The 113,901-nt window shown below is 48.3% G+C and carries 113 protein-coding genes, 12 pseudogenes and 1 riboswitch (1 of these 126 cut by a window edge); of the genes and pseudogenes, 58 read left to right on the top strand and 67 right to left on the bottom strand.

All coding sequences use genetic code 11. The annotated features are described in order from the left end of the window. Window positions 1-1,053: the 5' portion of a glycosyltransferase family 4 protein gene (locus JVX88_RS11410; protein WP_211627420.1), read on the bottom strand. The gene continues 177 nt to the left of window position 1, outside the view; 1,053 of the gene's 1,230 nt are visible here — the first part of the coding sequence; the start codon lies at window positions 1,051-1,053; its stop codon lies off the left edge, out of view. 106 nt (window positions 1,054-1,159) lie between these two features. Between JVX88_RS11410 and JVX88_RS11415 the strand changes: the two genes are divergently transcribed. From JVX88_RS11415 to carB, 3 genes are all read left to right on the top strand, one after another. Continuing rightward, window positions 1,160-1,525 (top strand): hypothetical protein, encoded by a 366-nt coding sequence (locus tag JVX88_RS11415; RefSeq protein WP_211627421.1) that lies wholly within the window; start codon window positions 1,160-1,162, stop codon window positions 1,523-1,525. A 1-nt stretch (window position 1,526) separates the two neighbouring features. Further along, entirely contained in the window at window positions 1,527-2,396 is an 870-nt protein-coding gene (locus tag JVX88_RS11420) for a tetratricopeptide repeat protein (protein WP_225931541.1), read from the top strand. A gap of 104 nt (window positions 2,397-2,500) precedes the next feature. Continuing rightward, window positions 2,501-5,731, top strand: a complete 3,231-nt coding sequence (carB, locus tag JVX88_RS11425; protein WP_211627423.1) for a carbamoyl-phosphate synthase large subunit — start codon at window positions 2,501-2,503, stop codon at window positions 5,729-5,731. A 72-nt stretch (window positions 5,732-5,803) separates the two neighbouring features. Here the strand turns inward: carB and JVX88_RS11430 are convergent, their stop codons facing one another. The 3 genes from JVX88_RS11430 to JVX88_RS43000 are packed head-to-tail and all read right to left on the bottom strand — an operon-like array spanning window position 5,804 to window position 7,803. Beyond that, the gene (locus JVX88_RS11430; protein ID WP_211627424.1) at window positions 5,804-7,138 is read right to left on the bottom strand and encodes an ABC transporter transmembrane domain-containing protein; all 1,335 of its coding nucleotides are present in this window, start codon (window positions 7,136-7,138) and stop codon (window positions 5,804-5,806) included. Between the two features lie 2 nt (window positions 7,139-7,140). Then, the gene (locus JVX88_RS11435) at window positions 7,141-7,482 is read right to left on the bottom strand and encodes a hypothetical protein (protein WP_211627425.1); all 342 of its coding nucleotides are present in this window, start codon (window positions 7,480-7,482) and stop codon (window positions 7,141-7,143) included. Window positions 7,483-7,530: 48 nt separating this feature from the next. Then, complete coding sequence (locus JVX88_RS43000; RefSeq protein ID WP_263975496.1) at window positions 7,531-7,803, bottom strand: hypothetical protein; 273 nt, start codon at window positions 7,801-7,803, stop codon at window positions 7,531-7,533. A gap of 89 nt (window positions 7,804-7,892) precedes the next feature. Between JVX88_RS43000 and JVX88_RS43005 the strand changes: the two genes are divergently transcribed. Then, window positions 7,893-8,030, top strand: coding sequence for a hypothetical protein (locus JVX88_RS43005; RefSeq protein WP_263975497.1), 138 nt, complete (start codon window positions 7,893-7,895; stop codon window positions 8,028-8,030). 15 nt (window positions 8,031-8,045) lie between these two features. On the opposite strand, the gene JVX88_RS43010 is transcribed toward JVX88_RS43005, so the two are convergent. Beyond that, a complete protein-coding gene (locus tag JVX88_RS43010) occupies window positions 8,046-8,804 on the bottom strand; it encodes an ABC transporter transmembrane domain-containing protein (RefSeq protein ID WP_263975498.1) in 759 nt (252 codons plus the stop codon). A gap of 39 nt (window positions 8,805-8,843) precedes the next feature. Here JVX88_RS43010 and JVX88_RS11445 point away from each other — a divergent pair, with 39 nt between their 5' ends. Together JVX88_RS11445 and JVX88_RS11450 are read left to right on the top strand one after the other, a co-directional pair. Continuing rightward, window positions 8,844-9,521, top strand: a complete 678-nt coding sequence (locus JVX88_RS11445) for a Uma2 family endonuclease (RefSeq protein WP_263975499.1) — start codon at window positions 8,844-8,846, stop codon at window positions 9,519-9,521. A gap of 146 nt (window positions 9,522-9,667) precedes the next feature. Next, window positions 9,668-10,306: a hypothetical protein gene (locus tag JVX88_RS11450; RefSeq protein ID WP_211627426.1), complete on the top strand. Its 639-nt coding sequence runs from the start codon at window positions 9,668-9,670 to the stop codon at window positions 10,304-10,306. On the opposite strand, the gene JVX88_RS11455 is transcribed toward JVX88_RS11450, so the two are convergent. The 4 genes from JVX88_RS11455 to JVX88_RS11470 all read right to left on the bottom strand — a co-directional run bounded on the left by JVX88_RS11455 (window position 10,256) and on the right by JVX88_RS11470 (window position 14,561). Beyond that, on the bottom strand, window positions 10,256-11,470 hold the full coding sequence (locus JVX88_RS11455; RefSeq protein WP_211627427.1) for a DUF3419 family protein: 1,215 nt from the start codon (window positions 11,468-11,470) through the stop codon (window positions 10,256-10,258). The two genes, JVX88_RS11450 and JVX88_RS11455, sit on opposite strands and share 51 nt — an antisense overlap. A gap of 71 nt (window positions 11,471-11,541) precedes the next feature. After that, entirely contained in the window at window positions 11,542-12,642 is a 1,101-nt protein-coding gene (locus tag JVX88_RS11460) for an ABC transporter permease (RefSeq protein WP_211627428.1), read from the bottom strand. Beyond that, window positions 12,635-13,990: a glycosyltransferase gene (locus tag JVX88_RS11465; protein ID WP_211627429.1), complete on the bottom strand. Its 1,356-nt coding sequence runs from the start codon at window positions 13,988-13,990 to the stop codon at window positions 12,635-12,637. The genes JVX88_RS11460 and JVX88_RS11465 overlap by 8 nt, the downstream gene beginning before the upstream one ends. 7 nt (window positions 13,991-13,997) lie before the next feature. Then, window positions 13,998-14,561, bottom strand: coding sequence for a hypothetical protein (locus tag JVX88_RS11470; RefSeq protein ID WP_211627430.1), 564 nt, complete (start codon window positions 14,559-14,561; stop codon window positions 13,998-14,000). A gap of 115 nt (window positions 14,562-14,676) precedes the next feature. On the opposite strand from JVX88_RS11470, the gene JVX88_RS11475 reads away from it, so the two are divergent. Both JVX88_RS11475 and JVX88_RS11480 read left to right on the top strand, forming a co-directional pair. Beyond that, a complete protein-coding gene (locus JVX88_RS11475) occupies window positions 14,677-16,518 on the top strand; it encodes a hypothetical protein (RefSeq protein WP_211627431.1) in 1,842 nt (613 codons plus the stop codon). A gap of 400 nt (window positions 16,519-16,918) precedes the next feature. Continuing rightward, entirely contained in the window at window positions 16,919-17,602 is a 684-nt protein-coding gene (locus tag JVX88_RS11480) for a Uma2 family endonuclease (protein WP_211627432.1), read from the top strand. A gap of 158 nt (window positions 17,603-17,760) precedes the next feature. On the opposite strand, the gene JVX88_RS11485 is transcribed toward JVX88_RS11480, so the two are convergent. Beyond that, window positions 17,761-18,486 (bottom strand): metallophosphoesterase family protein, encoded by a 726-nt coding sequence (locus JVX88_RS11485; protein WP_211627433.1) that lies wholly within the window; start codon window positions 18,484-18,486, stop codon window positions 17,761-17,763. Window positions 18,487-18,621: 135 nt separating this feature from the next. Continuing rightward, on the bottom strand, window positions 18,622-19,005 hold the full coding sequence (locus JVX88_RS11490) for a class I SAM-dependent methyltransferase (RefSeq protein ID WP_211627434.1): 384 nt from the start codon (window positions 19,003-19,005) through the stop codon (window positions 18,622-18,624). A 35-nt stretch (window positions 19,006-19,040) separates the two neighbouring features. On the opposite strand from JVX88_RS11490, the gene JVX88_RS11495 reads away from it, so the two are divergent. From JVX88_RS11495 to JVX88_RS11510, 4 genes are all read left to right on the top strand, one after another. Then, window positions 19,041-19,814 carry a hypothetical protein gene (locus tag JVX88_RS11495; RefSeq protein WP_211627435.1) on the top strand — a complete coding sequence of 258 codons (774 nt, stop codon included), beginning with the start codon at window positions 19,041-19,043 and terminating at the stop codon, window positions 19,812-19,814. Between the two features lie 132 nt (window positions 19,815-19,946). Next, window positions 19,947-20,738 carry a class I SAM-dependent methyltransferase gene (locus JVX88_RS11500; RefSeq protein ID WP_211627436.1) on the top strand — a complete coding sequence of 264 codons (792 nt, stop codon included), beginning with the start codon at window positions 19,947-19,949 and terminating at the stop codon, window positions 20,736-20,738. 297 nt (window positions 20,739-21,035) lie between these two features. After that, window positions 21,036-21,821: a TylF/MycF/NovP-related O-methyltransferase gene (locus JVX88_RS11505; protein ID WP_211627437.1), complete on the top strand. Its 786-nt coding sequence runs from the start codon at window positions 21,036-21,038 to the stop codon at window positions 21,819-21,821. 85 nt (window positions 21,822-21,906) lie between these two features. Next, window positions 21,907-22,911, top strand: coding sequence for an NAD-dependent epimerase/dehydratase family protein (locus JVX88_RS11510; protein ID WP_211627438.1), 1,005 nt, complete (start codon window positions 21,907-21,909; stop codon window positions 22,909-22,911). A 269-nt stretch (window positions 22,912-23,180) separates the two neighbouring features. Here JVX88_RS11510 and JVX88_RS43015 read toward each other — a convergent pair whose 3' ends face one another. Further along, the gene (locus tag JVX88_RS43015; RefSeq protein ID WP_317134624.1) at window positions 23,181-23,627 is read right to left on the bottom strand and encodes a hypothetical protein; all 447 of its coding nucleotides are present in this window, start codon (window positions 23,625-23,627) and stop codon (window positions 23,181-23,183) included. Window positions 23,628-23,817: 190 nt separating this feature from the next. Here JVX88_RS43015 and JVX88_RS11520 point away from each other — a divergent pair, with 190 nt between their 5' ends. The 3 genes from JVX88_RS11520 (at window position 23,818) to JVX88_RS11530 (ending at window position 27,240) form a co-directional block, all read left to right on the top strand. Then, window positions 23,818-25,062: an ABC transporter permease gene (locus JVX88_RS11520; protein ID WP_211627439.1), complete on the top strand. Its 1,245-nt coding sequence runs from the start codon at window positions 23,818-23,820 to the stop codon at window positions 25,060-25,062. 100 nt (window positions 25,063-25,162) lie between these two features. Further along, window positions 25,163-26,428 (top strand): ABC transporter permease, encoded by a 1,266-nt coding sequence (locus JVX88_RS11525; RefSeq protein WP_211627440.1) that lies wholly within the window; start codon window positions 25,163-25,165, stop codon window positions 26,426-26,428. Window positions 26,429-26,643: 215 nt separating this feature from the next. Then, window positions 26,644-27,240, top strand: a complete 597-nt coding sequence (locus JVX88_RS11530; RefSeq protein WP_211627441.1) for a hypothetical protein — start codon at window positions 26,644-26,646, stop codon at window positions 27,238-27,240. A 123-nt stretch (window positions 27,241-27,363) separates the two neighbouring features. On the opposite strand, the gene JVX88_RS11535 is transcribed toward JVX88_RS11530, so the two are convergent. From JVX88_RS11535 to JVX88_RS11565, 7 genes and pseudogenes are all read right to left on the bottom strand, one after another. Continuing rightward, window positions 27,364-27,597 (bottom strand): MBL fold metallo-hydrolase RNA specificity domain-containing protein, encoded by a 234-nt coding sequence (locus JVX88_RS11535; protein ID WP_211629134.1) that lies wholly within the window; start codon window positions 27,595-27,597, stop codon window positions 27,364-27,366. Window positions 27,598-27,687: 90 nt separating this feature from the next. Next, window positions 27,688-27,735: pseudogene (locus JVX88_RS44010) on the bottom strand (hypothetical protein); the annotation flags it as partial. Between the two features lie 34 nt (window positions 27,736-27,769). Then, window positions 27,770-28,240, bottom strand: a pseudogene (locus tag JVX88_RS11545) (HEAT repeat domain-containing protein); the annotation flags it as partial. Between the two features lie 131 nt (window positions 28,241-28,371). Next, window positions 28,372-29,217 (bottom strand): HEAT repeat domain-containing protein, encoded by an 846-nt coding sequence (locus JVX88_RS11550; RefSeq protein ID WP_211627442.1) that lies wholly within the window; start codon window positions 29,215-29,217, stop codon window positions 28,372-28,374. Window positions 29,218-29,325: 108 nt separating this feature from the next. Further along, window positions 29,326-29,628 carry a VapC toxin family PIN domain ribonuclease gene (locus JVX88_RS11555; RefSeq protein ID WP_263975501.1) on the bottom strand — a complete coding sequence of 101 codons (303 nt, stop codon included), beginning with the start codon at window positions 29,626-29,628 and terminating at the stop codon, window positions 29,326-29,328. Between the two features lie 26 nt (window positions 29,629-29,654). After that, on the bottom strand, window positions 29,655-29,870 hold the full coding sequence (locus JVX88_RS11560) for a hypothetical protein (protein WP_263975502.1): 216 nt from the start codon (window positions 29,868-29,870) through the stop codon (window positions 29,655-29,657). Window positions 29,871-29,910: 40 nt separating this feature from the next. Beyond that, window positions 29,911-30,153 (bottom strand): hypothetical protein, encoded by a 243-nt coding sequence (locus JVX88_RS11565; protein ID WP_211627444.1) that lies wholly within the window; start codon window positions 30,151-30,153, stop codon window positions 29,911-29,913. 561 nt (window positions 30,154-30,714) lie between these two features. On the opposite strand from JVX88_RS11565, the pseudogene JVX88_RS43020 reads away from it, so the two are divergent. Then, window positions 30,715-30,912: pseudogene (locus JVX88_RS43020) on the top strand (DUF29 domain-containing protein); the annotation flags it as partial. A gap of 120 nt (window positions 30,913-31,032) precedes the next feature. After that, on the top strand, window positions 31,033-31,155 hold the full coding sequence (locus tag JVX88_RS44015) for a hypothetical protein (protein ID WP_410503782.1): 123 nt from the start codon (window positions 31,033-31,035) through the stop codon (window positions 31,153-31,155). Between the two features lie 214 nt (window positions 31,156-31,369). On the opposite strand, the gene cpcA is transcribed toward JVX88_RS44015, so the two are convergent. From cpcA to JVX88_RS38265, 3 genes and pseudogenes are all read right to left on the bottom strand, one after another. Continuing rightward, a complete protein-coding gene (gene cpcA, locus JVX88_RS11575) occupies window positions 31,370-31,858 on the bottom strand; it encodes a phycocyanin subunit alpha (protein WP_036009782.1) in 489 nt (162 codons plus the stop codon). A gap of 71 nt (window positions 31,859-31,929) precedes the next feature. After that, window positions 31,930-32,130, bottom strand: a pseudogene (locus JVX88_RS11580) (phycocyanin subunit beta); the annotation flags it as partial. 199 nt (window positions 32,131-32,329) lie between these two features. Beyond that, a pseudogene (locus JVX88_RS38265) lies at window positions 32,330-32,500 on the bottom strand (Clp protease N-terminal domain-containing protein); the annotation flags it as partial. Window positions 32,501-32,672: 172 nt separating this feature from the next. Here JVX88_RS38265 and JVX88_RS11585 point away from each other — a divergent pair. The 5 genes from JVX88_RS11585 (at window position 32,673) to JVX88_RS11605 (ending at window position 37,591) form a co-directional block, all read left to right on the top strand. Then, window positions 32,673-33,884, top strand: coding sequence for a serine hydrolase domain-containing protein (locus JVX88_RS11585; protein ID WP_211627445.1), 1,212 nt, complete (start codon window positions 32,673-32,675; stop codon window positions 33,882-33,884). Between the two features lie 97 nt (window positions 33,885-33,981). Continuing rightward, entirely contained in the window at window positions 33,982-34,935 is a 954-nt protein-coding gene (locus tag JVX88_RS11590) for an RNA polymerase sigma factor (protein WP_211627446.1), read from the top strand. A 155-nt stretch (window positions 34,936-35,090) separates the two neighbouring features. Beyond that, a complete protein-coding gene (locus JVX88_RS11595; protein ID WP_211627447.1) occupies window positions 35,091-36,227 on the top strand; it encodes a hypothetical protein in 1,137 nt (378 codons plus the stop codon). A gap of 66 nt (window positions 36,228-36,293) precedes the next feature. Then, on the top strand, window positions 36,294-36,542 hold the full coding sequence (locus tag JVX88_RS11600; RefSeq protein ID WP_211627448.1) for a hypothetical protein: 249 nt from the start codon (window positions 36,294-36,296) through the stop codon (window positions 36,540-36,542). Between the two features lie 647 nt (window positions 36,543-37,189). Next, a complete protein-coding gene (locus JVX88_RS11605) occupies window positions 37,190-37,591 on the top strand; it encodes a hypothetical protein (protein WP_211627449.1) in 402 nt (133 codons plus the stop codon). A gap of 178 nt (window positions 37,592-37,769) precedes the next feature. Here JVX88_RS11605 and JVX88_RS11610 read toward each other — a convergent pair whose 3' ends face one another. Further along, window positions 37,770-39,896, bottom strand: a complete 2,127-nt coding sequence (locus JVX88_RS11610) for a S9 family peptidase (RefSeq protein WP_211627450.1) — start codon at window positions 39,894-39,896, stop codon at window positions 37,770-37,772. A gap of 185 nt (window positions 39,897-40,081) precedes the next feature. Between JVX88_RS11610 and JVX88_RS11615 the strand changes: the two genes are divergently transcribed. The 3 genes from JVX88_RS11615 to JVX88_RS11625 all read left to right on the top strand — a co-directional run bounded on the left by JVX88_RS11615 (window position 40,082) and on the right by JVX88_RS11625 (window position 44,610). Beyond that, the gene (locus JVX88_RS11615) at window positions 40,082-42,832 is read left to right on the top strand and encodes a TonB-dependent siderophore receptor (protein WP_211627451.1); all 2,751 of its coding nucleotides are present in this window, start codon (window positions 40,082-40,084) and stop codon (window positions 42,830-42,832) included. 49 nt (window positions 42,833-42,881) lie between these two features. Next, a complete protein-coding gene (locus JVX88_RS11620) occupies window positions 42,882-43,850 on the top strand; it encodes an iron-siderophore ABC transporter substrate-binding protein (RefSeq protein ID WP_211627452.1) in 969 nt (322 codons plus the stop codon). A gap of 175 nt (window positions 43,851-44,025) precedes the next feature. Beyond that, a complete protein-coding gene (locus JVX88_RS11625) occupies window positions 44,026-44,610 on the top strand; it encodes a Uma2 family endonuclease (protein WP_211627453.1) in 585 nt (194 codons plus the stop codon). Between the two features lie 33 nt (window positions 44,611-44,643). On the opposite strand, the gene JVX88_RS11630 is transcribed toward JVX88_RS11625, so the two are convergent. The 10 genes and pseudogenes from JVX88_RS11630 to metG all read right to left on the bottom strand — a co-directional run bounded on the left by JVX88_RS11630 (window position 44,644) and on the right by metG (window position 50,919). Continuing rightward, window positions 44,644-45,159, bottom strand: coding sequence for a hypothetical protein (locus JVX88_RS11630; RefSeq protein ID WP_211627454.1), 516 nt, complete (start codon window positions 45,157-45,159; stop codon window positions 44,644-44,646). Further along, a complete protein-coding gene (locus tag JVX88_RS11635) occupies window positions 45,156-45,284 on the bottom strand; it encodes a ribosomal protein L16 (RefSeq protein ID WP_211627455.1) in 129 nt (42 codons plus the stop codon). The genes JVX88_RS11630 and JVX88_RS11635 overlap by 4 nt, the downstream gene beginning before the upstream one ends. 31 nt (window positions 45,285-45,315) lie before the next feature. Continuing rightward, window positions 45,316-46,059: a 30S ribosomal protein S3 gene (gene rpsC / locus JVX88_RS11640; RefSeq protein WP_211627456.1), complete on the bottom strand. Its 744-nt coding sequence runs from the start codon at window positions 46,057-46,059 to the stop codon at window positions 45,316-45,318. Window positions 46,060-46,106: 47 nt separating this feature from the next. Further along, on the bottom strand, window positions 46,107-46,784 hold the full coding sequence (rplV, locus tag JVX88_RS44020) for a 50S ribosomal protein L22 (protein ID WP_211627457.1): 678 nt from the start codon (window positions 46,782-46,784) through the stop codon (window positions 46,107-46,109). Between the two features lie 3 nt (window positions 46,785-46,787). Further along, on the bottom strand, window positions 46,788-47,078 hold the full coding sequence (gene rpsS, locus JVX88_RS11650; protein WP_211627458.1) for a 30S ribosomal protein S19: 291 nt from the start codon (window positions 47,076-47,078) through the stop codon (window positions 46,788-46,790). Window positions 47,079-47,137: 59 nt separating this feature from the next. Next, window positions 47,138-47,968, bottom strand: a complete 831-nt coding sequence (gene rplB, locus JVX88_RS11655; RefSeq protein ID WP_211627459.1) for a 50S ribosomal protein L2 — start codon at window positions 47,966-47,968, stop codon at window positions 47,138-47,140. A gap of 62 nt (window positions 47,969-48,030) precedes the next feature. Beyond that, window positions 48,031-48,360: a 50S ribosomal protein L23 gene (gene rplW / locus JVX88_RS11660; RefSeq protein ID WP_211627460.1), complete on the bottom strand. Its 330-nt coding sequence runs from the start codon at window positions 48,358-48,360 to the stop codon at window positions 48,031-48,033. Beyond that, window positions 48,353-49,207: a 50S ribosomal protein L4 gene (rplD, locus tag JVX88_RS11665; protein ID WP_211627461.1), complete on the bottom strand. Its 855-nt coding sequence runs from the start codon at window positions 49,205-49,207 to the stop codon at window positions 48,353-48,355. Before rplD ends, rplW begins: the two co-directional genes overlap by 8 nt. Window positions 49,208-49,273: 66 nt before the next feature. Continuing rightward, window positions 49,274-49,474 (bottom strand): annotated as a pseudogene (rplC, locus tag JVX88_RS11670) (50S ribosomal protein L3); the annotation flags it as partial. Between the two features lie 5 nt (window positions 49,475-49,479). Further along, the gene (metG, locus tag JVX88_RS11675) at window positions 49,480-50,919 is read right to left on the bottom strand and encodes a methionine--tRNA ligase (protein WP_211627463.1); all 1,440 of its coding nucleotides are present in this window, start codon (window positions 50,917-50,919) and stop codon (window positions 49,480-49,482) included. A gap of 959 nt (window positions 50,920-51,878) precedes the next feature. On the opposite strand from metG, the gene JVX88_RS11680 reads away from it, so the two are divergent. Together JVX88_RS11680 and JVX88_RS11685 are read left to right on the top strand one after the other, a co-directional pair. Beyond that, window positions 51,879-52,598: a lysophospholipid acyltransferase family protein gene (locus JVX88_RS11680; RefSeq protein ID WP_211627464.1), complete on the top strand. Its 720-nt coding sequence runs from the start codon at window positions 51,879-51,881 to the stop codon at window positions 52,596-52,598. A 2-nt stretch (window positions 52,599-52,600) separates the two neighbouring features. Further along, window positions 52,601-53,407, top strand: a complete 807-nt coding sequence (locus JVX88_RS11685) for an alpha/beta fold hydrolase (RefSeq protein ID WP_211627465.1) — start codon at window positions 52,601-52,603, stop codon at window positions 53,405-53,407. 87 nt (window positions 53,408-53,494) lie between these two features. On the opposite strand, the gene JVX88_RS11690 is transcribed toward JVX88_RS11685, so the two are convergent. From JVX88_RS11690 to JVX88_RS11700, 3 genes are all read right to left on the bottom strand, one after another. Continuing rightward, window positions 53,495-54,358 carry a GAF domain-containing protein gene (locus tag JVX88_RS11690; RefSeq protein WP_211627466.1) on the bottom strand — a complete coding sequence of 288 codons (864 nt, stop codon included), beginning with the start codon at window positions 54,356-54,358 and terminating at the stop codon, window positions 53,495-53,497. Window positions 54,359-55,085: 727 nt separating this feature from the next. Next, window positions 55,086-55,565, bottom strand: coding sequence for a response regulator (locus JVX88_RS11695; protein WP_225931386.1), 480 nt, complete (start codon window positions 55,563-55,565; stop codon window positions 55,086-55,088). Between the two features lie 19 nt (window positions 55,566-55,584). Further along, window positions 55,585-55,899 (bottom strand): sensor histidine kinase, encoded by a 315-nt coding sequence (locus JVX88_RS11700; protein WP_211628663.1) that lies wholly within the window; start codon window positions 55,897-55,899, stop codon window positions 55,585-55,587. 391 nt (window positions 55,900-56,290) lie between these two features. Here JVX88_RS11700 and rsmH point away from each other — a divergent pair, with 391 nt between their 5' ends. The 5 genes from rsmH to JVX88_RS11725 all read left to right on the top strand — a co-directional run bounded on the left by rsmH (window position 56,291) and on the right by JVX88_RS11725 (window position 60,329). Then, the gene (gene rsmH, locus JVX88_RS11705) at window positions 56,291-57,298 is read left to right on the top strand and encodes a 16S rRNA (cytosine(1402)-N(4))-methyltransferase RsmH (RefSeq protein ID WP_263975503.1); all 1,008 of its coding nucleotides are present in this window, start codon (window positions 56,291-56,293) and stop codon (window positions 57,296-57,298) included. A gap of 246 nt (window positions 57,299-57,544) precedes the next feature. After that, window positions 57,545-58,177 (top strand): family 10 glycosylhydrolase, encoded by a 633-nt coding sequence (locus JVX88_RS11710; RefSeq protein ID WP_263975504.1) that lies wholly within the window; start codon window positions 57,545-57,547, stop codon window positions 58,175-58,177. Next, the gene (locus tag JVX88_RS11715; protein WP_211627467.1) at window positions 58,174-58,386 is read left to right on the top strand and encodes a 3-oxoacyl-[acyl-carrier-protein] synthase III C-terminal domain-containing protein; all 213 of its coding nucleotides are present in this window, start codon (window positions 58,174-58,176) and stop codon (window positions 58,384-58,386) included. The genes JVX88_RS11710 and JVX88_RS11715 overlap by 4 nt, the downstream gene beginning before the upstream one ends. A gap of 59 nt (window positions 58,387-58,445) precedes the next feature. Continuing rightward, entirely contained in the window at window positions 58,446-59,045 is a 600-nt protein-coding gene (locus JVX88_RS11720; RefSeq protein ID WP_211627468.1) for an isoprenylcysteine carboxyl methyltransferase family protein, read from the top strand. A gap of 405 nt (window positions 59,046-59,450) precedes the next feature. Then, window positions 59,451-60,329 (top strand): class I SAM-dependent methyltransferase, encoded by an 879-nt coding sequence (locus JVX88_RS11725; protein WP_211627469.1) that lies wholly within the window; start codon window positions 59,451-59,453, stop codon window positions 60,327-60,329. A gap of 62 nt (window positions 60,330-60,391) precedes the next feature. Here the strand turns inward: JVX88_RS11725 and JVX88_RS11730 are convergent, their stop codons facing one another. The 3 genes from JVX88_RS11730 to JVX88_RS11740 all read right to left on the bottom strand — a co-directional run bounded on the left by JVX88_RS11730 (window position 60,392) and on the right by JVX88_RS11740 (window position 65,556). After that, window positions 60,392-61,798 carry a hypothetical protein gene (locus tag JVX88_RS11730; RefSeq protein WP_211627470.1) on the bottom strand — a complete coding sequence of 469 codons (1,407 nt, stop codon included), beginning with the start codon at window positions 61,796-61,798 and terminating at the stop codon, window positions 60,392-60,394. 768 nt (window positions 61,799-62,566) lie between these two features. Then, window positions 62,567-64,144 (bottom strand): B12-binding domain-containing radical SAM protein, encoded by a 1,578-nt coding sequence (locus JVX88_RS11735; RefSeq protein ID WP_211627471.1) that lies wholly within the window; start codon window positions 64,142-64,144, stop codon window positions 62,567-62,569. 122 nt (window positions 64,145-64,266) lie between these two features. Continuing rightward, a complete protein-coding gene (locus JVX88_RS11740; RefSeq protein ID WP_211627472.1) occupies window positions 64,267-65,556 on the bottom strand; it encodes an IS5 family transposase in 1,290 nt (429 codons plus the stop codon). 136 nt (window positions 65,557-65,692) lie between these two features. Between JVX88_RS11740 and JVX88_RS38270 the strand changes: the two are divergent. Next, a pseudogene (locus JVX88_RS38270) lies at window positions 65,693-65,873 on the top strand (IS701 family transposase); the annotation flags it as partial. Between the two features lie 299 nt (window positions 65,874-66,172). On the opposite strand, the gene JVX88_RS11745 reads toward JVX88_RS38270, so the two are convergent. Next, window positions 66,173-66,808: an ISAzo13-like element transposase-related protein gene (locus JVX88_RS11745; RefSeq protein WP_211627473.1), complete on the bottom strand. Its 636-nt coding sequence runs from the start codon at window positions 66,806-66,808 to the stop codon at window positions 66,173-66,175. Here JVX88_RS11745 and JVX88_RS11750 point away from each other — a divergent pair. The 6 genes and pseudogenes from JVX88_RS11750 to JVX88_RS11770 all read left to right on the top strand — a co-directional run bounded on the left by JVX88_RS11750 (window position 66,791) and on the right by JVX88_RS11770 (window position 70,991). Next, the gene (locus tag JVX88_RS11750) at window positions 66,791-67,297 is read left to right on the top strand and encodes a PstC family ABC transporter permease (protein ID WP_263975505.1); all 507 of its coding nucleotides are present in this window, start codon (window positions 66,791-66,793) and stop codon (window positions 67,295-67,297) included. The genes JVX88_RS11745 and JVX88_RS11750 overlap by 18 nt on opposite strands. A 71-nt stretch (window positions 67,298-67,368) precedes the next feature. Continuing rightward, on the top strand, window positions 67,369-68,289 hold the full coding sequence (pstA, locus tag JVX88_RS11755; RefSeq protein ID WP_211627474.1) for a phosphate ABC transporter permease PstA: 921 nt from the start codon (window positions 67,369-67,371) through the stop codon (window positions 68,287-68,289). Window positions 68,290-68,485: 196 nt separating this feature from the next. Further along, the gene (gene pstB / locus JVX88_RS11760; protein ID WP_035996902.1) at window positions 68,486-69,310 is read left to right on the top strand and encodes a phosphate ABC transporter ATP-binding protein PstB; all 825 of its coding nucleotides are present in this window, start codon (window positions 68,486-68,488) and stop codon (window positions 69,308-69,310) included. A gap of 326 nt (window positions 69,311-69,636) precedes the next feature. Continuing rightward, a complete protein-coding gene (locus tag JVX88_RS38275) occupies window positions 69,637-69,819 on the top strand; it encodes a transposase (RefSeq protein ID WP_225931387.1) in 183 nt (60 codons plus the stop codon). Between the two features lie 12 nt (window positions 69,820-69,831). Next, a pseudogene (locus tag JVX88_RS11765) lies at window positions 69,832-70,770 on the top strand (IS5 family transposase); the annotation flags it as partial. A 65-nt stretch (window positions 70,771-70,835) separates the two neighbouring features. Continuing rightward, window positions 70,836-70,991, top strand: coding sequence for a hypothetical protein (locus JVX88_RS11770; protein ID WP_211627475.1), 156 nt, complete (start codon window positions 70,836-70,838; stop codon window positions 70,989-70,991). A 226-nt stretch (window positions 70,992-71,217) separates the two neighbouring features. Here JVX88_RS11770 and fumC read toward each other — a convergent pair whose 3' ends face one another. The 3 genes from fumC to JVX88_RS11785 all read right to left on the bottom strand — a co-directional run bounded on the left by fumC (window position 71,218) and on the right by JVX88_RS11785 (window position 73,733). Next, the gene (gene fumC / locus JVX88_RS11775) at window positions 71,218-72,600 is read right to left on the bottom strand and encodes a class II fumarate hydratase (protein ID WP_225931389.1); all 1,383 of its coding nucleotides are present in this window, start codon (window positions 72,598-72,600) and stop codon (window positions 71,218-71,220) included. A gap of 120 nt (window positions 72,601-72,720) precedes the next feature. Beyond that, window positions 72,721-73,227, bottom strand: coding sequence for a hypothetical protein (locus tag JVX88_RS11780; RefSeq protein WP_211627477.1), 507 nt, complete (start codon window positions 73,225-73,227; stop codon window positions 72,721-72,723). Between the two features lie 41 nt (window positions 73,228-73,268). Continuing rightward, complete coding sequence (locus JVX88_RS11785; RefSeq protein WP_263975506.1) at window positions 73,269-73,733, bottom strand: rhodanese-like domain-containing protein; 465 nt, start codon at window positions 73,731-73,733, stop codon at window positions 73,269-73,271. On the opposite strand from JVX88_RS11785, the gene JVX88_RS11790 reads away from it, so the two are divergent. After that, on the top strand, window positions 73,733-74,152 hold the full coding sequence (locus tag JVX88_RS11790) for a hypothetical protein (RefSeq protein WP_211627478.1): 420 nt from the start codon (window positions 73,733-73,735) through the stop codon (window positions 74,150-74,152). The two genes, JVX88_RS11785 and JVX88_RS11790, sit on opposite strands and share 1 nt — an antisense overlap. 65 nt (window positions 74,153-74,217) lie before the next feature. Here the strand turns inward: JVX88_RS11790 and JVX88_RS11795 are convergent, their stop codons facing one another. Both JVX88_RS11795 and JVX88_RS11800 read right to left on the bottom strand, forming a co-directional pair. Then, window positions 74,218-74,589, bottom strand: coding sequence for a helix-turn-helix domain-containing protein (locus JVX88_RS11795; protein ID WP_211627479.1), 372 nt, complete (start codon window positions 74,587-74,589; stop codon window positions 74,218-74,220). A 239-nt stretch (window positions 74,590-74,828) separates the two neighbouring features. Further along, complete coding sequence (locus JVX88_RS11800; protein ID WP_211627480.1) at window positions 74,829-75,881, bottom strand: restriction endonuclease subunit S; 1,053 nt, start codon at window positions 75,879-75,881, stop codon at window positions 74,829-74,831. Between the two features lie 341 nt (window positions 75,882-76,222). Between JVX88_RS11800 and JVX88_RS11805 the strand changes: the two genes are divergently transcribed. Then, window positions 76,223-76,942 (top strand): DUF2459 domain-containing protein, encoded by a 720-nt coding sequence (locus JVX88_RS11805; RefSeq protein WP_211627481.1) that lies wholly within the window; start codon window positions 76,223-76,225, stop codon window positions 76,940-76,942. A gap of 161 nt (window positions 76,943-77,103) precedes the next feature. Next, window positions 77,104-77,361, top strand: a complete 258-nt coding sequence (locus JVX88_RS11810) for a hypothetical protein (protein WP_211627482.1) — start codon at window positions 77,104-77,106, stop codon at window positions 77,359-77,361. A gap of 61 nt (window positions 77,362-77,422) precedes the next feature. Here JVX88_RS11810 and JVX88_RS11815 read toward each other — a convergent pair whose 3' ends face one another. Together JVX88_RS11815 and lpxD are read right to left on the bottom strand one after the other, a co-directional pair. Then, complete coding sequence (locus JVX88_RS11815; protein WP_211627483.1) at window positions 77,423-79,645, bottom strand: hypothetical protein; 2,223 nt, start codon at window positions 79,643-79,645, stop codon at window positions 77,423-77,425. Window positions 79,646-79,725: 80 nt separating this feature from the next. Beyond that, complete coding sequence (lpxD, locus tag JVX88_RS11820; RefSeq protein ID WP_211627484.1) at window positions 79,726-80,553, bottom strand: UDP-3-O-(3-hydroxymyristoyl)glucosamine N-acyltransferase; 828 nt, start codon at window positions 80,551-80,553, stop codon at window positions 79,726-79,728. Window positions 80,554-80,739: 186 nt separating this feature from the next. Here lpxD and JVX88_RS11825 point away from each other — a divergent pair, with 186 nt between their 5' ends. Both JVX88_RS11825 and JVX88_RS11830 read left to right on the top strand, forming a co-directional pair. Continuing rightward, entirely contained in the window at window positions 80,740-81,294 is a 555-nt protein-coding gene (locus JVX88_RS11825; protein WP_211627485.1) for a Uma2 family endonuclease, read from the top strand. Between the two features lie 124 nt (window positions 81,295-81,418). Beyond that, window positions 81,419-83,158 (top strand): electron transfer flavoprotein-ubiquinone oxidoreductase, encoded by a 1,740-nt coding sequence (locus JVX88_RS11830; RefSeq protein ID WP_211627486.1) that lies wholly within the window; start codon window positions 81,419-81,421, stop codon window positions 83,156-83,158. A gap of 65 nt (window positions 83,159-83,223) precedes the next feature. Here JVX88_RS11830 and rpoZ read toward each other — a convergent pair whose 3' ends face one another. Further along, the gene (gene rpoZ / locus JVX88_RS11835; protein ID WP_211627487.1) at window positions 83,224-83,505 is read right to left on the bottom strand and encodes a DNA-directed RNA polymerase subunit omega; all 282 of its coding nucleotides are present in this window, start codon (window positions 83,503-83,505) and stop codon (window positions 83,224-83,226) included. A 6-nt stretch (window positions 83,506-83,511) separates the two neighbouring features. Beyond that, window positions 83,512-83,997 (bottom strand): annotated as a pseudogene (locus tag JVX88_RS11840) (guanylate kinase); the annotation flags it as partial. A gap of 42 nt (window positions 83,998-84,039) precedes the next feature. Here JVX88_RS11840 and JVX88_RS11845 point away from each other — a divergent pair. From JVX88_RS11845 to JVX88_RS11855, 3 genes are all read left to right on the top strand, one after another. Next, window positions 84,040-85,017, top strand: a complete 978-nt coding sequence (locus tag JVX88_RS11845) for a hypothetical protein (RefSeq protein ID WP_211627488.1) — start codon at window positions 84,040-84,042, stop codon at window positions 85,015-85,017. Window positions 85,018-85,154: 137 nt separating this feature from the next. After that, complete coding sequence (locus JVX88_RS11850; RefSeq protein WP_211627489.1) at window positions 85,155-86,171, top strand: zinc-dependent alcohol dehydrogenase family protein; 1,017 nt, start codon at window positions 85,155-85,157, stop codon at window positions 86,169-86,171. Between the two features lie 236 nt (window positions 86,172-86,407). Next, on the top strand, window positions 86,408-87,832 hold the full coding sequence (locus JVX88_RS11855; protein ID WP_211627490.1) for a PLP-dependent aminotransferase family protein: 1,425 nt from the start codon (window positions 86,408-86,410) through the stop codon (window positions 87,830-87,832). Window positions 87,833-87,977: 145 nt separating this feature from the next. Here JVX88_RS11855 and JVX88_RS44025 read toward each other — a convergent pair whose 3' ends face one another. Next, window positions 87,978-88,277 (bottom strand): EamA family transporter, encoded by a 300-nt coding sequence (locus JVX88_RS44025; RefSeq protein ID WP_211628669.1) that lies wholly within the window; start codon window positions 88,275-88,277, stop codon window positions 87,978-87,980. 71 nt (window positions 88,278-88,348) lie between these two features. On the opposite strand from JVX88_RS44025, the gene JVX88_RS11865 reads away from it, so the two are divergent. Further along, a complete protein-coding gene (locus tag JVX88_RS11865; RefSeq protein ID WP_211627491.1) occupies window positions 88,349-90,247 on the top strand; it encodes an ABC transporter ATP-binding protein/permease in 1,899 nt (632 codons plus the stop codon). A 26-nt stretch (window positions 90,248-90,273) separates the two neighbouring features. Here the strand turns inward: JVX88_RS11865 and JVX88_RS11870 are convergent, their stop codons facing one another. The 3 genes from JVX88_RS11870 to JVX88_RS11880 form a co-directional block, all read right to left on the bottom strand. Further along, a complete protein-coding gene (locus JVX88_RS11870; RefSeq protein WP_211627492.1) occupies window positions 90,274-90,567 on the bottom strand; it encodes a TMEM165/GDT1 family protein in 294 nt (97 codons plus the stop codon). Window positions 90,568-90,604: 37 nt separating this feature from the next. Next, window positions 90,605-91,075: a TMEM165/GDT1 family protein gene (locus tag JVX88_RS11875; protein ID WP_225931390.1), complete on the bottom strand. Its 471-nt coding sequence runs from the start codon at window positions 91,073-91,075 to the stop codon at window positions 90,605-90,607. Window positions 91,076-91,224: 149 nt separating this feature from the next. Then, complete coding sequence (locus JVX88_RS11880) at window positions 91,225-91,575, bottom strand: YkgJ family cysteine cluster protein (protein ID WP_035996726.1); 351 nt, start codon at window positions 91,573-91,575, stop codon at window positions 91,225-91,227. A 251-nt stretch (window positions 91,576-91,826) separates the two neighbouring features. On the opposite strand from JVX88_RS11880, the gene psb30 reads away from it, so the two are divergent. Then, entirely contained in the window at window positions 91,827-91,958 is a 132-nt protein-coding gene (gene psb30 / locus JVX88_RS11885; RefSeq protein WP_035996723.1) for a photosystem II reaction center protein Ycf12/Psb30, read from the top strand. Window positions 91,959-92,423: 465 nt separating this feature from the next. Beyond that, the gene (locus JVX88_RS43030; RefSeq protein ID WP_410503783.1) at window positions 92,424-92,582 is read left to right on the top strand and encodes a ribose-phosphate pyrophosphokinase-like domain-containing protein; all 159 of its coding nucleotides are present in this window, start codon (window positions 92,424-92,426) and stop codon (window positions 92,580-92,582) included. On the opposite strand, the gene JVX88_RS11895 is transcribed toward JVX88_RS43030, so the two are convergent. The 9 genes and pseudogenes from JVX88_RS11895 to JVX88_RS11935 form a co-directional block, all read right to left on the bottom strand. Further along, window positions 92,510-93,784 (bottom strand): glycosyltransferase family 39 protein, encoded by a 1,275-nt coding sequence (locus JVX88_RS11895; protein ID WP_211627494.1) that lies wholly within the window; start codon window positions 93,782-93,784, stop codon window positions 92,510-92,512. The two genes, JVX88_RS43030 and JVX88_RS11895, sit on opposite strands and share 73 nt — an antisense overlap. A gap of 282 nt (window positions 93,785-94,066) precedes the next feature. Next, complete coding sequence (locus tag JVX88_RS11900; RefSeq protein ID WP_211627495.1) at window positions 94,067-95,374, bottom strand: glycosyltransferase; 1,308 nt, start codon at window positions 95,372-95,374, stop codon at window positions 94,067-94,069. Window positions 95,375-96,001: 627 nt separating this feature from the next. Beyond that, window positions 96,002-96,649 carry a class I SAM-dependent methyltransferase gene (locus tag JVX88_RS11905; RefSeq protein WP_211627496.1) on the bottom strand — a complete coding sequence of 216 codons (648 nt, stop codon included), beginning with the start codon at window positions 96,647-96,649 and terminating at the stop codon, window positions 96,002-96,004. A gap of 136 nt (window positions 96,650-96,785) precedes the next feature. Continuing rightward, a complete protein-coding gene (locus JVX88_RS11910; protein WP_211627497.1) occupies window positions 96,786-97,505 on the bottom strand; it encodes a CRISPR-associated endonuclease Cas3'' in 720 nt (239 codons plus the stop codon). 5 nt (window positions 97,506-97,510) lie between these two features. Further along, on the bottom strand, window positions 97,511-98,284 hold the full coding sequence (locus tag JVX88_RS11915) for a helix-turn-helix transcriptional regulator (protein WP_211627498.1): 774 nt from the start codon (window positions 98,282-98,284) through the stop codon (window positions 97,511-97,513). Window positions 98,285-98,921: 637 nt separating this feature from the next. Continuing rightward, entirely contained in the window at window positions 98,922-100,154 is a 1,233-nt protein-coding gene (locus JVX88_RS11920) for a type II secretion system F family protein (protein ID WP_211627499.1), read from the bottom strand. A 59-nt stretch (window positions 100,155-100,213) separates the two neighbouring features. Further along, window positions 100,214-101,041 carry a PilT/PilU family type 4a pilus ATPase gene (locus JVX88_RS11925; RefSeq protein WP_317134626.1) on the bottom strand — a complete coding sequence of 276 codons (828 nt, stop codon included), beginning with the start codon at window positions 101,039-101,041 and terminating at the stop codon, window positions 100,214-100,216. Window positions 101,042-101,054: 13 nt separating this feature from the next. Then, window positions 101,055-101,363 (bottom strand): annotated as a pseudogene (locus JVX88_RS41855) (Fe-S cluster assembly protein SufB); the annotation flags it as partial. Between the two features lie 82 nt (window positions 101,364-101,445). Then, window positions 101,446-101,925: an RrF2 family transcriptional regulator gene (locus tag JVX88_RS11935; RefSeq protein WP_211627500.1), complete on the bottom strand. Its 480-nt coding sequence runs from the start codon at window positions 101,923-101,925 to the stop codon at window positions 101,446-101,448. Between the two features lie 151 nt (window positions 101,926-102,076). Here JVX88_RS11935 and pepP point away from each other — a divergent pair, with 151 nt between their 5' ends. Both pepP and JVX88_RS11945 read left to right on the top strand, forming a co-directional pair. Continuing rightward, a complete protein-coding gene (pepP, locus tag JVX88_RS11940) occupies window positions 102,077-103,390 on the top strand; it encodes a Xaa-Pro aminopeptidase (protein ID WP_211627501.1) in 1,314 nt (437 codons plus the stop codon). Between the two features lie 22 nt (window positions 103,391-103,412). Beyond that, window positions 103,413-103,826: a hypothetical protein gene (locus JVX88_RS11945; protein WP_211627502.1), complete on the top strand. Its 414-nt coding sequence runs from the start codon at window positions 103,413-103,415 to the stop codon at window positions 103,824-103,826. A 19-nt stretch (window positions 103,827-103,845) separates the two neighbouring features. Here the strand turns inward: JVX88_RS11945 and JVX88_RS11950 are convergent, their stop codons facing one another. Then, entirely contained in the window at window positions 103,846-104,247 is a 402-nt protein-coding gene (locus JVX88_RS11950) for a hypothetical protein (protein ID WP_211627503.1), read from the bottom strand. Window positions 104,248-104,310: 63 nt separating this feature from the next. Further along, entirely contained in the window at window positions 104,311-105,297 is a 987-nt protein-coding gene (locus JVX88_RS11955; protein WP_211628672.1) for an isocitrate/isopropylmalate dehydrogenase family protein, read from the bottom strand. Between JVX88_RS11955 and JVX88_RS11960 the strand changes: the two genes are divergently transcribed. Continuing rightward, window positions 105,279-105,845, top strand: coding sequence for a carboxypeptidase-like regulatory domain-containing protein (locus JVX88_RS11960; RefSeq protein WP_211627504.1), 567 nt, complete (start codon window positions 105,279-105,281; stop codon window positions 105,843-105,845). The genes JVX88_RS11955 and JVX88_RS11960 overlap by 19 nt on opposite strands. Window positions 105,846-105,954: 109 nt before the next feature. Next, a riboswitch (cyclic di-AMP (ydaO/yuaA leader) is annotated at window positions 105,955-106,103 on the top strand. Window positions 106,104-106,204: 101 nt separating this feature from the next. Beyond that, window positions 106,205-107,563 carry an FAD/NAD(P)-binding protein gene (locus JVX88_RS11965; RefSeq protein ID WP_211627505.1) on the top strand — a complete coding sequence of 453 codons (1,359 nt, stop codon included), beginning with the start codon at window positions 106,205-106,207 and terminating at the stop codon, window positions 107,561-107,563. Here JVX88_RS11965 and JVX88_RS11970 read toward each other — a convergent pair. Continuing rightward, window positions 107,560-107,994 carry a DUF6941 family protein gene (locus tag JVX88_RS11970; RefSeq protein ID WP_211627506.1) on the bottom strand — a complete coding sequence of 145 codons (435 nt, stop codon included), beginning with the start codon at window positions 107,992-107,994 and terminating at the stop codon, window positions 107,560-107,562. The two genes, JVX88_RS11965 and JVX88_RS11970, sit on opposite strands and share 4 nt — an antisense overlap. A 163-nt stretch (window positions 107,995-108,157) precedes the next feature. On the opposite strand from JVX88_RS11970, the gene JVX88_RS11975 reads away from it, so the two are divergent. Further along, window positions 108,158-108,418, top strand: a complete 261-nt coding sequence (locus JVX88_RS11975; RefSeq protein WP_211627507.1) for a hypothetical protein — start codon at window positions 108,158-108,160, stop codon at window positions 108,416-108,418. Here the strand turns inward: JVX88_RS11975 and JVX88_RS11980 are convergent. Together JVX88_RS11980 and JVX88_RS11985 are read right to left on the bottom strand one after the other, a co-directional pair. Next, a complete protein-coding gene (locus JVX88_RS11980; protein ID WP_211627508.1) occupies window positions 108,415-108,717 on the bottom strand; it encodes a Smr/MutS family protein in 303 nt (100 codons plus the stop codon). The two genes, JVX88_RS11975 and JVX88_RS11980, sit on opposite strands and share 4 nt — an antisense overlap. A gap of 8 nt (window positions 108,718-108,725) precedes the next feature. Continuing rightward, the gene (locus JVX88_RS11985; protein WP_211627509.1) at window positions 108,726-109,586 is read right to left on the bottom strand and encodes a hypothetical protein; all 861 of its coding nucleotides are present in this window, start codon (window positions 109,584-109,586) and stop codon (window positions 108,726-108,728) included. Between JVX88_RS11985 and dnaE the strand changes: the two genes are divergently transcribed. The 3 genes and pseudogenes from dnaE to JVX88_RS12005 form a co-directional block, all read left to right on the top strand. Further along, window positions 109,558-111,819 (top strand): DNA polymerase III subunit alpha, encoded by a 2,262-nt coding sequence (dnaE, locus tag JVX88_RS11990; RefSeq protein WP_211627510.1) that lies wholly within the window; start codon window positions 109,558-109,560, stop codon window positions 111,817-111,819. The two genes, JVX88_RS11985 and dnaE, sit on opposite strands and share 29 nt — an antisense overlap. A 5-nt stretch (window positions 111,820-111,824) precedes the next feature. After that, window positions 111,825-112,676 (top strand): annotated as a pseudogene (locus JVX88_RS12000) (acetyl-CoA carboxylase carboxyltransferase subunit alpha). Between the two features lie 231 nt (window positions 112,677-112,907). Further along, window positions 112,908-113,801 (top strand): annotated as a pseudogene (locus JVX88_RS12005) (sodium:solute symporter family transporter); the annotation flags it as partial. Window positions 113,802-113,901 lie beyond the last annotated feature (100 nt).

The raw sequence follows: 113,901 nt of genomic DNA on the forward strand, positions 1-113,901 counted from the left end.
TTTGACCACAAGGTCAATCTCCGATCCGGGCTCGGTTATCGCCAGTATAGGCTTTCCGGCCGCAAGGATGTTATAGGTCCGGCTTGGCATAGAAACCCCTTTCATATTGCTGACCAGCGAAACGATCGCTATATCACAGGCATTCAAAAACTCCTGCTGCTCGCTTCTGGGACGCGGGTCCAAAATCGTAACATTCTCCAAACCATTCGCCGCCACTTCCCTTTCCAGCCATTTTCGCTTCACACCGCTTCCCAGGAAAACAAAATGCGGTTTCTGTTGGCCTTCGTCCTGGAGTCTTTTCGCACATTCAATGAGGCTCTCCATATCGTTCGGATATCCCATATTCCCCGCATAAAGAAAGATCACTTTTTCTTGGATACCGAGTTCTTTGATCAGCGTGTTTTCCTCCCTTGGAGCCGGCGAGACTGTCTCCAGCTCCGCCCAGTTCGGGATGTAAACGATCGGGATATCGAGACCGTGAGTCTTGTGCCTCGTCATCTCTTCCATATCCCGGCCTACCACAATGATCTTTGCACAATGCTTGTAAAGCCAGCGGTTAGCGACGGAAGCGGTCTTAAAAAAAAGCGATTCGGGGCGCGTTTTGCGGGCGGCAACCAAGATCTCCGGATAGCTGTCGTGTATCAATAGAGTGTATCCGGCTCCTTTGATCAGCGACGCTATCGCAACAACGAAAGGCATTGTCGGCGGCGTCGTTACTACAAGCACTTTGTCTCCGCGTCGAAACCTGCGTAGTGCGGCGAAAAATACGCTCGCACCTAGCGTCAACATATTCACGACGCGCAATGGAATAACATTCTTATCAAATGTAGTGCCAAAAACACGAAAGATCTCCACGTTTTTGTGGAGTTCTCGCTTCGAAAAACGCATTCCGCGCTTCGAATATGTCGGCTGACCGCAAAGCACCTTAACATCAAGATCGCCGGCGAGTCCTTCCGCGATCCGTGTCAGATAATAGCCGGTTGAAGTGTCCTCCGGATAATAAAGCTCCGATACGACCCAAAGTCGTTTCCTTTTATTCTCTTGTTCGGACATCAAGAAAGCGGTTTAATTTAACGCGGCCCAGTTTGATATATTCGTGTCGTGTCTCCAAGATTTTAAGCTTTGATAGCGTCTATTTCAAACAGCTTTCAGATGCTCTATGAAGGTTTTATTCCCAGTTCAGGTTTTTTATCCATCGCAAGCCGGCGGTCCGGCAAATACCGTCTTTTGGCTAGCGAAACACCTGAAAGCAAATGGCTTCGAGCCAACCATCGTATCAACAGATATGGGCATCAATGGCACATCCCCCCTGAATGAATGGGTTGAAACCGAAGCCGGACGCACGATTTATGTCCAGACACGACAACAGTATTTTCCCCTTCGACAAACTTTCATCTCGTTACGGGAGCTTTACTCTGCGGACATAGTGCACCTTTCTTCCTTATTGTTCCCGACCGCGTTTATTACTGGCATATTTGCGAGACTTTTCGGGAAAAAGATAGCGTGGTCGCCGCAGGACGGTTGAGATCGACCCCAATAACGCAGCTGCCTGGTTCGAGATCGGTGTGGCCCAATACAACTCAGGAGATTATGCCGGGGCGCTCGCGAGTTACCAGAATGCTGTAAGGATAGATCCTGACAATCCGGTGGCTAATGCAAACCTTGCTAGTACTTTCCGCCAGTTGGAGCGGTTTGCCGAAGCCAATGCTGCATACCGAAAGGCGGAGCCGGGTAACGAGAAGAATCCTGATCTTTACAGCGAATGGGGTTTTTGTCTTGGCAAGACGAGCGAATGGGACAAGGCCGTGGCTCGATTGAACCAAGCTCGTGTACTCAGCCCGTCGGCAGTCGATAATACAAATTTAGGTTGGGCGTATTACAACGCTGCACGTCAGGATCAGGCCGCAGGCCGCGTAGCGGAGGCCAAGGAAAAGCTTGAACTCGCACGGCAATATCTTCAGACGGCGGTATCACTTGACCCAAAGCTTGACGCTGCCTATTTGAATCTGGGGTCAACGAATAATTCCCTTGGCGACCACGAAGCCGCAGTTGAAGCTCTAAATATTGCGTTAAGCCTAAGGCGCGACTGGGTCATCGCGATGAATCAGCTTGGTATTGGATATAAAGGGCTTAAAAACTTCGCCGCGGCGATAGATGTTTTGCGTCGAGTTACTACGCTTGATTCGCGAAATGTTTTCGGATTATACAGCCTAGGCGAGGTCTATCATCTTAGCGGCAACTCCAAGGAAGCTAAGAAGATACAAGCGCAGTTGAAGAAAATAGACCCTGCGTTCGCGAGCCGACTTGATGACGTTTTCAAGGGAAGGGCCGTTGTTGATGATGCAAAACGAAAGATCGAGAGCAAGGTTCCCAGAATACCGGGAAGGCCTTTCTAAACAGTATTTTTCACCCTAGCTATGGCGGTCTTCGGGCCGCCTTTTTTGTTCTGTCTGGCATTAGATTCGATCTGTGAAATCTGTATAATCGAGAGTTTAGAAAAATGCCGCGACGAACAGATATTCACAAGATCCTTATAATCGGTTCAGGTCCTATCGTTATCGGCCAGGCTTGCGAGTTCGATTATTCGGGGACGCAGGCCTGTCGAGCTTTAAAGCAGGAAGGCTTTGAGGTCGTACTTGTAAATTCTAATCCGGCAACGATAATGACGGATCCTGAGATAGCCGACAGAACCTATGTTGAACCGCTGACGCTTGAATCAGCTACTGCCATCATTGAAAAAGAACGTCCCGACGCATTATTGCCAACTGTCGGCGGACAGACAGGGTTAAATCTTTCGGTCGAGCTTTATGAGAAGGGAATTCTGGATAAAGTTGGGGTCAAATTGATCGGGGCGAATGTTGACGCGATAAAAATAGGCGAAGATCGCGAGCTGTTCAAAAATGCTATGGACGAGATCGGCGTGCCAAGCTGCAAAGGCGGGTTCGCTCATACTTGGGAAGAAGCTCAGAAGATCGTCGAAGAGACTGGCTACCCGGCCATAATTAGGCCGGCATTTACACTCGGCGGAACCGGCGGCGGAACCGCATATAATCCTGAAGAATTTGAAGAGATAGCAAAGGGCGGACTCGCTGCCTCGCCTGTGTCTCAGATACTCGTCGAAGAATCTATCCTCGGCTGGAAAGAATATGAGCTCGAGGTGATGCGCGACCTGAACGACAACGTTGTAATTATCTGCTCGATCGAGAATTTTGACCCGATGGGGGTACACACTGGCGATTCGATCACAGTTGCTCCGGCACAGACACTTTCGGACGTCGAATATCAGAATCTCCGAGATATGTCGATCAAATGTATTCGGAAGGTCGGTGTTGAGACCGGAGGATCGAATATCCAGTTCGCAGTAAATCCGGCCAACGGCGATGTGCGGATAATCGAAATGAATCCGCGGGTTTCGCGTTCATCCGCTCTTGCATCAAAGGCGACGGGATTTCCAATAGCGAAGATCGCAGCGAAACTTGCGGTAGGTTATACGCTCGACGAGATCCCGAATGACATTACGAAGAAAACCCCTGCTTCGTTTGAGCCCACTATCGACTACGTAGTAACAAAAATACCGAAATGGGCTTTTGAGAAGTTTCCTGGTGCAGAAGACGTACTTGGAACTCAGATGAAGTCAGTGGGCGAAGTTATGGCGATCGGGCGCACCTTCAAGGAGAGCTTGTTCAAGGGCCTCCGTTCGCTGGAGGCGGTTAAGCCGCTCAGATTGGTCGATGTTTCGAATGAAGAGCTTCAGCGAAAGCTCGCACGTCCGAATTCGCAGCGGTTTTCGTATCTAACGTACGCATTGCAGAATGGATATTCGATCGAAGAGATCCATCGCCTCACAATGATCGATCCGTGGTTCCTGGACCAACTCGCACAGGTTATGGAATTACAGAGATCATTGGATACAAAGGAGCTTAGGGATTATTCCTTAGACGAATTACGCTTGGCAAAAGAATTCGGGCTTTCGGATCGGCGACTTTCATTTATGACCGGGACCGATGAGGTCAGTATTCGTGAACATCGTAAAGCGGCAGATATAACGCCGGTTTACAAACGGGTTGATACCTGCGGCGCGGAATTCGAATCTTTCACGCCTTATCTTTATTCGACATACGAGGAAGAATGCGAATCTGAACCCACAGATCAGCGAAAAATAATGATCCTCGGCAGCGGGCCGAACCGGATCGGACAGGGAATTGAATTCGACTACTGTTGTTGTCACGCGAGCTTTGCTCTGCGCGACGCTGGTTTTGAGACGATAATGGTCAACTGCAACCCAGAGACCGTTTCGACTGATTACGATACCTCGGACCGGCTCTATTTTGAGCCACTTACGTTCGAGGACGTAATGAATATTGTTGATGTCGAACGGCCCGAAGGTGTGATCGTCCAGTTCGGCGGCCAAACGCCGCTGAATCTCGCCGACAAATTACATGCTGCGGGCGTTCCGATCATAGGAACCTCGCCGGATTCGATCGATCTTGCCGAGGATCGCAAACGCTTTTCGGCATTGCTAAAAGAACTCAACATCCCGCAGCCTGCAAATGGAACTGCAACCTCGGCGGAAGAGGCGAAAGCGATCGCCAACGAGATCGGCTATCCGGTCGTCGTGCGGCCGAGTTTTGTGCTTGGCGGGCGAGCGATGGCTATAGTCTATGATGAGGCTTCGCTGGATGAATATATGCGGACGGCGGTTGATTCCTCTCCGGAAAAGCCGATACTGGTGGATAAATTTCTTGAACGAGCGGCCGAGATCGACGTGGATGCGTTAGCTGACAGTACGTCGGTTGTCATTGCCGGAATTCAGGCCCATATCGAAGAAGCGGGAATTCATTCAGGCGATTCCTCGAGCGTTTTGCCGGCCCAACGCATAGCTCCGGAACTGCTCGAAACGATCCAGCATTACACCGTCTTGCTTGCTCGGGCGTTAAAGGTTACAGGCCTAATGAACATTCAGTTTGCTATCCAGAGCGACCGCGTTTATGTGCTTGAGGTCAATCCGCGGGCCTCGCGAACGGTGCCTTTCGTTGCGAAGGCCACAGGCGTGCCGATAGCAAAGATCGCCTCGCTTGTGATGGCCGGAAGCAAAACGCTGGCAGATTTTGCCTTGCCTGACGTGTTGCCGGTGCCGCAGGTCTTTGTAAAATCTCCGGTGTTCCCGTTCAAAAAGTTCGCCGGTGTCGATCCCATTCTTGGCCCGGAAATGCATTCGACCGGTGAGGTAATGGGCGTCGGTTCCACCTTTGGCGAAGCCTATGGCAAGGCAATGGAGGGTGCCGGCCTAATATTGCCGCTCACAGGCAAAGCATTTATTTCCGTAACAAATGCGGACAAAGGCCAGGCTGTTATCCTCGCCCGCCGATTGAACAAACTAGGCTTCGATCTTGTAGCGACACACGGCACGGCGATCCGCTTGCGTGAGGTCGGGCTTGAATGCGAGAGCGTGTTCAAGGTGAACGAGGGCCGTCCGAACATTGCCGACCTTATCAGACAGGGAGACATTGCCCTGATCATAAACACGCCTCTTGGGAAAACCTCTCGTTACGATGAACAGGCCATTCGCAAGGCTGCACTTCAGTTCAATGTTCCGTGTGTAACGACCATAACCGGAGCCGAGGCACTTGTTGAAGCAATTGCTACAAAGTCTTCTCAGGATCAAGTCGTCGTCCGAAGTCTTCAGGAGATACATGTTGGGCGGCACAAAAGCGCGGAACGAACCATCTGAACGTATCGGTTCATGCTTTCTTGACCAAATTCCTCAATTAAAATAACTTTACGTAAAGTTATTTACTGTCTATTATTTGCAAACAAACAATGGAAGAAACGCATGATCGCGAGATAATCGGCGGGCATCTGCTGGTGATCGGCGGCGCAGAAGATAAATACAACGAAAGGCGTATCGTACTCCTCTAGATCCGATCATGGTTTCCAGTCCTTCTGGCATGGTACGAATATCCTGTTCTAGAGCGGCAAGGACAATCGCTTGGGCAATCTCAGCTTCGGTGCGATCGAGTCCCATCAAGATGTTTTCTCTCAAGGAATCACTGAAGAGTTTGGGGACCTGAGGTGTGTAAGCACTGCGGGGCGGCAGGAAGAAATTTGCCGGATCGCCAATTCGCTGCCCGTTCCAATAGATTTCTCCGGCTTGCATGGGCAACAAACCCAACAGCACTCGCAGCAGTGTAGTCTTGCCAGAACCAACAGGGCCTGTAACCACTGTCAAACTACCTCGTGGAATGGTTAGATGAATGCCGCTGATACCACCTTCTGTATCTGGATAGCGATAAGTCAGATTAGAAACCGTCAGTGTTTGCAGGCAATCGTCAGTCCAACTCAAAGTACCATTTTTATGATTCCATCCGGGTTGCTCTACTGGCGGTAACCGAGGCTTGTGTCCTAGGAGATTAGGAAGATAAAGAGAAGTGTGAGCAACAAGGGGGGCAATCGCAGGTGGGTGAGAAGACGATCGGTCCTCAAGTTGGGTTGGCTCCTGTAATAATCTTGCCATGCGCTCAAATGACACTTCCGTTTGTTTTAGCATCGCCAGGAACTCACCTAAGTCGCTCAGAAAGTAGGTGAGAAAGGGAAGATAGTAGACAAATAGGGCAAAGTCACCTACGGTGAGCGGCTCTGCCTCTGCTTGGATTGATACAGCAGCCAGGAGCAGAATTAACCCTGTACCAAAACCCACTAGATTTTCAAACGTTGCATTCAAGATTGCAGTCAGAAGTTGATCATTAACCATGAGTTGCCGACGCCGATCGCCAATCTGATTAAAATAATCAAGCATCGTTTGTTCAGCTCCAGCAACCTTAATGGACTGCACCGCGCTGAACATTTCACCGATGAGACCCGTGACTTGTTCCGTGGCACGACGACTTGCTTGTCGATACCGTTTGATTCGCGCTCGTACTCGTCGAATAATCACCAAAATAACCACAAGAGGAATAAAAACAAGTACGGTAATTCTGGCGTTAACATTCCAGAGAATCACAAGGGTACCGAGCGCCAATAGTCCTGCTCCTATATTCTCCGAAATGGAAGCAATCGTGTCTTGAATGCGATCGGCATCATCACGAAAGTAACTAATGACTTCTCCTGGAGAAACTATGTTTTGCGAATTCCCATGCACAGTTAAAATATGGCATTAGAGCGATTGAGTAAAGACTCTAGAAGATTGCGCTGAAGCAGTGAACTCATGGTGAAACGATGTTGGGTTTTAGTCCAACGACCCGCGAAGATAACAATAATTTGTGCAGCATCGACAACAAGTAGTAGAACAATAATGGCCCATAACGAAAAATCAAGACGAGCATTACCTGCCAGTGTGTTGAAAAATTCTCGAATGATTAATCCAGGTACACCTGGTAAACTCATGATCAAGATCCAGAAGCAGCTATCAAAGAAGTAAAGCTTTGGGGTGTAGCAGATGAGCTGCCACAGAAGTTCCCAGAGTGATGGTTGAGCATGGGTCATTGGTTCATTGAACGCTAGATGGACAGTTTGAGACTAAAGGGGGAATGGCTACTTGGTTACACTAATTCTCAGCAATTGAGCAAAACGAGAGTTAGGGTTACTGGTGAGTGTTTGACGATCACCATATTCCACCATTTGACCATTTTCTAGAATCAAGATTTGATCGGCTCTGTTTAAGGCTTTCAGCCGGTGTGCAATGATTATTCCAGTGCGTTCTTCCAAGAGTTTGTCGATCGCGTGTTCAAGTAACGTTTCAGTGGTTGGATCAAGACGGGATGTGGCTTCATCGAGAATCACAAGTCCGGGATTTTTCAGGAACACTCGCGCAAAGGCAAGGAGTTGAGCTTGACCGGTAGAGAGACGCTCATGCGGAGAATGCTGGCTTCGGCTTGCTGTAAGCCTTCTAGCTCTTGGCGGATGCGTTCGATCGGTTGGTTGAGCAGGTTGGTGTAGTGAAAGATCAGGTAGGCAGTGCCAATGGTGATGGCGTTTTGGTTCCAGAGGTAAGCGACGGTGGCAAGGGCGATCGCATTGCCGATGCTAAATAGCCCGACTGATGCTGCCTAGAGAATGGTGCTGGCAAAGCGGGCTTGATGATATATGGGAAGCCAGCGTTGCAGAATTTGGTAGAAGCGACGCATGACATAGCTAACGGCACCATTGGCGCGAATATCCTCTGTAGCTGCGAGTCGCTCTCCTAGAAAGCCAAAGAACTCAGCGCTGGTTTGACGATAGGCAGCGTAGGGTGAAACGGCGTAGGAGTTGAGTCGCACCAGGATGACGAGGGCAATCAAGGCAAACAGCGTTAAGCCGAGTCCGGCTCGCCAGTCTTCGTAGAATAAAACAATCAAAATGCCGACTAGTAATAGCAGGTTTCCCAACAGGTAAATAGTGAATTGGGAGAAGAAGCGAGACAGGGTGGTGACATCGCCATCCACTCGTTCGATTAGCTCGCCAGGAGTATGAGCTTTATGGAACGATAAATCGAGGTAGAGGCAATGGGTGATTAAGTCCGATCGCAGGGCATTGGTGGCAGTCCAGGCGACGTTTTCGCTGAGGTAGGTCACAATCACGGCAAGGATTTGGGTGAGGAATGCCACTGCTATAAAAACCAGAGCGGCAATCAATAGAGCGGGCGAGGCACGTTGAGCAGAAGTGGTTTGGGCAACGGCGGTTTCAATGAAGTAACCCAAAATTTGCGGATTGAGGAGTTGTAAGCCAATGCTGCTGAGTAAGGTAATAGCACGCCACGCCACACGACCTTTTTGGGATTTGAGGTAATGCGCTAGCAGATCGCCATACTGTTTGACAGGAATATTCATGGCTGAGAGAGCATTTGCCAAATTGGAACAGGGCTACGTTTGCAGGATTTTCAAGCGAATCGAGTTTGTTTTAAGATTTCAGTTCTTCTAATTGCAGGATATAGAATAAAAGCCTGTAGCTCTTTGAATCACTCAACGCTTATGGCACCTCAGGTCTTAGCGCACCCATCGGCAGAACAGCGTGTAGTCTTAGATGGCGTAAGTTGGCAGCAGTATGAGATTTTGCTGGCAACCTTGGGCAATGACTTTCCAAATCTGCGCCTGAGTTATTTGGAAGGAGTCTTGGAAATTATGGCAACATCTCCAGAACATGAGGAGATTAAAAAGATGATTGGTATGCTCATGGAGGCATACTTCCAAGAAACTCGTACTCGATTTCATGCGATTGGTTCCGCAACGTCTCGTAAGGCGGCTAAGCAACGCGGACTGGAACCGGATGAATGTTATTGTCTGGAGCATAAAAAGGAGTTTCCTGATATTGCGATCGAAGTTGTTCTGAGTAGCGAAACGGTTGACAAGCTGGAGATTTACCGGGGCTTGCAGGTTGTTGAAGTATGGTTCTGGGAGAATGAAGCCTTTCAGATTTATCATTTACAGGCTGACCATTACGAACCAGTTGTAAGCAGTGAGTTGTTGTCCAATCTAGATATTGAGTTGCTTGCCAGCTATGTCAGACCTGAGCAGCAGTTTGATGCAGTCATGGAGTTCGTAATCTGATTCGTCAACAGCAGGAAAGTAAGTAAGCTGAATACGGGGCAGGAAGGGCAATGGTTTAACCTCGCTGCGCCTGATTAAGCTAATCTGAAGAAGTAGCTATGACATACCTATCAGTCCTCCTATGACACAAATACAGGTGATAAACAATGTCTCAATCGCGTTCAATTCTGCAAGCAGATCAGTCCTATACCTTTCGCTCTTACTTTGAGATGCCTTATGAGGCAGATGAAATCCTGGCAGAGTTTGGCTACCGATTAGAGCGATCGCGCTTGCTATTGCCCAAAACTGCGCGACCATTTGAGCGGCTGGCTGATTTACAACGACAAATTGAGGAGTCGCTTCTGTTAGTGAGTTTGAGTAGTGAAACCGCTCGACGAGAAACATTGGTTGCTCCTGTACTACTAGAGGTTGCCCGATATTGTCGGTGCCAGTTGCGGATTGAGTATCCCCTCGTTGTGAACAACTGGCTGAAAGGGAATCTGGACTATCTGTTATGGCTAGAGAATATTTTGCTGGTGGTTGAAGCCAAGAATGATGACCTCACCAGAGGATTTACCCAGCTTGCGGTTGAGATGATTGCTTTAGCAGAGGCAAAGAATCAGGATCATCTGTATGGTGCAGTAACAATCGGTGATGCTTGGCGATTTGGCATTTTGGACAGAACACAAAAAAGAATTACTCAAGATATTGCACTCTATCGAGTTCCAGATGATTTAGATACATTAGTGCGATCGCTAATTGGCATCATTGAGAATGTGAGTAGCTTGCTTGAAAAGCTCGGCTGAAAGTTCGCGGTGGTATTCGAACCTTTCCAGCAATTTCGGTGGAAGTGCGGCGTCCAGCGGAGAAGCTGCTCCTGCAGTACGAAAGATGATCCGCGAACCGGGTTCTGCTTTTTCGGCGATGGCGTTCCAGAGTTCAGTTATCTGAGCAGCGTTCATCCAGTCCTGTGCGTCAAGGAATACGAATTTGTTGAACGTGCCCGCAGGATTCCTGCATATCTCGTCAGTTGCAGACGTGACCTTTGTTGTCAGGTTTTGTGCATTTGTCCGAAGCGTTTCGAAATTCTCCTCTTTCAAGTATTCGGGTATTGCTTTCCGCTGTTTTGTATCATACTTTCGGGCGAAGGCCTGCCACGCAAAATAGTTCTCATCTATAGGAAAGTCACACGCAAGCCTTTCCGTGCGTTCGCGATAGATGTCAATAACCGTGCGGCCATCGGCCAGATCTTTCTTCAGTTCATCATATTGCTGCGGTGGGATTCCCAGGCCGAAAAGTGTTACGGGCAGTTTGCCAAGGAACTTTATCAGGAATGCATCAAAAAAAGGTTCGATGTACTTTTTGTAAAGCTCACGCTGTTCTTGAAGTGAGGACGCATTTAGAACTGCTTCCGGCCGACATCCAAAGGCACGGGCAAGACGATGAAAGAAGCGGAGAAAGTATCCGTTCCGCGAGTGTTCATACAGACCTGCACCGGTAAAAAAACTGATCCGGTCGCCATAAATCAGTCCGCCGCCGAAAGTATTCGATTCCCAAAACTCTCGCGTCTCGCGATCAAGGTGCGGAGCAATATAACGCAAATAATCTGTGCCGGTGTTCGCGCCTTTTCCTTTCCCAAAAAAATCGAAAAACTGCTTATAAGTGGGCAAATATTTCGCGGCGGCAAGTTTTAGGTTGAGAAGATAAATGTGATTCTTGTTCAGATCGACCGCGGTAACAGATCCGGGCGATCGGATCAGGTAATTCATCGCATTGCATCCGCCGGAAGAGATCGTAAGTATTCGCGATGCGTCATCGATCGTCAATGCCTCAATATCAACGCGTGGATCTTCCCATATCTGGTTGTAAACGAATGCATCGAACCAAACTGCAAAGAGCTTCTGAAGGATCCCGCGGCTCGAGACCGCCTTTTCATTTTGGACCGCTTTTAGGACAAGTTGTTCTGCCATCACATCGATTGTTTCGCGGAACTAAGACGGTTTCAACAAAACGGCCTTTGCCATTAACAGAGAGTTAAGCTTTATTCGTTGGTCATTACTTCGACCGGATCGATCGCGGAGGCCTTCCAAGCCGGGTAAAGTGCGCCGATCAGACTGCCGATAATGGCGATGGTAACCGCAGTGATGATCCAGCCCAAGCTGAATTCGAAGTGGAGCTCGAAGACGCGCCAAATGAGCTCCGAGGCGAGATACGCCGTGGCCACACCCAATATCACTCCCAAAGTTCCGATAAGAAATGCTTCGCCTTCGATCGCCCGGATTATAAAGGATTTGGATGCACCGAGCGATTTCAGGATGCCGATCTCTTTCCTTCGTTCCGTTACCGTCGTGTACATAGACAGGAGGACGAAAATGGTGCTGACAAATGCTCCAAGGCCCACAAGCACTCGTAAAAAAGTATTTAGCGCCGGAACTCGCTGTTGGGCATCGATAACGAGGTCTCGCGTTAGATTGACCTTGTTTCCCGGCAGGGCCTCATTAATGCGTGCGGCAACGGCTTCTGCGTCCTCATCATTCGCGATCTTTACTAGGATATAAGTACATCGGTCCGGTGCCTCAAGAGCTGATTGCAAAGCTGCCAAGGACATTTTGATCCGTGAACCCGATGGCGGAGAAAAAACGCCGACGATGGTATATTGACGGCCGCCGAAGAGGGTTATGGTATCTCCGAGCTTTGCATTGTCCTCGCGCATTTGGCGTTCGTCAAAAATGACCTCGCTCTCTGCCGAATGGCGGCGACCCTCGACGATCTTCATCTCATTCATCGCGGCGAACGGCTCCCAATCTACACCATCTATTTGCTGAAGCCCCCATCGGCCTCGTGTATCAGGCGTAACATATCTGCCTACAGGAACTGCCATTGCCACGCCCGGGATCTCCAAGAGCCGGGGAACATATCCGGTACTAACACTCATGTTAGAGCTATCCAGTCCCATAGCTCCTGAGCGCGTAAAGACGATCTCCGCCTTCCAGTTCGCGGCACGACGGGCCATATCATTCGTCATTCCTCTTGCAAGGCCAGTGAACAAGACTACAAGCACGACACCAAGTGCCACGCCGATAACGCTGATCAATGTCCGAAAAGGGCGAACTCGTAGATTTGCGACAATAAGATCAACCATCGATCAGTTGCGAATAATCAAAATCGCGTGCGGCCGCAGTATCGGTGAATAATTCGCGACGCTGTAGAAAATCTTCGTATATTTCATCATACGTCGCAAACAGTCTGTCTGTTGAATGCTCGCGTGTGTTTGCACGTGCGGTTGCAACCGCGGCTTCGGTGCGTCGTCTTCGTTCGACCTCATTCGACGCGGCTCCTTTGACGGCATCGGCGAAAGCTTTGGGGTTCGGGTCAACAAGCCAGCAATTCTCATCAGTAGCATAAGATAGAATGCCACCTGACCGTGGGGCGACGGTTGCAACGCCAGAGGCCATTGCTTCCAATGGGGCGATCCCAAAAGGTTCTTTCGGATTAGGATGGACAAAAACATCTGCATTCGCGTAAAGATCAGCAAGTCTTTCTTTGTCCAGATGGCCAAGCAGGACTATCTTGTACTTAGCGATTCTCTCTGCTTCTTGCTTGAGCCATTCGGCCTGCGGGCCATCACCTGCAATAAGTAGTCGAAAATCAAGGTCCGGGTCATCCGCAAGGATCTTCATCATTTCCGCGAGAAGTCCGATGTTCTTTTCCGGCGAGATCCGTCCGGCGTAAAGCAGCAATGTTGCATCCCTATTCGCGTCTGCTAATTCGATCATTTGAGCTCTAACATTATCTGATCTCCGATCGGGTGTGAATAGCTTTGCGTCAACCCCTCGCGGGCATACGCGTATGCGTTCACTAAGAGGGACACGCGGAGCCTTCAGCATCCGCCAGGTGCGGTTCAGCTTACTGCTATTCTTTTTGAGATATGGCTTGACCGAATCCAGGAACTCTTCGGCTGTGTAGGCAGAGTTAGCGATATGAAAATCAAAGCTCGGGAGCGTGTATTTGGCCATCACGCTGCGTGAAAGCCATTTCCCGAGACGCCCGCTAGAGAGGAACGAAGCAACATTGTCGTCCATCCGTTCGCACGAGAAGTGTATGAGCATCGGCCGCCCGAGACGTTTGAAATTGTTGGTGCGGATCATAGGGCCGAGTATGCTAAGCGTATATTTATCTGTAACTTCAATAACATCCGGCATCTCTTCAAGTAGAATTTTGCGGATCGGTGAATCCGTTACCATATATTGCCAGGGCATCATCACGCGATAACGCTTGTCGAAGATCGGCGAATGCCTCGCCGGTACGAAATACATTTTGGCAAATTCATTTACGTCTTCTACGCCTTCAACTTCGCCTGGGACGATAAGCCGAACATGTCTGCGGTGCCGTTCGGCGGCTGCCATCAGATTACGAAATGATGTGCTGATGCCGCCCGAGGTTTTGTGGTAGTAATTGGTTATATGGAGCGTTTTGAATTTTCTGGTCACGTCGGATCTATCTGCTGCGGCTGTGCTGGCTTTCGTAAACGATCGATGAAACAACGATGAGTATCACTAGAAGTATCATTCCGTCCACGCCCCAAAATTTAATGAGCGGTATTTCCTGCCCGTTGTTATATGTCCACGATGGCTTATTCGTTAATGCCCAAACGATTATTTGTGCGAAGATGCCAAATCCAAAGATCGCGATCAAGGCGCCAAGATGAGCACCACGTCGAAACATTGCAGAGATCTCATTTGGGATAAATGCGATAAAGTGGAATATGACCACCGGCAGGCGCGAGATGTCGCTGATCAATGATTTGCTTTCTGATTCTCCAACGATCATCACGCCGCGCCGCATCGCAAATAAGGTGAATAAGGCTGAAATTATTGATACAGAGATAGACCTTAGTATTGCCTCATCGGTTCGAGCCAGTGTGGATGTCAAATAGCCAAAGCCCAGTTGAAGAAGAAATTCGAATAAGTGGCTAATTAAAGGTACCAAGGCAAGCACCGTGAAGAGTGCCTTCCAAGCGGGTTCGACACGACGGAAAGATTGAATGAGGGCACCGCTCACACCTGCAAAAAAGAACCGAAATACAAATTGGACTGCCGCTGCCCCTATCGCCAACCGGAGAGTTTCTTTACCGATAAGATATGTTGCAAGAAAGATCGGAGATTGGAGTAAATATATGGAAGCAAATTCATTCTTGAATGACGCTATTTACCTGGCTGAGAATCCGGATGTAGCAAAAGCAGTCGCTGAAGGACAGTATGCCTCAGGGAGAGAAGAATATGAAGCAATCGGACAATATCAAGAACGCAATGGTGTCGTTTTTAGCGGTACAGAAGGCAACGATCGCATTCAGTCCTCTGGACAAAAATCGTCTGTGGTGGGTGTGAAGATTAAGACGGCAAAATCGACAGGCAGACTAATCACTATCGAAGCCGAAACCCTTGGCGTAGGCGAGTTGGATACGCTTCAAGGTTCACCCGGACGCAATATCTTTTACCTCGGGGACAATGCTACCGAAACGCCGCAGGATTTTTATCTAGGCAACGGCGATCAGGATTACGCGCTGATCCATTTCTTTGATCCAACCAGTGAAGATGCGATTTATCTAGCAGGCAGCCCTGAAGATTATCAGTTTGAAACCGTAGACAGCAATGTCCGGATCTCGAAAAACGGCGATCTGATTGCCATTGTAGAAGGCATTTCCAAACTCATCCCCGATGGGCTGTTCACAAACAAGGGAATTTTACTGTTTTCGCCCCAGAATGCCTACTATGCTCGCCGCAGTCAACCCTACTTCAACGAACCTGCGTATCTAGTTGCTAACCCCGATGTGAAAGAGTTGCTGGATGCTGGTGAGTATAGCTCTGGTTGGGATCACTTTATTCAAAAAGGTATCGATGAGGGGCGGCAAACTTTTTTCAATGGTGTAGTCGGTAATGATAGTTTTTTCTATCCATTGGGCAATGCAATTGTAACAGGAATGCCCATCACTGAATATGATCCAGCTACTGGTGCAATCAAAACAGCGACTACGGGAAGCGGCGACTATGACCATTACCACGGTGCCTTTGGTGTGAATCGTTTTCTGGTCGGAAACGCCGGAGTCGATTTCTATGTAGGGCAAGGCGAGCAAGATCATGCGCTGATTGGTGATTTTGATCCCAAACAAGACGAGCTGATTGTGGCTCAGGCAATTCAAAACTACAAATTTGAAATTTATGAGGAGGAGTTTGGAGGCGAAATTTATCCGCTGTTTCAGCTCTCGACCCAAGCTGGCGATGTGATTGCCCGCCTCGAAGATCCAGAGCTAGAATTGGTGCAGTTGCCCAGCGCCATTCCCGGCACCTATGCGCTTGTTTCTCCTGAAAATGAACGAATCCAGCAACTGCAAGCCTCTTTCTATGAACCCTATTACCTAGCTGCGAATCCAGATGTGGCGGCAGCAGTACAACAAGGAGAATACAAAACAGGCTTTGAGCAATACCTCAAGGTAGGACAGTTTGGTGAATCTGACCGAGAAATTGCTGGACTGTTCGCAGGTACCGATGGTAACGATACGGTAACTGGCTTCGGTAGCGAGTTTTTGCTGTTTGGAGTTGCGTTGACAGAAGTAGATGCCGAACAAGAAGCCTACAAAACCGGCAGTACCGGCAAAGGTGAAGTCGATATGCTGATTGGTGCACCCGGATCCACCATATTTAGCATTGGTAATGATCAGCTACTCAGCCCTGAGGCTGAACCCGGAGCCTTTTATGTCGGCAATGGTGACGCAGACTATGCGCTAATTCGTGGCTTTGATCCGCTAGAAGATGAGCTGTTTACCGGCGGCACGGCAGAAGATTATGTTTTCCGATCGGTAGATAATAATTTGAATATTTCCACCAGCAACGGTGATTTAGTAGCGGTAATTGAAGGCGGCGGTTCTCTAACGCTGAAGTCGTTTACAATTCCCGAGCGCCCCAACGGGTTAGTGTTGGTTGATGCCACCAATCCAATTTTGCAGCAGTTGGGTGGGTAGATAAACGCTATAAAAGAAGGCATTTGCCTCTACCACTGCGGATGGTAGATGATTGGATGTTCTACTATTGCCTAGATGCTCTTCTATCATCCGTAATGGTGCCAATGTTATTGAGCGAGAGAATCAATCAAGAACAAGTCGTTGCAACAGCCCAAACCTTGTGAGAGTTGAGCTACCGCTACCCGGCCAAGGATCTCGCTAAAATTGTGATCAATCTAAAATTGTGATCAATCGACTGGTTGAGCTTCCAAGTGGGCAGAGGTGGGCAAGGGGGTTTAGGTAAGGATTTCCATAATGGGCAAAATTTCCGCATCATTGGTTCCTTCATTTGCATAGGAATTTCAATTCACGCTAAAGGCTACAATCAAGCTGTCATACTGGATAGATCCAAGGAAAACCGATGGTTAAAGCTCCAGAATCCAGGCTCCTGATTCCACCGTTAGAAAATGGCGATCGCCTCTCGCGGTTTGAGTTTGAGCGGCGCTATGAAGCTATGCCGCATTTGAAAAAAGCTGAACTGGTTGAGGGAGTGGTTTATATGGCATCGCCGCTGAGAATCAAAAGTCATGGGGAACCGCATGGTTTTTTAGCCACTTGGCTGGGCACTTACCAAGCGTTCACCCCAAGGGTCGTGGTGGGCATTGAACCCACGGTGCGGCTAGATCTGGAAAATGAACCTCAACCCGATGCCGTGTTGCTGGTGCCAGGGAGACAGGCAACGATTGGCGCAGATGACTACATTGAAGGAGCACCGGAACTGGTAGTGGAAGTAGCGGCGAGTAGTGCGGCGATTGATTTACACGATAAAAAACGCGCTTATCGTCGCAATCAGGTGCAAGAATACCTGGTTTGGCGAACATTGGATTGCCAGTTAGATTGGTTTATGCTAAAAGCGGATGATTATGTGGCTCAACAGTCTGATGAACAAGGCATTGTTCGGAGTCAGATATTTCCAGGTTTATGGTTAGCCGTGTCTGCCTTGTTAGCGGGAGAGATGGCAACGGTGTTATCGGTGTTGCAACAGGGCTTAAATTCTCCGGAGCATCAAGCGTTTGTGCAGCAGTTGAGCCAGGAGCAAGAGTAAGAACACAGGAAGTTAATCCTACCCCCCAGCATATTGAAAATCGCAGCCGATGCATCTAAGCGTTACGACAACTGCTGCACTGTTCCTATCGCTGCACTGTCCCTATCAAGGCATTACCCCGGTTTTGCTGAAGCAGTTGACTTTTATAGTCGTCCTAGTCAACGAAAACCTTTCCCAGAGCCATACTGCACCGTTCTAAATTCCACCTGGTTGGCATAGGGATGATAGAGCGTATAGGTTGCCTGTCCAGGCACTCGTCCGACATTGCCCACCCCAATCACCTGCCGCGGTTTAACGAGTGTCGCTTGCGGTGGGGCTGTGTGATCTAAGGTTGTGACGCTGGATGTAACGCTACCCTGCTGGATCTCATACTGGAATGTCAATCCCGAACGACCGCAGAACAAATAATTGGCATCCATCCGCATCAGCCGATCCAGCATTTGAATCGGTGGTGTATTGGGAGTCAATTCGTCGCTGACGCTAACTGTGCTGCCGTGAATTAGTAAGCAGTCGAGTTCAAAGAAACCGAAATCAAGCGATTGAATCCAGTTCACTGTAGAGCGAGGAATAGCGTCCCATAATGCTTTGACCTGCTCTGCACCATAGTGCTCGATTAATTCAGTGGGTTCTCCGGTGCGCCCTAATCCATGCAGAATCAGCAACTGCTCTTCCCACCAGCCTCGGCAGACTTGCGGTTCGGGTTCATGGTCACGAGGCGATCTGATCCGCTGAATTACGTTTGCACTAGCAGGTGTCGCAGCAATTATATCACCCAAAATATACAGTTCTTCGACAGGTTGTCGCTGCCGTTTGATATCTGCTAACACAGCTTCATAGGCGGCCAAATTACCTTCAATCCCGCTCAAAATTGCCCAAATGGTCATTATTTCTGTACTAAGTAGGTGAGCATAATTGAACCTAAAACCCAAAACCCTGCGCCGCCCGCTGCGCGGGGTTTTGAATCTGGTTTTTAATTATGCCGAGGTACTTACAAACTTTGTAGTTTTGAATCACTGCCATTACTCTGCAAACGCCAACCAACCGCTAAACATAAATGCTGTGTAGAATCGAACTGCGTTCTTAAACCCAGTTTGCTGAATTAATTCAAGCGTTCGCGATTCTGGAATACAGGGAAGATGCTGTTGCATTCTATTGACGAATTCTGTTAAGCGCTGTGGCTCCATTCCCGCTAACCTCGCTCGTGTCTGCCAGCCTTCAACCAGTAATTTGAACGCATCAGATTGCTTATCCCCTTGTAGGTCAACCAATAGAAACGGGCTGTCTGGTTTGAGTCGAGCGGCGATTGCCTGCAAGTAATTGAGCTTGGAGCCATCATCTGGTAAAAAGTGCATGACTAACAGGCTGGTTGCGGCATCAAACCGTTGCAGTGGCAGCTCATCCACCACACCTTTGTGCAGGGTTACTCGTTCACCCTCAGGTGATCAAGCGTAAATCTCACCGAGATATTGTCAGTGCCCTAATGGATGGCCGCAACGGAGTTTCTTATGGATTTTTGGCCTATGCCGAACCACCTCAATATGTGGGCGCGGTTGAAATCAGCCGCCACGAGTGGGAGCAATTGCAGCCAGTGGCAGGCTTCAGCAGTGGTGATATGCGGCAGAACGAGGCAGGCAGACGCTACATTCGACTGCAAATCGGCGATCGTGAAAGCTTTAAGCAGGTACCGGACATTTGGATCGTTAGCTCCCGCTCTGGTTCTAACAAGACCAATCTGAATCTGAGTACTGACATTCTCCGGATTGGGCTACAGGGCGGCATGGTGCTGCAAACTCCAGAAGGCGTCGATCTCAAAACTGTGGATATCCGTCCTTCCTATGACCTGTATGTGATGCTAGCGATTTCGTTGGCCGCCGCTTTCTACGCGCCTAAATTGATCGAACAAGGTGCACCCATCGTTCACTTCCACGGCTATCCAGCAGCAAGCTGGTTTCGAGAGCAGGAATTTTGTGTCGGGGTTAACAACCCTTCGGTCCCCTGCGGTACATACGAATCTGGAGTATTCAACTTCTTAGGCATTTATCGCTTAGTGAATCAGCAGGGTGAGAACATTCGTCTAGCCGGTTTGATTGAACCCGATCACGGCACTAATATCATTGCCAGTGATTTGTCTTACTTAGTCGAACGGTTAAAATCTGGCTGCGAAACCGACGAAATTGAACTAGGAGGCCGGCATTTTGCTTCGCTTCATTGATCTGCCAAGTCGGTTAACGCTTCTTAAAAATACAATTTTGATCCTTTGATATTAGTTACTTACTGCTTCAATACTGAGTATTCAACCGAGTACCAACCATTCTATCGATTGCTTTAATTGACAGAGGTAAACATGCAAACTCAAAATCGACCCACTCAAGATCCATCAATTACGGGTAGTCTTCCCACCTGGGGATTATGGGAGCGCTTGGTTCCCGAACAACTTGCCGATGATCCCACTAGTCAAGCGATGTTGAATATTCATTTGCGTCGCTACGAAACCGCAGCCCGCTATGTCAAAGATAAGCGCGTACTGGATATTGCCTGTGGTACCGGCTATGGCAGCAAAATGCTGAAACAATCGGGCGCAGCCGAAGTAATTGGTGTAGACATTGCTGCCGATACAGTCGAATATGCTAAACATCATTACGCCACTCCAGGCGTGGAATTTATTTGTGCTGATGCCGAACAGTTTGAAGCGGAACCATTTGATGTGATCATTTCGTTTGAGACGATCGAGCATGTGCCTCACCCAGATCGGTTCTTGGCGCGAATTCACAGTCTGCTCAAGCCCGATGGCTATTTTCTGCTCTCGGTGCCACTCGGCGAAACTCGTCATATCGATCCCTATCATCTTCATGCCTTTAGTCAAGATGATATGTTCAACCTATTTGAACAGGCCAATTTCGCGATTTTTGCCTATCGTTTGGATGATTGGTCATTCAATCTCAAAGATGTAGCGGCTTGGAAAAAGCTATATCCAGAATCGCAGGCTTCGTTGGGCGATCTGTTCTTCACGAAGCGCGGACGGCAGTTGCTCTGGGACTTCATTAAACATGGCGGCATCACCATGCCTCAACTATTAGTGGCAGCTCAACCGAAGCATGCTTTTGCCACACCTCCAGTTGTACAACATCTAGAGTAATTTCAAATGGGTACAATCTCCCTTACTTCTGAGGGAGATTTTATTAGGATATGCTGATCGCTGACCTCCTAAAAACCAGGAAATTTGGCGCTGTTCTAATCAATTTGGCTACTAACATCGATTTTTGCCAATTGCTAAACCTACTAGAAAAGGTAATTACTGAGTATCTGAATGTTTCTCCAAGTAAACGCTCCTGAATATTAGACTCGCTTCATCTAAATGTCATACCTTCATTCTGAAGGGACCTGATCCAGCCCTTGGAAAACGTTACCCTCATTTCTACCGCAGAGGAGATTTATGTACCAAAAAACACAATTGACGTTTGAAGAAAGAATTGGAGAAATCATTGGAATAACAATTTATGGTGCGCTTTTCCAAGCTTATCGCTGGTTCTGCGCTCTCTATAGGTTGTGGACTCGTGATTCTCGTTACGAAAACATCTATCCTTACGCTACCTATGCTCCCTGGAGTAAAGACAAGGATTTCCTAAAAATCTATCGCGCGATTCGGCACAATACGCTTGTTGATAAATACCGCTGTTTTGAACTTTGGTCATTGCTAGAGCAGACCAAGCATCTAGAAGGCAGCATTATTGAAATTGGTGTATGGAAGGGAGGTACAGGTGCCCTGATTGCCCAACAAGCTTGGCTGTGTGGAATTAACGACCCGGTTTATCTGTGCGATACATTTAAAGGAGTTGTCAAAGCATCCAAAAACGATTCAATGTATCGAGGCGGTGAACATGCTGATACTTCAAGAGCAATAGTAGAAAATCTTCTCGGCAAGCTAGGTCTAACCAATGCCAAGATTTTGGAAGGTATCTTTCCCGATGATACTGGACATTTAGTTGCAGGAGATCAATTTCGGTTCTGCCATATTGATGTAGATGTTTACCAATCTGCAAAAGATATAGTGGATTGGATCTGGGAGAAAATGGTGATCGGTGGAATCATTGTCTACGACGACTATGGTTTTTTGGGCTGTGATGGCGTCACCAAGCTTGTGGAAGAACAGCTCTCTTACTCGGATCGATTGGTGTTTCATAACCTGAATGGTCATGCAGTCGTAGTAAAAATGAAGTAATCAATCTTGGCTTTGGTGCGTCCAGTTAATCCAGGTTTGCTAACGCCAAATTCTTCCGTTGTTTCTCCAATCTTCTCCCATCGATATGGAACTTCAAGGTAAAACAATTTTAATTACCGGGATCGGTGGATTTATTGGTCTCCGTGCTGCTGAAATGGCAGTTCAGAGAGGCATGAAGGTTCGTGGTATACAGCGCACGGCTGAGAAAGCTCAAGCGGCTAGAGCACTTGGCGCAGAGGTGGTAATTGGCAGCATTACCGATCCTGCCGTTACAGAGCGAGCTTGTCAGGGTGTAGATATTGTTCTCCACACCGCGGCAATTGTGCGGGAAGAAGGAGACGTAAATAAGTTCATGGATACTAACGTAGGCGGCACTCTCAATTTGGCAAAAACTGCCAAGGCGGCGGGTGTCCGGTGCTTTGTTCATCTCTCTAGCGTCATGGTATATGGCTACAGCTATCCGAATCACGTCAACGAATCAGGTCCGCTTTACACCGGCGACAATCCCTATTGCAAAACTAAGGTGGAAGCCGAAAAGCAGCTTCTACCACTAAATGACTCGGACTTTGGCATCATCACAATTCGTCCAGGAGATGTGTATGGCCCTCGCTCGTTGGTTTGGGTAGTACGTCCGCTGCAACTGATGAAGAAACGCCTGTTTGTATTAATGGACGGAGGGCGAAACATCATCAACCACATCTATGTAGACAACTTAATCGATGGCATCTTTCTGGCAATTGAGAAAGAGGCTTACGGAGAGGCGTTCAACCTGACTGATGGTGCTGCCACAACTTGGCGCGAGTACGCAACTTGGCTATCGAAAATTAGCGGTATGCCCAAACCGATCTCCTTGCCGGGTTTTGTAGTCAGAACTCTAGTTAAACTGCGGATTAGCGACGATAGTATCTCAATGTCATCGATTGATGTACTTTCGCGTCGCTACGCCTATTCAATTGAAAAGGCATGGTCTGTTTTGGGATACCAACCCAGCATCAGCTTAGAGGAAGGGATGGCACGCACGGCAGAATGGCTACGAAAGGAGGACATCTATTCACCGGAGTGGATAGCTCGTGCCAAAGCTTCTAAATAAACGAATCAAGTTGCTAAAGTGCTTCTTACTAAAACAATTAACAGTATTGCTGAAGTAACTTGGATGACTCAGACAACTTAGATAACAAAAGATGATATTAGGATAATTCATCTATTATTACCTTTCACCTTCCGCTCACGTTTCTGCTCACGTTTCTGCTCAATGCGTTCTACCTGAGCTTTTTAAGCCTCAGGGCTTCCCATCAATTTCTGTCCTTTACTTCCGATCTCCCTATGAAAGTTTTACTTGTTTGGCCTCGTTTACCGAACTCATTTTGGTCCTATCAGGAAACCCTCGATCTGATTGGCCTCAAAACCAACATGCCGCCCCTGGGACTGATTACCGTGGCTGCACTTTTGCCTCAAGAGTGGGAAATGCGCTTGATCGACCGCAACGTTCGTATGGAGACCGAGGAAGATTGGGACTGGTGCGATTTGGTCATCACCTCGGCCATGATTGTGCAGCGCGATGATCTGCGGGACGTGATATACCGGCGGTACGTAGATCACGGAAGCGTTAGCTCCGGTCTCCTTCACCGCATCAGCGACCGTGTTGAATACCGGCACCCCCTCGTGCGTCGTCCCGCCTTTGCCGGGCGTAACTCCGCCTACGACATTCGTGCCGTAGTCACGCATCTGCAACATATGAAACGTGCCTTCTTTTCCAGTTATACCCTGGACTATCAGGCGCGTATTCTTATCGACTAAAACTGCCAAAGCATTTCTCCTAAGCTATTTGAAGTAAAGCCGGATTATAGCACGATGCGCATTTTCTTCGACAACCGCCCGCCTGCAACTTTTTGTGAACATTTGCTTTTCACTTTCCGTTAAAAGACGTGTTGCTCGGCTTTCGCAACCGGTATCACTGATTTTCCCCAATTCTGCGCGAGTGCGAGCACTTTGAGAAATGCGCCAACTTTATTCATTTTATTCCGACGCGTTCTGGATCGCCTTCAAATCCATAATGGAGCACAAACTTCGTGCGTTCCTTACGCTTATTGGCATCATCATCGGGGTCGCGGCCGTGGTGGTCGTCGGCGCCTCGATCTCAGGGCTAAAGACTTATGTTATCGGTCAGGTATCAAAGGTTCTCGGCTCAAACCACTTTATGATCACGCGAATGGCCCAGGTCGGCGACATGTCGGACGAAGAATGGGAACGGATGAACCGGCGCAACAAGGACGTTACCTGGGAAGAATTCGAATACGTTCGCGATCAGTGCCGCCTTTGCAGTTACGTTGGAGCGCAGATGAATGCCGGGGCTGACCTGAAGGAAGGCACAGCCGAATTGCCCGCGACTCGTATGATCGGAGTTACGGACAATATGTATGAGATTGAAGACAAAACTCTGACGACCGGGCGTTTTTTCTCTGCAGAAGAAGTAAATCGCTCGGCAAAGGTCGCAGTTATCGGTTCCGACGTCGCAGAAAAATTCTTTGAATTCACGAACCCTGTTGGTAAGACACTTAAGATACGTGGTGTTCCGGTCGAGATAATCGGCGTCGAACAAAAACGCGGATCATTTTTTGGTCAGTCGCAGGATCGCCACGTCTATATCCCGATCACACTACATAATCAAATATTCAACCGGACCGGTGGAATCCAGATACACGGAAAAACAGTTGAATCAGAAACCTTCAAGGCCGCCATTGATGAGGCTCACCTGATACTTAGGAATAAACGGCGGCTGCTCGGAAGCGAGGAGAGCACGTTCTCTGTCGTGAACGTCGATGAATTCAATTCAACGATGGATCAGATAACGGGGGCCATCGCCGCCGTCGTCATACCAATAACGATGATCATTTTGGTCGTTGGGGGCATCGTCGTGATGAACATAATGCTTGTTTCGGTTACCGAAAGGACTTTCGAGGTCGGTTTGCGAAAAGCGATCGGTGCATCGCGCCAACAGATATTGCTTCAATTCCTGATCGAATCTGCTCTGCTTTGCGTAGTTGGCGGATTGCTGGGGCTAATTTTGGCGGTCGGTGCAACACAGCTTGTTGGTTATCTACTGGATATGACAATGACCATAACCATTGGATACGTGATCCTTTCCGTAGGCGTTTCGAGTGTCATTGGAATCATCGCGGGCTTGTATCCGGCGTGGAAGGCTTCTCGGCTTGATCCGATCGTCGCCTTGACGCAAAGCTGAGGGAATTGTTCGGAGCAAAGATGTAAATGTGATCTACGAAATATGTTCGGTCTTATTTCGCTAAGTCCTCACTCACCATACGCCTTTGCAATAAAAAAATATGCGGTTTTCAACATCATTACCGGTCGAAGTCCTGAAGATGGCGTATGACAGCGTCGTCTCGCATAAGTTTCGCTCATTCTTGACGATCCTTGGGATCGTAGTTGGCATCATAACCGCGGTCGTTGTCGCCTCGATCTTGACCGGAATGCGCCAAAGCATTGTTGCGATGTTCGAGGAATACGGCACGAACAATATCTACCTCTTCCACCTCTCTACAGGATTTGGCCCGCCCAACCGAGATGAGCGAAACAGAAAACCGCTTACATGGGATGACGCACAGGCAGTTCTGGCTCAATCATCTTCGGTTGAGGATATTACCACGGTCGCAGTAAATATCGGCTCGTGGGGCTCGGGCTTCGACGACAATATGATCTACAAGGACAAGAACTATCGGTGGGCATTGACCGATGGCGTCGAACCCAATTACGCCCAAGTAACAAACCTTCATATAAGGACCGGGCGATGGCTTACGGAAATGGACAATTACGAGCGTCGGAACGTTCTTGTCATCGGCATAAATGCGGTCGAGGCTCTTTTCAACGGTGATCCGGACGAAGCTCTGGGAAAGGTCATACGTATGAACGGCCAATCTTGGGAGATCGTTGGAGTTCTTGAGAAACGTCAGGCCGGCTTTTTCGGAGAAAATGAAGAAGACCGAAAGATATTTATGCCCTTTCGGACCGCGCGAAAGGTGGCCCCGACGCGTGATGCGGTGTTGCACATCGCTCAGGCAAAGACCGGACAATTGAACGATGCGGTAAACGAGATCGAAGGCATCCTCCGGCTCAGACGCGGCGTGAAATACGGGGAGCCTAACGATTTCGACGTAAAGACTGCGGACGATTTTATGCGTCAGTTTGATGGCATAATTGCAGGTATTGGCAGCGCTGCGATCGCAATTTCACTTCTCGGACTTCTGGTCGGCGGGATCGGCGTGATGAACATCATGCTCGTATCCGTAACAGAACGGACAAAAGAGATCGGCATCCGGAAGGCCATCGGCGCGACGCGCGGCGCGATCGTATTTCAGTTCCTTTCGGAAGCAATGGCCCTTACGCTATTAGGCGGCGTTATCGGAGTTGCGATATCGATCGGGATCAGCAACCTGCTTCTTGCACTTTTGCCCTCTCTGCCTGCAAAGGTCGAACTTTGGATGATCCTGACCTCACTGACCGTCTCGGTCTTGATCGGCCTTGTCTTCGGCGTGTTACCTGCCCGCAAAGCCGCAAAACTCGACCCAATAGAGTGTCTCAGATATGAATAAGAAATAGGTGTCTTTTTTGAGTCAGGCAAACCAGCCCTTCTTTGCCCCAGACCTAATCCTAACTTATATGTGATTCGTTGATCCTATTGTATCTCAATATGGAATAGATTATATTTCTTGCCTAAGCCCAATTTTAGTGAGGTATTGCCTGAGCAAGGTCTTTATGCTCTGTGCACTGCCTGAGATTATGAATTCAACAATATAGGAGTATCGTTATGCGAATCCCCAAGCACATTCTGCAGGTAGTTTATTCAGTTGCCCTGGTCCTTTCAGTATCGATCTTGGTTTATTCGATGCCTTTGTTTTCGGGAGCTATTTTTACTTCCGACGAGAGCGGTCAGCCGGTAAATCAAAACATTTACCTTTATGCCCAAGATGTCTATCTGAATGGCGGCCCAAATAACAATAACAGCAGCGGCTTACCTGCAAACACCACATTTTATTTTCAGGTAACCGATCCGAGTGGCCGTGTTTTGCTTTCAGCAGATCTTGCGGAATGTCGTCAGGTCGTCACAAATTCAGATGGCAGGATCTATGGTGTTCCTGCGGGTCCCGGTTGTTTTCACTCGGTTGGAACCGTCGACCCGAGTAATGGCTCGCTTGCGGTACAACTTTATCCCTTTAATCCTACGCCGAACAAAGGTGGTGAGTACAAAGTCTGGTTGATACCCGTGAGCGACGCCACGATCGCCGATGATGGTAGAACCCTTGAATTTAGTAATCGAAACGCGAAAACCGACAACTATAAGTTGAGAAATGCCCCGAATTGCATCATCGCTCTTCCAGGTGGGTGCGTTCCGCCTTTAGACTAATTCAGCATAAATTTATTTTTACGGCTCGCTAGTTTGCGGGCCGTTTCCATTTCTTATCGGAACTTGCATCCATAAGCCCGCACTTTAGCTCTTTTCTGCCCCTGCTGTGCCTACTGCTGCCCATTAGGACAACATCAATATCTGTTCGTAAGAAGGTACCAGGACCTTCCAGCCAAAGCGTTCGCGGATATGGGCGGCCATTGCGTCCGCTGCATCGGGTTCACCGTGTGTGGTAAATACCATTCCAGGCGTGTTTGGTAAGCCTTCAAGCCATTTTAAGACCGCTTTCCAGTCGGCGTGGGCCGAAAATCCATCAACCTTCTCGACATGGCAGCGGACCGGAACGGTTTGTTTCATTATCCTTACCTCTTTCTCGCCGTCTTGAACACGTCGGCCGGTTGTACCCGCAGCCTGAAATCCGACGAAGACCACTGTTGCATTCTCTTCCGGGAGTATCCGCATCGCATGATGAAGGACGCGTCCGCCGGTCATCATACCGGAAGACGAGATTATTAGTTACCGCCGCGTAGCGCACCACCCATTCTTCGTCATCGCAGACAAACAGCAGCGCATCCAATGCCTCAGCCTGGGCCATTTCCAATTCATCAGCTGGAAACTGAGGCCATTTGAGCGTGCCTAACCCCCGCGCCGCCGCGCGCCGCACACTCATGGCAAAATCAGCGGTGGCCGCTCCCAAGAGGGTCGTCAGACCTCGCGGATCGCCAATCCCGGCCAACGCCCGAATCGCCCAGGCTCGCGCCGTATAGTTATGCCGGTCCAGTTGATCCAGCAGCGCCGGCACCGCCGGTTCTCCAATTTTGATTAACCCATCTACCGCGGCCACCGCCGCCCCTGGATTGTTGTAGCTGAGGGCCGCAATCAGCGTAGGCACCGCCCCAACGTCCGCTGCATTTGCTAAGTCTTGCACAGCTTCGAGCAAGCGGGCCGACGAATCCGCCGCATCAACCGCCGCAATCAGAGTCTTTAGAGTATCTGGCATGGAGGCAGAAAACAGGATTGATGATCAGGTCTATATGGTATTGTCGAATGCCGATGGCCCGCAATGCGAGTGGTTGGGGTCAGGTGTAACAAATCGATTCAATCGCTCAATTGAATTGCAATTGAGCCGCCCTATAGCAACTCATCCATCAACGCCATCACCCGGATTGCCCCCTCGTTTAAGCCAGGGGGTTGGCGTTGCTGAATTTGGGTTTCTAAGAGACCTTTGAGGGCAATCAGCTTGAGGCTATTTTCGGCTAGGGTTTGGGCAATCGGTTCCGCGGCCGCCAGATAGCCAATCGCGCCCAAATCAGCCAAGGCCGCCCGCCGCAACTGCAATTCATCGCCGGCTAGTGCCGCCACTAAGCGATCGCCATACTGACTGGCCGCGGTCGGGTCTGGCGTCAATTGATACAAAGCACGCGCCGCCGCATATTGAATCCGGGGAATTTCATGCTGCAAAAACGGCAGAATCAAGGGAACCGCTGTGCTCGCCTGCAGGGTGCCGAGGGCTTCTAGAATGGCGTCGTAGGGCTGCACCAGATAGGGCGGTTCGGGAGCCGGTAGCGTGCCAGGAATTTGATCTTGCAGTAGAGCGAGCAAGGCCGGAATACCGCTTGGGTCTCCTAAGAGTTCCAACGACTGGGCCGCCGCTTCACGCACATAGAAATCCGAGCAGCTGAGGGCTTGAATCAGAGCCGGAACCGCCCGCCGATCACCCAATTTCCCCAAAGCACGAGCCGCATTGCGCCGCAACGGATAACCACCGGCTTCAGTGCGATCAGCCTCATCTTCCAGGGCTGTGATCAAGATATCGATCGCTAAAGGTTCATCGACACGGAACCGGCCCAGCCACCAGGCCGCATACACCCGCAGGCCCAAATCTTCACCTTGGAGGTTCGCGATGGCTTGCTCGACGGTAAGCGAATCGCTGGTGATGGCATCGGTGTTGTCCTGATCAAACGGTTGTTCGGGCATTGGAGGATCGGATAGAGGATATGAAAAACAAATTCGTTGAGTGACTTACCAGCCAACAAGCTGGAGGAGTTCACTTTCCTGAAAATGGGCATCGCGACTGACCCGGAGTCAATCATGTTGACCCGCAATCGCTGCAATCCAAATATCATTTTCAGGCAGAAGGCGACCTTTGAGGCGCAACGACTGTTTCATTTCACCAGACCAACGGGCCGTAGTTGCATCACAGCCAAGCACCACACTGCTAGCAACCAATGCGCCGATCCGAGCTAGATTAGCCTGCACTCGGCCTGATTTGCGCGCACCATCATGCAATTCAGCAATGGCAATGCCAGGGATCAACCCTTCAGTCGCTTCAGCTAGATGCTCTCGAACCGTTGTTTCATTGGCAAAAAGCGCAATCAAAAAGCGCAATGATGATATTGGGATCGAGCAAATATCTACCACTCATTCAAATCAACTTGTTCACAGTCTTGCTCAATTGCCTCGCGCATTAATCGTAGATCATCGCTGGGAATGGTGCCCGCAAATTGCAACAGTTGAGCACCAGGAGTGCCTTGAATCGGTGAATGGGCCAGCGAGCGGACAAACTCCAACACCTGCTGCTGCAAGGGTTGAGGCAACCCTTCTAACTGCTGAACAATAGTTTGAATCATCGAGGTTTCCATGCTAGTCAGGTCAGAGAAGTGCAACCTTTCAAATTCCTAATCGTTTGCGGGCTTCAGCTAGAGAAACTCGACGACTTGAACCAGAGCGTTGAGAGAGAAAAGCCATGAATTCGTCGTTCTGCCGTAAGGCTTCCACTTCAGCCGCAAAATCATCCACCAGTGATAACACAAACTCTGTCCCATCGGGTTTTCTCAGAATCAGAGTATCCTGTTCTGCTAGTTCAATCAGTTCAGCCATCGCCTCTTCGGTGATTCCAATCGTGAACTTCATGGCTCATAAGCATAAAACCTGATGAGTATATTACCTGAATACCACACGATATCTAGAATCGGCTATAATAGAACACAAATAACCAGCTTACTCCGTCAAGCAAGCTGGTTACTTAAAATCAAATAAAGGAGGAAATGCAAATGAAGTGGCTTTTCTTAGCCATTGAAGTTGCGCAGCTTATAGTTGCTATTGCGCAGCTTTCTAATTAACATTCCCTATCCCAGTGCTGGAACACTGGTTTTTTTATTTTGTCATATCACTATACTAGCTTAATTTGTCATTTTTAACAGATATTTTGTCAAAATGACAGGCACTAAATCTTATGACACTTTTGTCATGCCTTCAAATTTGAAGCGCATCTAACGACTAGTTGTCCTCTATCGTGCGACGATTAGATTATTTAGGTTTCTCAACTTCATACAAGCGAAAGCGAAATGCTCCTTCCTATACAGAAAGGCTGATAATCAGTTCTACTTTAAAATCAGTTCAGTGCTCATCAGGCTTAGTAACTTACTTTATTGCAAAAATGCAATAGATTAAAATGTCTCCCTCTACGAAACCGACTTCTATGCTTGGCCCCAAGAGCAGGTGACGTTGCTCAAAACCCAACAGTGGCAGCACTTAGACACACCCAATCTGATTAAGGAAATCGAAAGCTTGGGTCGCAGAGAACGGCAAGAGTTGCGTAATCGCTTGGCTGTTTTGCTAGGGCACTTATTGAAATGGCAGTTCCAGTCTCAAAACCGCAGCAATAGCTAGCTAGGCACGATTCGAGAACAGCGATTTCAAATCAAGCTGCTTTTGCAAGATAGCTCCAGTCAGCGCCCCGATTTAGACCAAGGCTTTGCCGATGCCGATCCACTTGGTTGAGCCATTGCCATTCGAGAAACACAGTTGGGGGAGACGCGATTTCCAGAAAGCTGTCCCTACACACTAGAGCAAACGCTGAATCCTGAGGTTTCGCCGCCAGATTCAACATTCATTCGCTCAACCGTTGATTAAGCGATAAACCCGCAATGCACAACCAATTCAAACCCATTGGCTCGCTCTCACCCACTTCAACTAATGATGTATAACGTGCTGTATACATCATCATTGTCGATATAGTCAGAAACGTTCAACTCAAAACAATGCCCGGAGCGATCAACCATCATCGAGACTCGACAACAGTTCACCTCTCCGGGCCAAGTTAAACCGACTAAATCAATCGCCTGAATTAGCTCAGAGCGTTGATGGCATAGTCGATGTAGGAGTTAGCTTCTACCGCCGGGTCACCCGACAGACCGTGGTTGGCCTTGATGTACTTGAGGGCTTCCACATACCAGCTCGGCGACAGATCAAAGGTGCGGTTGATTTCCGCCAGACCCGAAATCAGATAATCATCCATCGGGCCAGTACCGCCCACCACCAAGCAGTAGGTAACCATGCGCAGATAGTAGCCGATGTCCCGCACACACTTGGAGCGACCCGTATTGGTCGAGGCATAGTTAGGGCCTTGCATTTGGGTCGTGTAGGGGAACTTTTGGTACACCGCATTGGCAGCACCTTCAGCCAAGCTTTGCGCCTTCGACGACAGCGCTTTAGCGGCTTCCAGGCTAGCCGCCGCCTGCCGGAAGCGACCAAAGGCAGCTTGCATTTCGGTCGAGCTGAGGAACCGGCCTTGCGAATCTGCCGCAGCCACGGCTTCGGTTAAAGGAGTCTTCATGGTCAGGTTATCTCCCAAGTAAATCGGTAAATCAATACAAACAAGAATTCGTGAATCAGCAATCAACGAAACTAGGCCACAGCGCTCGCCGCGCGATCAAAATAGCCACCCAGTTCGGCAATCAAGTTGCTGCAATCGCCCGGAGTGATGTTGTTGCGGTCGTTGGCAATCGCAATCGCCGCATCCTTCATTTTCTGCACACCCACCGCGACCGACGCACCCGGAGTGCCCAGCGCCAGGTAGGTTTCCCGCACGAGTAACCCCCTGCTGCAAAAGCAGATAAACAGCATAGCTCTGCTCGGCCTGATAGAACGCGGCCAGAATATTTCCGCCGTCGACGGCCTGTTGGCCGCTACCCTCCGCCTGCAGCACAGCATAATTCACTGTTGATTGAAATGTGGCCGTGAGCTCAGGCATCACGCGAACGCCTTCCGGAAGTTTCTCCAAGACATTTGCGAAATATTCTTCAAGAGCTTTTGCGATCTCCTCGATGTTTGCTCCGCAATTGAACAGGATGTCTCGGGCCGCGCTATCTTGAAGAAGCGCATAAAGCAAATGCTCAAGTGTTACATATTCATGGCGGTGCTTAACCGCCTGATCGACGGCAAAGCTAAGTGTTTCTTCCAATTCCCGTGTCAGCATCTAGCTTGATTCTAACAATTTTTGCGTATCTTCAGTCAATGAATTTGAAGGGCCTGATCTTACGGCCATCGAACCTTTTTATTGGGTGAACTGATCGAACTTTTTAAGGTCAAGGTAATTTTCGGTAATGGTAAAGTTCGATATATAATCCGGCAAAAATATGAAATGTAAAATGACGATATGGCTGTTTTGTGTACAGTTAGCTCTGGGATATGCAATCTCTTCCGTCGCCCAGACCGAATACTTTCCTCCGCGGAGTGAATGGGAAAGGCGTCTGCCACAGGAGATGGGACTTGACCCTGTGCGGTTGAGGTCAGCGGTCGAGTTCGCTGTTTCGAATGAGGCTAGGACGCCGCGAAATTTAGAACTTGCGCATTACCAATCATTCGGGCGAGAGCCTTATGGCGAAGCAGTTGGCTTGTTCAAAGAGCGCGGTCCGGCAACAGGATTGATCATACGGCGAGGACGTATTGTTGCCGAATGGGGAGAACCGGACCGTGTTGATATGACGTTCAGCGTAACGAAAAGCTTTCTTTCAACAACGGTAGGACTTGCTTATGATCACGGACTTATACGATCCCTACAAGACCGAGCGGCGTTGGCCTCAGCAATGACATTCGTCTATCACCCGGGGCAGCGTTTCGATAAAGCTGAGGATTTTGGAAAACCTCGATATCTTGAACTATTTGCCGGTGAACATAACAGCAAGATTACCTGGGAACACCTTCTGCGGCAAACAAGCGATTGGGAAGGCACGCTCTGGGGAAAACCGGATTGGGCGGATCGACCCGATCGCGACAACTCAACCTGGCTTACTCGGAAACGAAATGAACCGGGAAACGTTTATGAATATAACGATGTTCGTGTCAACGTTCTTGCGTTGGCTGCGCTAAATGTTTGGCGTAAACCGCTTCCACAAGTATTGAAGGAATTCATTATGGATGAGATAGGAGCCTCTAACACTTGGCGTTGGTATGGCTATGAGAATTCGTTCGTACTTATCGATGGCCAGATCATTCAATCAGTAAGCGGCGGTGGACATTGGGGCGGAGGAATGTTCATCAATGCGTATGATATGGCTCGGTTCGGACTTCTCACGCTTCGTCGTGGAAAATGGAATGGAAGGCCCCTTCTTTCGGAGCGCTTTATCCGCGAAGCGACTACCCCGACAACTGCTCAACCAACCTATGGTTTTATGAACTATTTTCTGAACACGGGGAAAGCTTATTTGAAGTCTGCCCCGGAAAGTGCGTATGCCCATGTTGGGAACGGTGTTAATATCGTTTATGTCGATCCTGAAAATGATCTTGTTGTAGTTGCTCGCTGGCTCGATCAGGCGAAGCTGGATGAATTCGTCGGCCTTGTGCTCGCTAGTGTTAGATGAGCAATGCATACCTGCCTATTCATAATTTACCTATTGAGTCTAACCGGTTGAGTTCTGACAGACGCACTTCGGATGTTAATATTTGTTGGGTCTCAAAATGAGCGCTTTGCCCGCAAATATTGAAAGTGCCGTTGACGAAGCCGTCAGCCAACTTATCTCGCGCATCTCTGACGATCGTGGGCTTACGAGTGAGATCTTGAAGCCACGCATCCTCGCCGCCCTTGAAAAGTACCTATTTAAGTCCGAACCAAATGCGGACAAGAATGCCGTTCGTTCGTTCATCGAAGATATTCGGGCCGACGATCTATGTTTGATAATTGCCTGTGAACGCGGTGATGAAAAGGCTTGGGAAGACCTTGTTGCGAATTATGATCCGACGGTCCGATCAGCCGCGAGAAAGATGACATCTAACAGTGAGGATGCAGAGGACCTTGCAGGTTCGATCTGGGCTGAGCTATACGGTTTGCGGCAGGACGCCGAAGGTAACAGGAAAAGTAAACTTAGCTATTATTCAGGGCGGGGTTCACTAGCTGGATGGTTGCGGGCTGTCGTTTCCCAGCTCGCGGTTGATGAGTATCGCAAACAATCACGATTCGTCCAGATAGAAGAAGATAGATCTTTCGAAAATCTTGCTGAGGACGCTGCGAATAATTCTAACCATTCGCAGGTGGTCCATACAGACTCGAACCCTGAAGACATCTTTACTGAAAAGAGCACCAGCGAGGATGTTTCGGCAGCTTTGCGGAAAGCGATCACAGAACTCGAAAGCGAAGACAGGCTTGTCCTTAAAATGTATTATTTCGATGACTTGAAGCTAAAGGATATTGCCGCAGCTTTCGGATATCACGAAGCGACCGCAAGCCGAAAGCTTGTTCGCGTTCAGGCCGAGATCAGAAAGTCTGTTGAAAAACAGTTGATGGGGGTTCATGGCTGGTCGAGTGATGAGGTAAAGAGATCTCTCTCCGATGCGGCCGCAAAGTTAGGAATAAGTCTTGAAACCGCACTCGGTGCTTGGGCCGCAGCGTTATTGGTGCAAGATATCTGGCGGTGAACCGTTCTTTATGTGGGCTATGAAACCGGCTTGACCGCTGAGATATTGGCACGTTGAGTTCAGAAGCCAGGTTTTCGTGGATGTCATGGTCTTGAACTACTTGTATTTGATGCTCAGCGATCCTACGTCTTGGCGGGAAGCAATGAAGTGAATTGATGAAAATCGATTTCGACAAGGAGATAGATGCTCTTTTGCGGCAGGATGCACGCAGGCAGACGATCACAATAAGTGAGATATCTGCACCACACATCGACGCGGATGAGCTTGCGGCGCTCGCTGAGAACGCCGTGCCTCCAGTTGCGCGAATGAGTTATATATCGCACCTGGTGGAATGCGATCCTTGCCGGAAAGTTCTTTCTTCAGTTATCGAATTGAACGCCGAAGCAGTGGCCGCTTCGGCTGTTTCGCCCATCGCCGAAGTAGTACCGGTCGCTGTTCCAGTCGTACCGTGGTACCAAAAACTATTCGGCATACAGGGTCTGGCATACGGCATGGGAGCATTGGTCTTACTGTTTGCCGGATTTATTGGCATCTCTCTTCTAAATAATGCGGGCAGCGAAACGGCAAGTTCGTTTTCAAACACCAATAATACCGAGGCATACGAGGACAGCTCCGCCGAAGTGGCAGGAACACAGGGAACAAGAGAGCCATTTGAGAATGATGCCGCACCAATGGCGAATTCCTCTGTTGCAAAGAATGCTGCGACCGCACAGGAAAGATCAGCGGCCCCTGCTGCGAATGTCTCCGGTCCCGCGTATTCGAATACGACCGGCCCAATCCCCGCAGACGGTCTTGATACTGCTCGCGCCGCCACCTCGTCGCCTCCGCCTCCGGCACCTCTTGTGCCCTCGGCACCAACCGCAAGGCCTGCAAGGGAAGACTCGCCAATAGCCGAGGCCGCCCCTAGTACCATAGACGAGCAAGTGAAAGCAAAGGCCGCTGAACCAGTAATATCCCAGACCCAACGCGGGGCAGGAACGGTTTCCTCTGATCGCCAAGCAGCACCGAGCGGCGAGGCAAAGCGGGATATGCGAAATGAACGCGGCCGCGATCAGGTTCTTATGAGCGAGCGCTCGGCAGCCGTTGTTAATTCCAGAAGCGTCGGCGGAAAGAACTTTACGAGACGCGAAGGCGTTTGGTATGACTCCGCGTATTCTGGGGAAGCAACGACGAACGTGCGCCGTGGTACCGATGCATACCGGAGGCTCGATAGCGGTCTTCGTAATATCGCTGAAGCTCTTAGCGGGACGGTCGTTGTCGTGTGGAGAGATAAAGCCTACCGCATCCAATGATTTAAGACACGAAGTTAAAGGGTTATTATAGGGACGCAAGTAAAAAGAACTTGCGTCCTTTAATCTGTGACTATTGAACTGGAAAATATTCAGCTTCTCGCTAAGCAATGCGGGATCGACGCGATCGGGGCAGCTCCGGTCGAACGGCTCGACAATGAAGCAGAACGTCTTTTCGATTGGATCGACAAACGTTTTCACGGAGAAATGTCGTGGATAGCTCGTGAACCGGAAAAACGAAGGGCCGAGAGCATTATGCTGAGGGCCGAGAGGCTGAGGATGCTAAGAATACGTTTTTTAGTCATTTCGATTATTTGACCTCTTCAAGTTGAGTTGTATCTATAAAAACCCAAATAAATTAAAGTTTGGAGATTTTGGATTTTTCTCCCGCTTTTTGGATATTTGCAGGCCTTGATGCCTACACCTGCGAGCCCATCCAGATGGCGCTAAAATGATGCCCGTTCCAAGAAGGTATTCGCAGACAAATCTTTACCGCGACATTCCGATCCAAGATATCGAACCAAATAAAAATCTTACAAGTTCGGTTTGCGGTAACACAATAATATAAGCAACTTCAATTCCCAAGTCGCCAGAAGTGATTTTGGGATTTTCACTATTCGACAATGAATAACATTGGCAGGTTACGTCGAGGTTAAATTGCATCGTTTATAAAAAATATCTTGCATCCATACCGCCTTTTCCAGCGATTTTGCATCATAGAAGGTTCATTGAGGGGTTCTTTAACAAAATGTTTGTGAAAAATTACACAAATTTACGTAGTTTTTTGCATTCAGAATGGTCAATATTATGGCAACCGCTTTATTTGCAATAGTTAGCCTAGAACACTAAAAACTTGACTTTTTTGTAAGATTAGATTAGATTGTTCGCGAAGTCTGGGCTGTTTGAAATATCAGCGATACGGAATGCATGTTCCGCCAGTGAAAAAGGGGGAAATATTTAACGATATGGCACAAATAGAATACGCAACCGCATCATACAAAACTCCGATGCATCATCGCATCCTGGCGAATATGCCTGTTCTGGCAAGCTGGGTAGATGGTGACACCGGAAAGACGATCAAGGTAGAGGGAACCACCGAGAATATTGGTGAAACCAGCGCACTTGTGAATCTGGACGTTCTTCCGCCGGTCGGAAGCGAGGTAAAGCTCCGAATCCTTAAGGAAGAAAAGACGATCATTGAGGTCCAGACACAGGTCATACGGGTCGAGCGTGATCCGAGCAAGCCGCTCGCGGCACTTTCGGTTCTTCAGAATCTGAAGAAATGGAAGAACACGGCGATGACCGCCGCCCAGGAATGGGTAGTTCGGCATTGGCAATTGAACTACGAAGAAGAGTGGGTAAATTAAGTTTGCCCAGATCTCTTAATTAAAAAGAAGCTGATCGGACTTGAGATGTCCGATCAGCTTCTTTTTCGCCTATCTATTTATCTGTTATTCACCATTATCCGGAATCGGTTTCAGTCATTAGATTCATTCAATTTTGTGTGAGATACCCCTTTAGATTCCGTTGGTCAGATCCATAAAGCTATCTGGTTATGCCAACTTGTGTAAGTGCGTAGGCATAATCGAATGCTATCTCTTTCAGGCGGTCATATCGGCCAGAAGACCCGCCGTGACCGGCTCCCATGTTTGTTTTTAGAAGAACAATGCTGTCATTGGTCTTATACTCGCGGATCTTCGCAACGTATTTTGAGCCTTCCCAATATGGGACTTGGCTATCATACAAAGAGACCTGCACCAACATATCAGGATATGGTTGAGCCTTTATCTGATCGTACGGCGAATACGAATACATATAATCCCACGCTTTCTTGTCGTCTCGGGGATTTCCCCATTCGACCCATTCTTCGGTAGTCAACGGAAGCGTTTCATCTATCATCGTATTCATCACGTCAACAAAAGGCACCTGCACGATCGCGGCCTTGAAAAGCTCCGGGGCTTGATTCATGACGGCTCCCATCAGGAGTCCGCCGGCCGAGCCGCCTTGAATAACCAACCTTTCTGCTGAGGTGTATTTGTTTTTGATGAGCCATTTGGAACAATCAACAAAGTCATTGAAGGTGTTCATCTTCTTGAACATCCGCCCGTCCTGCCGCCATTTTTCACCTAGTTCTGAACCTCCGCGAATATGTGCGATCGCGTAGATCATTCCGCGATCAACCAATGAAAGACGGTTGGTCGAAAAGTTCGGCGTCATCGAATACCCATAGGACCCGTAGGCGTAAAGCAACATCGGCGATCCGCCGTCGAGCTTCGTACCTTTCTTCATCATTACTGAGATCGGGACTTTTACGCCATCGCGTGCATCTGCCCAAACCCGTGTGGTCTCATACTTCGTTTTATCATAGCCGCTCGGTATCTCCTGCTGTTTTATCAGCTTCGACTGGCGCGTCCTCAGGTTAAATTCGTAGGTTGATTGCGGCGTTATCATCGACGAATATCCGTAGCGGATGACGTCCGTATCATATTCCGGATTAAAGCCGAGGCCCATTGTATAAACACTTTCTTCGGTCGGGATACGTATCGGGGCACGACGGGTCTTCAGGTCCATAACGCGCAGATACTCTAGCCCGTTCTCCAGTTCGGAAACGACGGCAAAATCCTTGAAGAAATCAATTCCCTCGATCTTTACGGCGGGGTTATGGGGGACGTAATCTTTCCAGTTAGCTTCGTTTGGATCAATCTGTCCAACCCGCATCACCTTAAAGTTCTCGGCATCTTTGTTGGTGCGGATAAAAAACTCGCCGTCATTGAAATCTGCGAAATATTCGTGGCCTTCGCGACGCGGCGAGAGAACGCTGAACTTTCCGTCCTTTACCGCACTTGCAGGAAGATAGCGAAACTCCGTCGAGGTCTTTGCATATGATGCGATAAAGTACATCTTTTTATCACGCGAACGCCCGATACCCGTGTTGAAATAAACATCCTTTTCCTCAAAGATCAGGTCGGTGTTCTTTGTTCCAAGCTCATGGCGCCAGATCTTGTCCGAGCGCTTAGAGACCTCATCTTCCTGCCCGACAAAAATGAACTTGCCGTCGGGCGACCATTCGACGCTCGTTACTCTTTCTATGGTATCCGGAAGAATCGTGCCAGTTCGGAGATCTTTTATCTGCAATTTGTATTGACGATAACCGGTGGTGTCGGTGGAATAGGCCAAAAGGTTACCATCATCACTTGGAGCGAAGGCACCAAGAGCGAAATACTTGAATCCCTCAGCCATCTTGTTTTGATCCAGAAGGATTTCTGGATCTTTTCCGTCCTGTGTTTTGCTGCGCAAGAATGTCGGATACTGCTTCCCTTCCTCGACCTTTGTAAAGTACCAATAGTCTCCGCGCCTAACCGGAACACTCAGGTCAGTCTGCTTTATACGTCCGAGCATTTCTTTATAAAGGGCGTCAACCAGTGGCTGGTGCCTGCCCATGTGATGTTCGGTATAGGCGTTCTCAGCCTCGAGATAACTAATTATCTCGTCGCTCTTCTTCTCACTTCTGTCTCGCATCCACGCATAGTTATCAACAATTTCATATCCATGGATCTTGAGCACCTTGGGGTCTTTTTTCGGTACAGGTGGTTTCATAATGGTTTGGGCGGATAGATTCGTGCCCGAAAAGGCCATCATAACTATCATCGCTTGGTGCAACAAATAACGCATTCTATTGGCTCCTTTAACACAATTGTATGACAATTCAGCACTTATGAATACGAAACAGCATCAGAAATGGTTTCGCACGTTCTGTGGTGATCACGCATCGAATCTTGGTGGCCACGCTTTAATTTACATCTCTGCCAGGATTTGGTAGTTTAGAACGTTTGATCGGGCACCTTTTGGAGTCAGATATGAACCTTTCAAAAACCAGGCTTCATATAATCAGCGAAACGTCAGACCTCGCAAAAAAAGCGCGGACTGGCGTCTCTTTACACTGCCATACTGAGTATTCGAAAGAAATGCTGGATTTTATCCCGCATTATGCCGATCGCCTGCCGATCATCGCCACATTCTGGAAGCGGGAACGCGAGAAATACCTCGCGAAAGAAGGGAAAGGGATCGACTTTTCGACGGCCTATTGGTCGCCGCCGCTGCCGCCCGGCGAAGTTTACAATATCGAGCGTAAACAGATCGAGGAGGCGGGTCTTAGCCCTATAGTTTCTTTGACAGACCACGACAGCATTGATGCAACGCTCGAGGTCAACGAAAATTTTGACAATTCCGTTGCTCCGATCTCAATGGAATGGACCGTACCGTTTGAATACGGTTTTTTCCATGTAGGTGTGCACAATCTTCCAAGTGATCGAGCCGTTGATATAACCAAAACTCTGCTTGATTTCACGTTCAGCGAGGAAGAGCGGACTGAAAATGAGTTGACAGAGCTGTTCGCAATGCTCCACGAGATGCCACAAGTGCTTGTTATCTTGAATCATCCCCTTTGGGATATTGAGATCGTGGGACAGGAACGTCACGAAATACTCCTGAAGAGATTTTTGCGCGTCCACGGAAAATGGATACACGCCTTCGAAATAAACGGATTCAGAAGCTGGTCAGAGAATAAAGCGGTTATAGAACTTGCCGAAGCCACAGCAACGGCTGAAGCAGACGATGCAATTCAGGTGGTGGTGACAGGGGAACAGGATGAGGGCTACAACCCATCAGCGGCAAGCACGGCGACGCGGACGGATACCCCACTGCGGGATATTCCCCAATCGATTCAGGTGGTGCCGCGACAGGTACTAGAGGATCGCAGACCTAGAGATCTCATTGAGGCTGTAGAAACGGTTAGTGGAGTTATCAATGGGGGAGACAATTTTGGCGTAGGTGTGTCAAGCAGAATCATTCGAGGATTTACAACTGATGGGAATTTCCGCAATGGTTTTCGAGATGCTGACGCTTTTACCCCAACTGCAATTGAGACCATTGAACGAGTAGAAGTTCTGAAAGGACCGGCTTCAGTCCTGTTTGGAGCAGTAGAACCAGGTGGAATTGTCAATGTAATTACCCGGCAGCCTCTGAGTGACCCTTACTACAATCTGGAATTTGAAGCGGGAAACTATGGATTTTACCAACCCAGTATTGATTTATCAGGACCTCTAACAGCAGATGACACTCTGCTTTACCGTTTCATTGCTAGTTATCAAACTTCAGATAGCTTTGTAGATTTTGCCAACTCAGAACTAATCACGATTGCACCCTCAATTACGTTGAATTTGGGCGATCAAACAGCCTTGAATCTTTACTACGAGTACATCCGCTCGGAAGAGGATCCATTTAAGGCAGATATTCCGGTCTTTAATGACAACACATTTGGCTTACCTCGAAATCGCTATGTCGGCTATCCGGATATTGATTTTGCAACGAATAACAGCCATAGGTTCGGGTATATTTTAACTCACCAATTCAACGACAATTGGCAGATTCGGAATAATATTGCTATAGTTGCTAACTCGAATGCAGATGCCTTTACTGTGTTCTCCGACTTAGTTGATGATCGGATCTTCCAAGGCAGTTCCGACACACGACGTGAATACGCGATTGATAATTATTTTGGTCAAATTGACTTACTCGGTGAGTTTAATACAGGAACGATCTCACACCAGCTTTTAATTGGGTTTGATGCGAATCGTAATGTTGAGAATTCCTTAGGTCGTAGTGGGCAAGGACCCGGTGATCTCGATCTATTTGATCCAGATTATGATATCTCGGATTATGAATTTATCCCCAACTCTCGCTTTGGTTTCTATGAACTCATTCAGTCCTATGGGGTTTATCTTCAAGATCAGATCAGTCTTCTTGATAAACTCAAGCTGTTGATTGGTGGGCGTGTAGACTGGGTTGAACGGATATTTGAAATTGCTGGTGAATCGGCCCAAGAGCAAAATGATAGTGCTTTTAGCCCCCGGATTGGCCTAGTCTATCAGCCTAGCGAAACAGTATCGCTATATGGTAGCTATAGCCAATCGTTTGTTCCAACATTCGGATCTAACCCAGACGGTAGAGCCTTTGAGCCAACCCGCGGAACTCAATATGAAATTGGACTTAGAACAGATTTCCTAGATGGTAGACTTTCGGCAAACTTAGCGGCCTACCATCTCACCAAATCAAATGTAACAACACCGGATCCAGACAATCCCAATTTCTCAATTCAGGTAGGAGAGCAGCGGAGCCAAGGAGTTGAGCTAGATATTGGAGGTGAGATTTTACCAGGCTGGAATCTAGTCGCTTCTTATGCCTACACCGATGCCCAAACAACTCGAGACAATGCCATCGAAGAAGGTAATCTATTGCCTAATGTACCAGAGAATCAAGCTAGCCTCTGGACAACCTATGAGATTCAAACGGGGGCCTTACAAGGTCTAGGGTTTGGTCTAGGGCTGTTTTACATTGGGGAAAGGCAGGGAGATTTGGAAAACTCATTTCAATTAGACAGCTATTTGCGCACAGACGCTGCAATCTACTACCGAAAAGATCGATTTAACGCCGCGATCAACGTTCGTAATTTATTCGATACCGTCCACTATGATTTTTCATACGGTAGATTCTACAATCAGGTAGGTGATCCATTTACCATTATTGGCTCTGTTAGTTGGCAGTTCTAGCTTGCTTAATAAGTATTTGAATGATTTCATTTATCACCTGAACTGTATCATGACAACGTTGTCACGCCGCTTTGTGTGCCTTTTACTGGTGAGTCTTTTGACAGTTATATCTGTCTTTGCTTGTGGTAAGAATTTGCATCACAATACTGCGAACTGGACTTCATCATTGAATGACTGCCGAATCGTAAAGCATTCAATGGGGGAAACTTGTATTCCTGAAAATCCTGAGCGTCTTGTCACTATCTTTCATGTCACACTCGGTAACGTCTTAGCTCTGGGAGTCAAGCCCATCGGTAGCGCTACAGCCCTAAATACTTCGCAGGAAGATTTACCTGCCTATTTGAAGCATGAAACAGCAGGAATCAAACAGTTGGGTAGTCAATATCAGCCAAATCTAGAAACAATACTGTTAGCTAAACCCGATTTAATTTTAGGTTGGGAAACGGTGCGAAAAACTTATCCTCTGATTTCTCAGATTGGTCCTACAGTGTTAGGGCAGTGGCAAGGTGAATCGTCTTGGCGAGAATACTTTCACTTTGTAGCTGAAGTACTAGGAAAAGAGGAAGCTGAACAGCAAGCTTGGCTCCGCTACTATCAACGAGTCGATGAATTAAAAACAGCTTTGAGCAAACAATATAAGAATAAAACTGTATCTGTAATCTATGCTTATAGAGGCTCGCCAACCATCAGTATAAACACTAAAAACTCATTTGTTGGTTCGATTCTTGAGGATGCTGGTATTCAACGACCAGAAACACAGAATATTACTGTTCCTGGTGGAAGCTACGATATTACAGAGGAAAGTTTGCATGATGCAGATGCGGATGTTTTATTTATACTGAGTAACGATCAAAAAACTGTTGAAGCACTGCAACAAAAGCCCATTTGGAAAATACTCAAAGCTGTTCAGCAAAGGCGAGTGTATCCGGTAGATGATTTTACTTGGATCGGATCAAATTTAATTGCTGCCAATGCGGTGATTGATGATCTATTCAAATATCTAGTCAACATGCCTTGAGCTTTTAGTCCGCTCTAATTCCTCCTGAGCAGGCTACTGTGTCACAAGTCGAGTCTGCTACCATTCAAGGCTGCTCAGACAACGAAATGTACTCGTGTTAATTTGGAAGCACAGGCCAACTGCGTCGGCAAGACAGGTCCTTTTGTCTGCCCTTTTGTCTGCAAGGAGGTGAGAGATGATTCAGTCAAGACCGAGATTTGCAACCTTTGAGGACTATCTGGCCTATGAGGGGTTGGAGGGGCGCTATGAGTTGATTGAGGGGGATCTGGTCGAATTGCCACCGGAGTCAGAATGGAATTTGTCTATTGCCAACTATTTGTACTTTCTTTTAGTAGCTCAGAACTTTTCGGCCAGACTGGTACACCCTGGCAAATGTGAGCTTCAGGTGCCTGTCCTGCAACCCAAAGACCCAGCCAACCGCTTTCCCGATCTGGTTATTCTCAGAGAAGAGCATCTTCCCCTGACGCAACGCCGACTGACCATCACCCTCGACATGCCACCCCCCCAATTGGTTGTAGAAGTTGTCAGCCCTGGGCAGGCAAACCGCGAGCGTGACTATCATCGTAAACGCGATCAGTATGCCATGCGAGGCATTCCGGAATACTGGATTATCAATCCGGAAGAGCAGGTTGTCATGGTTTTACAACTCAGAAACGACCGGTATGTAGAGGTAGGAATTTTCCAGGGAACTACCCCAATTACCTCATCTACATTTCCCAACTTGGCGCTAACCGCAGACCAAATTTTTAGAATTGCTTAGAGAGCCTCGGTAACGAATAAGCATGCAGCAGAGTCAGGGAATATAGATTTGAGGCAAAACGCCGGGTTGGGTCGAATTACCCAGAATCAAGGTTTCTAGGAGATCAAACTGCCATTCGTAGAGTAGATTTTCGGCATCAGCGGCAATAGTAAGCAATCGGTCGATCTGGGCCACGGCAGAAGCGGCATCGGGATGCTGGAGCCAGCTTGCTAGGGGATGCTGCCACTGGGAGAGAAAAACTTGTATGGTGTCGCGGTCAGCAGATTCGACGGGATTGTCGGTGAACTGAGTATAGAGGCTATCAATAGCCAGAGGAGTACTGCTAGTCAAAGCTTCCTCCTGCAAGGTTTGCCATTCAGCAGCCAACAGCGGGGGTAACATGCCGACGGTGTATTTTTTGCGGGCACGCAGCGTGACGCCACCAATCTCACAAGGTTCATCGTGTTCTAACAGAAATTGATGTAGGGTTTTGAAGAAGGGCTGAACCATTTCGCGCTCAATCCCGGAGCAAAGGCGCAGGCCGACATCCGAGTAATCGACAGAGTTCATATCCAGCCTGGCTCAAGCGCCTTTAGTCCAAAATCACCAAAGTCCAAATTTTCACCACGTGTCGCACGTCCGCGCATACGGCCTTTCATAACGCGTCGGTGTTTGACCTTTTTCGGCATTAACATAGCTTTAGTACCTCAAATCCTATTAAAACTCTTACCTCGCGCGGTCCTCTCGTCGCGGTCGTCTATCTCCACGGCCGCGAGATGCTGAACGGTCTGCCTTTACTTCGTTCATCGGGTCGGTGGTCGTGCCACGGGCCATCGATGCATTGGCATCCAATATCTCGCCACGGTAGATCCAGACCTTTACTCCGATTATTCCAAAGGTGGTCAATGCTTCAGCAAAACCATAATCAACATCTGCCCTGAGTGTATGCAGCGGAAGACGTCCCTCAAGCGACCATTCAGTGCGTGCGATCTCTGCCCCATTTAGTCTTCCAGAGATCATCACCTTAATGCCCTGTGCTCCAAAGCGAATGGATTCTTCCATCGTCTTCTTCATTGCTCGGCGAAAGGCGATCCGCTTTTCCAGCTGCTGGCATATCTTTTCCGCCTGAAGCTGGGCATTAAGCTCCGGATGACGTATCTCCTGAATAGAAATGAGAACTTCACGCCCAGTTGAACGCGAAAGCTCCTCGCGGAGTTTTTCTATCTCGGAGCCCTTTCGGCCGATTATTATACCGGGTCGCGAAGTATAGATAATGATCTTCATTCGCGCGGCCGCACGCTCGATATCGATATGCGAAACACCACCGCCGGCAAACTTTTTCTTCAGCTCGCGCTTCAGCTTAAGGTCTTCGGCAAGAAACTTCGCAAAATCCTGCTTTGAATACCAGTGCGAATGCCAATCTTTGTTGTATCCGACCCTAAAGCCGTATGGATGAACTTTCTGTCCCATAATTCTTGTTGAGCTCCGCAGACCGCAGCTCTATTCGGCCGATAAGCCTATTTTTCCTTTTCTTCCTCTCTGGTCCCCTCCGAAGCAACTTCCCCAGAAACACTTTCGCCTATAGACGAGATCTCTTCACTGACTAAATTTTCGGGTTCGGCGACAACCTCCTCGCCCGCTTCCCCAGCGACTTTCGTATCCTCGACCGCCTCTACTGCAATACTCTCTTCAGCCAATTTTTCCGGAGCTTCCTCAACTGTGTCCGCCTTTGCCTTTTTAACTTCCTTGGTAGGTTCAGACTTCTTTTTTGTCTTCTTGGGAGCCGCGGCTCGCTTAGCCTTCACCTCTTCCGCTTTCAACTCCTTCTCGGTCTTTGGCTTCTCTTCGCTGGTAACCTCGATAGTTATGTGGCAATAGTGTCGCTGTTCGCGATACGCACGCCCTTGGGGGGCAGGCCTCATTCTGCGGCGGTGCTTCGTCGGCCCCATATCCACGAAACAGCTTTTAACCCAAAGATCGTCAGGATCGACGGCTATATTCATCTGCTCTGCCTGATAGGTCGCATTGGCTATCGCTGACCGCAGTGTCTTTTCGATCGGGGCTGCCGCACGCTTCTCCGTGAATTTAAGGATCGCGAGTGCACGCGAAACGTCTTGGCCGCGGATCAGATCGATCACCAATCGCGCCTTACGCGGGCTTCCCTTTAGATATTTTGTCTTTGCTATCGCTTCCATTGCCTACTTCCTCTTTGCAGCCTTTTCAGCCTTTGTTCCCGGATGTCCTTTGAATACGCGAGTCGGGGAAAATTCTCCTAATTTGTGTCCGACCATGTTCTCGGTAACGAAGACCGGAATATGACGTTTTCCATTGTGGACGCCAAAAGTCAGACCGACCATTTCCGGTGAGATCGTCGAACGCCGAGACCAAGTCTTGATCGCGGGCGGCTTCTTTCCGCCATCGGATATGCGCTTCAATTGCTTCTGAATGCTAAGGTCGATAAACGGACCTTTTTTAAGTGAACGTGGCATATTTTAATTTCGGATCCTTGAGACTGGATATAGCTTTACAGCGATCCACCACCTAAAACCTACTTCCGCCTCCTATCTTTAACGATCATATTGCTCGTGCGCTTGTTGCGACGCGTCTTATAACCGCGTGTCGGTTGCCCCCACGGTGTTACCGGATGGCGGCCACCGGATGTTTTTCCCTCTCCGCCGCCGTGTGGGTGATCAACCGGGTTCATCGCAACGCCGCGCACTTTGGGACGCTTTCCTTTCCAACGATTACGGCCTGCCTTTCCGAGCGAAACATTCTCGTGTTCAGTATTTCCGACCTGACCGACGGTTGCCATACACACGACGGGAACCTTGCGGACTTCGCCGGACGGCATCCTGACCTGGGCATAATCACCCTCTTTGGCAACGATCTGAGCAAAACCTCCGGCCGACCTTACCAACTGGCCGCCCTTTCCTGGGCGAAGCTCAATATTGTGAACTTCCGTGCCAAGCGGGATATTCTTGATCGGCAATGCATTTCCCGGAAGAATATCTGCCTCGGCCCCGCTTAAGATCTGCGTTCCCACCTTCAGCCCGACTGGTGCGAGAATATATCGTTTTTCACCATCAAGGTAAGTTATTAACGCAATGTGAGCCGAACGATTCGGATCATACTCGATCTGCGTTACCTTACCCGGAATTCCGGACTTGTCCCGTTTGAAATCGATCACACGATAAAAACGCTTGTGCCCGCCGCCGCGGCGACGGATCGTTATCCGTCCGTCACTGTTGCGCCCAGAAATCCTTTTCTTCGGTTCGAGCAACGATTTTTCGGGTGTTGCCCCCGGCGTCAATTCGTCGCGGGTTAGATAGGTCTGATACCGTCGCGCCGGTGATGTCGGTTTTAATCTTTTGATTCCCATAACTTTGGTCGATCTTGGATCGTCTTTAGCAAATGTTCTGCCGATCTACGATCTGCCATCCTCTATATCGCTTCTGAATAATCTATGACCGGTTCGCCTTTCTTCAGCGTAACGTAGGCTTTTTTCCAGTTGGGCCGTCGCCCTTCCTGCCGTCCGCGGCGCTTCATCTTGCCCTCGTAGTTAACTGTACGAACTGACGCGACCTTAACGTTAAATATCTCCTCGACCGCTTTTTTGATATCAAGTTTTCCTGCCGAGCGTTCAACGCGAAAAGTGAGTACTTGCCCTGACTTACGGCCGCTGTCATCATCTGTGGATTCCTCGCGGAGGATCATCGATTTTTCCGTGACTACGGGCGTCTTCAAAATATCCCAAACCGTGAAATTACTCATTGTCTGCCGCCTCCTCTGTCACTTGTTTCTTTGTTGTCTTTTTCACCGGTTTTTCACCGTCGGCCTTTTTTGCCTTTGCAGCGGCTTCCTTTTTTGGTTTTGCCGGCTTATCTTCTGCAACCTCCGAAGACTCTTCACTCCTCTTAGCCCTTTTCGCTGATTTCCGGCTTTCTTCAGCAGATTCGTCTGCATTGGTGCCTTCACGCGCTGGGTCGAGAAGCTCGTTCAATTCTTCGATCGCCGCTTTAGATATCAGTAGCCTTTCGTGATAGAGAATGTCGTAAATATTAAGGCCCGTGCTGTTCGTCACCTTTGTTTTCTCCACGTTCCTTGAGGAAAGGACAAGATTTGCGTTATCAAGCGAATCGATGACCAATGTTTTCGGACGCTTTTTATTCTCAATAAGCCCAAGAACCTCGATCGCACCTAAGAACGCCTTTGTCTTAGGTTGGTCAAACCCGAACTCATCGATCACGATGATGTTTCCCTCCCGAAGCCTTTCGGAAAGTGCTGACCGGATCGCACCGCGCCGCATTTTGCGAGGCATATTGTATGACCAATCACGCGGCTGCGGGCCATGAACATTGCCACCACCTTTCCACAACGGCGAACGAAGCGATGCAATTCGGGCACGACCTGTCCCTTTTTGCTTCCAGAGCTTACGTCCTGAACCAGAAACATTGCCGCGCGTCTTCGTGGCGGAGGTTCCTTGGCGACCATTTGCCTGGTAATTCCGGACGGCGGCGTGTATCAGTGCTTCATTGAATTCAACACCGAAGACACGGTCCGAAAGCTCAATATCCCCGACCTCTTTATTCTTTAAATTGCGAACCTTTACGGTAGGCATAGTCTATCTCCTGTAAGATCCCACCTTCAGCCATTCGAATATAGAGACTGAAGCAGTTGGTCTTACCTAGCTTTTTTTAACAACAACCAAACTCCCATTAGCCCCGGGAACAGCTCCGCGCACCAGCAACAAATTGTTATCCGCATCGACCTTAGCAACCGTCAATCCTTTCACCGTTACGCGCTCATCGCCCATATGGCCTGAAGAACGCGTACCTTTAATCACACGTGAAGGATACGCCGATTGACCGATCGAGCCCGGCTTGCGAACATTCATCGAACCGTGCGGTAAGGCACAATTGGCGAGAGCAGATAGGCCGCTAACCGCACAGATTCCAGTACTGCATAGAGCACTTGCTCGACTTCAGTCTGTTTTCCTTGCTTATAGAGCGACCACGGGGCTTGCTCATCTACATATTTGTTGCCAGCCTGCACCAGCGTCAAGATTTGGGCACAGGCATGACTAAAGGCCAGATCCTGATAAGCTTGCGCTACTTCACTGCCCAATCCCGCTCCCCTCGACCGCAGTCCATCCATCAGGGAATTGTCTACATCTGTTACGGCGGGTACTTTGCCATCACAGTACTTATGAGCCATTTTCAGCGTCCGGTTCAGCAGGTTGCCCAAATCATTGGCAAGGTCAGCGTTAAGCGTGTTAATAAACCGGGTTTCGCTAAAGTCACCATCGCGGCCAAACTCGATCTCTTTTAAGAAGAAATAGCGGACGGCATCCGCGCCATAGCGGTTGACCAAATCCACCGGATCAATGACATTACCCAGCGTTTTGCTGATTTTCTGCCCATCTTTGGTTAAAAAGCCATGACCAAACACCCGCTCTGGCAGTGGCAAATCCGCCGACATCAGCATCGCTGGCCAATAGACCGCATGGAATCGGAGAATATCTTTGCCAATCAAGTGTAGGTTGAAGGGATACCAGGTCGCCGTTGCATTCGCCAAGGTCGGGGCTTGGTCTGGTTCTAACAAAGCCGTCACGTAAGCCAGCAGCGCATCAAACCAAACATAGATGGTGTGGTTGGGGTCAGCAGGGATCGGAATCCCCCAGTCAAGATTCACCCGTGAAATCGAGAAGTCTTGCAGTCCGCGGCTAACAAAGCTCAACACCTCATTGCGGCGGCTTTCCGGCTGAATGAAGTCAGGTCGTTCCTGGTAGAGTTGCTCTAGCTGGCTCTGGTATTTCGACAGGCGAAAGAAGTAGTTTTGCTCGTCTCGCCATTCGGCTTTTTTGTTAGGGTGTAACGGGCAATACCCTCCTTCCAGCAGATCCCGCTCTTCCTTGAACTCTTCGCAGGAGACGCAGTACCACCCCTGCTGCTGGCCTAAATAAATATCGCCCCGTTCCCACACCCGCTGAAAAAACTCTTTGACAATGGCTTCGTGTCTTGGGTCAGTCGTGCGAATAAAGCTATCCACTTGAATGTTGAGCAACTCCCAAAGAGATTTAAACTCCTTGGCAATTAAATCACAGTGCTCCTGCGGCAGCCGACCCAACGCCTCAGCCGTGCGCTGAATTTTCTGTCCATGCTCATCTGTGCCCGTAACCAATCGTACCGATTTTCCTTGCAACCGCTGAAACCGAGCTATTATATCTGCGGCAATCGTGGTATAGGCACTGCCGATGTGAGGGACATCATTGACATAGTAAATGGGCGTTGTGATCGAGAATGTTCCTTGATTCGTAACGCGAGAATCCATGAGGTTATTAAAAACTACCGCTTAAACTACCAATAACTATACTCGAAGGACGAAAGAGGAAGCTGGATTACCGGTTCAGTTTCATGCCTCCAAACTTCTAGAGTACTGTTTGCAGTGCTTTACCGTTAGCTGATCCACTGTTAATTCATCTACACCTATCTAGTTTCACCGGGAATAAAGGACCATTTCAGGAATAATTGAAGAAATAGAACGTAAGCTTTAAAGTTTTCTCAGGAAATCTCAAAGATGATTAATCTGACGAAGTGCTAAGGCTACAACGCTAACAGATAGCCTAAATCCAAGTTCAGTCAATGCTTAGGCAATTATAAAAAATAATCAGAGTTTTTGATGCTTTCGAATCAATACAGTTGATTTTCTTTCGTCTCTAATCGTTTCTGAATTAAGGAAAACCAAGACAGATGTGCAACTTTTGTGCAGCCGTTCACGTATACAGCTAGTTTGGAACGAATCATTTTGCGATTCAAATTATCAGCACTCTAGATGAATTGGCCGCTAGTAATCGTCAACAATTAGTTTGGAATGAGTTAATACCAATTACATGTGAAGCTGCATAGAATTTACCCCACCGCCTACGGCACCTCCCCTTGGTAAGGGGAGGTTGGGAGGGGTCTGATAATAAGCCGCTTCAAAAAAAATTGGTATAAGTCTAGGAATGAATCAGCTAATTTTCCTCTCTTCTCTCGGTTTGCTTATCGCATCCATACATGCCTATCACATACAGTCCTATCAATTGATGCAATACCATTGCAACTTTAAGCAAAGGTTAAATCTCTGCTCTTGATTTAAGTCGTTGTAAACCCACTACATTAACGGCGTTAATCCGGGAGCGGCTACATAAGTCCCCCTTGCGGCAATCGGCAGACCCATCATTTGATATAGGCAAAGCACTAGAAGAATACTCTAGTATGAAGAAAGGTTAAGCTAGACGTTTCATCAGAATGCCAGTTCACAGCCCGCTACTCATTTCCCAGCAACTGCTTGCTACTTTAGGAACTCGGAGCTTTACTCATCATTCCGACCGAATTCCCCATGAAAGTGCAGTTGTGGTGGTTAGTAACCATCGCAGTTTTATGGATGCACCCCTATTAATGAGTGCGTTGAATCGACCGATTCGCTTTGCCTGCCATCATTACATGGGCCAAGTGCCGCTATTGCGGGATTTTGTGCTGCGCTTAGGCTGTTTTCCGCTTGATGCACCTGAGCACCGGCAGCAAAGTTTTTTTCATCAAGCAGTTCAATTGCTGCAAACTCAGCAGGTTGTTGGCATTTTCCCAGAAGGAACCGAACCCATGGTGCATCTCACACCCCCACGGCAGGTTGGTGAGTTTCATCGTGGCTTTGCCCATCTAGCCCTCCGAGCACCTGTTCGGGATCTGGCAGTTTTGCCGGTTGCTATCGCTTCTCAACACGAAACGACCAGTTTTCCAGTTCCGCTTAAGTTTTTGAGTTTGTTTGATCCGTCCGAACCCTTGTTTGATCAAGCCGGATGGCATCCAATGGTGATGTACCAGCGAGTGGATCTTTTGGTGGGAAAACCCTTGTGGATCACCGATGCTCAACGTGAAAGCTATCAAGGCAAACAGGCCAAAAGTGTCGTTGCTGACCTGATGAGCTATTGCCAGAGTGAAATCACCGATTTGCTGCAATACGGTTGTTAGACATGTCAGAGACGCCTTATTTTCTTGCCCTCCGCTCACCTAGACCCCGCCAACCCAATGCACCTCTTTTTATCTACTTGCCCGGTGGAGACGGTACTGGTCAGCTCTTCTATCGTCAATTAGAAGGACTTGAAAAAACCTTCGACATTCGCTGCTTGGAAATTCCTCCCGATGACTTAAACGGCTGGGATCTGCTGGTGGAACAGGTCGTGCAGCTCGTTGAGGCAGAAGTGAAGGAATATCCCCGGTCAGCAGTCTACCTTTGCGGCGAATCGTTTGGCGGCTGTTTGGCCCTGAAAGTGATTTTGCATGCGCCCCATCTATTTGATCGGTTAGTGCTAGTCAATCCGGCTTCGGCCTTTCGGCAACAGTCTTGGCTCTATTGGCTATCGTTTTTAGCCCGCCCGGTGCCGGAAGTGATCTATTGCATGTTTTGGCTATGGTTTCTGCCGATTCTTGCCTCGCTGGGACGAATAGAATCTGACGACCGACGCGCTTTGTTAACTGCGGTGCAGGGCATGACGCAAGAAACCTCGGTGTGGCGAGTTGGCCTCCTGCGAGAATTCAACATCAGCGATGAGCAGTTGCGGCAAATCAAGCAGCCAACCATCGTGATTGCTAGCGGTCGGGATAACATTTTACCATCCGTTAGCGAAGCTGAGCATCTGTGTGCACTCATACCTCAAGCTCGAGCCTACGTGTTGCCCGACAGCGGCCATGCTTGTTTGTTAGAGGCCGATGTAAATCTATACGACATTCTCAAATCGCTTGATTTTTTGCCAGTGTCGCAATTGGTAACCGAGAGCTAGTCCTGCACTCAGGATGGGATCCTGCCTCTGTGATTGACGAATCAAGAATTCAGCCAGGTTAGACGCACCACCAACTGCTAGCACGGCTTACAACTGGGCAAAGCGGTCAGTTGCCTCAATCAGGGCGCTGCGAATTCCCGGCTCGGTCATCGAATGGCCTGCATCAGGAACTACGATAAACTCAGCCTCTGGCAATGCTCGGTGCAGTTCCCAAGCCGATACCATCGGACAGACCACATCGTATCGTCCCTGCACAATCACAGTCGGCAGATGACGAATCCGATCACATTGCATCAACAGTTGGTCTTCACGCTCAAAGAACCCTTTATTAACAAAATAATGGCACTCGATGCGGGCAAAGGCATCCGCAAATTGGGTCTCGCCAAACCGCTGCTGCAAATTGGGATCGGGAAACAAGTCTTGGTCAAATCGGTAGAGCATCACCCGATCAAACCCCGTTACCTTGCGGACTTCCCGCACAATAATTTGACAGAAATCTTGCAGATTCGAGGTGGCTTCTAGCTGATTAATCGAGGCCCGTGCCAGATGGTAAAAACTCAAGAACGGAATATTTTCGTGCGTCAAGGCTGGCTCTAGTTCCAATACCAAGAACCCGTCGGCACTGCGATGAAACACCGCATCAAACACCAGATAATCATCGCCTTTCCGCCGTACCCAGACCTTCGTGGGGTTGATCAAATCCAGATTCTCGTAGCTCAAGCCCGTGCGGAACCGATCCACCTGAAACGAATCGAGAATCTCGTCTAAGGTTTTGCCAATTACCTGTTCTACGGACAGGTCAAAGGCAGTAGAAACATTGCGGCTCGCCTGCAAAATTGTTAAATCTGGCTCTTGCAAAACCAGCAGAACGCCGTGGGGTTGGATTTGCGTCAAGCTACGAATCGAAGGCTGTTTCAGGCTAGTCAGATTCGGTGTTTGCTCTAGGTTCATATTGGGTATGGATACCTCCACACAAAGTAATGGATAAGGTGAGTAAAACGGTTTTTTGCAGCTAATGAAAACGAAACGGGCAATGAAGCTGATAGCGCTCTCAAGCAAGCTAGAAAATCGCCACACCTAGGTTTGAGAAGGTGCGAGCGATGTAGCAATCTTTCAATACTTTCTAACTCAAAGGGCAGAACGCGAATTGAAGTGACGGCTGTTTATCTGACATAAAACCTGCTCAGAATTGAAATTCCGAGCTAGTAGCGTAAGTTCGTTCAAATAGACTAAATCCTTCTCCTTTGACGGATTTGGGGACTTCTGTTACGAGCCAGAAAATTGATTTCCTGCTAAACAAAATGGCGAAACCAAAGATTTGTCAGTCAATCAGGACGGGTGGTCAACAAAAGAATTAGTTCATTTGGCATCCTATTTTGATCAACTTTTGATCAACGCAGATTGCAGCGATTCGGCTAGCTATCGAATCAATCAACTCAATTACCGCCATTTCCCTCATATTCTACTAGGCTGAATCGCTATCTGTTAGGGCGCTAGCATTGGGCAAGAATGCCCTGATTTCTGCACAGTGATGGATTGCAGCATGGGGGCTGACTAAAGAGAATTATTAAATAAATCAAAAGCTTTGAAAAATTAAAAAATTGGTTTTGGATCACAGGAAAATCCAATTAAAACTTGGTTTTAACCTATAAAAGTGCATTTTTCTTAAAACAAAGAGTTAATTATGTGAACGCTTACTCTCTGGAAGAGTTACAATTTCTAACCAAAATTCTTCAATCCGTTTGACAATTTGGGCAAGCTGTTCCAGATCCGACGACTTAATTACATAGCAATTGCCTTGAAGCGTGTAGCTATTCAAAATATCCGCTGCCTCGGATGACATAGTTAGGACCACCACCGGAATGCGCCGCAACTGGGGATCGGCTTTCAGCTCGGCCAACAGTTCTCTGCCGTCTTTCCCAGGCAAATTCAAGTCCAGCAAAATCAGATCGGGTCGGCGGGTACTCGCATAGTCGCCCTGTTGTCGCAGGAGTTGCATCGCCTGCTCCCCGTTGCCAATGGCTATAATCTGCGGCTGTAGGGTTGTTTGGGCTAGTGTCTGTTGAATGGTCTGAATGTGGTCAGGGTTATCTTCCACAATCAAAATCAATTGCTCTGCCGCAGGTTCTTCCATATCCGGGTCAAAAGATGCTCTCATCCAAACCTTACTTCATTCCTTACTTCATTAAGACAGAAATTTTGGAGGATGGCGTAAATCTTCCCTGAACTGAAGGAACTGATTGACGTAAAGGAATTCGCATCATGAACTTGGTGCCTTTCCCAAGAGTGGAAAAGCACTCTAATTTGCCACCATGTTTTTCTGTAATGATTTGGTGGCTGATCGACAGGCCCATTCCCGTACCTCTTCCAGGCGGTTTGGTGGTAAAGGAAGAATCAAAAATTCGCTGTTGAATTTCTAGAGGCATCCCGCTACCGTTATCGACAATGGCAACTTCTCCCCAGTCTGTATCAAATGCGGTTCGGATTGTGATTTGATTCGGGCTGTCTAGAGTGTCTTGGCAAGATTGCCTTCGCTGTTGTCTTAAATGGCATCGATTACATTTACAAAACGTTCATGAAAACCTAATTTAACTGTCCAGCACGGCATTCGACTAGGGGTAGATTTACGTGATCTTTGATGAATTCAATTGCGGATCTTGGGGGTTGGGCCTTGAGTCGGTGTTGCAAAATCACCAGGGTGCTTTTGATGCTTTTATGAATATCTATGGTATCTACAGCTTTGAATTCCGCTTCGTCTGTGCGAGAGAAGGTGCACAGCGACAAAACACTTTAGCGAATCCGTTCGGTCCCTAGCTGCATCGAGTTGAGGATCGTAATCATATTGCGAAACTTCAGAATGCGGTAAGCTGAAGGACAGTCGAGATGGGCAACCCTGTGGAGCCAATTGTCAGCCAAGAAAATCAAGCCTTTGTGCATATTCCTGTCCTAGCGTCAGCGGTAGTTGAGGGGTTGGCGGTTCAGGCAGGCGGGCATTATCTGGACGCCACTGTGGGCGGCGGTGGTCATAGCGCCCTGATTCTGGCAACCGCAGCCGATGTGCGAGTGACAGCGTTAGATCAAGATCCACAGGCATTGCAAGCCGCTCAGCAACGGTTAGCCGAGTATGGCAATCGGGTACAGTTTCACCACACTAACTTTGCCGATTTTGGGCTAGGAAACCAGCGATTTGACGGCATCTTGGCCGATTTAGGCGTTAGCTCAGCCCAGTTTGACTGGGGCGACCGGGGCTTTAGTTTCCGGCAAGAGGCACCGCTGGATATGCGAATGAATCCCCAGCAAGACCTGACCGCCGCTGAGATTGTCAACACCTGGAACGAAACCGACCTGGCAAATCTAATTTACACCTACGGCGAAGAGCGACTATCACGCCAAATTGCTCGCCGGATTGTCGAACGCCGACCGTTTCAGACCACTGTCGAACTCGCAGAAACCATTTTTCACTCCGTGCCGCGCTCCTACCGCTATGGCAGAATTCATCCAGCTACCCGCACCTTTCAAGCTCTGCGCATCGCCGTCAACCGAGAACTAGACGTACTGCAAACTTTTCTACAAAAAGCACCCCTGTGGCTCAAACTCAACGGGCGGCTGGCCATTATTAGCTTCCACAGTTTAGAAGATCGAATCGTCAAACATGCGCTCAAGGACTCAGACCTTTTGCGAGTGATCACCAAAAAGCCAATTGTACCCAGCGAAACCGAAATCGCGCAAAATTCCCGTGCTCGCTCTGCCAAACTGCGAATAGCAATGCGAATAGCTGATGAATATCCAATCAATCCGCAAGATAACTATTATCGACATAATAGCCCTGCGGGCATCTCAGAAAAGGGGGATTGTACTACGCACACGCTGCGCGAACGAACTCAAGTTTAGTGAGCAAAACGAATTCATTTTCGATCTACTGAGCTTCAGGAACCATTCGGTCAGCAAATCATTCAAATTTTCAAGCGGCTGCCTGTGATTGCCAACAGGTCAATATACTGGCCATTTGTCTAAATCAAATTCAGCAAAAGTGATTTAACCCGGCCAAAAACTTGTAGACTATAGGGCTAGTCGATTTGCTCCCGGTTTGTGGGGGCGTCATTTGTCCAATTGCTTGCTTCCATCCCAGTTCAGCCTATGACCGTGCCTAGCATGACCCGTTTCATGACCAAAGGATGGCGATGCTCAGCCCGATGGTTGCTGCCAGCCTTGTTTTTGCTATCGCTGATGGCGGTGCTGATGGCGAGTGCCTTTGTCCCAACGGTAGCCCAATATCCCCGGCAGGAGATTCGCGGCGTCTGGATGACTACCAACGACACTGACATTCTGCGAGATCACGCCAAACTACAGGATGCGGTTGGTCAACTGGCCCGGCTGAATTTCAATACAATCTATCCGGTGGTCTGGAATGCGGGCTATGCCATGTATCCCAGTACGGTGGTGCAGCAAGCTGGGATTCAGTCCTTTGTCTATCGCGGCATTCAGGGCCAGGATATTCTGGCAGATTTGATTGCTCAGGGACATGCTCGCGGGATGCTGGTGGTGCCCTGGTTTGAATTTGGCTTTATGGCTCCACCCACCTCGGAACTGGCGACCAAGTATGCCAACTGGCTGACGCAAAAGCAGGATGGGACCAAAACCTCAATGAGCGCCGCTGGGGAAGTGGTATGGCTGAATCCGTTTCGTCCAGAGGTGCAGCAGTTTATTTCTAGCCTCGTACTCGAAATCGTCACTCGTTACGATGCTTTCACCCTGGTGGTCCCAAAGTGATCAAAACGATTCAGTCGGAATTTGCTTTAACGGACGAGCAGGTGCAGCTCAGCTGGAATACATTAGCGAAAATTGGCAACATATCTTCGGGTACAGTAATTTACATGCTGAATGAGCTGATGCAGCAACAAATTCCTCATGAATCCTATGGTTTGATGATTGGTATGGGGCCAGGATTTGCGCAAGAAGCTGTCTTGTTAAAGTGGTAGCTCAAGCACTTTTCCTGCATTTTCAGCTCTCACTGATAAATCAACCTTGGCATCTAACGATGGATACTCGCTTCCTTTTCCTTATCATCATTTTACTAGTTCTGCTTCAGCGCCTGTGGGAGTTGCGAATTAGCAAAGCCAACGAAATTTACCTGTTGCATCACGGCGGACAGGTGCGTGGTTCCAATAACCTTAAGCTAGTCAAGTTTCTACAACTAGGCTGGTTCGCCGCCATGATCCTGGAAGTCTGGTGGTCGAACCGCCCATTGATCCCCCTCCTCGCCAGTTTAGCGTTGTTATTACTAATGACCGGGCAGCTGCTGCGCTATGGTTCGATGAAGGCATTGGGCCATCGCTGGACCTTACCCTTGATCACCCTGCCCGGTGTAGCGGCTGTGGACTCTGGTGTCTACCGTTTCTTGCGGCACCCCAACTGGCTGGGCGTGATCTTGGAAATCGCAGCATTGCCTCTAGTACACAACGCCTGGATTACGGCTGCTCTGTTTAGTTTTATCAATGCACTGTTGATGGTAGATCGAGTTCGGCAAGAGGAGCAAACCCTATCTAGGGATAGCGATTATGAGCGATTGATGGGCGGTCGTCCCCGTTTTTTATGGTTGCCTAGGTTTGGTGTCAAGGCACCTGTTAGCCGATTGTAATATTTTTTGTTACTCTCACTAAAATTGTCCTATTTCAGCAGTAGGATACAATCTTTCTTTTACAGCCGAGCTTCACAACCAAAGCGCATCTTGGAGTTGTGTATAAAAACAGAAGTTAATCCGTATAAGTTGTGTGATTTATTACAACTCGATTCTTGTTATGCCAGAATGTTCATTGACACAGAAATGCATCCCGATTAAATTGTTAGCAAATAATTTAACTGCTATTTTATTTAAATCTATTCTTTGATTGTTGCTGCTATGAAACATTACCAGCTAACATCCACTGAGGCTAATTGTCCAATCTGCTGCTCGCGCGACGCTCAACTCTTGTGGTCGGTTAGTGCTGAACAAGCCGCTCGGCACTATGTTGCCAAGGAAGCCGATCTGCAAAGGTTTCAAAACTTGACATCCCACATCAAAACCCTTTGGCAGCAAGATTTTTGTGATGTTGTTCGCTGTGACTATTGCGGTTTCTGCTATAGCTATCCTTATATCGCAGGAGATGCCCGGTTCTATACATTGGCCTACGAACGAGAGGGGTATCCCAAATGGAAATGGGAACATCAGCTAACCTCTGATGCTCTAAGCCAAAGCAAGAATTTTACGCTACTGGAAATTGGTGCAGGAGACGGAACTTTTTTAAAGGGAATTAGCCCTAGTCTGACCGCCAAAGAACATGTACTATGTACTGAATATTCCGACTATGGCAAGCGTGAAATTGAAAAATATGGCATTCAGTGTCTAGCGCAAGATGTCAGAACGATAGAAACTGAACAATTTCATGGCTATTTCAATGTAATTTGCATGTTTCAGGTGATTGAGCATATGGATCAATTAGACCTTCTGTTTCAACGCCTGAACTGGCTCAGTCGGCCAAATGCCAGCCTTTTTATTTCTGTGCCCAATCCCAAATTAATTGAGTTTGCTGAACTGAATGGTGGCTTGTTAGATATGCCTCCCAATCATATTGGCCGCTGGAACAAAGACTGTTTTGAGAAAATTGGTAAATGCTGGAGATGGGAGATAGAAGGATACGAGATTGAGAACAACAGCTTGCCTTCCAAAGCGATGCTCTTCTGCAAGTACCGTTTCTGGCGGGAAAGCCAGCACTACAATACGTTCGCTAATCGAGTTCTCCAAATTAAAAATGGTCATCTTAAGAAGGGAATGCAGGCAGTGGGCTTGGGGTTATACGCGCTCGCCTCTTTACCTCAACTGGTTCCTTTACAATCTCCAGAGCTGGGCTTTTCTCAGTGGGTTCACTTGAGAAAAATGGATTAAAACAGAACCCTTATAGTTTATTTTATCTGGCAGGCATACCTCAAATATTTGCCCCAAGCTCTTTACTGTGCATTGTGTGGCAGTAACATAACACTCTCTACACCCTGATTCCAAACATCTTTCTGGGATTTGAGTCGCAGTTCTTGCCACCGTAACCCAAGCAAACAGGCCAGAAAAAGCATAAATCCGGGTTCCTGCATACCAGCTTGGATCCATCCCACTACAAATACGCAGAGCAATTGAAATCGCGATAGGTCATCTTTGCATACATAACGCCAGAGCAAAGAATAAAGATAGAAATAGGCTACCAGTCCAATAATTCCCAGATCACCCCAAAGTCCTGCCCAAGAGAAAAATGGTGAAAACATAGTGCTGCCATTGGCTAACCAACTGTCAGCCATGTCTTGCCATACTTGCAGGCTGATTTCATCCATTCTAGTCGCGCCGAATGGGTTTAGTAAGCTGCTGTACTCCCGTAGCATTACCATTCCAAGACGATCTAGAGTATGACCTGGCCCCAACCCCAGTAGCCAATTGATAGGAGAATCCATATGGTCTAGGATAGCTTGGATTCCAAATAGCTTGAATCGAGTTGCCTCGCCTTCCGGTCCATAGATCTCAGGTCGAATCCAACCTCTGAACGCTCCTAAGAACGGAAATTGAAACATAGCCCACCAGAAAGCCTGGAACCCAAGCACAACCCCTATCACCGAGAGGAGTGCCTTCCTAATATCTTTCATATTGGCTAGTGATAGCAGAGCAAAGGCAACGGCACCCACAATTAAGACCTGCTTAGCATCTGCCTCAATAATTTGGAGAAAGCAAGCTAGCATGACCAAGGCTCGTATCCATAGGGGCTGATTTTTGGCCGCTACGAGAAAATAGGTCGCAAGTGCTAGAGTTACCGAGGCACTCACAATCACTCCAGCACCTTGGCAAATGAATACGCCTGTGATGGTGTCTACTCCGTCAAGATTTGGGCAGGGGCTACGACCTCGAATATCCCATCTCAGTACAAATCGCTGAAGCAAAGCTAGAAAGAGATTGAAGAATCCAAATCCAAGTACATATTTACGGAATCGAGCGAGCGTTTCTTCCGACATCGAGATGCAAACAATCGCCAGTAGCAACATGGCTGGTTCATTAAACAACAGGAAATGTAAAACGACATTGATAATTCCTGCGTCATTCCACCAAGCACTCGCAAAGCTTACAGTTAACAGCAGCATCAAGGCAAATAAAATCTTCTTACAGACTGCAATTTGCTGTCTATCTCTAGATTTAGAATTGAGAATTGCTACACCGAATGCGAGAGGCACAATTGCGAAATGCAAGAAGTTAACCAGAGAAGGAAACTTAACTAGCATCAGTATCCTGGGGAAAAAGCCACTGGCAAGAGCTAGCAACACCAAGGTCGTGCTGTCAATATAGCCTTTCTTCTTCTGGGCTAGTGGCGCTTCAATCATCATTGAACTTGATTGCTCTTAATTCTTTACCTGATTAATAGATTATGCTTTGCCTATCGAATGTCCAAGGCGTTCCTAGTGCTATATCGCTGATTTGTATTTAGTACTTATTCAGTGCTATTTTATTCTAAAAAAGGCGACTCAAGCTCACATGAGTTTTCAAGAGGGGAAGTTTCTAAACGAAACGTAGATTTGAACCGATGTCGATCGCCTCCTGTTATAGCACGTAGACGACGAGCACTTGCTTCAATTAAGGCTATTGGTAAACCTTGTAAAGAGTGCAGCCTGCGGCTCCAACACATTGAACGATGTCAGTGCCTCGCTGCAAAATTTCCAGTGGAACAGAAGAAAATTTCTCAGAGCTAAGCAGAGCCGTTAGCACTTCCTGATCACTAATCATTGCCAAGGGGCGAGTATTAACAGGTTGATTTTGAGCATTCCTATAAGCCGGATGATTGAGCAGGAACTGCAGATGACATCTTCTCAATGTTATCGTTAGATAATGTGTAATGGTAGACATCATGCCTTCTCTCTTTGAGTAGCTCGGTTTCAGCTTGAAAAAACTGCTCTTCACTGCCGCTGTGCTGGTAATAATTGTGAATTACTAGAATATTTACTAAGTACAGGACAAAAAATGAAGGGTGTGGAAAAACTCATTTGTGAGTAAGTCAATGTTGACCCTGCGTGGGGGCGAAGCCCCCACACCCCCTTGTTCACAACCTATTTATGAACGCCGTAGATCGATAAGCATCAATAAATGATAAATGGTTTTTAGGTTGAGTAATTTCTCACTAATTCAGATGTTTTTGAGTTAGTTAGTAGATAATCAGCTAATTGATTCTCAATTTCATTCCGTACAATCTGTCGATAATCTACAAAATGTTCTAAGTGAGCACAATTGGTCAAATAATGTTCAAACACACCTGGATTGCAGCGAATAATTGAGAATAACTGCTGCCAAAACTGCCAACGGGTATTGCGCTTCAGCCCTTGTCGCCAACAAATGATGAATAGTGCCCGCAAGTCTGCTAATCCTGGCAGTTTAAATTTTCGCTTGTGTGGCCGAGGCTTCATGTTGATGAAATGACGATAGACTCGTGCTAAATAGCGATCGGGTTCATACAACTCCCAAAAACATTGGATATATTCATGGGCAATCTCTTCTAAGGGACGGGTTGGAACAAAATTAATCAACGTCGTCTGATGAATATTGGCTTCACTCCCCGTTTCCAATAAACGTCCTTCTTTTTGCAAACGCTGTGACAATGCAGTGTTGGGCAAGGCTTGCAACATACTGAACAGAGCCTGTGGAATTGCGGTCGCTTCCACAAACTCAATGATGCGATCGCCTGCGCCTGATTTTTCACCATCGAACCCAATGATAAACCCCGCCATCACCCGCAATCCAGCCTGATTGATCGTTTGAACGGCTTCTATCAGAGAATTACGAGTGTTTTGGTGCTTTTGGGTCAATGACAGACTATCAGTATCTGGGGTCTCAATGCCCAAAAAGACAGCCGTAAAATTGGCTGCAATCATCAAATCCAATAATTCTTGATCTTGTGCCAGATCAACGGAGGCTTCTGTTGAGAGACTGAAAGGATAACCGCGTTCTGCCATCCAGGGGATCAGTTCTCGCAGCAGCAGTTTAGCATTCCGTTTGTTACCAATGAAATTATCGTCTACGACAAAGATCGATCGCCGCCAGCCTAAGTCATACAGCGTTTGTAACTCTGCTAAAAGTTGAGCCGGAGTTTTCGTGCGTGGCTTGCGTCCGTACAGCACAATGATGTCGCAGAATTCGCATTGGTAAGGGCAACCGCGCGAGAACTGGACGGACATATCGCTGTATGCTTTGAGGTTCAGCAGGTCAAATCGAGGAACAGGTGTAGTGGTGACATCTGGCTTCTCTCCATTCGCTCGAAATACTCCTGAAGTATCGCCTCGTTCCAACGCTTCTACCAATAACGGTAAGGTGATTTCGCCTTCGTCCAACACCAAGAAATCGGCTCCGGCTTCTTGGGCGGTTTCAGGCACAGACGTGACATAGGGACCGCCAACCGCAACTTGCTTGCCTCGCTGTTTTGCCTTTTCAATCAAGTACAGCATGTCATCTTTCTGGACAATCATGCCAGAAATGATCAGCAAGTCTGCCCAATACCAATCTGCTTCACTTTCATATCCAACATTGCGATCAACTAATCGAAATTCCCAGGTTTGAGGCAGGATAGCTGCCACGGTGATCAAACTGAGCGGCGGAAGGGAAACTTTGCGTCCGATCAATTCTAGAGCTTTATCAAAGGACCAAAAGGATTTAGGAAAGAGGGGATACAGCAACAACACTCGCATAGACAGTAGTACTAAATTATAGATTAACGATCAATAGGAATCTCAACTGTGAAACAGGTTCGTCCATCTCCATACTCAACTTGAATAGCCCCTCCTAAATAGTCGTCCCTGAAAAACCGAATTCAAGCGATCGTGGAAGCTTGAATCAGAGGAGCTGTTAAAAAGAATCGGAACAACTTGCGCAAATTAAATCCACAGCCAGCGAGAAACGCATTCATGCGGTCCCCAAGTTGGCCTCGTAAGTAATTGCGACCTAACCCATGATCTTGTTTCGCATGGCCAATGACCGGTTCAATCGCATTGCGGCGTCTGAGGAACCGCTTGAGAGTGGTGGTCGGTTGGCGAGTGCCTGCGACCACGACTTGAACATCCTCGGGATGATAGTTCGCCCCTCGAAAGCCTTTGTCCACTGCCGCTTGCTTGGGTTTGACAGCCGTGAGGCGGTGAGTTTGAATCAATGCTCCCCGCAACGTGGTGCCATCATAGGGATTGCCATGCACGGCATCCACTGCCACAATCCAATTGCTCAACTGGGTAGTCACCAGCACCACCTTGCAGCCAAATTCATAACGTTTGTGCACTTTGCCTTTGACAATGCACTCAGTTTCAGGAGCATGAACACTGTAGAGTTTGCCCGTATCTTTGGGCTGTTGCTGGTAAATTTGCTTAGCAATCTCCAGCAATGATTGCAACTCTGATGGTCGGTCAGTCACTTTGCGTTCAATGTCGCGAATCACTCGCCCCAAATAAGTGCGCAATTTGCGGGTCTGTTGCTTGGCCCGTTGACCTTGCCGTGCGGCCGCATAGCGACTTTGCCAGAACAAGGCATGTTTGCCCAGTCGCACATAGCTTTGCCTGAGCTTGACCTGATGCTGACGGGCCACTCGCACCAAGGCTCGTCTAGCTTTGTCATACAACCGGGCATCGGTGGGAAACGCAATTGCCTTTTCCTGAACCGTGGTGTCTACATTCACTCTAGCAATCTCAGACGGCTTCAAGGCTTGCTGCCGCATAGCGGTTCGCACTACCTGCGCCAAGAGTTTCTCCACGCCCTCAATGCCTACCCGCTGTCGCCATTTGGGCAAACTTGTGGGATGACAGGGACACTCATGCTGAAAGGTCTCTTCTCCACAAAAGTATTGCCAGTAGGGGTTTTCTACCCACTTGCTGACCACCGATTCATCACTTTCCCCATAGAGCGCTTTCAAATAGTGCAACCCTACCAGCAACCGGGTCGGTAGAGCGGGCCGCCCCCCTTCACTGCTTACGGTGTGACCAAATTCCCCTTCCAAATCCCTCCAATCGATGGCTTGACTCAGTTTCACCAATGGATGCTCCAGGTTCAACTGGTCTTTGAGTAAGGGTTGAGGGTTGGAGGATGCCCCTGTTTTGGAGCGAAATCCACGACTCATTTCTCCAGATTTTGCTGTCTTGACTCCATTTCCTGGTTATTTTACACCCTGGCTCAGTCTCTGATACCCTTGTTCTGTCTAGCTTTGGATAGTTTTTCAGGGATAACTAGTTAGAGTTTAGGGTGCCCAACAACTTATGCCCGGTTCCAGAGAAGCTCGACCGACGATTCGCTTTGTCGATGAGTATTGCCAACTCTATGCGGATTTGTGTTCAGACGTGCGCAGCTTTGAAGCGCTTAAGTTTACATCTGGGGCTAATCAGCGAGATAAAACGAAAATCAGTGTCCGCAATTACGAAAGCAGTTGGACTCGACAACAAGGCTTACATCACCTTCTGTGAAAATCTCCCTGGAGCGCCCAGCAGCTACGCAGATGAATGCGTTTATCTGTCCATTGGGGCATCGGTTGAATCTACAACGCATCTTTTCATCCGCTTAGAGTGACCAAAGAGGGCTATGCAGAATTCTCCAGACAAACAAATGAGTGGGGTACTCGCTTTGAATGATCCAATCATCGGTCAAGCGTTAAACTGGATACACACAGATCCAGCTCATTCCTGGACAACCTCAGAATTAGCTCAACAGGTTAAGGGGTTTGCGATTAAATAACACCCCGGTCATGCAGGAAGAATGGTAACATCCCACGTGAGTAACGTTTCAGACCGTTGCCAAAAGGGAAGATAAGGTTCTAATTCCTCAGCCAGCAACTTGATTCCCTTTTGATAGATGCCATCGACCAAGTAGACCACAGGAGCCATCGCTCTCCAACTCATATGACTTGCCCATTGAACAGCAGCTTCTACCGAATCTAATATGGCTCCATTCCAGTAATGTTCTAACGCCGCCCAACATCGTTCGATTGCATTGTACTTGCTGTGATACGGCGGGTAGTAAATGAGTCTGATGCTCAGACCAATGGTCTTGGACAATTCGACCATGCGTTTGATGAACTGAGTGCGGTCACTACGGGTAGCAGGACCCCCATCTAAATTAAGCACCCACTCCTCAACATCAGGATCAAGAGCCTGATTGTCTTGCCACCACCAATCTAAGCAATCGACGATGAAATCGCTGGTTTCTGCAGACTGCCCTAGGTAAATCGACAACTCGTCATTATCCAAATTGAGAATGCCGAACGGAATCAACACCGCTTGCCATTCGTTATCGTGGTCATCTGCCTTTTTTGCCTCTAATGTCCGGGCTTTGCCATTGCGCGCGAGATTCTCGATCTTGACTTGCTTCAGGGAATTCACAATGCTCTTGGCTGGATTCCTTTCTTTTCTACCCCGCCTTCAACCCGGCAGATGTTTGCCACGGCGTTGGTGCTAGCGATTATGATTTTGCCTACCATCATTGCTATCTCTCGTGATTCGCTGATTTCGCTGCCACCCCAGTTGCGTCAGGGGGCTTATGGGTTGGGAGCAACCCGCTGGGAGACAATCATGCAGGTTTTGCTACCCGCTGGACTATCGGGCATTATCGGCTCAGTAATGCTGGCGCTAGGTCGGGCACTCGGTGAAACGATGGCCGCCGCTATGTTGATCGGCAATGCCAACCGGGTGAATGTGTCTTTGTTTGCCCCCGCTTCTACTATTTCGGCTTTGATTGCTAACCAATTTGGAGAAGCCAGCGGCCTTCAGCGGTCTGCGTTGTTTTATCAGGCTCTGATTTTGATGATTTTGACGCTGATCGTTAACATGCTGGCCGAAGTGATTGTTAGTCGCTTTCAGCAAGTGGAGTAGGCGGTTGAGCGATCAGTTGATTGTTCAACTGGCAGATTTATTGAACCTGAGTCCTGTACCTGTTTTACCCTATGAGTTCACCGAATCAGTCCAGTCGTCCTCAAAATGACAACCCCTACGACATTGCAACCGGCGAGTTTGACAAGGGAGTTACATCCGGGCGCAAGTTATTTGGCAAAGTCATGACGGGCTTGGTAATGCTGTGCGTTGCTATTGCCCTGTTACCGCTGGCTTCCATTTTGTTCATGCTGTTAAAGAATGGCCTCAGCCGCCTGCTGCAAGATTTTCCCTCCGTATTTACCGAATTGCCGCCGCCGCCGCTGGTCGATGGAGGAGGCTTCCGCAACGCCATTATTGGCACCTTAGTTACCTGTTTAATTGGTGCTCTGATCAGCGTTCCGTTTGGGGTGCTGACGGCAATTTACACGGTAGAGTTTGGGCAGGGCAACAAGTTATCTCAATTTGTGCGATTCTGCACCAATGTACTCAGCGGTGTGCCTTCGATTATTGCCGGTCTATTTGCCTATGGGGTGGTGGTGCTGCTGATGGGTACCTTTTCGGCGATTGCCGGTGGTGTGGCGCTGTCGGTGCTGATGGTGCCAATTATTATCCGCACAGCAGAAGAAGGGTTGAAGTCGATTCCTAGAGAAGTGCGGCAAGGACTGGTAGGCATTGGAGCAACCAACTTCCAGGGTGTCACTAATGTGATCCTTCCCGCGGCTCTGCCCTTTATCGCCACTGGAGTAACGCTAGCCTTGGCAAGGGCTGCTGGTGAAACAGCACCGCTCTTGTTTACGGCTCTGTTCAACCAATTTGACGCTCGCAGCCTACGCGAACCGATTGCGACGCTCTCGGTGCTGATCTACAACTACGCAATCGCCCCCTACAAAAATCAGAACGAACTGGCTTGGGCCGCTGCACTGATCGTAGTCTTGCTGATTCTGACCGTCAGCATTTTGGCCCGTAGCCTGACTAGCCGCAAGGTTTACTAGGAGGCGCAACAGTTCACGTAGTCTACTCAGTGGCTTGCCTCATCCAATTGGTTTAGCTCACCTGTAGGAAGTTTCACTCAACTGATCTGCTTACAATTCGATTGACAGCCCACAGTTCGCCAAGCTGACTAGGATATTCCGCTAAATCTGTTTCAAATTGCTCTCAAAACCATAGTCAAGTTACCCCTGATCCTTTATGACGAATCCCTCTATTCAACAAGATGCGATTAACAACTCTATTGCTGGCGACATTGTTATTCGCACTGAAAATGTTTCGATTTTCTATGGCTCCTTCCAGGCCGTTCGCAACGTTTTCCTAGACATTCCTAAACACAAGGTCGTTGCGTTCATTGGACCTTCGGGCTGTGGTAAAAGTACGCTCTTGCGTTGCTACAACCGCTTGAATGATTTGATTCCAGGTGCCCGCGTTGAAGGAAAAATTACCTATCAGGGTGTGGATCTATATGACCCGAAGGTGGACCCTGTGGAAGTGCGGCGTCGGATTGGTATGGTGTTCCAGCGTCCCAACCCGTTCCCCAAATCCATCTACGACAACATTGCCTTTGGTGCTCGTATCAATGGTTATAAGGGCGATATGGATGAATTGGTGGAGCGTTCACTGCGAGGTGCCGCTCTGTGGGATGAGGTCAAAGATAAGCTTAAGGAAAGCGGTTTGTCCCTATCCGGTGGTCAGCAACAGCGCTTGTGTATTGCTCGCACCATTGCCATTGAACCAGAAGTCATCCTGATGGACGAACCCTGTTCTGCGCTTGATCCAATTTCTACCTTGCGTATCGAAGACCTGATGCATGACCTCAAACAGCGGTTTACGATTGTGATTGTGACTCACAATATGCAGCAAGCATCCCGTGTGGCAGACTATACGGCCTTCTTCAACGCAGAGGCAGGTGACAGCGGCAGCCGATTCGGCTATTTGGTGGAATATGACCGCACCGAAAGTATCTTTAATGCGCCGAAACAGCAGGCTACTCAGGATTACGTCAGCGGTCGATTCGGTTAAAGCTTTTGCCCTACCTACCCATCTCAACTGACAACACGGAGAGCAATTCTTCGTGTTTTTTGTGTTCGTTCTACATTGCCTATCTAGTCGTCCCTGAAAAACTCAAGAAGCAGAGTAGGACAGGCATTACAGCCTGCGCAGGGCATGATAGAATTGCCAGAAACTGGGCTAAAAGCTGCAAAAGCTGGTGAAAGCATGAGCCAATCTTCTCCCGCTGATTCAGAAACACCGCTTGCGCCCCTACTGAAAAGTGACCATCCTTTGGTGAAGCGGGTGCAATAGATTGGAACTATTTTGAGGCAGAGTTTAGTAATCAAAACATTGAAGTGGGTCGTCCTGCGTTGCCGACTCGCTTGATGGTCGGGTTGCACTACCTGAAAGCGATGTATGACGAAAGCGATGAATCGGTGGTGGAGAGATGGACAGAAAATCCCTACTGGCAATACTTCTATGGAGAACAATTCTTTCAACATGAATTACCCTGTCATCCGAGCAATTTGGTGAAGTAGCGCAAACGAGTTGGAGTAGAGGGAGTGGAGAAACTTCTCAAACAAGTCTTGAGAACAGCAATAGCACAGCACGCGCTCAGTAAAAATGAACTGAAACGAGTCACGGTAGATACGACAGTTCAACCCAAAGCCATCGCCTTTCCTACCGATGCCAAACTGTATGAAAAGGCTCGTCGTGCCCTGGTGCGAGTCGCTAAAGACCATGCTATCAAACTGCGGCAAAGCTATGCTCGATTGGGCAAGCAGGCGCTATTCAAGCAGAGTCGCTATGCTGCGGCTCGTCAAGGACAACGGGCACAAAAACAAACTAAGAAACTGCGGACATTTTTAGGACGAGTGATTCGTGATATTGAGCGTAAACTTGTTCCGATTCCCCAGGCATTGCAGTCTTTGTTGGAACGGGCTAAACAAATTTACCAACAGCAAAAACAAGACTCCCACAAATGCTACAGTCTTCATGCTCCCGAAACCGAATGTATTGCCAAGGGCAAAGCGCATCAACGCTACGAGTTCGGCTGCAAAGTGGCAGTGGTGACGACTGCGCTCAGCAATTGGATTGTCGGCATCGAAGCCCATCACGGCAATCCCTATGATGGAGCAACTCTCAAACCTGCACTGATTCAAGTCGAGCGTCTGAGTGGTATCAAGCCCCAAAAAGTGCTGGTTGACCAGGGATTTCGAGGACAAGACCATCATCCACCAGATGTAGAACTTCTCATCTGCGATAGACGCAAACGCTCAGAATTGCTCAAACGTCTGCTCAAGCGGCGCAGTGCCATTGAACCGATCATTGGTCATACCAAACATGATCATGCCCTCGGACGGAACTATTTGCAGGGGCAAACCGGCGATCGACTCAATGCACTTCTGTCTGGCTGTGGCTTCAATCTACGAAAGCTTTGTCGCTTCTTGGCTTCAACTGCGCTTAGTCCTGCTCAATTGACCGCTTGACCACTGTATTTTTCAGGGACGACGATCTAGCTTGGAAGTTGGCTCAGGCCGGCAAGGAATCCATTGTGACGGCAACTTCAGATTCCTATACAGTTTGGGTCAATTTGCGGGTGGTTAGTCCGGCAGCTTTGCCAAGTTGGTCTAATCCTGGTTTAGAGGTGGAGGCGTTTGAGCCTGCCCCTTCTGGGCTGGTGCCGTTAGAGGCAGTGCTTTCTGCCTAAGGTCTGAACAAGTTGACAGCGCCATACTACCTCGGCATACTTTAGGGATTGCTTTGATTGGATGGGTAGCCTGAGTTGGTGGTTTTAAGAAGTCTATGTCTGTGCTAGCCATTGGGCGCCGAAGGCAAGAGCGGAGCAGGCTTTTGAGCAGGCTCGTTCGTTATTGCTTGGCAGGGCAGTAACTCAGCCGCTTCCGCGATTGAGTTGACCGGAGTTTCCTGCAATGCTAAGGACGCGTCATAGCCTCCGGGACGACCCATTCATCAAACTGTTCCGCGGTGAGAAGGCCAAGCTCAAAGGCAGCTTCTTTCAGCGAAGTTCCTTTCTTGTGCGCGTGTTTGGCTATCTTCGCCGCATTATCGTAGCCAATGTGCTGATTAAGTGCGGTAACCAGCATCAATGAATCGTTCAGATACCTGTCGATCTGTTCGCGGTTGAGTTCTATCCCCGCGATGCAATAATCAACAAATCCGTGGCAAGCATCATGGATCAGGCGGACGGAATGCAGGTAATTATGGATCATTACGGGCTTGAAGACGTTGAGCTCAAAATTACCCTGTGAACCCGCAAAGCCGATCGCCGCGTCGTTGCCCATTACCTGAACCGCGACCATGGTCATCGCTTCACTCTGCGTCGGATTGACCTTGCCGGGCATGATCGACGAGCCCGGTTCGTTTTCCGGCAGCGTGATCTCTCCGATGCCGCATCGCGGGCCCGAGGCCAGCCAACGGATGTCGTTGGCGATCTTCATCAATGACGCGGCCAGCGTTTTCAGTGCGCCGGAAGCGAAAACGACCTCGTCATGTGCCGACAATGCGGCGAATTTGTCAGGGTGAGCCCGGAAAGGCAATCCCGTTAGTTCGGCGATCTTTGCCGCGGCACGGTCAGCAAATTCAGGGTGTGAATTCAGCCCGGTTCCCACAGCAGTTCCGCCGATCGCCAGGTCCATCAGTCCCGGCAAAACCATCTCGAGCCTCTCGATATCGCGATCGATCAGATTTGCCCAGCCGCCGAATTCTTGGCTCACAAGAACCGGCGTCGCATCCTGCAGATGCGTCCGGCCTATCTTTACGACGCCTTCGAATTCTTTTGCCTTCGCCTTTATGGCGTCGGAAACTTTACGTAATTCCGGAATGAGTGCCGTCGTGCGTTCAGCCGCAGCAATATACATTGCGGTCGGGAAAGTGTCGTTCGACGACTGCGACTTGTTTACATCATCGTTCGGGTGGATCGGCGTTTTCGAGCCCATTTCGCCGCCTGCAATCTCGATCGCGCGGTTCGAGATGACCTCGTTGGCATTCATATTGGTCTGAGTGCCTGAGCCCGTCTGCCATACGCGGAGTGGAAAATGAGCGTCCAGCTTTCCTTCGATCACCTCATCGGCGGCCTGCGAAATGAGTTTCATCTTATCCTCGGGCAATTTACCGAGCTCGAAATTGGTGATGGCCGCGGCCTTTTTCAATATCCCCAGAGCTCGTATCACTTCGCGGGGCATCACATCATTGCCGATATTGAAATGCTTTAGCGAACGCTGTGTCTGAGCCCCCCAATAAACGTCCGCGGGCACCCCGATCTCGCCCATCGAATCAGTTTCGATACGTGTTTTCATTCTTTTTTCTGCTGCTTCTGACATAGTAAGATTTTGCCACGAGATGCCCTGCGGAAAAAACCCACATATTGTTTCGCCGCCAAGGATAAACGGCAGGTGTTGATTTATGAACGGAATGACCTAGTGGTCATCTGTATTCTCGCGTTTCTGCTCTGTATCTGGTGGCCCTGTGGTTGTTCCGGTGCCTCTGATCTCAGTATGTCTTATAACACCGCCGAGCTTGGCGGTCCATCCCATCGTCGCGACGGTTATAAGCGACAAGATTAAGGTTGCGAAAAGCAATCCCCTGCCCAACCCGTTTTCCTTTTTTAGAGATAAGTAAACCAGGGTGATAAGCGCCGAAACGCCGCTGATCAAAGCCGCGATCAGCGCAAATTTTGCGAAGTCCTCATGATTTTCGATGAGTGATTCCACGACGCCCGGAAGATTTTCGACAGTTTCCTCCGCAGGCTCACCTGTAAGAAACACTGGGATCGCAATCATCGCCGTAAAGACCACCAGACAAAGGCCTACTTTCGATACTGGATCATTGCGTCGGAAAACGCCCCAACCTAGGATGATCGCTCCAAAAATGGCCCCGATCACCGGAAAATGGTTAAGAGCTAAATGAAAGTACGTCCAATCCATATAAACTCCTTCAAAACCAAACGTGACGATTCAGGAATACCTCAATTCTTAGACTCCTTGCTCTCCATAGGCAATCCGGCCTCTTTCCACGCTTTCCATCCCCCAGCCAAAGACCAAACGTTCGTATAACCCATCCTCTGCAGCATATCTGCCGCCAGAGCCGAACGATAACCGCCTCCGCAATAAAGTATCATTTCCGTTTCTTTATTGGGGTATGTTTGCACGATGTCGCGTTCGATAACGCCGCGGCCAATGTGAGCAGCCCCTAAGGCATGGCCCGAAGTCCATTCGCTATCTTCACGGACGTCGATCAGTACCGCTCCGCGTTCAATTCGATCTGCGGTTTCGGCTACGTCAATTTCTTTGATCCTGGAGCGCGCATCACTAACTATTGCAAGGAATTCTGCTGAATGGTTCATAAAGATCGTGTCCCATTTCACTGCTTGCCGCGTCTTTTTCTTCAGGGTCGCCTGACCGAGTAACAAATGAAAAAGAGGGAAAGACAATGAGATCATATTTACCGATAACTATACTTACATTATCGTGCTTTGCGGCGGGATGCAGCAAGGATGCAGAGGTTAACGCATTTATCAAAGAATTTGATGGCACCACAAAGGAGATGATCGAAAAGATAAATGCAGACCCAAGCGCCAGCGGGGTTGACGCGGCGCAAAAGGCCTTTGATGCACGAAAACTCCAGCTAACGGCCAAATGGAACGAGATAAAAGGAGCGGTCGGCTTTCAGGTCTCAAAAGATACCCGCAAAAAGCTGGAGCAAAGCGTAACCAATAATATGAGGGCTCTTACAGAGGCTTCCATCAAACATATGGTAAAGATGGCCGCGGATAAAGACGCCTCAGCCAAATTCAAACAGCTGCTGAAAGACTATTCGGACACATTTACCATGGAAGCCAAACAAAGCTGATGCCAATAAGAGAGGAAGCCGCTTAGCTCTTTACCAAACAAGGATCGATGCCCGGGAGCGGCAGCTCAAACCGAACTTTCCGAGTGATCACCGTTACGGAGGCTCGCGAGCATTTCGCGGGCCTCTTTTAGCTTATCGAGCGGGACCTCGTTCAAAATATTGCCGATATCGGCGGCGCTATCGTCACGCATCAGCCCTCTGAGCGGATGCCGCTCGACATCAACGCCCTCGCGGTCCGGCTTCCACGCATACAGGTCGTTCGGCGTGCAATTCAGCCGCTCGCATATCAGCTCCATATGCCGATAACTGATCGACCGCACGCGTCCATTCAAAAGGTTCCACGCCGTGCTGTGCGATATCCCCAAGCCCCGCAGCGTCTTAAAAGGCTCCCGCACACCCCGAACCGCAAAAATACGCCTCAGATCAACCTTTAGCATAACCATCCATCCGTAATATAAAACCCACGGTCAATAACATACCACTATGTGTTAATAACATACCACTATCTGTTAATAATATAAAAGTAGCAATCAATAATATACCACTATGTATTAGTAATATGCGAATATATGTGAGAAATATAAAACTCAATGTTCGAAACATGCGAAAATGGCTCCATATCATAAAAACATGGAGCCAATTTAATTAACCCGCAAGACATTTTGATGTGGGCTGTTTAGACGTTTGCGGATGTTGCCGCCGCGTCGGCCTGTTCGTCGGTGCCCCAGATGCGGTCGAGGACGTCGGCGATCTTTGCCTCCATACGCTCGATCAGCTCGCGATTTGCCTCAACCAGCCGCTGCTCCGCCTCGATCTCCGCCACGATCCTCTCCTGCTCCTCAATCGGTGGAAGTGGGATTTGTATTTGCTTCAAATGCGAAGGACCGAAGTTGGGCTGTGCTGCGCCCGTTATCAGCCGGTCAACTTGCTGCTTGAATAACGGGCTGTCAAGGAAGGACTTGATATATCCCTGCAAAATCCTCGCCGGGTCCAGTGGATGAAGACGGATGTTGCTCGTGTTCACGATGACGCGATAGCCTGGGTCACGAAAGTAGGCATTCTTTCCGTAGGTCGCGCCAGAACTCGCCAATATGATGTCGCCATCTTCAACGAGGAAGTGAGAGTATTTCTGGTCGAACTCGTCAACGGAAATGTACTTGTCGGAATTATCCAGAATGACTCGGCCACCGACGATGTTCTTTACGTTCAAGAGCTTGATTCCGCTCGAAGTGAACTGCCAGTTGCGAATGCCAGGGCCCTCTTGAAAGTCGTCTCGAATCTGAGTCACAGTGCCAGTAATGGTCACGAGGAAATCATCACGTACTTGCAAGTTGCCGATGTTCACTTGCGGGGCAGCATTGAGGTTAACCGGGCGATCGTTCTCCGGTCTACCGTTTCCTGGTCTACCGTTTCCTGGTCTACCGTTTCCTGGTCTACCGTTTCCTGGTCTGCCGTTTCCTGGGCGGGGTTGCCCAATCACCTCTGATCCATCTGCGCGAGTAATCCGAATTGCATCGAAGTCTTCCAGATCATCCAAATCCCCCGTCACGGTCACCTGTTCGCCTATCGCTAGGTCGATGGTGCCCGAACCTCGCCGGATGGCATCAACCCAAATCTGCCCTGTGCTGTCCTGGAGCAGAAACTCGTCTTCACGGACATTGGTGACTGTTCCAGCAATGGTAACAATAAAGTCATCACGAACTTGCAGATCCCTGATATTCGTAACCATCTCGAAGACCTCCAGCAAAGCAATAGAGTAGAGCGTTTTTCACTCATGTGAGGTACAGGGGGTGTGGGGGCTTTGCCCCCACGCAGGGGCACTGCCCCTGCACCCCGTTTTTCGTACTTCACTAGCCTGAAAAAGGCTGTATTGAAGCCAAACAGAACTGATTTTTTCTGGTTACAGAACAGTGTTTAGCAATGAATGATGACCAGAAAATGACCAGAAGGTTACCCCTGCATTGTGGACTTCAGGGATTTTCTGCGCTTGAAATAAAATTCTTTGGAAAGTATCTTGGTAAAATTGTACTGGTGGTGTCATACTTTACTGCCCCTCTCAAATTCAGCACAATGAAATCAAAACAATTGGTTGCTTATTGTTTAATGGCGGGGTTGACGATTGGGCTAGTGGCGTTAGTTGGCCTATTTACTCCTAGGAAAGGTGAGGGCAACGCTACTGCAACCTGTGCCTATCGAGTCTGTATGGCGCGCTTTGGCTACCATTCGATGTTGATTATCCCGGCTGAAAACCAGCTATATAGCTGGCGAGGTCGCTTCAGTGGGGTGGATCAGACTATTCAGTATGTGGGCGTTGGCTGGGGCGAGAGAACTTGGTACGTAGATCCGCCCAGCTCATCGGTTGCTCAATTGATTCAGGGTACTAGAGCACTGCTGTTGCCGAATGCGTCGATCATCAAAATTCAGCGCTATTCTAGTTTCCCTGGCCATTACGAAACCGAATGCATTGGGGTGACTGCAATCCATTATCTCAAGCTGATTGAATTCATTCAACAAACGTTTCAAACTGATGCTAATAATCAGCCTATCCTTGTTACAACCGATAAAGAATTGAATGCTACCTTCTACGAGGCTAAGGGTACCTATTCGCTGTTCAATAACAGCAACCATTGGACAGCAAGAGGCTTGCAGGTGGCCGGTGCTGATACTCCCCTATGGGCAGCTCATGCTGTGGCAACTATGCATGTGCTAAAGCCAACCTGTGCTGAACCATACTCAACGAGTTCGCAAGCTAACAAAATCACAAAGCAACAACTGACAAATCTGAATTGATACTTGCAAACCGCTTCCAAATGGCGCGAAAGTAAAATATTTATGAAAGGGTGTCCTATCTACTTCCAAAAAATCTGCTTTTTGGCTAAGCTATCGTATGACCCGAAAGGGCATTCCTAAACGCAAATCTATAAAACTCACTACTCAATCCCTATTCAACTATGTCAACCCCTTCCAAGCTCAAATTTGAGCAAATCAATCGGATAGTTGATTCAATTGTGAAAATAAAGCGGCAAAAGAATCAACTCGATTTACAGCAGGATATTACGATGGAAGAAAGAGAAGCTGTGATTATAGATGCTTTAGGAACCTATAAGTTTTTAAGTGAGAAGAGCATTAAAGACAACGGTAAAATTTTGGTGGAATATAGAAGAGGAATTAGCAAAATAATTGAGGAAATTGTTCTGTTTGAGCGTTAAATTCAAGAATGCAACAATAATCTCCAGGTAGTGGCTGTATACCTTAGCTTCACGTATTAACCTAAGACGTTATATCGCTGTACCCGCGAATAATTTCAAAAATATTTGCCACGATTTTATTGCGATTGTCGATAATATCAAGAGATTTGAGCTGCTTGGATTTGAGCTGTGCAAGCAGTTGAGAAAAATACTGCTCAATGTTTTTAAAGTGCTCAGCCAGATGCCCATTGTAGCGTTGTTGCCCCAGCGTTTCCGGTGTGGGAAAGTTATTATTTGAGCGCAGTTCTGCCATTAATTGGACAATTTTAGCTAAGTGAGTTTTCACCGACTCGTTTACCTCGTCCCATTGCTGAATTTCGCCTGTGTAAAAGCGTTCTACGGATGGATCAGAGATAACTAAGAGCAGTTTGCACACGGCCACAAAAATTTTGCCTAGATCGGCAAACTGAGTTAGCCGATGAGGATATAGCCCGCGTAACAGCAAATCTCCTGATTGGTTGAAGGTCGCATCTTCAAACACTCGATCCAGAACAATCGCATCTTCTGGAAAAGAACTGTCCGGGTTGCGCTCAGTGCCATCCGAAGCAATTGCCCAGCAGTAGGTAAACATGCGCAGTGCCTTCTGTTCAATCGACTGCAGTAACTGCTGTCGATTTTGCAGTTCCTCACAAAGTTCTAGCATTCCCATTGCAAACAGAATAATGCTGGAGATGCTGCCGAACAAATAGACTGAATCCCAGTCGTTAGGTCGAATTTCCTTGAGAAGCGACATATCTAAACTCAGCATATTGTTTTGCACATCGTAGATCTGAGCATCTCTGCCGCTTTCGCCACTTAGTTCTTGAATTAGCGGCACTATTTGCACCTTGGTTTTACCGTAAGATTCGTAGTATTTTTTCCCAATAATCGGTCGAGTCTTGGGTTCTCCCGTTGCTAGTGTTTCAGGACCTTGAGACTGTGAGCGACGTGGATCATATTCATCCTCGGTAACTTTGCCACCGTTGTCTTTGATTTGCTGATAGCAGGTTTTTCCCGTAGAAGAGTAGCAGAGCAGCGCGTGGGAAATTAATCGCTTTGCCCAATCAATGCACTTGTCTTGGCTAAATTCTGGGTCAGGAAACTGGCTTTGCTCACTTCTATAAGCCAGCATTAAATAACACCAGCTTTGATAGGCTGACCATTGGGCATAAAGGGTGGGGTCGCCATCCCGTGCAGCACAGATTCTGGCTTTTTCCAATAGCTGTAATGCTTTTAGCAGCGAATTCCACCGGCTAACTTCTCTGGTATAGGCTGGAAAGAAAATGTAGAGTTTAGCTTGGTGGGCATAGAGCCTTGACAGCAAATGAAAGTGAGGATGAAAATTACTTTGGGGCAATTCATTGAGCTTGCAGTACTTCTCTAGGCGTCTATCAAGGCATTTCTGTGCTTCTTCTAACTGGCTCTCGGCTGCTCGTACCGCCTGATAGCGATCTGGATAAGGACATTCTGGATCGTCTAGATCACTTAAGTAGGCATAGCGAAATAGGCAGAAATGATATTTGGCATAGATAGCATTGCCCAAAAACGCAATCGAATTTTGACTAAAGTAGTCCTGAACAGCTTCTAGATATTTTTTGGCAACTCGGTAAAGCCCTTCTTTCAAATTTGCTTCAGCAATTTCGAGATGGGCATCATAGGCAGTAAAACTCCAGATTGCACTTTCCTCCTGCTTAACGAACGCAAAATCTTTATCCTTCCTGCGATAGCGACTGTTAAAAATCGTCTGTTCCAATTCTCCTTCCATTGCTCTTAGCGAGAATGGATATACAGAAAGCCGTGACTTGGCTCGCATCAATGCTTCTCGTTCTTCAACTCGATAACATAACTCCTTGAGATACTGTTTAGGATCAACTCCAAGCTGTTGAATCACCCTCAATCGGGCATGAAGCGCTGCGTTTGCCGCAACTTCCACTAGATCAAAGCCACAAAATTCACCGTAAGCTACAACTGGTGATTCAGCAACTTGTTCACATTTTTTTCCTTGAAGAATTGCTCTATCAATATCGCTAAACTTGTATAGTCGTACCAAACTGTAGGACCAGACCGGGCTATGGTTACTACCACCCACTGATTCATCATGATTCAGAACCTCATCAGGAATGGGCAAATAATCTTTGATTGCCGGAATATCCCAAAATAAAATGCGATTGATCACTGCAATGATGTGGGAAAGCGGACTGCCAATTCCGGTGATTTCTTCAGAAAAATCGAGCCGTCTATAGCCCGATTCCTGCCTGATTATCATAATGTGGGGAAAAGCGACTTCGTATTCAACGGGCAGTTTAATGTAAAAATGTACTTTGACTTTGTAAGCAACCTGACGCTCTAGGCCACGATGCCGACCTGACCGGCGAGGATGACTCGTTTTCCGATCACGCTCGAACCGGCGAGTCCGGTTTGGGAGCAAATGAGCGCGTCTTCATCTACCGTGCACGAATGGCCGATCTGGACGAGGTTGTCGATCTTCGCACCGCGTTTGATCCGCGTTTCGCCGACCGATGCACAGTCGATGGCGGTGTTCGCACCGATCTCGACATCGTCTTCAAGCACAACGCGGCCGACCTGAGGTATCTTCAGCCAATGTTTTTCTTCGTCCTTTGCATAACCAAAGCCGTCGGAACCGATGGTCGTGTTGTTGTGGATGATGCAGCGTGCACCGACCTCGCAATTCTCACGGATCGAAACGCCGGAATGGATCACGCTGTTCTCACCGATCGAAACATTCTCATAAAGTGTCACGTTCGGAAATATCTTCACACCTTTCGCCACCTTGCATCCCGCTGAGATCACAACATTCGCACCGATCTCCGCAGTTTCATCGACCACAGCAGATTCGTCGATCACGGCTTTCCGATGAACACCAGGACTTGCAGGTTTGTCGGGGTGAAAAAGCCGAAGTGCTCGCGTGTATGCGAGATAAGCATTCTTTGCACGAAGTATCGTGATGTCTTCGCGGCCTGTATCGACGCCTTCATTCAAGAAGATAGCCGAGGCTTTTGTGTCTTTGATCTGCGGTGTGTATTTCGGATTTGCAAGGAAGGTTACGTCCCCCTCGCCCGCAATATCAAGCCCGGCGGCACCCGTGATCTCAAGGTCAGCCGCAGCATTTTCAACGACCGAACCGGTCTTTTCCGCAAGCTCAGAAACTTTCATAACAATTTCCTTGATTAAACTTTATCTTGTATGCCACACTAGACACTCAACCCCAAAAGCGCAAGCAAAACGCCCACCGTTTTTGCCCACAAAACAAATTTGAATCCACACAGGAGCTCGAATAGAAGTATGAGTGAAAGGTCCACACATCCGCAACACAGGACTAGCTCGGCAGAAGATTACATTATGGCAGAACGACAGAGCGCGACGCGAAATGATTTTGTGAACGGGCGGGTGATCGGCCGTTCAGGTTCCAACCGGCAGCATAATTTATTGGTTTCGAACACCGCGATCGGCATCGGAAGCCGTTCACACGGCCACAAGACAGAGATTTACATCGGAAATATGCGTGTAAAGCTGCGGCATAATCTGATCTGCTATCCGGATATCGCGATAGTTTCAGGTGAACCTTCATTTGCCGATTCCGATTGCGATATGCTGCTAAATCCGACCGTGATGATCGAGATATTCTCGAACGAAACGAACTCGGCAGACAAAACAAATAAGCTTGAAAGCTTTTTAGAACTGCCGAGTATAAAGGAATGCTTGCTGCTGAAACAGGACGAAATGCGCGTAGAGCATTATGCGCGGCAAAATCAAAAGCAGTGGATCTATCGCATCTATAACGAACGCGACGATGTGGTCTCATTGGATTCGGTGGGCTGCAAGCTTTCATTGCAGGAGATCTATTCAAATGTAAAAGCAAGGCCCGCCGTTTTTGCTTCAAATGCTGTGAATTAAAGCTTTAATCTGGTTCGTTTACCTAGCCTATGTGTCTCCCACGACATTTCTGCTATACTCGTCATAACTGAATACTCATTCATTTTCAATATCTTTGCCGGTCTATCCGGCTTTGGGTGTAATTATGATCGAACGCGAACAGATCGAGATGGACGTTGTTTTTGTCGGTGCGGGACCGGCAAATCTGGCAGCAGCCCTTTGGCTTAAGAAGAAGATAGCCGAGCACGACGAGTTTATCGAGAAAGGCTTCAAACAGGGAAATAAGATCGGCGAGATAGAGATTGGTATCGTCGAAAAGGGCCCATTTGTTGGAGCTCATATATTGAGCGGTGCTGTTATGGATCCGATCGCGATACGCGAATTAATGCCAGATTTTCTCGAACAAGGCTGTCCGGTCGATACCGTCGTTACAGAAGATGCTGCTTGGTACCTGACCGAAAATCGGTCCATCAATGCCCCGATAGTTCCGCCACCGCTAAAGAACAAAGGCAAATACATCATCAGCCTTTCTAAGATGTGTGAATGGCTTGCCGAAAAATGCGAAGAAGAGGGTATAAATATTTTCCCGGAATTCCCAGCATCGGAGGTGCTCTATGATGGGAACGATCGCGTGATCGGCATTCGAACCGGCGACAAAGGTATCGACAAAGAAGGCCACCCGAAAGATAACTTTGAGCCCGGTGTCGATCTGCTTGCAAAAGTAACCGTGCTTGGCGAGGGTTCGCGCGGTTCCCTTGCGAAACAATTGATGGCACGGCTTGGTTTGATGGAAGGCAAAGAGCCTCAAGTGTTCTCAATCGGCGTCAAAGAATTGTGGGAAGTTCCGGCAGGGAATTTTGAGGAAGGAAAGGTCGTGCATACGCTTGGATTTCCGTCAGACACGCAGACTTACGGCGGCGGCTGGATATACGGAATGAAAAATAATGTGATCAGCATCGGTTACGTGACCGGGCTGGATTACAAGGATCCGCTGATCGATCCGCACGCAGAGTTCCAAAAATTCAAAACGCATCCGAAGATCGCTGAGATCCTGCGTGGGGGGAAAATGATCAAGTACGGGGCGAAAACGATAAATGCCGGCGGCTATTGGACGATGCCGAAACTTTATTCCGACGGCGTTTTATTGGTCGGCGATACGGCGTCATTTCTAAACGGACAGCGGATCAAAGGAATTCACACGGCAATGAAATCGGGTATGCTCGCTGCCGAAACGATCGTCGATGCGTTGGCACATGATGATTTCTCATCAAAACATCTAAAGCATTACTCCGAGAAGGTGAATATGTCCTGGATCTATGATGAATTATATCCGGTTCGGAATTTCCACGCAGCTTTCCAACAAGGACGTTGGCCCGCATTGATCAATACCGGATTGCAGTTCCTTACCGGCGGGCTTGCCTGGGGTGCGATGCCGAAAGAACATCACATTGCCGGACATCTTCGGATGGAGGAACTTAATGGTAATTTCAAACACGACGCCAAAAAGGGACTCGGTCCTAACGACCATTTAAAGAGTGACCGCTATAGGAACGTCGCATTCGACAAACAGCTTACTTTCGACAAGATAACTGACGTCTTCCACGCCGGCGTCGCTCACAATGAAGATCAGCCATCTCATCTAAGGATCCTTGATCCTGAGGTCTGCGCCACAAAGTGTGCAGAGGAATACGGAAATCCTTGTCAGCGTTTCTGCCCGGCTGCAGTTTATGAGATGGAAGATAACTCAACGACCGGGCGGAAGGAGATAAAGGTAAACTTCTCAAATTGTGTACATTGCAAGACCTGCGATATTGCCGATCCGTATCAGATAATCAATTGGGTAACTCCTGAGGGCGGCGGCGGACCAAACTATAAAGGGATGTAGATGAAAAAGCCGTCGTACACAACATGTAAGACGGCTTTGCAGTTTCTGATAGCTCTGAAAAAAAATTATTCAGCAGCAACTTCCGGCGGTGTATCACCATTCTCACTTTGATCGAGAAAGCGGAAATTAACCTTGCCCATTTCAACCTCTTTCAAAGCAATTCGAGTAGGTTTCTGTTTTCGCGTGTCTGCATCGATCCTGGGCAGAGCGCCACGCTGAAGTTGCTTACTACGCTGCGCGGCAAGCAGGATCAAGCGATATTTTGAATCAATTTCCGGAGGATCGATCTCCTCGATCGGTGTTTCAAGTTCTTCTTCGTCTTGCAGGATCACATCGTCTGACATCATTTGCCGCTATTCTCCGGAATTAGTGTGCTTCGATCGCTCGAAACTTCCAATTATAGAACGGATCTGGTCAGTTTGTCTATTCGTGCGCTGACGCTCGGCAAGTAATATGGAGGCGAGCTTGCGCGAGGCTGAGAAAATTTCGTCATTTATTATCACGTAATCGAATCGGGGATATTCCTGTACCTCGCCGTGTGCATTCTTTAACCTGAGAGCAAGGTCTTCGGGGCTTTCCGTATTCCGTGCGGTCAAGCGGGCTTTCAAAACCTCAAAAGAAGGGGGCATTATGAAAATGCTTACCGTCGAATCCGGCATTCGTTCCATTACCTGGATCGCTCCCTGGACGTCGATCTCCAAGATCACATCCTGTCCGGTTTCGAGCTTCCGCTCGGTCTGGATCCGAGAGGTACCGTAAAGATTGCCGTGAACCTCTGCGTATTCAAGAAATTCACCGCTTGCGATCTTTTGCCGGAATGCAGTCTCAGAAATATAGAAATAATCGCGTCCACCTTTTCAAGTGCGTGCACTGCTATGTTTATGGATGGCTTAGCCGAATGCAAGATTGCGATCGAGGGAATGACTGCAACCCAAGCAGTTCAATTCATGCAGTGTCTGATCGGTGCAACCCGACGAGATAAAACATCTCAGGTGTTCTCTGCCGCACTCAATATCAATACACCTATTTTGGACGATCGGGAAGAAACCCGCCGCAAGCATCAGGGCAAGGCTATTTGGGTCCGACAACGGATGGCAATTGCAAAATTAGGGATTGAGTTGGCAGCGCAAGGTGGGTTTGACAAGGTAACATGGGACGGAACAGCCAATAGCTATCCGAGTATTTGTGTGTTAGAACAACTCTCACATGCGGAAGCTGTTGAGTTAGTTCACACGGCTCATGAGCGTGGATTACTAACCTACTTTTCGGCAGGCTTCCGCTTCCACCATCTCCCTAAGGCGGTTTATACAGGGGTAGATGGCGTTGGTGTTGGAGGTGCACAAATTTTGCGCTACATGGACTATCAAACTGGATTTCATGGTCCCTTCAAACCTGATAACATTGAAACCATCTTGAAAATTCGGGATGAAGCTGAACAAAGCATATTAGGACAAGCGGCTGCGTTGCTCGCACGGCTTGATCGCTTGTATTTTGAAGAATGTATTACTGCATCTGACAATTTACTGCGCTCTGCTTTATTTGAAGCAGTTCAACAGCAAGATCAATCTTGCTGCGCGGATCTAATCAATCAGCTTGATCACATTCGGCAATTACCAGTTGATATCGACCATCCGCTCATTGAATGGGGAAAGCGACTGCTTAATGCGGCGCAGCACTCCCCTCTCTGTGCCGAGAAAATGAGTTTTGAAGAATGGACAAACCTGCTTCAACGTGTGAGAAACAGCATAGTAACCCGGGACCTGGAGATGTTAGCAGACGATCTGTTCACTATCCATTCTCACCGATTTATCATTGACCAGCGATTTAGCATTCTACAATCCATGCTTCAACCGGTTTAGCAATTGGTGTCTAAATCATGTTGAGTTCAGTGACGTTATCGGTGGATGTCAGGTTTTAATTGGTCTCTAGATCAGTCTTTCTATTTGGAAATACAAAGACGTATCAAGCACACAAGTTGAATTTGAAGGAGTTCGTCATGAAAGCTTGGGAAGTTCATGCTAAAGAGGGATTAGATGCTTTAACCCTTGTGGAACGCCCAGAACCCGATTTGCAAGATGGATACGTGCTGTTGAAAGTGAAAGCAGTATCGGTCAACTATCGTGATTTGCTAGTTGTTAAAGGTGCGTATAGCTCGTATCAATCTCCATTTATTCCGTTTTCAGATGGTGTCGGAGAAGTCGTGGCTGTGGGCGCAGGTGTGACAAGGGTCAAAGTGGGCGATCGAGTGGCAGGCATCTTTATGCAGGCTTGGATTGAGGGACCGTTTAGCCTAGAAAAATCGAAATCTGCGCTGGGCGGTAGTTCGGTGGATGGTATGCTGGCTGAATATGTTGCACTGCCTGAAACGGGTGTTGTCCACATTCCAGACCATTTGACTGATGAAGAAGCAGCAACCCTCCCCTGTGCTGCGGTCACTGCCTGGAATGCTCTTACCACTGATGGAAAATTAAAAGCAGGGGATACGCTGTTAATTCTCGGTTCTGGTGGTGTATCCCTGTTCGCGCTTCAGTTTGCCAAGCTGATGGGCATCCGAGTCATTGCCTTATCGGGTAATGATGCCAAGGTGGAGCGTTTGATGCAGATGGGTGCGCTCGAAAGTGTGAATTACAATGCTATTGCAGACTGGGGAGAAAAGATTTCAGCATTGACCAATGGAGTTGGTGTAGATCGAGTCATTGAGGTGGGTGGAGCCAATACTCTTAATCAATCAGTACGGGCAGTGCGCTACGGTGGTCATATTAGTCTGATTGGAGTGCTCACAGGGTTCAAATCAGAAATCAGCACTGTATCAATCCTACATAAAGGCATTTGTGTTCAAGGCATTTATGTCGGGAGTCGCGAGATGTTTGAGGCGATGAATCGTGCCATTCATCACACTCGAATGCGCCCAGTGGTCGATCGAATCTTCTCATTTGAAGAACCCAAAGCTGCACTTGAGCATATGGAGCGTAAAGCTCATTTTGGTAAAATTGTAATCCATGTCAATTCGTAGTGCTGTTCAAGCTTGACAAGCAATACTCATTCATAGGCAATGTCTGTCGAAATCATTGGCTGATGAATGAGTTCATTACATGCCTATCCGAAACTCGATAGAACTCTTGTCATTCAAGATCTTCTACGGGGTTTTCGGGTAGGCTCTAGGCGTATAGATTCAACCTATTTCCTGTAAAATAACGATTAATTGGTCTAGTGTCATAATCTAATCTGTGGCTCTCTTTGTGTGCCAATATGCTACATATTGATTTAGATCGAAGCCCGAAACATCTCCCGTATTATTTGCAAATATCGGAACAGGTTCGTCAGGCGATCGCCTCTGGAAAACTGGCAGCGGGAACACGGCTTCCTCCCACTCGTCAGTTGGCAATCGAGTTAGGCATTGCTCGGCGCACAGTGGTGCTCGCTTATGAAGAACTGTGTGCCCAAGGGTACTGCACGAGCCAAGTTGGACATGGCACGGTCGTGGCTCAAATTCCAGTCCTCCAACGAGAAGATGCGATTTGCAACACCCAGGGATTTCCGCAGTGGCTCTTAACGGAAGCTGACTATACCTTCCAAGCCGATGATCAAAATACGAACAAAATCTGCTTTACACCGAGTTTGGCTCAGGTCGATCGCCTACCGCTAAAGGTCATGCAGCAAACCATGAGCCGAATGATTCGCTACACGATTCCTAAATTGGGTCATTACAAGAAAGAGAACGGAGATTTAGAACTGATTCAGGCACTCTGTCAACAGGTTCTACCCACGCGAGGGATTAAAGCGGAACCCCATCAAGTTTTGATTACCAATGGGTCGCAGCATTCCTCCTCTCTCCTGAGTATGCTGGTTGCGCCCTATGGCGGCAATATTAGCTATGGGGTTCCCGGTTATCCAGCCATTCCTCAAAATTTCATCATGCGAGGTATGAAAGGCATTGCTTGTTCCGTAGACTCGGAGGGGGTGCGCTTAACGGAGGAGGTGTACTCCGCTCGCATCCACTATGTCATGCCCGAACATCATTTTCCGCAAGGGGTGACGCTATCCCCTAGCCGCCGATCGGCGCTGTTGCAATTGGCAGAAGCCCAGGATGCCCTAATTATTGAAGATGATTATGATAGTGAGTTTTATTATGATCGCCACCCACTGCCTGCTTTAAAGGCTGGAGATCTGGGAGGACGAGTGATTTACATGGGCACGTTTTCAAAACTATTATTCAACGGGTTACGGTTAGGGTATATTGTGGCTCACCCCGAAATGATTCGTCGCCTGGTTGATATTCGCTGGCAGTTGGATGGCGGGACGAGCTTAATTTTACAACGATGGATCGCTGAACTCTTGAAATCTGGAGCGGTGGAACGCCACCTGCGACGGATGCGAATTCATTACCGAAAAAAAAGGGATGTGATTGCCACCTACCTGCAAGAGTTGTTTCCAGCGTGGCAGTGGCAACTCCCTAGCGGGGGTATGCAATTTTGGATTCAACTTCCACCGGAGCAACTTGCCGATGCGATCGTGCATCAGGCGGCAGAACGCGGAGTGGGTCTGTGGTCAGGGGCTGCTTATTATGAACCAGGGGTAAAAGAGGCAAATCACTATTTAGTTCTTGGATATGGTGCCATTACAGAATCTGAAATTCACCAGGCGTTTGATAGACTTCGAGGGTTAGGACATTAGATAATTTTCCAGATCTCTGTGTATTGTATGGCTGGATGAACTGTCCCTAATTCCCCCGGTTTCCCCTGATTCTTGAGGTGAATAGCAATAGTATCCGAGATTCTGAATGGTTACATGGTGTGGTGATTGGATTGTTCATCAACTGTTATGAATATTGATTCGTTCGTTGTCCGATTAAAACACTTGTCAGCACGATCGCCATCCCAATCAGTTGAATGAGCGTAAGTGTCTGATGTAGTAAGACGAATCCAATGAGTGTCGCCACTACAGGACTCATCAGCCCCAAATACGAAACAGCCGAGGCTTTGAGTTTATCAATCCCCCGAAACCAGAGTGCATAAGCAACCCCAGTGCCGATTAAGCCCAGGTAAATAAAGCCTAACAGGTTTGTGATTGAAAGATGAGTGAGTGGTCCTTCAATCACTAGGGCAATGGGCAGCAGGATGACGCCTCAATCGGTTCGACCGCCAACTCTGGAACCGATTTATCAAAATTGCCCAGCCGTACTGGTTTCCCATGTCTCCCCACAGCGGCAAGCTGTTCTTTGTCTTGCTGATGTCGCTGATTGTGTTTTTGTTTGGGTTGCTGGTTGTGATTGTCAGTGCAGGTGTGCTGCTAGCTCAGGCTCTGTTTCCTGAATTTATGCAGCAAACGGCTGGTGGATTGGTTGGCCTGATTCAGGCTATTACTAGACCGCCCGCTATCTTTATCGTGGCAGCAACGTTGTTGATTCCAGCCGCTATCTTTTTCCTGATGCGTGGCAAACTGATGCAGCGTTGGCAGCAATGGCTATTTTTGGGCGGGTTGCTGCTGCTGTCCCTGTCGGTCAGCGGTATGAACGTGATCATTAGCTATGTGGGGAATTTTTTCACCACTGCATTGTCAGAACGAGATCAGCCCACATTTTGGCGTTTTTTCTTCGTTTATGCTGGTGTTTTTGTGGTCGCAACTCCCATCAGCGCCTTTTATCCCTATGTTCGAGATTTATTGGGACTACGGTGGCGGGACTGGATGACCCAAAAATTCTTAGGACAATACTTTCGGAACCGCGCCTATTACGAAATTAATTTTGAAGCAGATATTGACAACCCCGACCAGCGAATTTCTGAAGATATTAAATCGTTTACAGCAACTAGTCTCAGCTTTTTACTGCTGGTCCTAAGCTCTGTGATTGACGTAGTAGCTTTCACAGGGATCCTTTGGTCTCTTTCCAAGTTCTTGGCTGTTTTTCTGGTCGCCTATGCGATTATTGGTACGCTGATTGCCACGCTGATTGGTAGACGGTTGATTCTGCTCAACTTTAACCAACTCAGACGAGAGGCAGACTTCCGTTATGGACTGGTGCATGTGCGAGACAACGCCGAATCGATTGCTTTTTATCAAGGAGAAGGGAACGAGTTAGGCCAATTGCGGCGTCGGTTTGTCGAAGTACTTCGCAACTTCAGCTTTTTGGTAGGCTGGCAGCGAAATCTGGCCTTTTTCCGAGTCCCCTACCGCTATGCCACCTACATTCTGCCGTCCGTGATATTAGCGCCTATGTATTTTGCTCAGCAAATTACCTTCGGCGATATCACTCAGGCCGGGTTTGCGTTTAGCCAAATCTTTGACGCCTTTGCTCTGGTTGTGCTGCAAATGAATGAGCTAAGTAGCTTTGCAGCTGGGATCAACCGTCTTGAAACCTTTACCCAAGCGCTGGATGCCCAAGACCAACCTCCACCTCCGGAGCTGAGCGCGATCCACACTGTAGAAGATTCCCATATTGCGTTAGAAGATGTTTCGTTGGCGACGCCGAAAGGGCAACGCATGCTGCTACGTGAAGTATCGTTGACGTTGCAGCCTGAACAGGGTTTGGTGATTGTTGGTCATAGCGGAGTGGGCAAAAGCTCTTTACTGCGGGCCATCGCAGGCTTGTGGAATACCGGCACCGGACAGATTGTGCGGCCCGACCTATCGGAAATGCTATTTTTGCCGCAGCGTCCCTACATGGTGCTGGGTACCCTGCGCGATCAACTCCTTTATCCCAATCTTGACAAAGAAACCAGCGACGAACAGCTTGATGCAGCATTAGAGCAAGTAAACCTGGCGGATTTACCGAATCGCGTTGGCGGTTTCGACGTGGAGCTAGATTGGGCCGATGTCTTGTCGCTAGGGGAACAACAGCGACTTGCCTTTGCCCGTTTAGTCCTCACCAAGCCCCGTTACGCCATACTCGACGAAGCCACCAGCGCCCTCGACTTGGGCAACGAACAGCGGCTCTATCAGAAACTGCGTAACATGGGCACTACGTTTGTTAGTGTTGGTCATCGAACCAGCCTGCTGAAGTATCACGACTTTGTTTTGGAACTCAGCGGCGACGGCACCTGGAAACTGACGCCAACTCGAGATTATGTGGTGAATGCAGAAGCGTTTGTATAGCTCGGATTTAATTCTAGACCGAACTTCTATTCCTGCTCTGGAATCACTTCTTCCCTAGCCAGCAGCAGTTTCAGTCCCATAATTGTAAATCCAGCGGCGGCGATGCCTTTAACCCAGTGCATGGGTAAGAGATGAGAGATGCCTTCGCCCAAAATCACGCCCAAGAAGCTGGCCAACAAAAGGGCGGCGGCGGTTCCTAGAAATACAGCCCGCAAGGATTTAGAGCTACCACCAAGGGCAATGGCAGCTAATTGACTTTTATCACCCAATTCTGAGATGAACACCATCACAAAGCTAAGTCCCAGTAGGTGCCAATCCATACGCTTCTCCGTTTACTGCTCTTGGTTCACTGCTGCTCTACAGATGAAAAACTTCCCAAACCAACTGGGCTGCTACCAGCAGTAATAGAATGCCCGCAGATTTTTCCAGCGTTTTGGTGGAGACGCGCTTAGCCAGCCAACAGCCCAACCAAATTCCAATCAGACTGGTAGCGACCAGAGCTGAACCGGCCCCTGCAAATACGATCCAGGGCTGGTGAGATTCTGCCGTCATCAGCAGGGTCGCCATTTGGGTTTTGTCCCCCAACTCGGCCAAAAAGATGGTCAGAAAGGTGGAGCAGAAAATCTTGAGTTCGGCACTGGGTTCTGCTTTGGTCCAACGCGATTGATTTGCTAAAGGGATATCATCATCAGCAGAATCAGAATCTAAACTGGACGAGGTGGTGAATTCAGTCAGAATCGGCTCAGAAGCAGTTAGCTCGGTTGACGATAGGGAAGGAGCCTCTTCTAGCGTTGCCGTTGAGGTTCGAGATATGAGTGAGTGTTCCACGCGCAATAAGGGGATCGGCTTTCATTTTCTTTTCATTATTATCTCCAGGATGAGGTAGAAGCGCAACTGGATATCGCGGTTCTCTAACAAGTCATTTTTCGATGATCTCTAGGGATCTGGGTTTAGGGAGGTAGGCGTAGGAAACCGTGCTAAATGCCTACTTCTCGATCAAACCGCAGCATCTCTAGACTGCGATGGCCGTATACTCCTTCTATTTGCTGTCGGCAGCAGTCAATTGCAAAGTCGTTCAATTCTTCCGGTTCAACCCCGTAAAGATCGTGAAAAACTTCTGGTTCAACTCGGCAGAAGCGGGGGCGGTTGGCATAGATGCGGCATTCACGACTCGCCTGATCAAAATTGATGCACCAGCCATCTTCACCCACCAGGCTGAGATATAACTCTAGCTCTGAGGGCATCAGATATTCATCCAGATCAGGCCGATCGCTCGGATCCAAATGACAGCAAGCCCCACACTGTTTGACACAACGCCACGTCGCCATAAAAATTCCTTTTTGTCCATCTGCTACCGGAACTGCCTACCCACTCTTGCAAGCATTCAACCAGGACAGCACCTACCCTGCAACCCTACTCTAGCTTTCTGTCACCACAGCAGTTTGATTCGATGCCGGTCAGCAACCTGTAATCCTGTAATCTTGTTGCTGAGATAGGAACCCTTACCAGGTAGAATAAGAGGCGGATATCGCTATCTAAATCACACTTATAAATCGTTTGGGTTAGTTTGGGAGGAGCAATGGACTTCTTAACAAATTTAGTCGGTAGTATTCAGTGGGAAACGATCGCCCAGTTAACCATGCTGGCGCTGATCGTGATTGCAGGACCAGCCGTAATTTTTGTCTTGGCGTTTCGGGGTGGCGATCTGTAGAAACTCGTTGAGCTTTTACAGCGCTTTCACAGCACTGACGTCAATAACTGCACGGGGGGCTGTAGGAAAGAGCGATCCTACTGGCCCCTTTTTGCATTAGCAGATGACAACTGAGAGCTTTTTGCTGGCTTTTTTGAAGACAATCGCTACGTTGGCCCACGATTCATTTAGCTAATGCTAGAATTTATACCGTTTTAATAGCGAGTTTTTTTAGCGAACTGTCCATCACTGGGACAGCCCCCTATTTTAATTAGGTTTATTTATTTCTGAGAAAGCACGATCCGTTGTTTTCTGTTCCATGATGTAAGATTTCGATGACAGTCGCGTCGAGGACTTGCCGTGACCCGCTCTGCAACTCTTCCTTTTTCCTTTTCCCTTCCTCCTGTTGAAGACAATAGCCGCCTTCGGTTATTTGCGGGTTCCGCCAATATTCCCCTTGCCCACGAGGTGGCTCGGTATTTGGGCATGGATTTGGGACCGATGGTACGGAAGCGATTCGCGGATGGCGAAATTTATATTCAGATCCAAGAATCGATCCGAGGTTGTGATGTTTACCTGATGCAGCCTACCTGCTTTCCGGTCATCGGTTTGGTTAAGATCTTGACGTTGGGTTTAAGATATTGACTCAGGTACATAATATCCCAGCCGCTAGAGTTGGTTAACAGCAGGGGGTTCTCAGTTTCGTTGATGATATTAAAGGCGGCAAGATTGGTTTGCATTTCGTCTTTGCGGCCGTTCGCCCATGTAAACTGGGCCTGCCAAAGCGATAATGTATTGAGTAGCTGCGTTGATATAAAAATGGCTACCACGACTATCCAAATCCGTCGTTGCCATTGCTTCAAACTACCTTCAGTGAGTTGATAAGCAAATAAATGAGCAATCGCTAAGATAATGCCAAGAAAACAGGGTGTCAAATACTTGGGAATATTAGACATCCCACCTGTAGCTGCATGTCCACCTAGGGTTAAATCCTGAATTACTAAGCCAAGTGCGGTTGTGCCAACTAATGTAAAAATGAACAGCCACACTCTTTGAACCGTTGTTTGTAACAGAAAGTAGAAAGTATAGAGTACGAAGATCAGACAACCAACTGTAACTGAGTACTGCAGAATTTTCTCTACTGTGGAAGGATCTGCTGAAATATTTGGATCGTATAGTAATTTTCCGGGTTGTCGTACCCATCCTCTAGCTAGCTCAGCCAAACTCAGTTTGACCGTATCTGTCTGACCAGACATTTGTTGCAGTTGTGCCCAGTTGAAAAATACAATCGCGACCCAAGGTATAAAAGCAATTATACCAACGGCTGAAGCCAGCATATAGGATAGAAATCGTTCCTGAAAGCGAAATCTTTCCATCGAGAATACATAGATTGCATGACCAAAAGCAACGATAATAGATAGTAAACCAGTATATAAGCTAAACGCTACACTGAACGCATAGATTGCCCAACTAATCTGGTTTTTAATCCGCATTGCCTGCAACAGCGCCGCACTCATTAAAAGAATCGAAACAGTCCAGAGGCTGTAGTGTCTCGCATCCTGTGAAGCCATGAAATAAAATGGAGTGATTGCTAGAATCACTGTGGCTAGACTAGCAGTGAGGCGAGATTTGAATAACTCCATACTCAGCCAATAGATGCAGGGTAATCCAAACACGCTAATTAAGGCAGACCAACTACGTAGAATACCGATAGCTCCACCCCAGAGCTGTGCCCAAAGCTTGACGGTAACAAAATAGAGTGGCGTTAGCTGGGGTTCTTCTTGAGCTAGACCATTGATCGTATGCCAGATAGTTTTCTGAGGATTGGGAGTTTGATATTTTTGCAAATACTCGATCTCAACTGGTCGCACATTGCTTGACAGATCCTGGACCAGTTCAGCCTCGGTATACCCCGAAACTCTTAAAGCTGTAAACACCTCATCATGAGTAGGAAATTTTTGATCTAGATGAGTGAATCGTAGAAAAACGCCGAAAATTGCTGCCAGGACAACGAGGCAAACGGTAGCTGTAAAAAAGCGATTCTTCCCAATCATGTTTCTCATCCTTGTTCAGAAAATTAGGCAAACCCCAGCCTTCTAAACTTCCCTGCTTCAAATTAGCCGCCCTCTCTAACTTTTGGTATCAGTGACGCGCCAACTTAGTTTCAGGTTCAGCCAAAAGTTCCAAAGGGTCACAGCAGCAATCGCGATCAGGTTAGCAACATAGCGATTTAGTCCAAAAGCGTTAAATAATAAATTCAACAGCAAGACATTTAAGATCAAACCGCCTAAGCAGATCAGGTTGAACTTCACCAAGCGTTTGATCCGCTTACGCCAACCTTGTTGTTTGCTGGATAAATCTCCAAACGTCCAGCGATCATTCCAGAGAAAATTATTGATAATGGCTACTTCAGCCGCGATGATCTTACTGCGCGTTAATGCCCAGTTCAGAGCACTTGGATCACTCAGTAAGTAAAAGACGGCCATATCGACAAAAACACCGCTTAATCCTACTAAGCCGAACCGCATAAAACGGCCAATCGGCCAATTCAAGTGTTGACGCAGTCGGCTGAGTTTTCCGCTCAAGCGTAGCCGAGTCAAATGCCTTAAATACTCTACATACTGCTTCCAGGTGACTTTGCTCTCTCCTTCAAGCCGCTCCTGAAATACATAGCCTACTTCAGCAATCGTCTCAATATTTCCTCGTCCGATTACTTCCAGCAGAATCTTATAGCCCACTGGGCTAAGAATTTGTCCGGCAATGGCTGAACGCCGCAGCATAAAATAGCCACTCATGGGATCAGATACTCTCCCCACGACCCTGGGCAGAATCAGCAATCCCAAAAATTGTGCTCCCCGCGAAAGGAAACGGCGAGTTGGACTCCAATCGCTGACGCCGCCTCCTTCGACATGCCGACTGGCAACAGCTAAATCTGCACCGCCCTGAATTGCCGCTAGCAGTTGCAGTAAAACCTCAGGCGGATGTTGCAGATCTCCGTCAATCACGCCAATCACTTCTCCCCTCGCCACTTGCCAGCCCCGGATTACCGCAGTTGACAAACCCCGCTCTTGCTGTCGCCGCATCACCCGTAATTGAGGGTATTCATGCACCAGTGTTTGGGCAATTTCCCATGTGCGATCCGGGCTATCATCATCAACTACGATCAGCTCATAGTTTTTTGGTAGCTTCTGATCTAAGAGCTGAGCAAGTTGCTGAACCAAACGATGAATGTTTTTGGCCTCGTTGTAGGTGGGAATCACCAGAGAAAGGGTAATTGGAGCAAAATTGAGAGAAACAGACTGTTCAATCGATTGTGGGTTTGTCTGTGAGACTGTCTGTGGAATAGATTGCTGAAAAGGTTGCTGAAAATAATCAGTCAATGCAGGAATTTGCAAAATACCCGAAGGTGGAATCAACAGTATACTGGACTCAGTCATGTTGCAGAATGAAGATTACTACTAGATAGACGCAGAAAGCGACTTAAGTTATGTATATTCCAATACTTATCAAATAAATTTTCGCTGATCACAGCTATAAAATTTACAGCCACAAACAACGAGGGAAAAGGTTAGAAAAATCTCACGCTAATAATCGACAGGTTAAAAACTGCCGCCCTTAAAAAGTGCTTTGGCGCATTGTAAGAGAAGAAATCAGTCTACCTTTGTAGACTTAGCTTTTGTCGCCTGCGGTTTGAATTGCTAGGCATGAGATCTAAGGATGCTGACTTAAGAAGGTAGTTGAAGCCCTAAATCTAAACTTGATGAATCACTCAAACTATTCAGCTAGTTACGTCACTCTAGTCAGTAATCCGAACTATTTGGAACCAATGCAAGCCTGCTTGAACCTGTTCCCTCATCACTTGATTCAACTATACAAAATTACTCGATCTAAGACCAGTTATTCCAACTATAAAACTGCAAACTTAGTGGAATTTTCATATACAGCGTTTTTCACCCACGTAAGGTATGGGGGGTGTGGGGGCTTCGCCCCACGCAGGGGCACAGCCCCCCCACCCCAATTTTTGTACTTCACTAGCCTGGAAAAGGCTGTATCTAATATCAGAACTACTCAAAGGGGCGATAAATCACATAGGATTTTTCAAGTAGAAAAGCGCGTTCTATGTAGAGGCTCCCATCTGGGAATAACGCCTGCATTTGCTTACGGGAAATAACGCGAGTTCCTTCCACCATTTCCGTCCAAACTGGTAATTTTTTCTTCCAGGAACGCTTCAAGTGCTGCCGCGCAAATTCGGGCAGTTGCCAATAGAATGGGAAACCGGTATGAGGTTCAATTGGCCAGCGGTCACTTGGCGTTTGTACCCAATAGGCTCTGCCTAAGCGATACACCTCTTGCGCAAAATCGGCCTGTTTGTTGTCATCGCCTACATGCTCAATTACCGAATTGCTGAATACAATATCAAAAGATTGATCGCTAAATACATCTTTTAGATTCGTGGCATCTGCTTCAATAAACCGAATCTGGTGGTGTCCACTGGGTCTAACGGTTCCTGGCAGATTTACCAGCGTTACCTCAAAGTCGTGAGGCACTAATTCCCACATGTAGGGCGTACCGCCTAAGTCGATGATCTTAGCTCCAGAAGGTGGTTTTACCAGCTCTAGAAAATCTTTGAAGCGCCGAGTTCGCCAAGTGCCAACTATGGAGTCTTTGTTGGAGTAAGCGCGTTCAGTAACCCGGCGAAGCAGTAGTTGCATGATAACTTCCACCTACAATATGACTGATATAGCGATCCTCTTAAATCACAGTTTTCGCTGAGCTTTTATCTAATCGCAAGCTCTAACAATGCCTGGATACGTAGCTAAATCCTCACTCTATCTAATATCTGACGCTTCAGAATCCTGCCACCCCGGAACCGATCCAGTCGGCGACCGAGACCATGCCGGCGAAGATCATTCCGGTAGCCCGATCAAGCGCGCTTTGATCGTAAGAGAGCTCTGACAGGTCAACACCAAGAATTTCTTTCAGAATCCGGACATGCTCTTTCCGCGCTTTCGCCCACGCCGCGCCGCCCAGAGACAGATCTCCGGAGCGTTGAATTGTCTGTAATGTTGTCGCCTTTGCGAAAATGCCGTGATGCCCGCCGATCAGCTCGGAAAGTGCGCGGGCCATTTGGGGGGGCATCTGATATTCGCTCTGCAAGATCTCGGGCAGCGTCAGGGAAGTAACAAAACCGTGAGGCACATTGGCTGCCGCTTCGCATCTATCACAGTGCAGCTCGGTGTTTACATAGAGATCATAGAGCCGCCTGGTCTGATCAGTCTCCGGCTTGTGCATACCGCGTAGTGCGAATGGCGGTGAGCATTTTCCAAGATCGTGCAGTCCGGCAAGCCATGCAATGATCCTGCCTGCTTTTTTCAGATCGTTTTCCAAACCGAACGGTCTCGCCAGTCGCCTTTTCGTAACATCCGGCAGCGAGCTATCCCACATCGCTTCAGCAACCGAGGCGACGTCGATCATGTGACAAATTAATGGATGAAAGGCATTGCCAAGATTCTCTTTATCGTGAGAGGTCTTCGCCCAAAGTCGGGCTAGGGAGCTATCTATTTTCATATCGTTTACGGGGTAGAAGTATACTGTCGGATCGAACGTTCAAGCTTTTGCATGATGATTTCACGGAGTTTTTTTGGTTTTTCAGCGATGCAGTTCCCAGCGTATTGCAGGCAGAATCTTGCCACCGCCTCAAGACCTGCTTCGCCGATCTTGAACCGAATGCGGAGCGAGCCGTCCGGCAGTTCTTCGCGTATCTCATCGGGATGAAACTTCTGCCGTTCGCGCATCCATTGAGCCTGATAGCTGTCGAAAACTATCTCGACCGTCGTCAGCCGGCCGCCGCGGGTCATAGAAAATCCCCGTCTTAGGTATTCCTCTTTATTCCAGCCCTTTTGCGGCTCAAAAAATCTGCCCGTCGGGCGAATATCGCTCATTCGACCGATGTGGAAGTCCCGAAAATCTCTTGCCTTGCGGTCGTAAGAGATGGCATACCAATCGCCAGCATAGTTATGCACCAAGTGAACATCAGCGGTACGACGCGAACTTTCTTGTTTGTATGGGGAGAAGTATGTGAATTCGAGCTGCTCTCCTGCAATGGCAGCCATCGTGACGTATTGCAGTGTATGGGGATCGATCGAAACAGTTGGTCTGTCTTCAAAATTTATTGCCTCCGTCAAAGTAAAGAGGTCAACGCATACTTTATCGGGCAGTAGTAAAGCAAGCTTTGACAGAGCATTACTAAGTTTTTGGGCATGATCTGATTGTCCGATCAATCTTAAGCCGTGTTCTGCTACAAAGAAGGCAAGCAGCTCACCTTCGGAAAGTGTCTGTAGCGGCATCGTCCATTTAACATCTGAATATGTATACCCCTGGAGTTTTCTGTCGAAATGAATAGGTGCCAGAAATGATTCCTTCAGAAAAGCTATATCTCTTTTGATCGTTCTTTCATTAACACAAAGAAGCTGTGATAAGCGTTGCACGTTTGGATAACTGCCCGAGGCTATTTCTCTGTGGATGCGATGGATCCGTTCAACCGCTCTTAGATACACTCGTTCATTTGTGGGGCTCTTCGTATTTTTATGTTTCATATTGTCCTGAGAATCATAATACATACTGAGGGACATATTGTGTCCCCGTGCAGGTGTATGCTTACCAAACCCCATCTGCATTAGAGAGACAATTTGTCCTAGATAAAATAGCGGTCGTAGTTTAGGTGTTTTTACGCAATTATAAAAGATGGAGTCTGGCCGGAAGCAATTGACCGATAATCCATGAAACGATGTTTCTTAAAAACGGAGAGTATTGGTTGAAATTCACATTGAGTGTGAAGGAGCAGATGTTATATCGAGGTTAGTATAATTGGTTGCAGATCTACAGACATTTTTGTAACAGCATGCTTGGCAGTGACAGTGGTCTTTGGTGCAAAAAATGGGCTGGCCCAGATCGGCCAGCCCTAAAAGTACGATAAAGAGAGTACTACTTTCCGCCGCTGGCAAGTTTGCCGATGAGTGCGAAGAGCGGAAGATACATTGATATTACGATCGAGCCGATTGTTACACCGAGGAACGCGATCAACGCGGGTTCGATCATCGCCAAGAGGTCAGCAATTGCAGCATCGACCTCTTCCTCATAAAAATCAGCTATCTTTGCGAGCATCGCATCCAAAGCACCGGTCTGTTCGCCAACCCCGATCATCTGCCCGACCATGTGTGGGAAAACATTTGTCTGCTTCAACGGATCAACGAAATTCTCACCGCGTTCGACACCGGCACGAACTTTTAGGATCGCGTCCTCGATAACAATATTGCCCGCGGTCTTCGCAGTTATATCAAGCGATTGCAGAATCGGGACGCCGGACGAAAGCAACGTTGAAAGTATCCGAGAGAATCGAGCAACAGCGATCTTACGAAGAATATCGCCGAAGATAGGAAGCTTCAATAACACAGTGTCTATCTGCCAACGTCCTTTTTCGGTGCCATAATAGAATTTTGTCCCAATACCAAGTCCGATGGCGATGACAAGAATAGAAAGTCCGCCCCACCCGGCGAGAAAGCTGCTTATTCCCATTACGATCCTGGTCGGCAATGGGAGAAGCTCACCGGGACCGAGCAAGCCAATAAAGATCTGCTCGAACTGCGGTATGACAACTACCATAATGACCGCGATTGCGGCGATCGCTACCGCAATAACTGCAGCGGGATAGATCGAGGCAGAAATTATGCTTCGTTTTAGTTTTACGACCTTTTCGATCAGAGTCGCGAGACGCTGGAGTATCAGGTCAAGCACACCGCCGGTCTCGCCCGCTTCGACCATATGGGTATAAAGCGAATCGAAAACCTTCGGATGCTTTTCAAGAGCAGAATAGAGCGTAGAGCCTTCTTCGATATTCTGTCTCACCTGACGCAGAACATCCTTAAAGAACACGTTCTGTTGTTGTTCGGCTAGGATGTCAAGGCATTGGACCAATGGTAGTCCAGCATCGATCATAACCGAGAACTGCCTGGTAAATACGGCAAGCTCTTTGGCCTTTACCTTTTTACGCGTCCCGAGTTTGGGAATAGAGATCACGCTCCCCTTTTCCTTCGCTTCGGTCAGGATAACCTGTTCGCGGCGAAGCAGAGCACGGAGTTCATCCTGGCTGTTCGCTTCGCGCTCTCCATTGACCAGCTCGTTAAGACGATTTCTTCCTTTGAATACGTAAGTTGGCATTTCGTTCTTTTGCTCCTTTCGGTTACGACTGTCAGTTGATAATTGTTACCGATGACTATCTATCTGGCCGGTGGCCTTTGGCCTATTGGTCTGCCCTGTGCATACGGACTGCCCGCTGGCGGCATTGATGGTTTGGTTCCTGAGCCGGTGTATGAAGTATTCAATCCGGAGCCGCGTTCTATCAGCTCGCGAAGCTCATCTTGGTTAGATGTCCTTTGCATTGCAACATCGAGTGTGATCACACGCTTGTGAACCAACGTCGCAAGGGATTGATTGAAGGTTTGCATCCCGTACTTATCCTGACCGGTCTGCATCATCGAATAGATTTGGTGGATCTTGTCTTCACGAATAAGATTCCGTATCGCGGCATTTGGGACCAAGATCTCGAGGGCCATTACACGCCCGTCTCCGCTGGCCTTCGGTAGCAGAGCCTGACACATGATACCTTCGAGAACGAGTGAGAGCTGGGTCCGCACCTGGGCCTGCTGCTCGGCAGGGAAGACGTCGATTATACGGTTAATGGTTGAATATGCAGAGTTGGTGTGAAGTGTTGCAAAGGTCAGGTGTCCTGTCTCGGCGATGCGAAGCGCCATCTCTATCGTTTCGAGGTCACGCATTTCACCGACCAAAACGACGTCAGGGTCTTGGCGAAGAGCTGTGCGCAATGCGTGGCCGAAGGAGTGTGTGTCCGCAGCGACCTCACGTTGATTAACAACACAGTTTTTGTGATTGTGTAAGAACTCGATCGGATCCTCGATAGTAAGGATGTGATCGTGGCGGTCGATATTTATCTTGTCGACCATTGAAGCGAGTGTGGTCGATTTACCTGAACCGGTTGGGCCTGTTACAAGCACAAGGCCGCGCGGCTTTTTGCATAGATCAGCCACGACCGGCGGAAGCCAGTTCCGGATCGACCTCGTCCATCGACGCTTTTTTCGGCTTTTGCCGCGGGGCCGCGTAGTAAGAGATATCCTGAAAATCGATCTCCGGATATTCGAAATTGGGCCAATGCTTTGGCTCTTCCATTTTCAGCCATTGGCGATATGCCTTCAGCCGAAACTCGAGCATCCACTCGGGCTCGTTCTTTTTCTGCGAGATCAAACGGACCGTGTCCTCGGACAATCCTTTCGGAATGATGTCCGTTTCGATATCGGTAACGAATCCGTATTTATACTCGCGATTCTGTAATAATTCCGCTGCCGTACTCATAAACACATTCTCCGCGCATCATATAAATAAAGATCCTATTTTTCATTAGAGATCTTTCATCTTGTTCGCGGTCAAATAGCGATCAAATTCGTTGTGGTTCTATTGTCCTGTGGATTCCCTGTATCTGGTGGAACATCGCATCGACCGACCGCTCATTTCCGACCAGATTAGCCAGCGTAATGCGTGACAGAGCATTCTCCACTATTTCGTGAAGGCCAACTATAACTGGTCTGATACCGCAGTCGCCGTGGTGTACACAAGAATCACGGATGCCCGTATAGCTTTCACAGTGCGAATTAAGAACGTCTTCGTCCAAAACTTTTATGATCTCGTTCAAGAAGATCTCCTCAGCCGGCCGTGCCAAAAAATAACCGCCTTTTGTGCCGCGAGTCGAGTTCACAAACCCTGCCTTGTTCAGCAGCCACATAAGCTTGCCGGCATTGGCCGTCGAGATGCCTTCGCGTTCAGCTATCTGCGGCAGAGTCAGCGTTTCACCATCGCTCAAATTTGCGAGCTGCACAAGGCACCGCAATCCATATTCTTCCTGAGCAGATATCTTCATAAGCTAAACAACAATAAAGGTTTAATTTTTACCGATACCAAATTATGTCAAATCATTACTTTTTGGTCAAGATTATATCTGCTTGATATCTCCCCGCTAGGCCTGCCTCTATTAAAACAATCCGGTTAATTCGGATAGAATAGGCACTATTATGCGAGAGCAATTGAAAAGATTCATTGAACAGATGGAGGAGAATTCCGTCGCTATCATCCCAGCCGCACATGAAGTAACTCGGAGCTACGATACAGAGTTCAAATTCCGCCAAGATTCTGATTTCTGGTATCTGACTGGATTTCCGGAACCCGACGCGATCGCGATCATTGACCCGAACAACAAACGTTCACCTTACACACTTTATGTTCGGCCGCGTGATCCGCTGATGGAAACCTGGTTTGGGCGACGTGAAGGGGTTGAGGGCGCCGTCAAGAATTATGGCGCTGATACAGCCCTCTCTGTTGAGAGATTCGTTAGTGACCTTCCAAAATTGCTCAATGGCCGCGACCATTTATATTACCGATTCGCGGTCGATAGAGAACTCGATCATCAAATACTCAAATATCTAACTGAGCAGCGTGTGCGTCGATTGAAAACCGCATATCCTCCGCATACTATTATCGATCCCACCCCGATGATCGGAGAAATGCGTTTGCATAAATCGCCGGAGGAGGTCGAACTGATGCAGATCTCCGCAAATATTGCCGCCGAGGCTCATATCTTAGCGATGAAAAAAGTAAGGCCCGGGATGAATGAAGGGCAGGTAGAAGCCCTGATGGAAGCCTATATGAAGGACCGCGGTGCGAGCGGCGTTGCGTATAATTCCATCGTCGGTGGTGGCGACAATGCCACGATCCTGCACTACGTCGAAAACAATATGCCGCTCAAGGACGGCGACCTCCTGCTTATCGATGCCGGAGCTGAATACAAAGGTTACGCAAGCGACATCACACGCACTTTCCCAGTAAACGGAAAATTCACAGCTGCGCAACGCGAGGTTTACGACGTCGTTCTCGATGTTCAGAAAAAATGTATCGAGTTCACCGTAGTTGGCAATACTCACGCTCAACGTCAAGAATATTCGATCGAGCTGCTTACCGAAGGAATGAAAAAATTGGGCCTGCTCAAGGGGAAAACAAAAGACCTGATAAAGAAAAAAGCTTACTTGAAATACTATATGCACGGTGTCGGCCATTGGCTCGGCCTCGACGTACACGACGCCGGACGTTACTACGTCGATCAGCAGGCAAAGCACTCAAAGCCTTATGCACCGGGAATGGTGCTAACCGTCGAGCCCGGAATTTACGTCTCGCCTGATGACAAAGCCGCTCCGGCAAAATATCGCGGCATCGGCATCCGTATCGAAGACGATGTTCTTGTTACTGAAGATGGCAACAGGAATCTGACCGCAAAAGTGACCAAAGAAGCGGACGAGATCGAAGCCATAATGCAAAAGGCTTCGCGTAAATAGTGGCAGCACGAGCGCCGAACATATGAACTTCAACGATATCGCCAAAGATCTTCCGTCTTTGCTTGCAGCACTTTTCACCGCGATCCTCTTCATTCAGTCGGGGTTTGATAAAGTGTTTGACTGGAATGGAAACCTCGAATGGCTGACGGGGCATTTTTCGTCAACGCCACTGGCGAAGATGGTGCCGATGATGCTCGCAACGGTAACGTTGATGGAGGTTGCGACGGGCCTGCTAGCAGCCGCGGGCATATTTTACTTTCTATTCACGGGTTCGCTCCTGATCGTATTTATTTCCGGTGTGGTAGGTGCTCTTTCAATAACAGCCTTGTTCTTCGGCCAGCGCATCGCGAAAGATTACGCCGGAGCAGCGGTATTGGTCCCATACTTTATACTTCAGTTGATCGTGATAATTTTGTCGAATCCCCACCTTCGCTGATTCGACTGAATTGTATGGGTCATTTCAGCTTCTCAATGCTGATGCTCGCGGTATATTCATCTTGTTTCGGCTGCCCATCTGCAGTAGGTTTCGGAAAGAGTGAAACAAGCTTGAATCGGAATCCATCCACCTCAAAAACGTTCTTTTCACCGCTGTCTTCAAGGTGAAATTCAGAAAGAGGTTGGTCTTCTTTGACCAGCACAAGCTTCACGACCGCGCGGCCAGCCCAAATACAATCTACCCCATCTGGACAACGAGAATCCTCGGCGACCTCAAGGAAATGCAATGAATAACCCGCATCGCCAACTAATTTTGCCTCGCCGATCTTCAGATCTATCTTATCTGAATTCTGTTCGTTAGCTCCAAAAGTCATAAATGTAAAGATCGCAGCAGCGAAGATAACCAAGATGATCTTATTCATCACACACCCCCATTTTCAGAGTTTCGATAATCTTTCGGCGGAGTTGGTTGCTGCAAAATTCCATCAAGCTGATCTGCTTTCCGTCGCAGCAAGCCGCTCGATGATCGCGCTGGCAAAATCGGCAGTATTGGTCGTGCCGCCAAGATCACGCGTCAGATACTTTCCTTCCGCGAAAACATCAAGCATCGCCTTTTCAGCTCTGGCTGCGGCATCTGCCTCGCCTATGTGCCTAAGCATCATCAATCCAGACATCAATATCGCCGTCGGATTTGCAATACCCTGTCCCGCAATATCTGGGGCAGAACCGTGAACAGCTTCAAACACAGCCCCCTGTTCCCCGATGTTTGCCCCTGGAGCGAGTCCAAGACCGCCGATCAGGCCGGCGCAAAGGTCTGATAAGATGTCTCCGTAAAGGTTCTCCATCACCAACACGTCGAACTGTTCAGGCCGCATAACCAATTGCATACAACAATTATCGATTATCTTGTCATCAGCCTCGATATCCGGAAATTCCTTCGAAACTTCATAGAACAGATCGAGAAAGAGCCCATCCGAAAGCTTCATAATATTCGCCTTGTGAACCGCTGTAACCTTCCTCCGCCGATTATCGCGGGCAAATTCGAAAGCGTATTTCACGATCCGACGTGAGGCTTTTTCAGTTATCACCTTAAGACTTTCAACTACACCTGGAACGACGACATGCTCAATACCGGAATAAAGTCCCTCAGTATTCTCCCGAACAATAACCAAATCCAGTTCGGGATATCGACAAGGAACGTTCGGCAAAGCCCTCACCGGCCGGACATTTGCATATAGATCAAGAGCCTTTCGCAGTCCAACATTTACCGAAGTGAACCCCTTCCCAACCGGCGTCATTATCGGTCCTTTTAACGCAACGCGGTTTTCTCGGATCGATGTGATGGCTTCATCCGGCAGCGTCGTGCCGTACTTCTCCTGAGCCTGGGCTCCGAGAATATGGGTTTCCCAATTAACGTCAACCCCCGCTGCCTCGATTACCCGAACTGTTGCCGATGTTATCTCCGGCCCGATCCCGTCACGTCAAGGGCAAGGTTCGCAATCAACGCGGCAATGGAATTGCCAGCGCCGAAGTGTCGATCAGACAGGATGGAAAGGTTGTAAAGACGGCACGCTCGAATTCGAAAGGCGAATTTCACGTTACGGGCATACGTCCGGGAAAATACAATATCTCATTTGAAGCGGAAGGCTACAGCCCGGGAGTGCTTTACAACGTAGAGATCACGGACAAGGTTCGCGATCTCGGCGACCGATTGATCCTAGCCGTTGATCGCGGCACGCTCGCTTTAATTCGCGGCAGCGTATTTTTCCTTGAAGGTACGAGCGTTACCGGTGCGAAGGTCGATCTGGAGATCGTAAATGCTGACGGAAGTACGAAACGCGTTGATTCGGGATATACGAATTCCAGCGGTGAGATAGTTTTCCGTCGTCAACCGACCACCGCAAAATACCGGATAACTGCCAAATATAAGAATATTTCGGATTCAAAAGAGATCGAGGTCGATGGCCCCGCGATGTACAGCACAGCCATCACACTTCATCTTTCGCGCAACAATCGCTAGAAATGTTGATAAGCCTCGTCCGAGTTTCTACTTTCTCATCGAATGACGGTATGCGAAAGGCAGAAAATAAATACCTTGCCTTCCGTCACCTCCATTTGGTAAACTCATATAAATTTTATTGCCGAAGTTGTAAAAACAACACGGGGGAACCACTCAGTTTCCGAAGTTTTTCGGAATAGGGGCGAATCTGCAAATGCAGAGAAAGATTCTTCGCTTCCAGCCCGTCAGCTAACCTCGTAGGCTTTAACGAAGAAGGACACTAGCCGACTGTGCAAAGGTTGTGAGCATTGTGCTTCACAACCTTTTCGTGTCTCTATAGTGCCTTCAATGCTCTGATTGGGAGAATCAGAAAAGGCATTATGAAAAACATTGCGATAATCGGCGGCGGAGCTAGTGGTACACTTTTAGCGATCAATCTCCTAAGGCAGCCAAGCCCTGCTCCGCTCAAGATCACCCTGTTCGAAAAGCGTCAAAAATTGGCTTGCGGAGTCGCATTCAGTACTGAGAATGAACGACATTTGCTAAATGTTCCAGCCTCAAAAATGAGCGCATTTCCAGACGATCCTAACAACTTCGTCAGTTGGTTGAACAAGAATGGACACAGCTTTGAACCCAACGATTTTGTTCCTCGGAGGCTATTCGGAGAATATTTGAAGTATTTGCTGGATAATGAACTTGCGAGCGCTCCTAGTTCGCGATCCTTGGATATCATCGCAGGCAAGGTGGATTCATTTATCGCCAAGGAAGGAAAGTACAACATGCCTCTATCTGACGGCTCAGTTCTGAGGTTTGACGATGTGGTGTTGGCCTTTGGCAATTTCCTTCCACCACATCCCACAGTTCCCGACCTTACATTCACAACCTCCCCGAAGTATATTCGCGATATTTGGAATAGTGAATCAGGAAAAAATATCGAAAGGACTGATGACGTTTTGATCGTGGGCACGGGCCTTTCTATGGCTGACGTAGTTTTGCGGCTTGAAGGGGACGGACATCAAGGCAAGATCACTGCTATCTCAACTAAGGGGATTTTGCCCGCAGTTCATAAGCTTGGTTTCCATTACGAGTCGTTCGCAGATGAACTGCTTGGGGCAAAAAGGATCACGGATATTTTCAAAACGGTACGTCGCCACATAAGGAACGCTGAGAAGATCGGTAGTGATTGGCGTGCAGTTATCGATTCCCTTCGACCGATAACACAAGAGCTCTGGTACGGGTTGCCTGCAACTGAAAAGCGATATTTCATGCAACACTTAAGCCGGTACTGGAATGCTGTCCGGCACCGGATGCCGGCAAAGGTAGCCGTTACGATCCAACAGCTCATCCAAAGCGGTAAGCTCACAATATTGAGTGGGCGCTTACGTCATATTTCGCTTGATGAATCAGGGCACTTCTTAGTGAATTTTACAACTGGGGGAAAGCAGAGCTATGTATCTGCCGATGTATTGATAAACTGCATCGCGTCTGAATCGAATTTTGCGCTTATCGATAGCGAATTGGTACGTGTTTTACTACGTGACGGTTTAATACGCTGTGATCCTCTAAACATGGGTCTTGATGCAACTTTGGACGGAAAGCTCATTGGTGCAAATGGCTCTCCTTCCGATGGATTATGGACCTTAGGAACTTCGTTGAAGGGAACGCTTTGGGAATCAACAGCGATCCCGGAGATCAGGGTGCAGGCAAGGGCTTTAGCTGAACGCTTGGCTACCAGTTAATTTATGGTTTCCGAGATCTCCTCTAGTGGCTGTATTTGATTAGCCGAACTGGCATCGGTAACTATCAAGGGAAATTCTTCAAGAACGACCGTATTAGCGAGCGTTTGAATCCAATATGTCCCCGCCGTCGGGAAAACAACGTTTACAAAGAAGCTGACGTTGTCAGTAAATCCGCCTGGTGCAAGATCGATATTTGTGGGCTGGGAAGTAACTATAAGGTTCGTACGATCAGGCGAAAGTATCCTCACCTCGGTTTGGTGGCTTCCCACACCTTCCCAATGGTTGATCACTGCAAATTTGATGAGCGAGACCGGCAGCTTTTCAACCATTATGTTCTGGAAAATGCCCATTAGGGATATCTTGTTCCCCATTTCTATCCGGACATCATCGCAAAGCAGCGTGTAAACCAGTTTTAGATTCTCTGTTTGCATTCAACGTTAATCCAAATAATCAATCCGATGTGGTTTCCAATATACGGTCGCTACATCTCAGATCTCTATGGGCTTCCGGTCATCGAGATATTCTCAAACGTTAGAAACCTTTTCATGCGCTTATGCCGTATGTATAATCTGGGTAAGCCCACATTCTTGACCGATGCTGATCTATGCACTCATCGGACTTTGTCTTGCCTTGGCCGGTGTAGCTGGCTTACAGATGACCTATATGCTCTATCTTGACAGATTAGATCGAGAACGCAAGAGAAGGCTGACTGAACTTGAAAGGCGTTGCCGGATGCTGACATCGCGGCTCGAAGATGCCGAGCAGCGAATACGCGAACAGGAATCTGTGATCGATACCTTGTTCGCGGAAAACGCGGGTGACGAAGCCTGGGCAGAAGTTATTGATGAAAGCTAATCCACATCCAAAGTAGCAACGGTCGCTCCCCACCCGCCGGATAATTCGTCCCCTGTCTTGAACTTTAATACAAAATCAGTTTCGGACAAGATCTTTCGTACCGTTTCACGCTGGACCCCGATACCTTTTCCGTGAATGATCCTTACAAATCTGAAGCCTCTATTACGAGCCTCATCCAAATATGCACGGGTTACGTTCGCTATATCACGCGGATGAAAAGCGTGAAGATCCAGAGAATCCGTAATCTCCAGATCGATCGTTTCCGGGAACGGGGATTCGGTCGCATCATTATCTGACATAGCGAAATTCAACGTGCCCTGCCCTGCATATACTGTGCGATGTCCTCGGGCGGCGTTAATCTGACCCTGTTCTTGTCGCGATAAACAACGAATCGCTTTTCATCCATTCGACCTTCGGGATGCCTTAACTGAAATGAAAAGGTCTTATTATCTCCGGAACCCTCGACCTTCAAAGGCAGCCTTCCCCAAACCTCGCCAGTGGAACGCCATACGGTATAGAAGCTTTGGTCGTACTTATCAAAAGCGAGGACAAGAATTCCGTCAAAGTCCGGCTCGATCCCATCGATGGCTTTAACTAGATTTGTTCGCGTAAGGATCACCCAATTTCCTGGCGTAGCCGATCGCTCCGAAAGCACAGCTTTGCCAGCCGCATCCGTATCAAGGCGTTGCCATGAAACGAATTTTCGATTGTTCTGTTGAAAGAAAACTATCTCACTTGGAATAAGCAGTTCTACCTGCCGACCGAAGAGCCAGCCTGCGGGCGCTGGGGATACTGAGGGATCTAACCTTACCTGATACCAAATATCATATTTTTCATCTATCTTCTCTGGCTCACCCGCCACTTTTGCTGCCTCGATCTCATCATTATTGCCGCGGCTTGCCTTTTTGGTTTCCCCTTTTGCAGCATCATCCACATCCGGCAATTCGGCTTTAGGAACAAAATTCCAAGCCATTATCTCGAAGGTAGAACCATTGGCGAGCTTGAACATTATGTTCTCCGGACTCATATCAGGTCCGAGACGAAGGTTTGAAGCGGCACGGAGTTTCCCAGCCGCCTGAGGCGTTCGGTTCTGAAACTCTTCCGCTAGTTTCTGTGAACGTTCCCCGGAGCGCATCTCGATGCCTGATATCGATATCGATTTCTGCATTCGCGGTCGGGCTGACGTCATAAATCACGTTTCCGAATTGTATGGTCGTGATTCTGTTTGCCAAATCATAACCTTTGGGACTATGGCATCCCGAGCCGCCATAAAGGATGTGGGAAGAGCTTTGAATATGGCGTATGGCGATGTGGAAAAAATAGCGAAAATGATCCCGCCGCCATTCAGAGGACGAAATATCCCCATAACGCAGGCTTTGATCGACGTTCCTGAGTTAAAAGCCCTTAAAGAAACTGATCCTAAGGTCAATGAACTGATCGAATTAGCGCTTCGCGTCGAAGGCTGTGCTCGCCATACATCCGTACACGCCGCCGGAGTTGTCATATCCCCCAAACCTCTTCATGAGCTTGTTCCGGTCGCTTATTCGGCGAAAAACGAATTCACCAGCCAATATCCGATGGGCGATCTTGAGAAGGTCGGAATGCTCAAGATGGATTTCCTGGGGCTGACAACACTGACCATAATCGCTGATTGCCTTTCGAATCTAAAAGAAAAAACCGGCATAGAAATAGACTGGCGCTCCGTACCGCTGAACGATGAGAAAACGATGAAACTTTTCTCGGACGGAAAGACCGAAGCCATATTTCAATTCGAATCTCCTGGGATGCAGGAGATATGTCGCCGCCTGAAACCAAGGGAACTTGAAGATCTTGCAGCATTAAACGCACTCTATCGCCCAGGGCCTCTTGATGGCGGGATGGTAGAGGAATTCATACTCCGGCACCGCGGCGAAAAGAAAGTTTCCTATATTGTTCCTGAAATGGAAGAAATACTTCGGAACACTTTCGGAGTTCTTGTTTATCAGGAACAGATAATGCAGATCGCTCAGAAGCTCGGCGGTTATAGTCTTGGAGAAGCAGATCTTATGCGTCGGGCGATGGGCAAAAAGAAGCCGGAAGAGATGGCTCCTCACGAAGAAAAATTCGTCTCCGGAGCTGTCGAGCGAGGCATCGAACGAAAGACGGCCAAAGAGATATTCGACCTAATGGCAAAATTTGCCGATTACGGGTTTAACCGGAGCCATAGTATCGCGTATGCGATACTCGCATTTCAGACCGCATATCTAAAGGCTCATTATCCTGCTTACTTTTATGCCGCAGTTCTTTCACACGAAGCTGATGATAGTGCGAAGGTATATCGCTATTCTAAGGAACTGCGATCGATCGGGCTTGCTCTACTACCGCCAGATGTGAATGAAAGCGATGAGGGCTTCACCCCATCCGCAGATTCAGTGCGTTATGGACTTGGTGCGATCAAAGGGCTTGGTTCATCTTCCGCGCAAGCAATAATAGAAGCGAGAAGAACCGGCCCATTCCGTTCGATCTTTGATCTTGTATCAAGGGTAGAGCCCGGAGCATTGAATAAGCGTACCTTGGAGAGTCTCGTCTGCGCCGGTGCGTTCGATTCATTAAACACCGATAAACTGCCGATCTCACACTGGCGTGCCAAGCTATACGCAGCGATCGATGAATCGATCGCTGTCGGGCAAAAGGTGTGGAATGATAAGATCTCCGGACAAACGGATCTCTTTGGAGCGATGTCCGGCGTTTCAATGCAAGGAGATTCGCCGCTGCCGGATGTGGAACCATGGAGTTCAGCCGAGGTCTCAGCTAAAGAAAAAGCCGCTATCGGATTTTATCTTTCAGCACACCCGATGACCGAATATACAAGTATTCTGGATCGGATGAATATAAGAAATCTCGCGGACTATGAGTCGATCGGGGCTCGTTCGAACATAAAGATCGCAGGCGTTATATCCGCGCTTCAGGTCAGGTGGAGCAAGAATGGAAAACGTTATGCTACCTTTAGGGTTGAGGATCTCTCAACTGGTATAAAGTGTGTTCTATGGTCGGAAGCATACACTCGCCTTTCATCTATTCTTGCAGACGATGCCCTTGTAATAGTTGAGGGCAAGGTCGAATCATCTGAAGGACAAGAGCCTACTGTGATCGCATCTGATCTTCGTCTGATCGTTGACACCATCTCAAATACCGCTCGGAGTGTTACGATCACGTTGCCGCCTTCGCTTTTCGATGAAGAACAGCTTGAGGATATTTACTCGCTTATAAGCGATCACAGCGGGACTTGTGATGTTGTGCTTGAGGTAAAGCTCGATGGCAGAACGGTTAAGCTAGGTTCTCCGGGTCTGGGAGTGCGCGGATCCGGAAAACTTGAGCAGGAGTTGAAAAATCGGGGCTGCGGGGTAAACTGGGAATTCTAGTAACTATGGAAACTGCAGCCAGCACCGCTTTTGATCGCGTTCAGAATGCGCGCCATCCTGATCGGCCGTATGCTCTAGATCTGTTCAATGGCATCTTCACGGATTTTATTGAGATACATGGGGACCGCCGTTATGCCGACGACGCAGCGATGGTTTGTGGATTTGCCCGTCTTGACGGCAAGTAGGTCCTGGTCGTAGGCCAACAAAAAGGCAGGGATACAAAGCAGCGGCAGATGCGAAATTTCGGTATGCCAAAACCGGAGGGGTATCGTAAGGCCCTGCGTGCAATGCACCTCGCCGCAAAATTTGCCAGGCCGATAATTACTTTTATAGATACGCCAGGAGCTTATCCCGGGATCGATGCGGAAGAACGTGGGCAGGCGGAGGCGATTGCCTATAATTTGCGTGAGATGGCCGGACTGCGTGTTCCGATAATTGTTGTTGTGGTGGGTGAAGGGGGCTCCGGCGGGGCTCTTGCGATCGGCATTGGCGATCGTGTTCTGATGATGGAAAATGCGGTCTATTCAGTTATCTCGCCCGAAGGCTGTGCCGCGATCTTGTGGAAGGACGCATCGCGTGCTGCGGATGCCGCTGCCTGCCTTCGGTTAACGGCCGATGATCTAAGGTCTTTTGGTATCGTCGATGAGATAATTCCGGAGAAAGTTTCGTGGAGCATTGCTTCAACCGAAAATGGCGAAGGTAAAAAGACCGAAAGCGATCTGGATGCCTTTAGTTTGACCGGAGATGTTTTGAAGACCGCGATCAAAAAGAACCTTGCAGAGTTGGAGAAATTCTCTCCTGAGGAACTTGTCCGTGAACGCTTCAAGAAATTCCGTAAAATGGGTGATTGGATCTGACCAGACAGACTATTTCACTGTTTTCCCGCTTTTAATCAGTTTATAAATATTCGACTCCGCCTTAATTTTCAGACAGGTTAATATTGCAACCGGACCTCACTAGTCTAACGGTCCGATTTGGTATTATTTGAATGAGTGAAAAGCTGATCTCGATCGAACGGTCCGGCCGGCCGCAGCCTTTACGCAAGCGGCCATTTCTGTGTATATGCGGCGAACGGCTGAAAGTGCGATATGGCATATTTTGATTGGGCGATAGTTTCGGTCTATCTGGTTTACGTGATCATTGACGGGATCCGCCTGTCAAAACATACCGGCACTAAAGAAGGGTTCTTTTTGGCTAACCGCGGACTTCCGTGGTGGGCCGTCGGGCTGTCGGTAATGGCGACGCAGATGTCTGCGATCACACTTGTCGGAACGCCTGGACAGGCATATACGGACGGGATGCGGTTCCTGCAGTTCTATTACGGACTGCCATTCGCGATGATCATTTTGTGCGTAACGGTCGTACCATTCTTTCATCGGGCGAATATTTTTACAGCATATGAATATCTAGAAAAGCGTTTTGATGTTCGGGTAAGGACTTTAACCAGTTTTTTCTTTCTCATTTCACGCGGTCTCGGCGTCGGAACAATCATCTCCGCACCGGCGATCGTTCTTTCGATCGTTTTTGGCTGGAATCTGATAGCTACGATTTTCGCGATCGGTCTGACGACCACTATCTACACAATGCTCGGCGGCGTTCAGGCAGTAACGTGGACGGACGTTAAGCAGATGTTCATCATCTTTTTTGGTCTTGGTGTCGCAGTTTGGGTGATAATCTCTGGCTTCCCTTCCGGAGTTTCGGTCGCGGACGGTCTGCATTTGGCAGGAAGTCTTGGCAAGTTAGAGACGATCGATACACGCTTTGATATCACCGAGAAATACACCATTTGGTCAGGCTTGATCGGCGGCCTTTTTCTAATGCTCGGTTATTTCGGCTGCGATCAAAGCCAAGTGCAACGGTTTCTGACAGCACGTTCCGTGGACGAAGGGCGTACGTCGTTGCTAATGAGCGCCTTTCTTAAGATACCTATGCAATTCTTTATTTTGCTTATCGGGATAGGTCGGCAAGCGGGCAGATCTAGTACTTTTGGACAGTTATCGGAAAATTCGACTGGTAATGATCAATGGCCGGATCGCCTACTCGTCGTAAACATCCAAGATATTTGTTCCATACACAATAATG

This window comes from Leptolyngbya sp. 7M (assembly GCF_018128485.1).

Coding starts and splice junctions, on each gene's coding strand:
- JVX88_RS11415 (WP_211627421.1), top strand. CDS start 1,160: ATGAAGGTTTTATTCCCAGTTCAGGTTTTTTATCCATCGCAAGCCGGC.
- carB (WP_211627423.1), top strand. CDS start 2,501: ATGCCGCGACGAACAGATATTCACAAGATCCTTATAATCGGTTCAGGT.
- JVX88_RS11435 (WP_211627425.1), bottom strand. CDS start 7,482: ATGACCCATGCTCAACCATCACTCTGGGAACTTCTGTGGCAGCTCATC.
- JVX88_RS43010 (WP_263975498.1), bottom strand. CDS start 8,804: ATGAATATTCCTGTCAAACAGTATGGCGATCTGCTAGCGCATTACCTC.
- JVX88_RS11450 (WP_211627426.1), top strand. CDS start 9,668: ATGTCTCAATCGCGTTCAATTCTGCAAGCAGATCAGTCCTATACCTTT.
- JVX88_RS11455 (WP_211627427.1), bottom strand. CDS start 11,470: ATGGCAGAACAACTTGTCCTAAAAGCGGTCCAAAATGAAAAGGCGGTC.
- JVX88_RS11460 (WP_211627428.1), bottom strand. CDS start 12,642: ATGGTTGATCTTATTGTCGCAAATCTACGAGTTCGCCCTTTTCGGACA.
- JVX88_RS11475 (WP_211627431.1), top strand. CDS start 14,677: ATGGAAGCAAATTCATTCTTGAATGACGCTATTTACCTGGCTGAGAAT.
- JVX88_RS11480 (WP_211627432.1), top strand. CDS start 16,919: ATGGTTAAAGCTCCAGAATCCAGGCTCCTGATTCCACCGTTAGAAAAT.
- JVX88_RS11485 (WP_211627433.1), bottom strand. CDS start 18,486: ATGACCATTTGGGCAATTTTGAGCGGGATTGAAGGTAATTTGGCCGCC.
- JVX88_RS11500 (WP_211627436.1), top strand. CDS start 19,947: ATGCAAACTCAAAATCGACCCACTCAAGATCCATCAATTACGGGTAGT.
- JVX88_RS11505 (WP_211627437.1), top strand. CDS start 21,036: ATGTACCAAAAAACACAATTGACGTTTGAAGAAAGAATTGGAGAAATC.
- JVX88_RS11510 (WP_211627438.1), top strand. CDS start 21,907: ATGGAACTTCAAGGTAAAACAATTTTAATTACCGGGATCGGTGGATTT.
- JVX88_RS11520 (WP_211627439.1), top strand. CDS start 23,818: ATGCGCCAACTTTATTCATTTTATTCCGACGCGTTCTGGATCGCCTTC.
- JVX88_RS11525 (WP_211627440.1), top strand. CDS start 25,163: ATGCGGTTTTCAACATCATTACCGGTCGAAGTCCTGAAGATGGCGTAT.
- JVX88_RS11530 (WP_211627441.1), top strand. CDS start 26,644: ATGCGAATCCCCAAGCACATTCTGCAGGTAGTTTATTCAGTTGCCCTG.
- JVX88_RS11535 (WP_211629134.1), bottom strand. CDS start 27,597: ATGAAACAAACCGTTCCGGTCCGCTGCCATGTCGAGAAGGTTGATGGA.
- JVX88_RS11550 (WP_211627442.1), bottom strand. CDS start 29,217: ATGCCCGAACAACCGTTTGATCAGGACAACACCGATGCCATCACCAGC.
- JVX88_RS11560 (WP_263975502.1), bottom strand. CDS start 29,870: ATGATTCAAACTATTGTTCAGCAGTTAGAAGGGTTGCCTCAACCCTTG.
- JVX88_RS11565 (WP_211627444.1), bottom strand. CDS start 30,153: ATGAAGTTCACGATTGGAATCACCGAAGAGGCGATGGCTGAACTGATT.
- cpcA (WP_036009782.1), bottom strand. CDS start 31,858: ATGAAGACTCCTTTAACCGAAGCCGTGGCTGCGGCAGATTCGCAAGGC.
- JVX88_RS11585 (WP_211627445.1), top strand. CDS start 32,673: ATGACGATATGGCTGTTTTGTGTACAGTTAGCTCTGGGATATGCAATC.
- JVX88_RS11590 (WP_211627446.1), top strand. CDS start 33,982: ATGAGCGCTTTGCCCGCAAATATTGAAAGTGCCGTTGACGAAGCCGTC.
- JVX88_RS11595 (WP_211627447.1), top strand. CDS start 35,091: ATGAAAATCGATTTCGACAAGGAGATAGATGCTCTTTTGCGGCAGGAT.
- JVX88_RS11605 (WP_211627449.1), top strand. CDS start 37,190: ATGGCACAAATAGAATACGCAACCGCATCATACAAAACTCCGATGCAT.
- JVX88_RS11610 (WP_211627450.1), bottom strand. CDS start 39,896: ATGCGTTATTTGTTGCACCAAGCGATGATAGTTATGATGGCCTTTTCG.
- JVX88_RS11615 (WP_211627451.1), top strand. CDS start 40,082: ATGAACCTTTCAAAAACCAGGCTTCATATAATCAGCGAAACGTCAGAC.
- JVX88_RS11620 (WP_211627452.1), top strand. CDS start 42,882: ATGACAACGTTGTCACGCCGCTTTGTGTGCCTTTTACTGGTGAGTCTT.
- JVX88_RS11625 (WP_211627453.1), top strand. CDS start 44,026: ATGATTCAGTCAAGACCGAGATTTGCAACCTTTGAGGACTATCTGGCC.
- JVX88_RS11630 (WP_211627454.1), bottom strand. CDS start 45,159: ATGAACTCTGTCGATTACTCGGATGTCGGCCTGCGCCTTTGCTCCGGG.
- JVX88_RS11635 (WP_211627455.1), bottom strand. CDS start 45,284: ATGTTAATGCCGAAAAAGGTCAAACACCGACGCGTTATGAAAGGCCGT.
- rpsC (WP_211627456.1), bottom strand. CDS start 46,059: ATGGGACAGAAAGTTCATCCATACGGCTTTAGGGTCGGATACAACAAA.
- rplV (WP_211627457.1), bottom strand. CDS start 46,784: ATGGAAGCGATAGCAAAGACAAAATATCTAAAGGGAAGCCCGCGTAAG.
- rpsS (WP_211627458.1), bottom strand. CDS start 47,078: ATGCCACGTTCACTTAAAAAAGGTCCGTTTATCGACCTTAGCATTCAG.
- rplB (WP_211627459.1), bottom strand. CDS start 47,968: ATGGGAATCAAAAGATTAAAACCGACATCACCGGCGCGACGGTATCAG.
- rplW (WP_211627460.1), bottom strand. CDS start 48,360: ATGAGTAATTTCACGGTTTGGGATATTTTGAAGACGCCCGTAGTCACG.
- rplD (WP_211627461.1), bottom strand. CDS start 49,207: ATGCCTACCGTAAAGGTTCGCAATTTAAAGAATAAAGAGGTCGGGGAT.
- metG (WP_211627463.1), bottom strand. CDS start 50,919: ATGGATTCTCGCGTTACGAATCAAGGAACATTCTCGATCACAACGCCC.
- JVX88_RS11680 (WP_211627464.1), top strand. CDS start 51,879: ATGCCAGTTCACAGCCCGCTACTCATTTCCCAGCAACTGCTTGCTACT.
- JVX88_RS11685 (WP_211627465.1), top strand. CDS start 52,601: ATGTCAGAGACGCCTTATTTTCTTGCCCTCCGCTCACCTAGACCCCGC.
- JVX88_RS11690 (WP_211627466.1), bottom strand. CDS start 54,358: ATGAACCTAGAGCAAACACCGAATCTGACTAGCCTGAAACAGCCTTCG.
- JVX88_RS11695 (WP_225931386.1), bottom strand. CDS start 55,565: ATGAGAGCATCTTTTGACCCGGATATGGAAGAACCTGCGGCAGAGCAA.
- rsmH (WP_263975503.1), top strand. CDS start 56,291: ATGGGCAACCCTGTGGAGCCAATTGTCAGCCAAGAAAATCAAGCCTTT.
- JVX88_RS11710 (WP_263975504.1), top strand. CDS start 57,545: ATGACCGTGCCTAGCATGACCCGTTTCATGACCAAAGGATGGCGATGC.
- JVX88_RS11720 (WP_211627468.1), top strand. CDS start 58,446: ATGGATACTCGCTTCCTTTTCCTTATCATCATTTTACTAGTTCTGCTT.
- JVX88_RS11730 (WP_211627470.1), bottom strand. CDS start 61,798: ATGATGATTGAAGCGCCACTAGCCCAGAAGAAGAAAGGCTATATTGAC.
- JVX88_RS11735 (WP_211627471.1), bottom strand. CDS start 64,144: ATGCGAGTGTTGTTGCTGTATCCCCTCTTTCCTAAATCCTTTTGGTCC.
- JVX88_RS11740 (WP_211627472.1), bottom strand. CDS start 65,556: ATGAGTCGTGGATTTCGCTCCAAAACAGGGGCATCCTCCAACCCTCAA.
- pstA (WP_211627474.1), top strand. CDS start 67,369: ATGAGTTCACCGAATCAGTCCAGTCGTCCTCAAAATGACAACCCCTAC.
- pstB (WP_035996902.1), top strand. CDS start 68,486: ATGACGAATCCCTCTATTCAACAAGATGCGATTAACAACTCTATTGCT.
- fumC (WP_225931389.1), bottom strand. CDS start 72,600: ATGAAAACACGTATCGAAACTGATTCGATGGGCGAGATCGGGGTGCCC.
- JVX88_RS11780 (WP_211627477.1), bottom strand. CDS start 73,227: ATGGATTGGACGTACTTTCATTTAGCTCTTAACCATTTTCCGGTGATC.
- JVX88_RS11790 (WP_211627478.1), top strand. CDS start 73,733: ATGAGATCATATTTACCGATAACTATACTTACATTATCGTGCTTTGCG.
- JVX88_RS11795 (WP_211627479.1), bottom strand. CDS start 74,589: ATGCTAAAGGTTGATCTGAGGCGTATTTTTGCGGTTCGGGGTGTGCGG.
- JVX88_RS11800 (WP_211627480.1), bottom strand. CDS start 75,881: ATGGTTACGAATATCAGGGATCTGCAAGTTCGTGATGACTTTATTGTT.
- JVX88_RS11805 (WP_211627481.1), top strand. CDS start 76,223: ATGAAATCAAAACAATTGGTTGCTTATTGTTTAATGGCGGGGTTGACG.
- JVX88_RS11810 (WP_211627482.1), top strand. CDS start 77,104: ATGTCAACCCCTTCCAAGCTCAAATTTGAGCAAATCAATCGGATAGTT.
- JVX88_RS11815 (WP_211627483.1), bottom strand. CDS start 79,645: ATGATAATCAGGCAGGAATCGGGCTATAGACGGCTCGATTTTTCTGAA.
- lpxD (WP_211627484.1), bottom strand. CDS start 80,553: ATGAAAGTTTCTGAGCTTGCGGAAAAGACCGGTTCGGTCGTTGAAAAT.
- JVX88_RS11825 (WP_211627485.1), top strand. CDS start 80,740: ATGGCAGAACGACAGAGCGCGACGCGAAATGATTTTGTGAACGGGCGG.
- JVX88_RS11830 (WP_211627486.1), top strand. CDS start 81,419: ATGATCGAACGCGAACAGATCGAGATGGACGTTGTTTTTGTCGGTGCG.
- rpoZ (WP_211627487.1), bottom strand. CDS start 83,505: ATGATGTCAGACGATGTGATCCTGCAAGACGAAGAAGAACTTGAAACA.
- JVX88_RS11845 (WP_211627488.1), top strand. CDS start 84,040: ATGGATGGCTTAGCCGAATGCAAGATTGCGATCGAGGGAATGACTGCA.
- JVX88_RS11850 (WP_211627489.1), top strand. CDS start 85,155: ATGAAAGCTTGGGAAGTTCATGCTAAAGAGGGATTAGATGCTTTAACC.
- JVX88_RS11855 (WP_211627490.1), top strand. CDS start 86,408: ATGCTACATATTGATTTAGATCGAAGCCCGAAACATCTCCCGTATTAT.
- JVX88_RS11865 (WP_211627491.1), top strand. CDS start 88,349: ATGTCTCCCCACAGCGGCAAGCTGTTCTTTGTCTTGCTGATGTCGCTG.
- JVX88_RS11870 (WP_211627492.1), bottom strand. CDS start 90,567: ATGGATTGGCACCTACTGGGACTTAGCTTTGTGATGGTGTTCATCTCA.
- JVX88_RS11880 (WP_035996726.1), bottom strand. CDS start 91,575: ATGGCGACGTGGCGTTGTGTCAAACAGTGTGGGGCTTGCTGTCATTTG.
- psb30 (WP_035996723.1), top strand. CDS start 91,827: ATGGACTTCTTAACAAATTTAGTCGGTAGTATTCAGTGGGAAACGATC.
- JVX88_RS43030 (WP_410503783.1), top strand. CDS start 92,424: ATGGATTTGGGACCGATGGTACGGAAGCGATTCGCGGATGGCGAAATT.
- JVX88_RS11900 (WP_211627495.1), bottom strand. CDS start 95,374: ATGACTGAGTCCAGTATACTGTTGATTCCACCTTCGGGTATTTTGCAA.
- JVX88_RS11905 (WP_211627496.1), bottom strand. CDS start 96,649: ATGCAACTACTGCTTCGCCGGGTTACTGAACGCGCTTACTCCAACAAA.
- JVX88_RS11910 (WP_211627497.1), bottom strand. CDS start 97,505: ATGAAAATAGATAGCTCCCTAGCCCGACTTTGGGCGAAGACCTCTCAC.
- JVX88_RS11915 (WP_211627498.1), bottom strand. CDS start 98,284: ATGCCGCTACAGACACTTTCCGAAGGTGAGCTGCTTGCCTTCTTTGTA.
- JVX88_RS11920 (WP_211627499.1), bottom strand. CDS start 100,154: ATGCCAACTTACGTATTCAAAGGAAGAAATCGTCTTAACGAGCTGGTC.
- JVX88_RS11935 (WP_211627500.1), bottom strand. CDS start 101,925: ATGAAGATATCTGCTCAGGAAGAATATGGATTGCGGTGCCTTGTGCAG.
- pepP (WP_211627501.1), top strand. CDS start 102,077: ATGCGAGAGCAATTGAAAAGATTCATTGAACAGATGGAGGAGAATTCC.
- JVX88_RS11945 (WP_211627502.1), top strand. CDS start 103,413: ATGAACTTCAACGATATCGCCAAAGATCTTCCGTCTTTGCTTGCAGCA.
- JVX88_RS11950 (WP_211627503.1), bottom strand. CDS start 104,247: ATGAATAAGATCATCTTGGTTATCTTCGCTGCTGCGATCTTTACATTT.
- JVX88_RS11960 (WP_211627504.1), top strand. CDS start 105,279: ATGTTATCTCCGGCCCGATCCCGTCACGTCAAGGGCAAGGTTCGCAAT.
- JVX88_RS11965 (WP_211627505.1), top strand. CDS start 106,205: ATGAAAAACATTGCGATAATCGGCGGCGGAGCTAGTGGTACACTTTTA.
- JVX88_RS11970 (WP_211627506.1), bottom strand. CDS start 107,994: ATGCAAACAGAGAATCTAAAACTGGTTTACACGCTGCTTTGCGATGAT.
- JVX88_RS11975 (WP_211627507.1), top strand. CDS start 108,158: ATGCTGATCTATGCACTCATCGGACTTTGTCTTGCCTTGGCCGGTGTA.
- JVX88_RS11980 (WP_211627508.1), bottom strand. CDS start 108,717: ATGTCAGATAATGATGCGACCGAATCCCCGTTCCCGGAAACGATCGAT.
- dnaE (WP_211627510.1), top strand. CDS start 109,558: ATGCCTGATATCGATATCGATTTCTGCATTCGCGGTCGGGCTGACGTC.
- JVX88_RS11985 (WP_211627509.1), bottom strand. CDS start 109,586: ATGCAGAAATCGATATCGATATCAGGCATCGAGATGCGCTCCGGGGAA.